Here is a 115,343-nt window from a genome sequence, read left to right as displayed (position 1 = left end):
GCAGCTCTCTCACTTGTAGCTCCGATTACAGCTCGCTCCATATTCATACAATCTTCTATTGCTGAACCTTCTTTGAGAAACTCCGGATTAGAGACAACATCAAATTCGATCGTTTTATCTAATAAATGTTCTTTTATAATTCTTTCTACTAGTCTTCCAGTCCCAACTGGCACAGTGCTTTTATTTACAATTACTTTGTATGTATTAAGATTAGCACCAATTGTCTGAGCAACCGATGTTACATAACGCAAATCAGCTTCGCCAGTGATGGACATTGGTGTTCCTACCGCAATATATATAATATCTGCTGTCTGAATAGCAGCCGGAATGTCTGTAGTAAACATTAGACGTCCTGCCTCTACATTTGCCTTCACCATGTCTTCTAGACCCGGTTCATAAATAGGAATGCTACCGTTTTTTAAATTATTAATTTTTTGCTGATCAATATCACAGCAGATTACCGTATTTCCTATATGTGAGAAACAGGTTCCTGAGACTAAGCCCACGTAACCTGTTCCAATAACTGCTATTCTCTTCATATATGGCGACTCCAATCATAGGCGATTTATTGAATGAAATTTTTGGGAAATATATCTTAATTAGAGCCTAATCATTAAGTCTTTCTGGACCAACTGCTTAAGATACTCTAGTAATTCCTCTCTCAGATCGTCACGCTGCAAGGCAAATTCCAACTGAGTCTTGATAAAGCCCAATTTCTCCCCTACATCATACCTAGTCCCTTCAAAGTCATAGGCGTATACGGCTTCCATTCGATTTAATTCCGCGATGGCATCTGTTAGCTGAATTTCGCCACCTGCTCCTGGTTTTTGATCATGTAGTATATCAAAAATTTTCGGACTAAGAATATAACGCCCCATTATCGCAATACTTGAAGGGGCTTCTTCTTTCTTAGGCTTTTCTACTAAGTTATTCACACTATAAAGACGGTCATGGATTTCCTTTCCGTCAACAATCCCATATCTAGAAACCTCATCCTCAGAAACACTCTGTACACCAATAACCGATGACTTATATCGATCATACTGCTCAATCATCTGCTTCAAACAAGGTTTTTCAGCCTGCACGATATCATCACCTAGCAACACTGCAAAGGGCTCATTTCCAATAAACTTTCTTGCACACCAAATCGCATGACCAAGGCCTCTGGCCTCTTTCTGACGAATATAATGTATATCCACCATTTTTGAAGACTTTTGCACTTCGTTTAACAGTTCAAACTTCCCTTTTTCGAATAAGCTTTGTTCTAGCTCGAATGAATTATCAAAATGATCTTCAATCGCTCTTTTCCCTTTGCCCGTTACAATAATAATATCTTCAATTCCTGACTCTACTGCTTCTTCTACTATATATTGGATAGTCGGTTTATCGACGATAGGAAGCATTTCTTTAGGCATAGCCTTAGTAGCTGGCAAGAATCTTGTTCCTAAGCCAGCTGCTGGAATTATAGCCTTACGAACTTTCATGATATAACCTCCTAAAATAGCCTTATTCAATTTCTTTGAAATGGCCTATTTCTCTTTACTAACCTCAGCATAAGACTTACCCTGACTCATTCCATATTTTTTGGCTACTTGAATCAGCTCATCATATTGCTCAGGAGATAGCCTTTCAAGAATAATACTACGTGCTTTTTTCTTCTCTTCAACACTCATGCCACCCTTGGATAGTGCTTGAAGTTCTTTAATATCTTCCATAGTCAATTCTTTAAGAAGAACTCCCGTAAGTTGAGCTTTCTCTCCAACCGTTATTTTCTCTTGCAAGTCTTTGGCTTTATCTACGGATACTTCAGCACTATATCCATCCGTTTTCTTACCATCACCACTCTTATTTTTGGAATCATCAGTTGAAGTATTCTCTTGACCTGACTTGTCTGTTTTATTAGTGGTGTCTCCTTTTGGTGAAGATGCTCCCTCTAAATCCTTTACTGTTTCATTGTTATTAACATCAGTTTGATCGTCTCCCGACTTCTCAGGAGCAACCGGTTCATTTGGTACATCCTCAGTTAATAAGTCATTTTCCAGATCTGCCGCTAACGTCGAAATAAGCTTATCCACAGCATAGTTCGCTGCGAATAAGCCCCCAATTCCCAAGACCACTATAATCGATGCTGTCCAAATTAATATCTTCTTCCATCTATTCTTCCGCATATCATTTCCTCGCTCTCTCAATTGCTGATGTTAAGATACATGTGAATAAAAAGGGACTAAGTGCTCAATAACATCTTTAATTGAATTATGATTTTCTCCAAGTACTCTCTCGATTTGTTTAAACTGCATTTCCAACTCTACTCTATTAATCTCAGTCGGCTTGCCAATAAAAATACGCTCATGCTGGGTTGATGATATGGCTTCTTCGTCTGTAAGCAGCTCCTCGAACAGCTTCTCACCTTCCCGCATACCACTGAAGTTGATTTCTATATCTGAATCAGGCTCATAACCCGATAATCGAATTAGATCTTTAGCGAGATCAAGAATACGAACAGGCTTGCCCATATCAAGAACAAAGATCTCGCCCCCTTTGGCGAAAGCACCTGCTTGAATAACGAGCTGTACTGCTTCCGGTATAGTCATGAAATATCTGACCATGTCTGGATGTGTCACCGTTACTGGGCCACCTGTAGCAATCTGCTGTTTGAACCTGGGAATAACACTGCCTCGGCTGCCAAGTACGTTTCCGAATCTGACTGCTACAAATTGCGTTGCGCTTATGGAGTTAATGCTTTGTATGTACATCTCAGCTAAACGTTTTGTAGCCCCCATAATACTAGATGGATTAACAGCCTTATCCGAAGAAATCATTACAAATCTTTCAGCCTTGTATTTGTCTGCACAGTCCGCCACATTTCTAGTACCAAACACATTGTTCTTAACAGCCTCGGATGGATTGCGTTCCATTAGCGGTACATGCTTATGTGCGGCTGCATGGAAGACAACCTGCGGCTTAAACCTATTAAATACATGCTCCATTCGATTACGGTCTTGAATATCAGCAATAACTGTCTCTAGCTGCAGATTTGGAAACTTATTTCTAAGCTCCATCTCAATGGTATAAATGCTGTTCTCACCATGTCCTAACAGCAGCAATTTCGCTGGATTATATAATGAAATTTGTCTGGATAACTCTGAACCAATCGAGCCTCCGGCTCCTGTTACGAGAACGACTTTCTCTGCGACATAATCCATTATTCCATTCATATCAATCTTAACGGGTTCTCTTCCAAGCAGATCCTCTACTTCTACATTTCTTAACGTATTCACTGCAATACGACCTTTAATAAAATCATTAATGGAAGGAATAATCCTAACCTTCGCGCCTGTCAGCTTACAAATATTTATAATATCAGTTATATCCGACCGCTTCGCGGAAGGCATAGCGATAATAATGTCCTGAATAAGATGATTCCGAACGATCTCTTCAATATTTGTACGGTTTCCAAGCACCCGCAAGCCTGCTACCTGCATATTACGTTTATTAGGATCGTCATCTATGAACCCTATAATACGATTTCCTTTAAAGCTATTACTTGTCATTATTTCTTTAGCAATGAGTGCACCGCAATCTCCGGCTCCTATAACTATTACATTTACGTCTAAATCCGCTTTTTTTGTTCTATTCACACGAATTAATCGCCATACAAAGCGTGAGCCGCCCATGAAGAGCAGCATAAGCTCAACCGTACGCGAAGTAATAGATAGAGGGACTCTTTCCCCGAACACCAGGTATGTCGCAAGATAAGACAACACCATCCCTGTTAGAATGGCTTTCACAAGTTCAATAATTTCTCCAACACTGGCGTACTGCCACATTTGTCTATACATACGGAAACAATATAAACTTAATCCACAAATTAATGTTATTAATATAGCAAATACTAGCATTTGCGATTTATAGTAGGGAGGGACCGATCCATTAAAGCGAAATAGATAGGAAATCGAAACTGCTACCCATATAATACAAATATCTACCATCAGAATGACTAACATACGATTCTTATTACTCACTTTTCTTCTCCCTCTCCACAGCTACCATCAATTTGTATAGATTACTATTTATCTTGACTACCATAATAATAATAATAGGCTTCTTCATTAGCCTTACGCTTCACATTATTGAGTACGACGCCCAATATACGTGCGCTTACACCCTCTAAGTTTTTTATGGCTTTCGCTGCGATATGCCGCTTAACCTTGCCTTGATCGACAACGAGAATAGCGCCGTCACACTTCGTTGCTATGATTTGGGCATCCGTAACGGCTAGCAGTGGGGGTGTATCTATGAGAATGATGTCATACATTTCTCTAAGCTGGTTAATAATTGCGGTCATTCTCTTTGACCCCATCATTTCTGCAGGATTCGGCGGAATAGCGCCTGATGTAATGACATCCAGGTTCGGAATGTCCGTTATTTGAATGACTTCCTCCAAAGAGCATTGCTGTGAAACAACTGATGACAAACCAAACCGATTAGATATAGAGAAGGTATGATGAGCTGTCGGCTTACGCAAATCCGCATCAATCAATACGACTTTCCGCTCCGATTGAGCAAAGGTAACGGCTAGATTCGTAATAGTTGTTGACTTGCCTTCCCCTGGGCCGGCTGATGAAACCATCAACACCTGCAACGATTCGTCAATGGAGGAGAAATCGATATTCGTCCTTAAGGCCCGATATGATTCTGATATGGGGGATTTGGGATTTGTTAGCGTTATAATATGACGTTTATTTTCCAATCGAGACACGTTCTGGTTCACCCGCCTTGTATGTTTGTTTAATCTTGCTTGTCTGGTTCAAGGCTATGTCCTCTGGTTTCATTTTAGAGATCATTGCCAATGTTGGCTGACCCAAATATTCAAGAACATCCGCTTCTGTCTTAATGGTATCGTCCAAATATTCTAGTAGAAATGTAATTCCGACAGCTAGCATGAGTGAAACAACAAAAGCAATGGCTATATTTAGCGGCACATTAGGCGAAACTGGATTAGGTTCCGCATCTAGAAGCGCTTCATTAAGTATCGATACATTCTCAACTTGGAAGATGTGCTTGATTTCCGTTTGAAAAACATGAGAAACAGCATTTACAACTTCTGCAGCCTTACGATAATCCACGTCCTGCACGACTAACGTCATAACCTGCGTATTGTTTACAGAACTCACTTTGATCTTGCGAGAAAGCTCTTCAGCTGTTAATCCTAATTGAGGATACTGCCCCGCCACTTTATCTAAAATGGCTGGTGTCTTAATAATCTCTTTGTATGTATCAATCATTCTTATGTTCGTATTAATTTGATTAATATCGAGCTGGCCGGTGGCAAGCTGCGCCGTTGTTTGATTGACGATAATTTTCGTTGAAGCTTCATACACACGATCTTTAAAGAACATACTAAATACAGCTGCAATTGCTGTACAAATAAATACAAACAATATAATCAAAACTATTCGTTTCCTAATAATTGTCATATATTGCCGCAAATCTAGTTCATTTGACACTGTGCACCCTCCGTTGGATATAGGTCAGAATAATCAATTTGATTCTGAAGAACTACTCCTTCTCAATAGTAACCTAAATTCTCTCAATACACCACAAAAATCCCAAAAAATATTCCTCCCATCTACATGAGAGGAATATTTTCTAATTAAGATGGATTATTCGCCGAAGTTGATTGCTCTGTAGATAATAACAGCAGCCTCAGCGCGATTTGCTTTGTCATTTGGCAAGAACTTACCATTAGCACCAATTACGATACCCTCGTTAGCTGCAAAAGCTACACCAGCTTTTAGAGTTGGGTTGATCTTCGCAGCATCAGCAAATCCTTTAAGTGCAGCAGCTTCATCAGCAACATCAGCAGCACCCGTTGTTACTTTAAGTGCACGAGCAATCATAGTTGCCATCTCTGCACGTGTAATTGTTGCATTTGGATCAAATTTGGTAGCTGTACGTCCGTTGATAATTCCAAGCTTCGTTGCTGCTGCTACATAAGGAGCAAACCAGTCGCCAGCTTTCACATCATCAAAGCTTGCAGTTGCAGAAGCATTCTCCAGATCTAGTCCGCGGATAAGCATTTTCGCAAATTCTGCGCGAGTTACATTATCTTTCGGTGCAAACTTGCCAGCCGCTTTACCTTCAATTGCGCCTTTAGCTGCAATCACTTCGATTTGGCGACCTGCCCAAGCTTGTACGGAAGCAATATCGTTAAATGATACTTTATTCTCAACAACTACATAAGAGGAGAAGGAATCACGTGATTCCACAATTGAGCTGCCCTTAACTCGGCCGCCATGGAATTCAAGCTTTCCATTAACGATCTTCGCAACGGAGAGAAGCTCTTTATCAAGGCCATCAATGCTGCCAAGCGGGATACTAACAACAATTGGTTCAGAGAACGAAGTTGTCGCTGTACCGCCAACTGTCAAATTGAAATCATATACAGATGAAGCCGATTTCAAAGCACCCACTTCAGCCTCAGTTGCATCGCTTGCTTTAACAGTCAAAGCAAGTACAGAAGAGAATGTACCGCCAAATGGAGTTGTAACTTCAAATTTATCAACAATGAATTTCGAACCTGTAAGATTAGCTGAAGCACCAGCTTTAACTACGGCTTCTGATAAATTCAGAACAAATGCTTTTTGTGAAACAGCACCTAGGTTAAAGGTTAGTCCAAGGTTAGTTAGCACGGCTTTCGGTGCAATTTCCTTCACTTTAATAGCCAATGCTTCAATACCTGCAATAACTGTTAATACTTTAGCATCATCCAGCTTCAGTACCGCTTCTCCGTTAACAACGGATACGGAGCTTGATGCATCAACAACCGCTAGTGTATTAATCGCCGCTTGCGCATCTTTTACGAATTTTTCAATAATTGCAGCTTTCTCAGCATCAGTCGCTTTCTCAAGAGCCGCTTTTAGATTGTCAAGAAGAGCATTCACGTTTGCTGGCAAAGGTACAGTAACTGATGGTGCACCGCCACCACCAAAGTTACCGCCGTTACCAGAATCTACTGGAAACGCAATTTTGTGAGCTTTTTCTAATGCTGAGAAAGCGTTCAAAGCTAGTTCTTTTGAAATTGCTTTTTCATTAAAAACAGCTTTGTAGACATCAACGAAATCAAATTGTTCAACATCATAGTATTTTTCTAATGCAATTACATTAGGATTAACTACAGCACCTTTGATGATATCGTGAAGTTCTGTTCCCGTTTTATCAAGAATACCTAGCGATAACGGCACTAGTGCAGTTTCAAGATCTAAGATCGTTCCTGCGATGTCATCAACCGTCAATTCATAGCCTTCTGGAACCAATGATTTCAAGAAATCATTATATTCACCGCGAAGATCTTTGAAATGAGTCTCCCAGTTAGAATCAAGAGAAGTACTTAGAATATCAATGATCATCGCTGTGAATTCAGCTTTGTCGTCTCCAAGCACTTTCACGATAGGATCAATAATTTCCGGTTTATCGCTCAACAATTGAGCTACCTGTGCTTTGAAATCATTTACATCTTTCAAACCAGCTGGGTCTTGTGCTAGAGCATTATAAAACTTTCTTGCTTTCTCAATATATGATGCGTGCGTTTCAGATGCAGCTGCATAAGCAACACTGCTTACTCCTAGCTTCTCTGCCAAGCCCTTGCTGCTGAGTGGGATTCCTGCAAATGCGGTTGCTGCTACGCTAGCCGCGATTGTAGTCATCACTAGTTTTTTCCTAAAAGTCACTACATTCACCCCTATGATTAATAGTTTGCATCGCTTCGAAAAACGATGTCTAGTACTGCCGCTATGTAAATTATTACATATGATACAACACTTAGACCATTTATATGATTCTTGAATCATAGGTCTAGCAAAAAAAAGAGATATATACTATATCGGTAATTAATGGACAGTATTTTAGTCCTGATTTTACTCTTTCTTATTATATCCTTCATTTGCCATAAAAGTAAACGTTTTTTCGAAATATAATTCGATAGTCTTATTGTAATTCAATATTTAACAACGAATGTAAATCGTATATACACAATATCTTTTTTACTAATAATTACTTATAGGAAATATATTTGCTATTTTTTACGGAATAAGTTAAATAGACGACGCACTGCGCCGTTAGATGAAGGATTTATATCGGGATGGAGTTCAAATGGAAGGTTATCGATTATACTAGAGGCGTTTTGTTGTAAATAATAGACCCACTCCGCTCCCATACGCTGCTCAATGAGCTCATAGGACTCGCGCAGTCGGAAACCGCGACGTTCGATATGATGCGCATCAGAGGACACAATATGAATAAGACCGCTTCTTAATAACGACCAAGCAGCTTGCTCGATTCGTTTGCCAAAGCCGCCAAGCAAGGAATGGGAAGTAACCTGTGCGAATGCTCCTATATCAATTAGCTCGGCTAGTCGATCTGGATGTTGTACTACCTCTGCATTTCGTTCAGGATGAGCAATAATAGGCCTAAGGCCTATTACCTTAAGCTCGTGTATGAGTTCAATCATCGTTTTCGGTATTCGAGATGATGGCATTTCTATTAATACGTAATTCGATTCAGCTAACGAGAGTAGTTCATTCCTATACCATGCTTCCAGCAGATCATCATGAACACGGATTTCTTGACCGGTCCGAATAGTAACAGGCACACCCGCCGCAAATAACTGTTCGTTAATGCTTCGAGTGTGCTCTGTAATTTCTACTGCTAAATTGGTATATGTCCCATTGGCATGATGTGGAGTTGCAATAATGGTTGTAATCCCCTCCAACACAGCTGCTCGAGCCATATTCAGAGTGTCTTCCCAATTAGCTGCACCATCATCCACGCCTGGGAGAATGTGTGTATGGATATCTATCATCCTGAAGTTCACGTCCTTATAGAATGTAATCAAAATTACCTGGATGGGTAAGTTTGACCATATTCTATCATACGAAACGATAACATTCAGCATTTCTCGCGATATTCAGAAAATGAGCGTTTTAACTATTGCTAGTATACCCCACATTTCCAAAAAAAGGTATATCAATTTCATGAGCTCGACATTTTTCTTCGCACAAATCGCTTTTTACAACAGTTCTTTACGAAGCTCTGCTGCAGATTTAGGTGAAAGATGGCCGAATGGAATATCGAATACCGTTTTCGCGCCCGCTTGGCCTTCGTGAGCAAGCTTATAGGCCGCTCTAGCATAGGCTACTAGAACGCTTGCCGTAAACTCCGGGTTGCTATCCAGTTTCAAGCCGAATTCGATAATTTGTGTGCTGTTCTCACCTGTCTTACCGCTGCGAAGCACGGTCCCGCCATGCGGCATTGCTTGATGCTCCGCTTGCAGCGTTGCTTCATCAATGAAATGAACCGTAGTATCGTAATCGGCAAAATAGTTAGGCATCGTACGAATTTCTTCTGCGATAGCCTCTTGATCAGCACCGTCCTCCGCAACGATATAGCAATCACGGATATGCTTCTCTCTTGTCGTTAGGACAGGATTCTCGCCGCTCCGCACACGATTTACTGCCGCTTCACTTGGAATCGTGTATTGAACGCCGTTTTTCACGCCCTTAACGCGACGAATAGCATCAGAATGGCCTTGGCTTACGCCTTTGCCCCAGAACGTATATTCATTGCCCTCTGGCAATATAGCTTGCGCCAGCAAACGATTAAGTGAGAACAAACCTGGGTCCCAGCCCGTTGATATGACGCTCACTTTACCGTTCAATTTCGCTGCCGTATCCACTAACTCGAAGTATTCCGGAATTCGCGCGTGCGTATCGAAGCTGTCAACCGTATTGAATAACCGTGCAAAGGCAGGCCCTTGCTCAGGCAAATCCTTAGCTGAGCCGCCGCACAAAATCATAACATCAATTTCATTAACGAAGCGTTCTGCATCGTCAATCGAATACGCCTTCGTATCGGACGGAATGGAAGCCGGATCCCTGCGTGTAAAGATAGCATCCAATCTCAAATCCGGATTCTGTCTAATCGCAAGTTCTACTCCGCGACCTAAGTTACCGTAACCAATAATACCAATGCGAATCTGCTCTCCCACGATGCCGTTCACCCCTTCTGTTTCTATAAAAAATAGTTTAGATCCAGCCTCTTGCTTCCATCGCTGCTGCAATACGTTTAATCGAAATCATGTATGCCGCTGTGCGAAGGTCTGTATGATGCTCTTCTGCCAAATCACGAACAGCAACATAGGAAAGGATCATGTTTGTTTCAAGCTTCTCAAGCACTTCAGCCTCGCTCCAGTAGTAGTTCGCAAGGTTTTGTACCCATTCGAAGTAAGAAACAGTAACACCGCCGGCATTAGCCAAAACGTCAGGAATAACAACAATGCCTTTGCTTGCAAGAACGCGGTCCGCTTCCGGTGTTGTAGGACCGTTAGCCGCTTCTGCAACGATTTTCGCTTTGATGTTATCTGCGTTAACAGCAGTAATTACGTTCTCAAGCGCTGCTGGTACAAGAATATCAACATCAAGCTCAAGCAATGCTTCATTTGAAATTGCGTATTTTTCACCATATTCGCTAATTGACGATGTATCTTTTAGCATGCTTACTTTCTCAATATCTAATCCATTAGGATCATAAAGTCCGCCTTTGGAATCGCTGACTGCAACGATTTTGCAGCCTGCTTCGCTTAGTAGGCGCGCTGCAATTCTTCCTGCGTTACCAAATCCTTGTACAGCTGCTGTTGCGTTCTGAACAGGCAGGTTTTTATCCTTCAAAGCTGCAAGAATCGTATAAACACAGCCCTGAGCTGTCGCTTCATTACGACCTTTCGATCCGCCGATAATAAGCGGTTTACCTGTAATAACACCAGGGGAATTAACACCTTTCAGCTTGCTGTAAGTGTCCATCATCCAACCCATAATTTGCGGAGTTGTGTACACATCTGGTGCTGGGATATCTTTGTCCGGGCCAACGAAATCAGCAATAGCTTCCATGAAGCCACGGCTAACACGCTCAAGCTCGCCTTTACTAAGAAGATGCGGATCGCAAACAACGCCGCCTTTACCGCCGCCATATGGCAAGCCAACTACGCCGCATTTGAAGCTCATCCACATGGATAGCGCCTTAACTTCATCAAGTGTTACATCAGGGTGAAAACGAATGCCGCCCTTAGTCGGACCAATTGCATCGTTGTGTTGGGCGCGATAGCCTTCGAACACACGGATAGAGCCGTCATCCATACGAACGGAGAAGTTAACTGATAGCACACGTCTAGGTTGCTTCAGAATTTCGGTCACATGTAAAGGCAAATTTAAATGCGCTGCTGCTGTGTCAATTTGTTGCTGAGCAATTTTGTACGGATTTAACGTCTCTTGGACCACACTAACTGTCATTTCGATTCATTCCTTCATTATAGATTCCGACTCCGTTAAGATATAAAAATCATACCAACTTCTCTTTTATAAAAGCCGCTTTAATGATTTTAACTGTTTCAAAACAATTTTAAAAGATTTTTTTCGATTAAAAATGCAAAAATTCCTCTTTTTTATCTATTGTCATAATGAATTTCAACCTATGATAGTTTTCATAACATACATGTGTTTTTATTAATTCAGTTATTTTTAGACATTTAACCTCTGTCATTCTAGTAAAATATCGAAAAACGTAAATTATCCACATTACACCTTATGTCAGGTTGGTTGATGTCACATATTTGACAAGTTTGCATTTCGAAGCTCCATCATACATATTCGGCCGAATTACCAAGCATCTTATGAACGGTTAAACTCTCACAATAGGATATTTTTCATGTACCACCTCATTTCATGGAATAGAGTAAAATTCGTCGTTTTTTAAATTTTCTGAATATTGATTCGCTTAAAAAGTGATCTTCGTCGAACGCTTATCCTCTGACTAAAACGCCCGAGATTACAAGCTTTAGAACATCATGAATACAGGAAAGCAGCCTTGGATCGAAATAGCTTTGAGATAGCTCAAACTGCAGAGTATGGAAATGGATTGTGGAACGAAGATGAATAACACGGCTTCTGTCACTAACGCTTTTATATCCCATACCCATATTATCACGAAAAGCGCTGCCTCATTCATTAATAAAACCGTACCACTTTAGAAAAGTGTACGCAAGGCATGGCGTAATTGTGATGGGATTTGACATAAAAATGAGAGAATAACCCCAGAAGTATTGCTACGACTGGGTTTATCCCCTCAACTCTATGCAAGCGCTTTATTTCTAGTCTCGAAATGTGAAAATATTTTTGCACAAACGCTTACAAAACGATAGGAATAAGTCAACTATCCGTAAGAAAGCTCACATTTATACGGTTTTATTACTGATCGCTATCGGCGCTGGACGTTTGCGTTCGATGCTGATCCATATAAGCCCCGCAGCCATACAGGCAGCTCCGCACATTTGAAGAAGCGCAATTTTCTCATCAAACATAAAGTAGCCTGCAATAACGGCCGCAGCTGGAACGGCGTAGCGGAAGAAATTAGAGCGTGTCGCCCCTACTCTGAACATACATGTATTCCATACGACAAAAGCTAGCACGGTGCAAATAAGCACGTTATACCCAATAGAAAGATATTGTCCTGCTTGCAGAGCGGACCAGTCCGTCTGGCTCCATCCGCCGATCGTAAGCGGAAGCATAAATAATAATCCGAACGTGATCGTCCATGTGCTTACTCGCAGCGCGGAATATTGCTTCATAAGCGACATCGAGCTAAGATTGAACAGAGCGCCTATAATGCTTACACCGAACGCCATCGCATTGCCCAGCATATTGTCGGAGGTTAGACTGAAGCCTTCGCTTCCTCCTAATATTACGAGGCTAACGCCTACTAACGATATGGCTCCCCCTACTATCAGTCTAAGGGTGATGGACTCGCGCATGAACAGCGGCGCAAACAACGCGGCGAAGATCGGCCACGGCGCTACGTTCAGCAGTGAAGCGTTTGCCAAAGTCGTAAATTTAATCGAATACATCACAGTAATTTCAAGTACAGTGATCCCGAGAAGACCGATCAATGCCAGCCTTGGCACGATTCGCCACGGAATTCCAACACTGCCCTCTGTCCATTTTAGAATGAGAAAAAAGAACGGAATAGCTATGCCGAATCTGAGAACAGAAAACACAATAGGGTTAAACGATTCCATCGCCAGGCGCGATATGCCAAAGTTAGCGCCCCATATAACAGCAACAAGTACAAGTCCAACGTAATTCAACCATTTGTTATTCATTCATCTACGCTCCATCTATGCAAGTTATGCCGCATGTCTAATAAAAGCCCCACTCATCATATCATGAGTAGGGCTCAATGTAATCGCTCTTTTTAGGTCATTTCTTGTGCATTTTAAACTCGAGGAACAGCTCGTTGTAATGGGCTAGCATTTTTTTGCCTAGATTGTTGTAAACCTCCAGCTTAGAGGTCAGCTCTTCATCTGGATAAAAGCGCTCATCCGTCGAAATGTCTTCTGGAAGCAGCTCAAGCGCCGCCTTATTAGGTGTGGAATAGCCCACATATTCAGCATTTTGTGCCGCAACCTCAGGGTCGAGCATGAAGTTGATGAATTGATGCGCTCCCTCAATGTTGCGAGCCGTCTTCGGAATGACCATATTATCGAACCAGAGATTGGAGCCTTCCTCCGGCACTATATAATCAAGCTTGTCGTTCTGATCCATAATTTCGGATGCATCGCCGGACCAGACAAGGCCGACAGCCGCCTCCTCATTCGCCAGCAGCAGCTTAATCTCATCGCCTACAATAGCTTTTACATTCGGCGTCAGAAGCTGCAGCTTAGCTTTAGCTTCCTGCAAATGAGCCTCATTCGTATCGTTAAGCGAGTAATGCAGGCTGTTCAATCCCATCCCGATAACCTCGCGCGCTCCATCCACCAGCAGGATTTGATTGCGAAGACTTTCATCCCATAGATCATCCCAGCTGGTGAATGTCAGATCGCCAACAAGCTCAGGATTAAATACGATGCCGACCGTTCCCCAGAAGTACGGGATGGAATAGGCATTATCCTGATCAAACGATAAGTTCATAAAGCGTGGATCAATGTATTTCAAATTCGGAAGCTTGGAATGATCCAGCTCAAGCAGCAGGTTTTCCTCTTTCATTTTGCTGATGGCATACTCCGAAGGAATGCTTACATCGAAGGTTGTTCCGCCTTGAGCGATCTTCGTCATCATCGCTTCATTGGAATCAAACGTTTGGTAAATGACTTTAATGCCCGTCTCCTTCTCGAATCGGCTCAGCAGATCCGGATCGATATAATCTCCCCAGTTGTAAATAGTTAGTGTATTGTTTCCGCTGTATCCAGCGCTTGAATTCAAGTAAGACGTCAGATAGAGGAGGCCAAATGACGCGACAAACACGATGACGAACATGCGTACAAGCTGATTCATTTGGTGCCCTCCTCTAGTGAGTTAATCTGTGATGCATCCTGGACATTCGTACGCTTGGATGATGGCTTCATATTACGCTGGTTGACGAAGTAATAGCCGATGACCAGCAGAATAGTAAATAAGAAAATAAGCGTGGATAATGCGTTAATCGACAGCGACACCCCTTGGCGTGCACGGGAGTAGATTTCTACAGAAAGCGTCGAATAACCGTTGCCCGTAACGAAAAAGGTAACCGCAAAATCATCAAGGGAATACGTCAGCGCCATGAAGAAGCCTGCGAATATGCCCGGCTTAATGAATGGCAGCACAACCCTCGTCAGCACCTGCCATGAGCTTGCGCCAAGATCCCGCGCGGCATCCAGTAGCGTGGAGCTCATTTCCCCAAGCTTCGGCAGCACCATAATAACGACGATCGGAACGCTGAACGCGATATGTGACAGCAGCACCGAGAAGAAGCCCAGCTTGATGCCAATTAAAGTGAACAAGATGAGAAACGATGCTCCGATAATGACGTCAGGACTGACGATCAGTACATTATTCAACGTCAGCAGCGTCTGCTTCGGACGGTTCGTTCTGACGAGATGAATCGCAATCGCACCCATGACTCCTAATATTGTCGAGATTGCAGAAGACAGCAGCGCAATGACGAATGTATTCAAAACAATGATAAGTAAACGAGTATCCTCGAATACTTCTTTATAGTAATCCAGCGTAAAGCTTTCGAAATTGCGCATGGCTCCGCCGCTGTTGAAGGAATAAAACATCAAATAGAAGATCGGCGCGTAAAGTATGGCAAATACGGCGATCAGATAAAGATTGGACCATTTATTTTTTCTGTGCATCGGTTAAACCTCGCTTTCGATTCCCGGTCAGCAGCATCATTAAGCCCATCGCTATAATGAGGAAAACGGCAATCGTCGCGCCCATGCCCCAGTCCTGGGTGACGAGGAAATGCTGCTCAATCGCCGTACCGAGCGTGATAACCCGGTTGCCGGCAATCAGCCTTGTAATCATGAACAGCGACAGCGCTGGAATGAAAACGGCCATACAGCCCGACTTCACACCGCTAATCGTAAGAGGGAATATAACACGGCGGAACGTTGTCCATGCCGATGCCCCTAGATCGCGTGCCGCATAGACAAGCGAAGGATTCATCTCTTCAAGCGCATTAAAGATCGGCAGCACCATGAACGGGATGAAGATATAGACCGATACGAAAATAAAGCTGAAATCGGTAAATAATATTTGCTGCTTGCCAATGCCCAGCAGCTCCAGCACAGCATTTGCTAAGCCATATGTTCCAAATAGCCCGATGAAGGCGTACGCTTTCAGGAGCAGATTTATCCAGCTTGGCAGTATGACGAGCAGCAGCCACAGCTGTTTATGCTTCGTCCTTGTTAAAAGATAGGCCGTCGGATAGGCTACAAGCAAAGAGATTGCAGTGATTAGGAAGGCATACCAGAATGAGCTGACGGTCATCCGCAAATACACCGGCGTAAAAAATTTAGCATAATTACTAAGCGTAAGATTTCCTTCCACATCAAAGAGCGAATAATATACGATCAACAGGATCGGCGCAACGACGAACAGAACAATCCACAACAGGTAGGGAACGAGGTATATGCTGCGTGCTTTATTGGTCATCGGCAGCCTCGCTGTATGCTTCCAGACGCTTGTCGAATTCTTCTTCCGTCTCGTCAAGCCTCATGACATGTATGGCCTCCGGATCAAAGGTCAGCCCAATTTGCTCGCCTACTGTCGCCTTGCGCGTAGAATGAACCAGCCACTCATTGCCAGACTGATCATAGCCGCAAATCTCGTAATGCACACCGCGGAACAGCTGCGAATCTACTTTTACCTGAAGCTTGCCGTTCTCTGATGATGTAATTTCAAGATCCTCAGGCCGGATGACGATGTCTACAGGTTCATTGGGGTGCAGCCCTTGGTCCACGCACTCAAACGTGCGGCCAGCAAATTCCACCTCGAAATCACGCGCCATTCTACCCGGCACAATGTTCGATTCTCCAATAAAGTCAGCGACAAAACGATTGATCGGCTCGTCATATATATCCGTTGGCGTACCGCTCTGCTGGATTTTACCTTCATTAATAACAAAAATTTCATCGGACATGGCTAGCGCTTCCTCTTGGTCATGGGTGACGAAGATAAACGTAATGCCAAGCCGGCGCTGCAGCTCGCGCAGCTCATACTGCATTTCTGTACGCAGCTTTAGATCCAGTGCTGAAAGAGGTTCGTCCAGCAGTATTATTTCCGGCTCGTTCACAATCGCTCTTGCAATCGCTACCCGTTGGCGCTGGCCGCCCGACATTTCTGTAATTTCTCGTGTTTCATAGCCGTGCAGGTTAACGAAACGCAGAGCTTCCTTCACCTTCGCTGTAACCTCAGCATTCTTCAGCTTTCTAATGCGCAGGCCAAAGGCGACATTCTCGAATACGTTCAGGTGGGGAAACAGCGCGTAATCCTGAAACACTGTGTTTACTTGACGCTCGTTGGCAGGTACAAGGTTGATCACTTTACCATTAAAATATATATTTCCTTCCGATGGCTCGGTAAAACCGGCAATCAGCCTTAATATCGTCGTTTTGCCGCAGCCTGAAGGACCAAGCAGCGTGTAGAACTTGCCGCGCTCGATCGTAAAGCTAACATCCTTTAATATTGCATTTTCATTATCGTTATATTGCTTCGTCACATGCTCGAAGCGTATGATCGTTTGATCTGGCATATCCTAAGCCCCTTTACTAATAGAAGAAACAATAGTGATTATACAGCATCCCCCGAAATTGGCAATAGTAAAAGAAAAATGATGGCAACAACAATGATGACGTAATCTGCTTTTCAAATCATTGAAAATGAAAGCGCTAAACACTACGATTATATTAGGTTCTGGTGGTTATCCTATACACACCAGTAAATTACAATATGGAGGTTGAAGCATGAGTAAAATGGCAACTGAAACACCATTATCAGGCGGCATTAAAGTGTCCGTTCAACGATTTGGTCGTTTTTTAAGCGGCATGGTTATGCCGAATATTGGCGCTTTTATTGCATGGGGCCTCATAACAGCTCTGTTTATACCGACAGGCTGGATTCCGAATGAGAGCCTAGCAACGCTTGTTGGACCGATGATTACGTATTTGCTCCCTATTCTTATCGGTTATACAGGCGGTCAAATGATTCACGGCGTGCGAGGCGGCGTAGTCGGCGCGATCGTTACACTTGGCGTTATCGCAGGAGCGGACATACCGATGTTCCTCGGAGCGATGATTGTCGGCCCGTTCGGGGCATGGGTATTGAAGAAATTCGATAACTCCATTGAAGGAAAAATTCCTTCCGGCTTCGAAATGCTTATTAACAACTTCTCTTCCGGCATCATCGGCGGCGGGCTAGCGCTGATTGCATTCAAGGGAATCGGACCCGTTGTTGAAGCACTCAGTAAGGTGCTTGCTTCCGGCGTTGAATGGCTGATCAACACTGGCTTACTGCCTCTGGCAAACATATTGATTGAGCCAGCCAAGGTGTTGTTCCTCAATAATGCCATTAACCATGGCATACTGGGACCGCTCGCGCTGGATCAGGCATCACAAGCCGGTAAATCCATTATTTACATGCTGGAATCCAATCCCGGTCCAGGTCTTGGCATTCTGCTTGCTTACTGGCTGTTCGGCAAAGGAATGGTTAAAAATTCCGCGCCAGGCGCTGCCATCATTCATTTCTTCGGTGGTATTCATGAAATCTATTTCCCTTACATCCTCATGAATCCGCGTTTAATTTTAGCAGCAATCGCCGGTGGCGTTTCCGGTACATTCACCTTCTCCATCTTCGGAGCAGGTCTTGTAGCAGCTCCTTCGCCGGGCAGTATTATCGCTTACTTCACAATGACGCCAAAAGGCGGTTACCTGGCAATGCTTAGCGGTGTGGCGGTCGCCACAATTGTTTCATTCCTCGTCTCAGCCGTGCTGCTTAAAACCAGCAAGCAGAAAGAGGATGCCGATAACGAGCTTGAGCTTGCGGCACAGAAAATGCAGCAAATGAAAGCTGAATCGAAAGGAAATGCTGCTTCGCCAGCTCCTTCGCAAACAGAGCAAACGCAGCTGTCGAAAGAGCAAGTGAAGAAGATCGTATTCTCCTGCGATGCAGGCATGGGTTCAAGTGCAATGGGAGCTTCCATATTGCGTAAAAAAGTTAATGCAGCTAAGCTGCCGATTACCGTCATCAATACCGCAATCAGCGATATCCCGGGTGACGCAGATATCGTGATCACCCATAAAACACTTACCGATCGGGCACGGCAAAAGGCGCCAAGCGCTGAGCATATTTCGATCGAAAATTTCCTTAAAAGTCCAGAGTATGATTTGCTCGTTCAAAGACTAAGTTAATGACACTATACTTAACGCTGACAGATATCTGTCGGCGTTAAGTCCATTCTTCTGCTAAGGAGGATAGCCTATCAAAGCCTCAACTAGGCAACGTCGAATTATTGAGCTGCTGCTTGAGCAGGAGCATGAAATAACCGCAGCGGACATTGCTGCTTTTGTTGGAACGAGCACAAGAACGATCCATCGCGAGCTGAGCGATATCGAACCACTGCTAGCCGCAAACGGCATTCTGCTTCATAAGATTTCGGGACTTGGCATCAAAATCGAAGCGGATGACGAAGCTTTGGAGCGTTTCAAACAATCCTTCGATCGTTCCAGATCCTTCGAATATACGGCAGATGAACGGAAGATCATCGCTCTCAGCAGACTGCTTCAGCATGACGAGCCGATCAAGCTGTTCACGCTCGCTCATGAGCTGCGCGTTACGATGCCAACGATCAGCCATGACCTTGATGAGCTTGAGGAAACGCTTGTTAAGCAAGGCTTGAACCTTGTTCGAAGAAGAGGATACGGCATCGAAATTAACGGTCCAGAAGAAGCAAAACGTCACTATATCAGCTTGCTTGCGCTCAATCATCTAGATGATTCCGATTTATTCGGGCAATTCAAAAATATGGCGGTTACGAATCCGGCAACGGCGCAACTGCTTGGCATGATCGGCAAAGAAAACTTCAAGATGCTGGAACAGGCTTTATGGGAACTGAATGATGATTGGCCAAATATCTTATCCGAATCCGACTACACCAGAATGCTTATTAAGCTGTCCGTTGCGTTAACCCGCATTGAGCAGGGCAATATGGTGTCAGCTTCCGATTATAACAAAGGCGATGAAATACCTTTATTGAAGGAACTGCTGGATGTTCTTGGCATACAGCTTCTAATAGAAGAAAGACGGTACCTTTCTCAATTGCTCGATAACGAAGCATTTCCTGAAAGCAGCCTCCTGATCCATCATGACGATATGCCAACCATCGAAGGTGTCAGGCAGCTCATCCATTATGTTGAGAAGCAGCTTCGCATGTCGCTTATGGAGGACCGTTCATTGGAGGAAGGCCTCATTCAGCATATAAAACCAGCCTTCCAACGGATTAAGGAAGGCTTAGCGATACGAAATCCGATGCTTGGGCCTATCAAAAAGGATTACGGTCCCTTGTTTTCAATTGTGCGAAACGGTGTACAAGAAATATACCATTCATTAAAAGTGCCTGATGAGGAAATCGGTTATCTCGTCATGCATTTCGGGGCTTCCTTGGAGCGATTACAGCCCTTTCCAAGAAAAATAAGAGCTGTCCTTGTCTGTACGAGCGGTATCGGTTCATCCAAGCTCCTTGCTGTCAAAATTGCCAAGGAGCTGCCGCAAATTGACTTGATTGGTCACTATTCATGGTACGAAGCAACGAGACTTCCGCCTAGCCGATATGATTTGATTATTTCAACGGTTGAATTGCCGTTAGACCCGGACCGCTATATCAAGTTAAGTCCCATGCTTACGCCTGAAGAAACAAATAAGCTGCGCGCTTATATCGAGGGAACAACTTTAAAGAAAGTTATTCCAGCCACTACGACAGAAACAGAAGTATCCGGGCAATCTCCAATGGAACGTTTATTGCAGCTGCAGCACTACTCTGGCGTTGTCTTGCGTTTGCTTGACGGCTTCCGCGTTCATGATTTAAAGCTCATGCAGAATCAGGAACGACTAGAGAATCAGCTGCCAAGCATGCTTTCCTTATTGAGCAAGCCCTATATCGATTCCAATCGCGAGAAAATAACCGAGCTTCTACTGGCAAGAGAGCAGCAAGGCAGTGTTATCATTCCCGACACTCAGCTAGCTTTGATTCATACGCGATGCGAATGGATCGAAGAGCCTCTGCTCGCCTTATACCGATACGACAGGCCTCTTCTGCTTAGCGAGGATGGAGAAGATCAAGCCATGCAGCTGCTAATGATGCTTGGTCCCTTGAAGCTTGACTCTTACAGCCTAGAGCTGCTCAGCGAAATAAGCGCAATGCTGCTGCTGCCTGACCTGCTTGCTTTACTGGCGCACGGTCATGCGGCAAGCATCAAGCTATTCATTTCCCAAAAGCTGGAGCATTATATAAAAACCAAACTGGATTGGAGAGAATCATAATGACTATTCTATCTAAAGAGAAAATAAAACTAAACGTAAACGTAACAGACAAATACGAAGCAATCCGCATGGTCGGACAGATGCTTGTGGACGCAGGTCACGCTCCGCAGGAATATATCGAAAAAATGATCGAACGCGAGGATGCTCTTTCCACCTACATCGGCGGAGGCCTGGCTATGCCTCACGGAACTAATGATTCCAAAGCGCTTATTCGCTCGACAGGCATGGCCATTATGATCGTGCCAGCTGGCGTAGATTTCGGCGGCGAGGAGCCCGCCCAGCTCATTATCGGTTTAGCGGCGGTCGGTGACGATCACCTCGATATATTGACGAACGTAGCCATGCTCGTATCAGAGGATGATGACATGCAGCGCATATTGAACGCTTCCTCAGAGGAAGAGCTTATTTCCATCTTTCAATCGGGGATGGAATCATGAAGGCCGTTCACTTCGGAGCTGGCAACATAGGCAGAGGCTTTATCGGACTGCTGCTGCATAATGCGGGCTATGAGGTATGCTTCGTTGATGTAAACGATGTGCTCGTTTCTCAATTGCAAACGAAACGAGAATACGCCGTGAAGCTTGCTAACGAACAAGCGGATACGTACCTCGTCGATCATGTTACAGCTATTGATGGCAAAGATATTGCACTCGTCGCGGAGACGATTGCAGAAGCTGATATTGTCACGACCGCTGTAGGGGTATCCGTACTCAAGCACATTGCTGCGGCAGTCGCCAAGGGCATTGAGCTCAGACTCGCCAAAGGCAAGGCCGTACTCCCTATTATCGCCTGCGAGAACGCACTTGGCGGCAGTACAATATTGAAACAATTCGTCTATGAGCATTTGCCAGTAGAAGCGCAGGCACAGGCCGATCTGCACATCGTATTCCCCGACGCAGCCGTGGATCGTATCGTTCCGCTGCAACAGCATGCGGACCCTCTTCAAGTTACAGTTGAGCCATTCTATGAATGGACCGTGGAGCGCTCCCCCCTGCTCGCTTCCTTAGAAGAAATTGAGGGAATACATTATGTCGACCAGCTGGAGCCTTATATCGAACGCAAGCTGTTTACCGTCAATACCGGTCATTGCGTTGCCGCTTATCACGGTTATCTGAAAGGGTACGATACCATTCAGGAGGCCATGAAGGACCCTGCAATTGTAGCTGAGGTACGAGGCGCTTTGCTTGAGTCGGGAGCTGCACTTATTCAAACGTATCAGTTCGACGAGAAGGAGCACAGACTCTACGTTGAACAAATATTAGAACGCTTCATCAACCCTTACTTGGTGGATGAGATTGTACGAATCGGCCGCTCGCCAATTCGCAAGCTATCTCCGAATGATCGCCTTGTGAGACCGGCATTATTAGCTTATCAACTCGGCATACCCGTTACTCATTTGACGACTGCTATGGCAGCCGCTTTGCTCTTCAATAACATCGATGATCCCGAGGCCGCCGAGCTCCAAGCTTCTATCCAGGAGCAAGGCCTTGATCGTACGGTAACAAAATATACTGGTTTAGATGAGCAGCATCCGCTGCATATTCAAGTAGCAGCTCAATACCAAGAGCTGCAGCAATCGAATAGATCAGACAACAAGGGAAAGGAATGAGGAAATGATGACACAAGCATGGAAAGGTATTGCGGCTTCTCCGGGAATCGCTATCGCTCGTGCGTTTCATCTCGCATCTGAGCGATTCATTCCTACACAGCAAACGATTCAAGACAGTGCGTCGGAGGTAGAACGGTTTCGTCAAGCGGTTGCGGTGTCCCGAGAGGAAGTCGAGGCGATTCGCGCCTCGGCGGAGGAACGGCTAGGTGCCGATAAAGCCGAGATATTCGAAGGCCATTTGATGATACTTGAGGATCCCGATCTCATTGAAGCGATCGAAGAGAAAATAGCCGACGAGGCTGTTAACGCCGAGTTTGCTCTTCACGAGGTATCGCAATCGTTTATCGAGCTGCTGCAGTCGATGTCCGATGAGCTGCTGCGAGGCCGTGCTATTGATATCGAGGATGTCTCCGGACGCATGATGAGTCATTTGCGCGGCGTTCCGCACATGGACCTAGCTAATCTCTCGGAGGAATGTATAATCGTAGCACGCGATTTGACGCCTTCAGATACTGCTCAGCTTAATCTAGAGGTCGTTCGCGGCTTTATCACAGAAGTAGGCAGCCGCACTTCTCATTCCGCCATTATGGCACGGTCACTGGAAATACCCGCAATTGTAGGTGCCGGTTCAGCAGTTAATGAGATTCCCGAATTTTCCACCATCATTATGGATGCGAATCAAGGTGTTATTCTTGTTAATCCATCGTCTGAAGAGCTCGAGAGCTATCAAGACAAGAAACAGAAGGACGACGTGCGCCGGACGGAATTGAAAGGGCTGAGGGATCAGCCAACCCTGTCCAAGGATGGCAAGCAGGTGGAATTAGCAGCCAATATCGGAAGTCTAGAGGATATTGCGCGGGCAATCGACAACGGCGCTGAGGGAATCGGTCTTTTCCGGACCGAATTTTTATATATGGGACGCAGCTCCCTTCCTACCGAAGAGGAGCAGTTCACCAGTTACAAATATGCGCTTGAGAAAATGAATCCGAAGCCTGTCGTCATCCGCACGCTTGATATTGGCGGCGACAAGGAGCTTCCCTATATGGAGCTGCCGAAGGAAAGCAACCCTTTTCTCGGCCAGCGTGCATTACGGCTCTGCCTGGATAGGCAGGAGCTGTTCCGCACACAGCTTCGAGCGCTGCTTCGCGCAAGCCGTTACGGTAATTTAAAAATTATGTTTCCGATGATTGCTGTATTAGAAGAGCTGCTCGAAGCTAAGAAGCTTCTGGAGGAAGAGAAACAGAAGCTAATTGCCGAGGGCGTTCAGCTTGCCGAGCACATTGAGGTCGGTATGATGGTTGAAATTCCAGCAGCGGCAGTCGCTGCAGACCTATTTGCACCGGAGGTTGATTTCTTCAGCATCGGAACAAATGACTTGATTCAATATACAATGGCTGCAGACCGCATGAACGAAACGGTATCCTATCTTTATCAGCCTTGGCACCCATCCTTGCTGCGCCTGATTCGCCTTGTTATTCAAGCGGCGGAGAAGGAAGGCAAATGGGTTGGCATGTGCGGCGAGATGGCTGGAGACCATACCGCGATACCGCTGCTTCTCGGACTTGGCCTGCATGAATTCAGCATGAGCTCAGGCGCCATTCTGCAAGCAAGAGAACTGATCGGACAGCTTGACCGCTCCGAATGGTCCGATTACGCGAACCAAGCTTTAACAATGCGCAGTACACAGGAAATTACACAGTTTGTAGAACACACAAGAAACGGAGTGACACAACATGATTAGCAAAACCTTCACTATTCTGAATCCAACAGGCTTCCACGTGCGCCCAACCAAAACATTCGTCCAAACCGCAGGTACCTTTCCATGTAAGGTGAGCGTTATTAATAAAGGGAAAAAGGTGAACGGCAAAAGCTCCCTAAGCATGCTTACGCTGGGCATTGCAGTGAACGAGGAAGTAACACTGGAGATTGACGGCGAGCAAGAAGAGCAGGCGCTTGAGGCTCTAGGACAGCTTTTGACAGAGATCCACGAATAGCATTAGGCTATCATTCCATATGAGTTGTATTGTACCTCAGGCATACTCTAGCTCGCTTAAAGTGATCTGACAACTCCAAAAAGGCAGTTCAATCCTCACTAGAGGATTGGCTGCTTTTGCTTTATCAGATGAGGCGGGGCCATCTAATTAACGGACATGGGAGCCGTTATATGATGCGATTACCCCTATTTCGGAATGCTTGCGGACACCAGAAGCGTTATTTGCCCGTAATATATTGAAATTGACCCATACGGAGGGGAATAGCGTATCTCATTTCCGTTAGGCCCTCTTACATCGTATAATCTCATGAATAACGGATTCAGTGTCCGTAAGCAATTGTTTAAGAGCAACCTGCAATCTACAATAAAGCCGTCATTCTTGCTATAGACCTGCTTTTATCCAAGGTGATTTACTTCTTCAAAAGAGTTATAATACTTGTACTACGAATTCATCATCATCTGCGCAGCAGAACAAAGGAGTGTTTCCAAACGATGACCTATAAAGAAATCACATCTATCGAAGAATGGAATAACGCCTACGAAGGCTCAGCTACCCGTCCGCTTATTGTATTTAAGCACAGCACGACCTGCCCTGTGAGCGCGAATGCCTACCAAGAATTTAATCAATACCTGGATGGCAAACCAAGAGAAGACGTTGACTATGTACTCGTTAAAGTAATCGAGTCTCGTCCCGTTTCGAATCAAATCGCCGAAGACACATCCGTGAAGCATGAATCGCCGCAGATCATTTATTTGGAAAAGAAAGAAAAAGTATGGACCGCTTCTCATTGGTCGATCACAAAAGCACATATTACAGCTGTCCTCGACTAATATAACAGCAACAGGATTACTCCAAAAAGCCTAGTTCCTCGCAAATATGCGAAGCACTAGGCTTTTTTTGCAGTTGCAAGCAAAATGCCCTCAATTTGATAGGTCTTGAACACTATATTTCTCCTGCTTCTATTGAAAACTTTCCCACAATTCTACCAAACGATTCTCAAATACCCAATATTTCGGGTATAATAGATCAGAACAAATTTCGACATATTTTCTCAGAAAAATCGCTTAATTTACATATTTAGTTTTATAGTGTGGAAACAGCAGGTTTAATCGTCGAAATTTGTATCTTAAAAAACTGGACTTCCAGGGAGGCAGATGAATTGTTTTTATTTAAAAGCATGAAAAAAACAGTAAGCTTAATGATTGTGCTTGCTATGTCATTATCACTATTCAGTACCGTATGGGCAGCTGAATCGGTTGATGATTTGCAAGGCCATTGGGCGGAAGCAAATCTTCGCAAATGGGCAGAGGCCGATTTATTAAAGGGCTATGATAACGGATCCTACCAGCCCAATCGCCCAGTTACCCGCGCAGAAATGATTACTTTAATCAATCGTTCATTCCAATTAACAGACAAAGGAAGTATTTCTTTCTCTGATCTAGCAAATACCAATTGGGCGTACAGCGAAATCGCGATTGCGGTGAAGGCTGGCTACGTTAAAGGCTATGATAACGGTACAATCGGTTGGAATAAGCAAGTAACACGTGAGGAAGCAGCTAGTATGATAGCAAGCTTGCTCAAGCTTAATTCCAGCAACACTGAAACTATTAATTCGTTTAAGGATATTACGGCATTTGCAGCTTGGAGCAAGCCAGCAGTTGCTGCGCTTGTAGAGGCCGGTGTGATGAACGGCTATCCGAATGAAAAGTTCGCTCCAAAAGGAAACCTCACAAGAGCGGAAGCGATAACGGCTCTAGAGAAGGCTATCGGTTATGCCAAACCAACTACTACATACAGCGTTGCAGGTGTATATGGTCCAGAAACGGGATCAGAAACCATTAAAGGAAACGTGGTTGTAGCCGCTTCAGGCGTTACACTGCGGAACTTGATCATCGAAGGTGATCTGACGCTGACAGCAGCTGTTGGTGAAGGTGACGCTTATTTCAAAAAGGTAACAGTAAAAGGTTCGACGACTATTCAAGGCGGCGGTCCTAACTCCGTACACTTTGAAGATTCTGTTCTAGTTCGCATTTCAGTAGATAAAAGAGACGGTACGGTGCGTGTTGTCGTCGTAGGCGAATCTTCCATTCAATATGTTGTTGTAAACTCGCCCGTAAAGCTTGAGGAATCCAATGTTACCGGAAGCGGATTCCAGAATGTAGAGCTATCCAAGGCTCTTCCAACAGGCTCTGAGGTTCAATTGGTCGGACAATTTGAAACCGTCCAAGTGTTAGCTTCAGACATTAAAGTAAGCGTGCCTAGCGGCAAAATTAATCAATTAAATGTTGAGCAGTCAGCATCTAACACAAAAATCAATCTAAGCAAAGAAGCTACTATTATGAAGCTAGTACTTGATGCAGTAGCTAGCTTGCTGGGTCAAGGAACAGTAGAAGCAGCAACAATCAACAAAGCAGCAGCAGGCTCTAGCTTCGAGACGAAGCCTAACAAAGCAGACGGAGAATCGGCCAATACAGCTGTAACTACACCGCCTTCTTCTGGCGGTTCGTCCAATAGCGGCGGCAATGGGAATGGAAGCGGTAATGGTGGCGGTGAACAGCCAGGTGAAGAACCAGGCGAAGAAGAACCCGAGACTACTTGTACAGAAGGCGTTTGGTGCAAGGATGCGACGCTATCCGGCATTACAGTGGGCGAGCTAACCCTCAACCAGCTCGATGCAAATTACTACACTACGGGTCAAACGGGCTTCAAGTCGGATGTTCTAGGCTATAGTATTGTTACGGATCGCACAATGAGTAAGACAACCGTTCCAGTAACTGTTACGGCCTCCGTGTATTCGAATGTAGGCATTTGGGTTGAACCCTCATCTGGCGACAATTCCAATTATTACACACTTTCGGATGGCTCTAAGCAGTTTGATCTAGAAATCAACCCCTTGGAAGATATTAGAATATGGATTTATGTAACAAGTGGCGATGGCATATTCCATAAATACTACCAAATTCAAATTCTTTACCCAAGAACGATACAAGAAGCTTTCAAAATTCACAGCGACACTTACTACAACATTAATAAAGACGGTGTAACCGTTCCAGAACGCAACTATATCCTTCAAAGCGGAGCGCTGCTGGGCGAGCGTCTAACAAGCGAACATAAATATAAAATATTCCAGTCCAAAGATGATCCCAATCCGATCTTCTCTTGTGAAAATAATAGCTGCTGGATACCAACAGCTTATGTTCCTAAAGGCAAAGGAGAATGGTATCTAAAAGTTTACAAAGCCGACACCTTAATTACGGAAGGCGTTTATCAATACGATCTTACTACTGTGCCTAGATCAACTTCTGATTTCGGCTTAGAGACTAAACCATTCACAAAACAACAGCTAGTGGATGCATTTGTAAATGATCCCACATCCACGCCTTATAGCTTTGCTTACAATACAACCTTTAATAAGCAGAAGCTGCTTCAGGTTCATCCTGATGCTAAATTTATTTCAATCGGTTTTGAAGTGATCAATGAAGCTTATGGCAAATATCCGGCAGATTTGAGCAAAGATTATTTCAAAGTAACCATTTCTCCAGAAGGCTATCCTGGGTACGCCATGTCCAGCGCTCGAAAAATGTATTTCGATGAGATGGACAATTTTATCGCAGGAACTCATTATCATACGACCAACAACGAATTTATTAAGGACATGTTCATTATAGTCGTTTTCTACAATGATAAATACGAACTGATCGGTTACTATGTAACTCCATTAACGTTCGACCAAGATCATGTTGGAGATGGACATACAGCAGTCAACACTTGGGTACCACAAGTCAAATAATCATCACAGCGCAAAGAAGGGCTGTCCTGCGAGTAGATAATCTGCTTGCGGGGCAGTTTTTTTGTTCTATACATAGAACAAAATCATAGAACAGTTTACATCACCCCTAGAAAAACCCCCTCTTCTGATCGAAAAACGTCAGCAAAACGGGATCCATTCAACGCTACACGTCTTTAGACCTATTCTCAATAACGAATAAATGTGGTTATCTAGATATTGTCGGAATATATCGTTTTTTCAAATTTAGGGGGATATTTCATGAAGCGTTTCACTCTAATTACAACTATATTCATTATTTTTTGTATGGCCTCTATTAGCTCGATCTCATTCGAAAAAGCTGCAGCAGCCTCAGCCGCCGCATTCAAAGATATTAAAGGCCATTGGGCTGAGAAGACGATTACGGATATGGTAAAGCAGGGAATTTTGGACGGTTATCCGGACGGGACATTTAAACCTCAAGAGCCTGTGAAGGTAGATCAATTTATCAAAATGCTCGTTCTCTCTTATACAGATCTGCATCAAAATGGCTCGCGCAGCTGGAACACCATCTTCCTTCAGTCGCTGAGCGTCGAGAACCAAGCGATTCTGAAGCAGGATTACCGTTACTTCGATTTCAAACCTAGCCCCGTCGGTTATTGGGCGAAGCAATATATCGATGTTGCTAGCGATCTCCATTTCCTGAATAAGAGCCGTTACAGCGACTTCCAAGCGAACATGACACGCGAGAACGTGGCCGAAATTATTTATTACACGCTGCAGGAAACCGAATATTTGGAGGACGGCTTGTTTGGTCAGAAAATGGCCCAAGCATACGGCGACCTGATGGGCGCCTCCGAGCGCGAACAAAAATTTATAGCCGAATCTCTCGTGAAAGGGATCATGCAAGGCTATCCAAACGGCTTCTTCGGCGTTGGAGATACCGTTACACGGGCGGAAGCACTCGTTATTCTTAACCGTCTAACTATCAAATCGAAACGGCTTGCCGTAACCGTCTCGCCAGAGAAGCTGGAGCGGATCGTTCCTACAATCGGCGGCGGCAAAAAAATTATTGTATTCCCGGATAAACGGATGTGGGATGCATATGATTCACTGATCCAAGCCGGAGAGCTGCGCGGTTCCAATCATGATTTGTACGAAACAACACTTCGACTGTTCAAGGATCAAGCCGAGAAGGACAGCATACTGAACCGAACATCCGGTACTGCCGCTGTTAATGAAGAAGCAGCCGTATGGCTCGACCCGCAGTATAATACATACGGGATAACGATGAGACTCAGAGAAGGAACGCTTGCCCGCAACAAAGAAGTAGTCGAGCAATTTGCCAATCAATTATTTGGTTATAACGCTTCCGCATTTAAAGAACTGTTTAACGACATCTGCAAACGTGTCGAAGCCGGCACCAAAGTAGCCTCCAAGCAGCAATTGATCGGGACAGACAATGTCAACGTTCAAATTGACGCTTCTGACAAAACCGTCATATTCTCGATTGCGACAAAAAAATAAAATGGTTAAAGAGGCTGTTCTGAGGTTAATAATCAGAAACAGCCTCTTTTCCTCTGTAACTTTACTGGTATGCGAAGCGTCTGTTTGTTCGTCACCCATCAGAGAGGAGGTTTCATAACTATGAAACCACACAAACACAAAAGCAATAAGGCAAAACACAAAATTTCCACCGTTCTAGCAGCAGCACTTCTTCTCGGGTCCGCTTCCACAATAGCCTGGACTCCAGGAGTTAACACAGTCGCAGCAGCAGCGCAGACACTGCAAGTTGTCTCTCAGCCCTTCGTCATCGATGGCATCAAATCAACTGTGCCAACCGCAAATGTGGATGGAAATACTTATATTAGCATCCGAGCGCTGAATGACAAGCTCGGGTTAGCCACCTCCTTTGACTCGAACACAAAAGCTGTTACGATTCAAGGACGCGACCGCGTATTTACTGCAAATTCGAAGGATGGCAGCTATGAGCTTAACGGACAGCTCATCTATGGAAACCCGGCGATTTTGCAGAATGGTTCGGCATACATGCCCTTGCGTTTTATCCTGGAACGGATGGGATACGGCATCACCTATGATGCTGCATCACGCAGCGTTGGTATCCAAACCCTTACAGAAAACAAGCTCGCCATTGAGACAAAAACGATTAGCAACCATACGGCTGGCCAATCGCTTCTCATTCAATATCCCGTCATTACCGGATATGAGAATCCGGAAACGGAGTATAAAATGAACACCTACCTGAAGAAAGAAGCAGAAGCCTATGCCGCCTCTGGTCAACATGCCATTGCCGAGGCATCTGCCTCCAATGACGAGCTCGGAGCTGCAGATAAGGACACAACAATACCAGACGCAACTTATCAGAGCTATTATACGGTAACTTATAATGAACAGAATCAATTAAGCCTCTATATCGATTATTATCTCTACACCGGCGGTGCTCATGGCATGACCGAGCGCGTACCTTATACTTTCGATCTTAGTTCCGGTGACGTAGTGACGTTAAAAGAAGCTGCAAACAGCAATCCAAATTACGTAGCAATCATAAACGCCGCGATACGCAACCAGATTAAAACCAGAAATTTGAATTTGCTCTCTCCATTTGAGGGGATTGCAGGTGATCGTCCTTTCTACCTTAAGCATGACGCAGTAATTATAGCCTTCGGCCAGTACGAATATACACCCTATGCAGAAGGCATTCCTGAATTCGCCATTACATTTGAAGCTTTTAAGAAGTAAGTTATAGTCGTGAGTTATGGATTTAGTGGGGGATTGAAACACCGGGCGAGTTAAATCGTTCTTTGGAGTAAATCCCCTGCCGCTCACCGAATTAATTGGCAACGGATTGATGAAACTCTCTTTTAAGCAAGGGCATTAACTTATATCTAAGCGCTAAATAATAAATGTATTCCTTCACATTGCCGCACTTGTATGAGAATCCAATTTCATTAAAGCTATCGGTGAACATTTCATAGTTTAATATTCTGGCTAGTCCCGTCATCTTATCTGTCTCAGGACTGCTTATTAAATTTCTGACCAGCATTCTATATATTGAAGTTATATAATAATAGGCCATATCACCTCGATATGAGTTGTTATCCATTAATCCGAATTTTTCGGATAGTTGTTTTCTGATCCCGTATTGCAATATTAAGCTGCTTTCCAGATTAGGCTTATATAATGTTTTCATGATACTGTTTGGATTATTTACAGTGTAATAATACAAGGCGTCCGGAATACAATACATTCTTTCTGCTTCCAAGAAATACTCTAAGTTGAATATGGTATCTTCGCCTACGAATAAATTTTCGTTGAAACGAATATTATTTTTTTTAATCATATCTAGTCGGAATAAAATTCTCCATGTAAAACAAAGATCATTTCTAGAGTGCACATGGGTAGAACTTAGCACAAATTCTTTGCCGTTTCGTATTTGATGAAGTTTAAAACCAGGAACAACCTGTTTGTCTGTTGCAACTTCTCGATAGCCGCAGACTACTGCATCACAATTGTTGTTTTTGGCTGTAAAATATAATCGCTGCAAGTAATTGTCGGATATCTGATCATCCGAATCAATAAAAACGATGTATTCTCCTGTTGCTGCATCAATTCCAGCGTTCCTTGCGCTGCTTATTCCCCCGTTTTGTTTATGAAAGACTTTTATTCTTGAATCTTGGTTACAGTATTCATCCGCAATCTCACCGCACTTATCTGGAGATCCATCATTTACAAGCAATATCTCGAAATTTTGAAAAGTTTGTTTTAGAATACTAGCAATACACGAATGTAAATATTTTTCTGCTTTGTACATGGGAACTACTACGCTTATGCTCAAAATGATTTCCCCCATATGACCCACAAAATGCTTTCGAGTTTATTGTACCAAAATATTCTTAATAAAGAACGAAAATATAAAAATATGTATATAAAAGGTCTTATCGACTGCTATAGCAGCTGACAAGACCTTTTTCTCTATACTATACCTAAATCATTCTCCAAGATAGCTGAACCAGCTTCTGATTATGATAGTGAAATTTCTTTTTCAGCTTCCTACGCATGCCTTCATCTATACAGCTCTCATACATGACAATGTTGTAACTAGACCAGAACGTATGCCAACAATATTTGGCGCTCTCAATGATTTTCATTTACATAACCTCCAATGGAAAACAAGGATGTCTGACTTTGAAATCTGTTTATTATAAATGAGATATTGTTGCGTGTATATAAACCATTAGATGCATTCATTAAACAAATGCCTTGAAAACATATGCCTAAAGAACTAATCCTCTGACTCTAATTTGCACTCAGACAACGTTAGCAGCTTCGTACGGTGCTTCCACTTATGACCGAGGTAAATAGACAGGAATAAAGGTATACCTATATAGGATGCAACAATATAAGGCCAGTCGATGCGGCCGTCCTTCAGCGCACCCACAAACTGTCCGCCAATGACAATGATACATAGCAGCATCGCGAGGATCGGGCCGAGCGGAAACCATTTCGCGCGGTAAGATAATTCATCTAATCTATGGCCTTGGTAAATAAATGCTTTGCGAAAGCGGTAATGACTGATAGCAATCCCAAGCCAGACGATGAAGCCTGACATCCCCGACGCATTAAGCAGCCACAAATAAACAACGCCGTCACCGAAAAAGGATGCGAGAAAGGCCAGCATGCCTAGCGCCGCTGTCGCAAGCAATGAGGTTACCGGCACACCGTGCTTATTGAGCCTAGCAAGAAAACGAGGAGCCTTCCCCTCCTTCGCCAGCACCCAGAGCATGCGGGTTGACGCATACATTCCTGAATTGCCTGCCGATAGAACCGAAGTCAGAATGACCGCATTCATAATTGAAGCGGCAACCGCCAGACCTGCTTTTTCGAAAATAATAGTAAAAGGACTTGTAGAAATATCACTGCTCGCCATCTGTGGGTTCGTATGCGGAATAAGCAAGCCGATCAACAATATGGCTAAAATGTAAAACAAAAGAATACGCCAAAATATCGAGCGTATCGCTCGTGGTATATTTTCGCGCGGATTCTCACTCTCGCCCGCCGTTACTCCGATGAGCTCCGTCCCTTGGAAGGAGAAGCCTGCTGCCATAAATACGCCAAGCGTAGCCAGAAAGCCTGCTGGAAACGGATTGCTCGTCAGGTTGTGGAAGCCAACAGCTTCCCCGTTCCAGATGCCAATTACCATCAGAAGACCGATGACGATGAATATGACAACCGTTACAATTTTGATCATGGCAAACCAATACTCCGACTCTCCATAGCTCTTCACGGACAAAAAGTTGAGCCCCAACATCAATAATAGAAACAAACCGCTCCATAGTATCGAAGGACTATCTGGAAACCAAAACTTCATAATCAAAGTGGCTGCCGACAGCTCAGCTGCTATCGTAATTGCCCAGTTGTACCAGTAGTTCCACCCTAGGGCGAAGCCGAAGGATGGATCAACAAAGCGGGTGGCGTAGGTGCTGAACGTTCCAGAGACCGGCATATGAGTTGCCATCTCACCCAAACTTGTCATCAGGAAATAAACCATAACCCCAATTAACGCATATGCGAGCAATGCTCCTCCGGGACCCGCCGAATGAATAGCACCGCCGCTGGCAAGAAACAGTCCTGTCCCGATTGAACCCCCCAGCGAAATCATCGTCATATGGCGAGCCTTCAACCCTCTATGCAGCGTTTTCGAATCTATTTGTTGCTTACTCAAACGTAACACTCCATTCTATATCGCAGCATTTCCCCTGATCATATACAAAGGCCACAAGTTAAGTTTGTTGGTTTTTGCGTATTTTATCCATTCTTGCAGATAAGAAAACATGTATTTTATATTTTTTATGTATGTATAGGCCCGTGTTTCAAAAAAAGCGGCGGATGGGGGCATGTGTTGCTGCCTGCTTAAACGGGCAGAGGCGGCTAAAATGGATTTATCCATTATAGCCGCCTCCGATACCCGCTTCCTTCCCTAGCTTATAATCCTCTCTTGGCCTTCTTGCAGACGAGACGATACGTTTTACCGTAAGCCTTGCCATAACGTATAATTTTGCGGAGCATGGATTGATCTGGGAGCAGGGCAAATGGACATGGATCGGGTATGGTATTCACCTCTAGTATCCACGGCTTCAAGCTGCTGTCGATCGCAAGGTCTACGCCAATTTCCTTAATAACCGGATAGGCACGATGCAGACGCTTTGCCGTATGCACACCGAGACGATCCATTTCACCGAGCATCTGCTTTCGTTTCGCTGCGGTTGTATAATGCTTCAGCAAATACGCGGTCGGATAGATCGTCCCGCCCTGGCTGCCATTGGTTACAATTTTGCGTGGATGAGCCGCTCTGCCCACCGTCCCAGTCGCTTCCCATCCCCCGTGAGGCGATCTTTGGACGACAAGGCGTATATCAAAAGGCCGTCTATTATGTTTAAGCAGACGAATGCCTTTTTGCACAATATAAACCTCCCCTTTCGTATCCTTCACGATTGATCGATAGGCTGATTCATAGGTTGTGAAGCTGAGCCTTTTCTCGTTAAGCTGGTAAACATACGCTTGCTTATTGACTCCTCCGCGCTTGTATGAAATTTTCTCCACCTTCATAACACCGCGTCCTTGTGCTCCATTAATCGGCTTAACGTAAACCATTTTGTACATTTCCAACATTTTCTCGAGACTTCGCTTCGTCATAACCCGAGTTACAGGCAAATGCCTCCGCAGCAGATGATCCCCCTCCAAAACCTTCGTTTTGGTCCACTTATCCCACGCCCTGCGGCCGCGGTCGCTGCGGCCAGCGCTATTCACTCTTGTTGTTCTCATTCCAGCCCTCCGCTCTCATTCTTGCTTCTATTATTATATTAACCTTGTGCAAAAATGGATGTAGGCCGCTGTCCTCCTAAGCTGAACCATCAAGCTGGACTGACATATGTTTATATAACGATCCATTCAAAACACTGAGTAGGGGGCCGATTCCGCATGACGTCATTAAGTTTGTGGCAGCAGCAAGTGAATCATATTTGTCGATTTCACCCCTGGTACAGCTCCTTGCTCAAGCAGCATGGCATTCATGATCAAGCAGCCGAGCTGTCAGAGCTATCAGAGCTGCCGCTTATGACGGCGGAAGTGCTGGAGAAATATTATTTCACTCAGGAAGAGAGAACAGAACCCGGTTTATCCATATATAAGACATCCGGTACCTCATCAGGCATTCGCAAAGCGATTTATTACTCCACGGAGGATGATGAGCGATATATGGCCTGCAAAGCCGCATGCTTTCGAAATTGGCTTGAGGGAGGGTTGCGTAAAACAGGTGCAAATCATGAAATCGGATATCCGATTCATAAAGCGTTAGCTGATATGGGTACAGGACATGCAGCCAGCACAGCATTAACTATTTTTGAGAAGCTTGGCTTGGAGGCTGACTCGTTATCCTTCGCTCTGCCCATTGAAGAGCATGTCGCCAGACTATCCACATTTCGTCCAGAGCTTCTATATACGATGCCATCCATATTGGATGCCATCGCTGCCGCTGTACCTGATCCATCGCAATTTGGCATACGCAAAATAATTGTTGTCGGCGAGATAGCTCCCCTTCACTGGCAGGTGAATATGGCCAAAAGATTCGGAATTGGCGCAGAGGATATTTTGGACACCTACGGATCAATTGAGATCGGCGCGATTGCTTCCTACTCCCACAAGCTAGGCTTGTATGTGATCGACGAGAGCATATATGCCGAAGCCATCCATGCGGAGCAGCTCGATTCCACGCAAGGTCCGCTGCAGGAGAATGAAGCTGTCCTTGTTCTCACCTCATTTGTACGCACATTATTCCCCGCGGTCCGGTACGTTACCTATGATGTCGTACGTGATTTTCAAACGATTGAAATCGATGGCCGTTCAAGGCAATGCTTCAGCTGCATTTCGAAGCGGATCGGCACCGACCTGAAGCATGGAGAGAAGATCAGCTTGTACGATATTGAAGATGTCGTGCATCAATTCGTCCATGACGCGGAGCTTCGCGTCCTGCTGCGGGATAACAAATTATCCATTCGTATTCACAGCAGATCTCTTGATGAGACAATGCTTGTTCATATCCAGCATGCGCTGGAGCATAAGATAGAAGAAATTGGACAAATGATCCAAAATCGAATATTGACTGGCATTGAGGTGACGCGCATGAAGGAAAACGAACCATTCCAGCGCGGGGCGGTGAAATCCAAAAAAATTTATTTATGAGAGGTGCTCAATGCCTGTGGAGAAAAACTGGTTGTCTGTTATTGGGAATACGCCGCTTGTACAGCTATCGAGACTGTTCGCTAATGATCGCGGCATTCAAGTGTACGCTAAGCTCGAATTACTCAACCCTAACGGCAGCGCCAAGGACAGATCCGCCGCTCGTATCATTAGCGAGGCTTGGGATAGCGGCCTAATCGGGCCCGGCTCGGTCATTATCGAATCAAGCTCAGGCAATATGGCCATAAGCCTAGCTGCGATCTGCTCTTATCTCGGCATGCGGTTTATTAGCATTATTGATCCGAAGACGGCTCAACAGAACGTTCAAATCATTCAAGCATATGGAGCTGCGATCGAACTTGTGGAAGAGGAGGACCCAGAGACCGGCGAGTTTTTGCCAGCAAGACTGAAGCGAGTGCAGCAGCTGCTGGAGCGCATCCCCAATAGCTTCTGGCCCAATCAATATGCCAATGAGAACAATTACTTATCCCATTACGAGGGAACGATGCACGAAATCGTCGAGGAGCTTGGCCATGTTGATTATGTGGTTGGCGGTGTCAGTACGTGCGGCACCATGCTTGGCTGCGCCAACTATGCGCGCGATCATGGGCTCCATACCAAAATCGTAGCCGTTGATGCAGAGGGCAGCGTTATTTTCGGAGGACCTAAAGGCAGTCGCCTATTCCCTGGTCTTGGAACTGGCATCATCCCTCCATTCGGTCAAACCAAATTTATGGACTATGCAATTAATGTGTCAGATCAGGATATGGTAGCTGGCTGCCGCCTGCTCGTGGCTAAGGAATCGATTCTGGCAGGCCCCTCATCCGGCGCCGTTATAACAGCTTTACAGTCGATTATGCATAAGCTGCCGATTGGCTCTACCTGCGCTGTCATTCTGCATGATCGCGGTGAGCGTTACATGGATACCGTGTATTGTGATGAATGGGTGGAGAAGCAGTTCGGTCATGACTATTTTAAAACGAAAGGATAATGTCCGTGCTATACCTCGGCGATGAACATATACGCAGGATCGGGCTGCACTGGAAAGAGCTTGTAGACAGTATGGAGACTGCCGTGCGAGTCATTGATTCTGGCGACTATGCGCAGCCGTTAAAGCCCTATTTGCGTTACAAAAACCCGCTCAATCGGATTATCGCTATGCCTGCCTATGTCGGAGGCGGTGTGCAAATGGCCGGGATCAAATGGATCGCCAGCTTTCCGGGCAATCTCGAGCTAGGCCTTCCCAGGGCGCACAGCGTGACGCTGCTAAATAATGCCGATACCGGCATCCCTTATGCGATGTTAAATACGCCGCTCCCTAGCACTGCCCGAACAGCAGCCGTCAGCGGCTTGGTCATTCGACATTATCTCAGGCTCCTTGAGACACCTAGACATTTAAAGCTAGGCATCATCGGGTTCGGACCTGTTGGGCGGCTTCATTACGACATGTGCGCCAGACTGTTCGGTGATCAGCTCGAGCAGATTTATGTGTACGATATTCGCGGTGCAGCGCTGGACAGCTCAGACCTTGTCGATGTGGATGAGACCATAAGAAGCCGCACGCGCTTGGCAGGAAGCTGGCAGGAGCTTTACGATGCATGCAACCTCATTATTACATGTACAGTGAGCAATCAGCGTTATATCAACACCCCTCCGCATGCCGGCAGTCTGCTGCTTGATATATCTTTAAGAGATTATGCCGCCACTGCTATCAGCGCCGTTCGCAACATCATTGTAGATGATTGGGAAGAGGTGTGCCGCGAGAATACAGACATCGAGCTGCTTCATCTGGAATACGGCTTACAGAAGCAAGACACCCTTTCATTAACTGATGTCGTCTGCCGCGATGCGTTTAAGTCTATCGGGACTGATGAGTCTGTACTATTCTGCCCTATGGGTATGGCGGTGTTCGACCTGTCGGTCGCTCATTATTTCGTACAGAGAGCGGAAGCGCTCGGGATTGGCATTAACGTGAAGTGAAAAGGAAATCAGAAAATTACATGCTCACTCCTGATGAAGCATTCCTATAAGCAAAAAAAGACGTACCAATCGATTGCTCGATTGCACGTCTTTTTGGTTGGCGTCCGACTATGGACATATATTAACGGCCTACTGGCCCTAAACGGTTGATATGTTTGCTTCTGATTTCAGAGGCATGATTCGCTCCAATAGCTTCATTTCCATTTGATTTCAAGTAATTTGTCAATTCCATAAACCAAGCTTCATCCCTTGTTGCAAGCGAAATATCGATTAAATTAAGCATAAACATATCGTCCGCTAACGTAATCTCAGGAACGGGCTTTAACCATTGCTCGCGTACAGCAACCTTTTTGCCGACGATATCCTCGTTATCAGACTCAACAACATTCACAACCACAATTCCTTGCAGGATATCGAAGGATTCAATAAATCCGTGTATGAGCTCGCCTTCTCTTGTTTTGCCTCTTACCCAATCGCTTATGTTAATTTTCATCCTCTACACCACCTATTTATAAAGTAGGAAAGCTAGCTATTGTACAAATCTGTAACCAAATACATTACACTTGCAGTAAAAAAGTAGACGTTATACAAAGGATCTCGCATGCCGTCTTAGACTTTCAATACTGTAAGTATAATAGTTACAGTTATATTTGTCAACTTTTTCAATCGATGGCGCTTAGCTCCAGCCCCAGAAGAAGCCGTCTCTTTCCCAAGCAGCCTTGCCTTTATGAAGCTTGCGGAACGCTTTCTTCACTTCTTTATCAATCGATTGATTGCCTTGCTCATTTACATAAATAAACGCCTCGCCGAAATGGCTCTTGATGTGCTCGACAGCTTCGCTTTGATGCAAAATGCCTGCCGATTTCACTTCATTCAGCATCCACTCTGCCACCTCATCAGCGGTATAGGACATTTCAATCACTCCTTCATGAAATAAACGCTGTAACTATAGCATACTTTGCCGTACGTACACAATGTGCTGCCGCTGCCCTTACATTGACAGTGCATTGGCATTTCCACTATTATTATATTTATTACAATTTAATTTCACCAAATAAGATAACCTTCCTATGGAGGACAACATGGATACGAATGATACGTTGAAGCTGGATAACCAAATATGCTTTGCTTTCTATGCCTGCTCTCGCGAGATGACGAAGCTATACCGTCCTATGCTTGACGAGATTGATCTCACCTATACGCAATATGTCACCATGCTTGCCTTGTGGGAGCAGGATTACGTGACAGTCACGGCACTCGGCAAAAAGCTATATCTGGATTCAGGCACCTTAACACCACTGCTCAAGAAGCTGGAAGCAGCCGGGCATATCACACGAACGCGTGACCGCAAGGATGAACGCAGCGTTATTGTCGAGTTAACCGAGCAGGGCAAAGCGTTAAGAGAGAAGGCTCTCAGCATACCCGCTCAAATAGCTTGCAAGATTGACGGCAAACCCGAAGAAGCGGCTCTCATACTGGAGCAAATGCATGACTTTCTCCGCCGACTGCAGCAAAGTTCAACTCAAGATTGAACAACCGTACAGCATGCTTTTGCCATTACAATGAATCTGGAGGGATTAGGCCATGTTTGAAGCGCAGTACCGGCCTTTCGGCCAAACAAATTTGCGTCTGTCTCCACTCGGTCTCGGCTGCTGGCAATTTAGCAATGGCAAAGGCCTTGTCGGTAAATTTTGGCCAGTTCTACAAGGCGATGCCATCCATGATATTGTGAAAACAAGCTATGAAGGCGGCATGAATTGGTTTGATACCGCTGAAGTTTATGGCCACGGCCAATCCGAGCAAGCGCTCGCCCGCGCTCTTCGCGAAACTCTTCCCGCTGAGGAAGCCGTCTTTATCGCAACCAAGTGGTGGCCGTTATTTCGTACTGCGAGCAGCATCGGAAGCACGATTGACGAGAGAATCAGGCTGCTTGAAGGACGTACTATCCATCTTCATCAGGTTCATCAGCCCTTCTCCTTCTCCTCTGTCGGAAGCGAGATGAAGGAGATGGCGAAACTGGCTGCAGCCGGCAAAATCCAAAATATCGGCGTGAGCAATTTCTCTGCCAAGCAAATGCGCGAAGCGGATCGCGTCTTACGAGAGCACGGCCTGCGGCTTGCATCCAACCAAGTGAGATACAGCCTGCTCGATCGGCGCATTGAGCATAACGGTATATTGGAGACCGCTCAAGAACTAGGCGCAGCTATTATTGCTTATTCACCGCTTGAGCAAGGGATACTAAGCGGTAAGTTTCATCAGAATCCTGAGTTGATTAAAGCGATTAGCGGTCCGCGCAAGTGGACGGCCTCCTTCCGAAAGGATGGGCTTAGCCGTTCGAAGCCGCTTATCGACACACTCGAACAAGTAGCTGCCCGCTATTGCGCTACCGCAACTCAGGTCGCACTCAATTGGCTTATTAACGCTCATGGTGAAACGGTATTCGCCATTCCAGGCGCTTCTAAGGTGCATCATGCTGAGCAGAACGTAAAGGCAATGCGCTTCAAGCTGAGCAAGGATGAAATTAACGAAATAAGCGAGGTCTCGCGTCAGGCGATTCGTTAGAGCAGCTTAGACGCAGATAGCTAGCCAATAAAACTTGTTGCGATTCGATGCTTAAGTGAACAGGGTACTCCATGGGGGTGCCCTGTTTTATTATATGTGAATGGTTTTTTATTGAATGGATGCTTGTTTAGTGGCGTATATTTCATTGACACTATCATTTGAATTGTTTACAATTTAATTATGTAAAATTTATACGGAACAGAATACGAGGAGGTATTATCATGTCTCTATACAATATTGAAGTGAATACGATTAAAGGTGAAAAACAAACGCTAGCACCTTACAAGGGAAAAGTGCTGCTCATTGTAAACACTGCAACCAAATGCGGCTTTGCCAATCAGTTCCAAGGACTTCAGAAGCTGCATGAAACCTACAGCAAGCAAGGCTTCTCCGTATTAGGCTTTCCATGCGGACAATTCGCAAATCAGGAGCCAGGAAGCGACGAGGAGGTAGCAGAAGCATGTCAGCTTAATTTCGGCGTGTCCTTCCCGCTATTTGCCAAAATCGACGTAAAGGGAAGCGATGCCCATCCGCTGTTCCAATACCTCACCAACGAAGCACGCGGCATATTCGGCACGAAAACGATCAAGTGGAATTTCACAAAGTTTCTAGTCGACCAGAACGGAAAGGTGCTGAAGCGTTTCGGCTCCAAAGATACACCAGAGAAAATCGAAAGCTACATTCAAAAGCTGCTTAAAGTACCTACTCACGCATAAGTCTCTTTGAGCGCGTGCGCCGCTCCGCGCTCAAAGAGATGCATTTTTGCATCTCTTTCACCACCCGCGTGCCGCTCCACGCTCAAAGAGATGCATTTCTGCATCTCTTTCGCCATACACGCGCCGCTTCGCGCTCAATGAGATGCATTTTTGCATCTCTTTCGCCATACACGCGCCGCTTCGCACTCAAAGAGATGCACTTCTGCATCTCTTTCGCCAACGCGCGCCGCTTCGCGCTCAAAGAGATGCACTTCTGCATCTCTTTCGCCAACGCGCGCCGCTTCGCGCTCAAAGAGATGCACTTCTGCATCTCTTTCGCCAATGCGCGCCGCTCCGCGCTCAAAGAGATGCACTTTTGCATCTCTTTCGCCAATGCGCGCTGCTTCGCGCTTCGCCTATCGCGTTCCCCTCGCCGCAGGCGCGCCGCTCCGCGCTCAAAGAGATGCATTTTTGCATCTCTTTCGCCACTTGCGCGCTGCTCCGCGCTCAAAGAGATGCACTTCTGCATCTCTTTCGCCAACACGCGCCGCTCCGCGCTCAAAGAGATGCATTTTTGCATCTCTTTCGCCACACACGCGCCGCTTCGCGCTCAAAGAGATGCAATTTCTGCATCTCTTTCGCCCATCGCGTCCCCCTCACCGCTCGCGCGCAGCTTAGCCGCTCCAGAAGCGCTAAACGCCGCCTCAATCCTCCATTAAATAGATGGCTTCATCCAGCGTCACTTCGCGCTCAGTCCGCTCCTCCATATCTTTCAAGCGCACCATGCCAGCCTTCCACTCACTCTCGCCCAGCAGCAGCACATAGCGAATGCCGCTCGAAGAAACCGTCGCTAATATATTTTTCAGCTTGCGTCCGCTCGTGTCAAGCTTTGCTCGCAAGCCATTCTCCCGAAGCAAGGCGGCTGTTTGCAGCACCTCGACAACCGTAACACCAACGGGAATAACGACAACAGAAGCCTGTTCCGTCTGAATCGTACGCTCCTCGAGCAGTGCCATGATCGATTCCATGCCAAACGATAACCCAACTGCCTGGTACTCTACTTCGTCTCTCCCAACGAGCTGTCCAATAATCGCATCATATCGCCCACCGCCGCCCAAGCTTGAAGAGTAGCCATTCGTTGCATCAAAAATTTCATATACCGTTCCGGTATAGAAGGACAGCCCCCGCGATAGAAACGGATCAAACTGACAAGCATGCTCTAGTCCAATTTCCCTTATTATCCCTCGCAGTTCCGCCGCTTCTTTTGTTCCAATGCTGTCTTGTATGCCGCATTTGTTCGCTAATTCCTCTAAAGACCGGCAGCTCGATTCAATCAGCTCTAAAATGGCGTCTATCAGCCGCTTATCCAAGCCCTTATCAGCCAGTTCCAGCCTTACACCATCTGTCCCAATCTTGGCGAGCTTATCCAGCGTCAGCATAACCGATAAGGATTCCAAAGCAGGAACACCGATCGCGATAAGCATCTCTTCCAGAAACCGACGATTATTCCACTTTAGTACGACAGGGATATCTAACCTACGAAACACATCAACAGCTAACTGCATGAGTTCCGCCTCAGCCTCAGGGCCTTTAATCCCAACTACATCCACGTCACATTGCAAAAACTCACGCAGCCTTCCTTTTTTCACAGGGCCGTCACGAAATACCTTCCCCATCTCATATCGCCTATAAGGAAGTTCGATACCCGGATTAAGCGCAATAACTTTGGCAAAAGGAATCGTCAGGTCATAACGGAGCCCAAGCGATCGCTTCCGCTGATCATTAAATTGATACATTTCCTTTATTATTTCATCTCCGCCTGCATACTTCGAGGTTAGAAATTCCAGCTCATTAATAATCGTCGAATCCATCTCATCAAAATCATACAGCTCGAACGCTTCCCTCAGTGTTCGTTGAACCTTTCTTCGAAGAGCCTGCTCCTTGCCAAAAAAATCATAAGTACCTTTCACGTTTTGCAGCATATCGATCATTCCTCTCATTCGGTTAATGTTGTGATGGAATAAAAAAAACGCGCAGGACCTCTTGGTCCTGCGCGCATCGTATGCTGCAGGGAGGCCAACGCGAGAAGCGCTAGCCCACCCTGATTATTGATCAGGTGTGCTAACGCTCGGTGAAATGATAAAACTGATTCATTGGGATGGTATACATGCGATCGAATCCCTTCAAATGGATTACAGAGATTATAACGGAACTTGCCAAGCGGTGCAAGTGGTATTTGGGACACACTCCGCCCGATTATTGAACGAGCTTAAATATTAATGCTGGCAGCCAATCGTTCAGCTGTTGGAATGTGAAGCCCGCAGTATCCGCTTTAATTGTATTCATATGCCATGATGCCGGAACGCCAAAAGGCGACATATGTATGTCCTCTGTCTCGTTAGCTACAACCGCCTGTTTGCCCGCCGCCTCCGATATGAGCGCAACTATTTGTTCAGGCGTAATTTCCCCTTTGGAACAAGCATTAACTGGTCCCACTAGACTAGAGCGGCCGAGCCATAGCAGAAAAGAGGCCGCTTCATCCGAATTAATAAAAGATATGACCGCATTCGGATTAGGAATGCCTAACGGCTGGCCTGCTTGAATATGTTCAACGTGGAAATGCAGTCTTCGCGTATAATCATCCTGCCCTAACACGATAGGGAAACGAACCGCGTTGACTTGGAATGATGCTTTTTGAAACAGTACCGCTTCCACAAGCCGCTTTCCTTCTGCATAGTCCGCATTCGCCGCATATTGTTCTGGAACAGGATAGGTGTAAGGGTCAAAATCACTTTCTGTAATTGAAGTTTCCCCGAACGGATATACGCTGAGCGATGAGGTAACGATGTATTTCGAAGTTCGTCCCGCGAACAACTCTACCGCTTCCTCTGCTTCTTGCTGTGTATAACAAATATTGTCGTACACAATATCAAATTTCAAGTCGCCCAGCGCTGTCTTTAGCGCTTCCTTGTCGGTACGATCCGCTTGCAGTCGCTTAACGGAGCTGCCAAAAGGATCGGAAGTCAGCCCCCGCGTCAAAATAGTAACATCCGCATGTTCGCGAATCCATTGCTCAACTAGCTTTTTGCCAAAAAACCTTGTGCCACCTAAGACAAGTACTTTGGTCATTTTTCATTCCTCCATCCGAATATTAATGATAAATGAGATTAACGATTTAGGTGTTAAATAAGCGCGTAGCATTTACGAAAATAGAATTCATACGAATGCAGGTTATCCCATTTTTTAAACATTCAATTATATCTTTTAATATCCTTTATTATACTCCCACCGCTTCCGATTTTCGGTTTCTATTCGCATTCAAAACATCCAATATGCTATTATACTAGTTGGATAAACAAAGCGGATGCTTTAGAAAACACCATGTATTCGCAAAATTGAATTGGAGGCTATTGAAATGTTGCTGAACAAAAAACGGTTTGGAGTCATGACGCTCCTCATTGCCGCTCTACTCCTCGTCCTATCCGGCTGCGGCGGCGGAAGCAAAAATGCACCCAATAAAGACAGTCTCGGTTCCAACGGGAACAATGGCAATACAAGCACGACCACGCCAACGGAGGTGCCTGCCGAAGATGGACCAGAGCTTCTCGGCTCGGACAAGCACCCTGTCGTCACGATCGAGCTAAGCAATGATAAGATCATTAAGCTTGAGCTTTATCCAGAGGTAGCTCCTAACACCGTTAATAACTTTATTTCTCTCATTAATAAAAAGTTTTACGATGGCACCATCTTCCACCGCGTTATTCCGAAATTTATGATTCAAGGCGGCGATCCAGACGGTACTGGAATGGGCGGTCCCGGCTACAGCATTCCAGGCGAATTCGGCAGTAACGGCTTCGAAAACAAGCTGAAGCATACACGCGGCGTGCTCTCCATGGCACGTAGCGGTAATCCTGATTCAGCGGGCTCACAGTTCTTCATCATGGTTGCGGATGCGCCTTCGCTAGATAACGAATATGCATCCTTCGGCATGGTAACGGAAGGTATGGACGCGGTTGACGAAGTTGTTAACCAAAACCGAGATTCTAATGATAGACCCGCCGATCCTATATTTATGAAAACCGTAACGGTGGACACGCTGGGCATGACGTTTGAGGAACCGAAAAAAGTAGAGTAAAGAGAAGGGCTGAGCCCTTCTCTTTTTTTATGTTATACAATATAATGTATTTATTAATTGATTAATGATTATATAAATTAATGAGGTTCAAGGGGGAATTACGATATTGAAGAAACAAAGCATTATTTTCATGACCGTATGTATGATGACTTTCATGAGCGCTTGCAGTGAACCGAACGACGGAAATGCCACGCCAGCCGCCGAAAGCGCGGCACCCACCGCTAATCAGGAAGCGGAAGAAACGAATACAACGAATAATTCGGAGGACGCATCCATCGAAGAGCCTATATTTGCAAACGCTTCCGTTCACGATCCTTCCATTATTAAAGTCGAGGATACGTTCTATATATTTGGATCGCATCTCGCCACAGCGAAGTCGAAGGACCTGATGTCTTGGGAACAAATCAATTCCAGCGTCTATGAAGGTAATCCAATTATTCCTGATGTATTAACGGAAATGAGCGAGGGCCTAGAGTGGGCCGAAACAGAAACGTTCTGGGCGGGCGATGTAATAAAGCTGCCAGACGGCAAATTTTATATGTATTACAGCATGTGCAAGGGCGATTCTCCACGATCAGTGCTGGGGTACGCAGTCTCCGATAAGGTTGAAGGGCCGTACACGAACAAGGGCATTATTCTGAAGTCGGGGATGTGGAACGATATCGGCGAGGATGGAACCTTGTATGATGCGACCGTTCACCCGAATGTGGTTGATCCCAATGTGTTTTATGATAAGGACGGGATTCTGTGGATGGTGTACGGCTCCTATTCCGGCGGTATTTTTATTATGAGAATGAATGCAGAAACCGGCTTGCCCTATCCGGATCAAGGCTATGGGAAAAAACTTCTCGGCAATAATCACAGCCGCATTGAAGCGCCTTATATGATGTATAGCAAAGAAACGGACTATTACTATTTATTCCTTTCCTACGGTGGACTAGACTCCGTTGGCGGCTACAATATTCGCGTTGCACGTTCCAAAAATCCGGACGGACCCTTCCAGGACTCCGAAGGTAAGGATATGATCGATGCATTCGGCGCTTTCGGGACCTTCTTCGATGACGCCTCTATTACACCTTACGGAGCAAAGCTCATCGGAAACTTCCAAATGGATAATGTAGATGGCGAGATTGCCAATATCGGCACAGGCTATGTTTCACCTGGCCATAATTCAACCTATGTAGACCCCGAATCCGGTCAAATGTTTATTATTTTCCACACGCGCTTCCCTTCGCGCGGCGAAGGCCATGAGGTGAGAGTGCATCAGATGCTGATGAACACGGAAGGCTGGCCGGTCATCACTCCTCATCGTTATGCAGGAGAGACGATCGCAGTCGTGTCTAAGGAGCAAATAATAGGCGACTATAAGTACGTCAACCACGGTAAAGATATTACAGCTGACATCAAGCAAGCAACCGTCATTACGCTAGGTGAAGACGGCAAAATTTCCGGCAGCGTAAGCGGCACTTGGGAAAGCACCGGCGAGCATACGCTGAATCTGATGATAGATGGATCCGTATACTACGGTTCACTGCTGAAGGAGTGGAACGAAGGAACTCAAAGCTATGTTATGACCTTTAGCGCTTTATCGGCCAAAGGCGTGACCATTTGGGGAAGTCATGTTTCCAATAAGTAGCTTATAAGCAAGAGCTCTCGGCATATGAGCTGAGGGCTCTTGATGTTTTATACTGCGGAAACGATAGAAATACCTTCAACTAGACATTGCCGCTTGATATTTCAAGCCGCTTACGATTAGAATGTAGCCATGTTCCTATACTAATCGTATAAATAGAATTAACCTCATGAAGAAGGTGCAGTTGAAATGAGAACTCATATTTTGGTCGTTGATGATGATCCTCACATTCGGGAGCTTTTGCGCTTTCTGCTAAGCAAGGAAGGCTACTCGGTATTTGAAGCAGAGAATGGCAATGAAGGCTCCGTCATTATGGGAAAAGAATTGATTCACCTAGCTGTGGTGGATGTGATGATGCCCTTAAAAAACGGATGGGAGCTTTGCGAGGAAATAAGAAGGTACTATGACATCCCCGTTATCATGCTGACTGCCAAGGGAGCCATCGAAGATAAAGAAAGGGGCTTCACATCCGGAACGGATGATTATATGGTCAAGCCATTCGAGCCCAAAGAGTTATTGTTTCGAATGAAGGCTTTGCTTCGCAGATATCAGATGGTTTCTTCGGATTTGATTCAGCTGAACGGCATCTCGATTGATCGCCAAGGCTATGAGGTGAAATCGGAGGATAAAGTGTTTATTTTACCATTGAAGGAATTCGAGTTGCTTGCTCAGCTGGCTAATCACCCTGGACGTATTTTCACACGGGAGCAGCTTCTGAATCTGATCTGGGGGCAGGATTTCGAAGGCGACAGCAGAACCATTGATGTACATATCAAACGTTTGCGTGAGCGTTTCGCCGAATACGCCGATGATTTCATTATCTCCACTATTCGCGGGATCGGCTATAAGCTGGAGGTCAAAGGCAAATGAGAACGCTATATATTCGGATTGTATATACTTTTATGTTGATTTCTCTAGCCAGTATGATTGTTGCTCTCCTGCTTACCAACTTCTATTACGCAGAGAAGGTTAGAGGCTATAACGAGCAGAAGATTATGAATATTGGCCAAGAAATTCGAACGCTATACGCAAAAACAAACGATATTGAGCTTGGAGAGTACTTAACCCATATCGCCAATATCGGGTTTCAGATCTATCTCGTGGATGATGAGATGCATGGAATCTTCTACGGAACACCGTTCAAGCATCAGCAAATGGACAATAAATACATTCGAGAGGTTCTAAACGGAAAAACCTATAACGGCATTATGGAAGAGCATCATCTGCTTGTGGTTTTCAGCCTATTCGAAAGCAGTATCCAGAACAGCATCGGACTGCCCCTATCGGCAAACGGAAGAACATACGCCATGTTCATGCGGCCGAATCTGGAGCAGCAGTTCGGTGAGGTACGAATCATTATGGCTGTGCTGCTTGGACTTGTTTTTTTACTCAGCATTTTGTTCATCATCATCGCATCGCGGTACATTGTGAAGCCGGTGAAAAATCTTACCGCAGCTACCAACAAAATTGTCAGCGGGGATTATAATATCGAAATGGATGTTACGCGGCGGGACGAGATCGGCAATTTAGCTCGCCATTTCAAACAAATGGCACAGTCGATCAAGCAGCTGGACGAGATGAGGCAGGAATTCGTAGCTAATGTATCGCATGAATTTCAATCTCCTTTAACTTCTATTCAAGGTTTTTCTCAAGCTATTCTGGATAAAGAAACATCTCCGGAAGAAGAAGAGCGTTATCTCCGTGTTATCGAAAAAGAAAGCAGAAGGCTCTCATCGCTCAGTAAGCAGCTATTGACATTGGCAGCGCTCGACAAAGAAGAAAATGTAATCCACCTCACCTCATTCCGCCTAGATGAGCAGATTAGGCAAGTATTAATTGCAACGGAGTGGCAGTGGACTGAAAAACAATTAGTAATCGATCCCGATTTAACCGAAATCGTCATTACAGCAGATGCCGGCCTGCTCTATCAGGTATGGTTCAATTTGATCACGAACAGCATTAAGTTTTCCCGCTCCGGCGACACCATTTCGATCGGAATAGCTGTTGATCACCATATTGTCGTCACTATAAGCGATACCGGTATCGGCATACCGGAAAACGAGCTTTCTCATATTTTTGAGCGATTTCATAAGGTTGATTCAGCTAGAAACCGTACAAATGCCGGAAGCGGACTGGGACTTTCCATTGTAAAAAAAATAGTCGATCGGCATAAGGGAACCATTGAAATACAAAGCCAGCTTGGAGAAGGAACAAGCTTTATTATTCGATTGCCTCGAATGTGATATTCGCAGCCCATGTAACAAACAGAGCTATCTTAGCAGGCCCGTGACAGCCTCGCTAGGATAGCTCTTCTCGCTTTTACAGCAGCTTATTTATTTAATTTCAGCATTTTCATCATAACCGTAATCGCCTCTGCTCGCGTTGCAGTCGCTTTCGGAGCGAACATGTTGTCTTGGCGTCCTTGTATGATACCCTTGTCCGTCACAGCCTTCACTGCGCCCTTTGCCCATTCCGGGATTTCTCCATTATCAGCAAAGCTAGTTGTGGCGTTCGTCTCCACGGTTAACCCGATCGCCTTCGTAATCATCGACACCATTTCTGTCCGCGTAATACTCGCGCTCGGTCGGAAGGAGCCATCCGGATAGCCGCTGATGATATTCGCTTTAAGGGCTCGAGCAACAGCATCTTCCGCCCACGCTGCTATTTTCCCATTATCGGTAAAGGCTATAGAAGCGCCCTCGCCTTCTTCCTTCAGCGCTCTCATCAATATAACAGAGAACTCTGCACGCGTTATGGTATTGTTCGGTTTGAACGTCCCATCCGCATAACCCTTCACAACACCAGCCGCTACCGCTTCTTTAATTGCCGCCTCAGCCCAGTGTCCTGCAATATCGCTGAATGAAACACTCTCGCCTTCAGGAACGATTACTTGGCCTTCATCCGGCAAACCACTGCCGCCGCCCGGAGTGCCAGGAGATACTCCCGCAGTGTCCGTAGTATAACTGCCCCTTAATCCCGCACTTTGATTTCCCGCGGCATCCACAGCCTTAACAACGAAGCTGTATGACATGCCCGGCGAAAGCCCGGTTACTTCATAGGATAAGCTTGTTGCAGGCAATTTCGCAATTGGAACCCCCTGTCCCGCATGGTAAACGGAATAACCTGTTACTTTTACATTATCCATAGCTTCCGGCCACTGAAGCGTGATGCTCGTTTGTGTCACACTCTTCACACTTAACGTGCTGCCCCCTGCCCATGTCGGCGCGTCCGTCTCATCTACAGAAATATCCTGTGTGCCTACTGATGCAAACCAGCCTTTCATAGTGTTGAAATCACTGGTAAAAGCAAGCGACAGCATCAGCAAAATTCGAGCATGCTGAGGATTCAAATTATCTCCAGCAATAATCCCGTTTCCGCCGCCAGAAATGGTGCCTGAGCCCGTCCGGGTTGTTGATACAAAGGTTACGCCATTATTGTTAATGGCTGCTGAGCGCGCCGCACTCATCTTCGAGGAGATCCCTGCCGCACCGGTTCCAGCTGTCACAATTCCCTTCGCCCCATCCGCTACTAGGGCTCGAATGGCACCGCCGCCAGCCTCTTGATAGCTGTAGACAATTTCAACAATCGGCAGCTGCTCCTTAGAGATCGTTCTCAAATTAAATGGAGTAGCCCAATCCGCTTGCCCCGCTTTGAGCGCTCTCGCATTAAGGCGATAAATTCGAACTGCCGGATCATCGACGTAGCCGAGAGCGCCGAACATCGGCGTCTCAAACGTATCCGCACGATGCGAATTGGATTTCGTCACCTCGCGTGCCGCATGAATAACGTCATTAAGCATAATGACCGTACCGAACCATTTTGTTTTGTTGCTGCTTGCCACTTTAATGGCTTGATAGAGATTCGCAGGCCCATCTGTGCCAATGACATCCCACGGTCTCATAGCACCAGTAACAACGACAGGCTTCTCGCTTTGCACGGTTAAATCTAAAAAATAAGCTATTTCTTCCATTGTGTCCGTTCCTGTCGTCACGACAGCACTATCATATATTTCGAGCGCCGCATCTACCGCTAGTGATAAATCATAAAGATCCTGCATGGAATAACCGCTGGAGCCTTTGTTCCCGAATTGAAATGTAGATACATCTGCAGTCTTATGCTTGGGCAGGGAAGCAACCATTTCATCCATTTTATACGTTCCTGCCGCATAGCTTTGAAAATTAGTCTGATCTTTGTTGCTTGCTGCGCCAGCAAGCGTTCCACCCGTTGCCACAACAATTACATTAGGCAAAGGCGAGGCTTTATACTCCTCCGACAGAGCAGGAATATTGAAGGCGGGAAGCTGAGGCAAGGATACCTCGGCTCGCACTGAGCCGGCATAGCCAGTCCATAGCGTGCTAAGAAGTGCCGCAACGATTAACGAAGCAAGGCATCTACGAATCAGCTTATTGTTGTTTTGTATGCTCATATGAATCTACCTCCCAGCCGTTATGGCGTTACCAATACTTCTTCAGACGTTGGTGCCGTAACGGAAGGCTCCGTTTCTTCCACAGGTGCAGCAGGTGTTTCTGCAGCTTCAGGAGTTGGCTCAATTACAACCGGCTCTTCCACAATTTCCTCCATAGAAGTGGTTACAACTGTATGCTCATCTACTGAAATTTCGACATCCTGCGTACCAAACGTTGTGAACCAGCTTCTAATTGTGTTCACATCATTCGTAAAAGCAAGGGACAGCAGCAGCATGATGCGAGCATGTGCGGCATTTAAGTTATCTCCGCCAATCGTATTACCGTTTCCACTGTCATAGATAGAGCCAGAGCCCGTTCTAGTTGTCGATACGAATACTACTCCATTTTCCTTAATCGCTTTCGAGCGAGCGGCACTTAGCGCTGAAGAAATACCTCCTGCTCCTGTCCCTGCCGTTACAATCCCTTTGGCTCCATCTTCCACAAAGCCTCGAATTGCGCCGCCGCCAGCTTGTTGGTAGCTATACGCAATTTCTACAATTGGGAGGCTCTCTTTGGAAATCGTATTGAGATCAAATGGCGATGCCCATGAAGCCTTTCCTGCTTTTGCAGCTCTGGCAGGAGCGCGGTAAATACGAACCGCCGGATCATCCACATATCCAAGTGCGCCAAACATCGGGGAGTCAAATGTATCCAAGCGATGCGAGTTTGTTTTCGTTACCTCGCGGGCTGCAAATATGACATCGTTAAGCATAACGACGGTTCCAAACCATTTTGTCTTATTGCTGCTCGCAACCTTTATGGCTTGATACAGGTTGGCCGGACCGTCCGTACCAATAACATCCCACGGTCTCATTGAGCCCGTTACAACGACCGGCTTCTCGCTCCGAACCGTCAAATCAAGGAAGTAGGCGATCTCTTCCATCGTGTCCGTCCCCGTCGTTACGACTGCACTGTCATACGTTTCTAACGCAGCGTCCACCGCCAATGAAAGATCATAAAGGTCCTTCATGCTGTATCCGCTCGAGCCTTTATTGCCGAACTGATACGTAGCAACGTCTGCCGTTTTGTGTGTCGGCAATTGAGCGACTAAATCTTTCATTTCATAGGTTCCCGCAGCATAGCTTTGGAAGTTGGTTTTATCGCCCTTGGACGCTGCCCCTGCAATCGTTCCGCCGGTTGCAATTACGATAACATTAGGCAAGCTTGATTGTTGATGCTCGGACGAGAGTTCAGGGATAGCAAAGGTTGGAAGCTGAGGCGCCTCTTCCGCTCGAACAAAATCTGATTTCGCCAAAACGCCGCTCATTGCTGCCAGAAGCGACAGAATCAATACCGGAATTAGAACCTTCTTCGTCAGTACATTCTTCAATTTTTGTGTCATGTTTGATGATCCTCCTGTGTTATGTATTGTTTATTTTCTAATCGTATTGTATTTAATGTTAGATTAGTTGACAAACAATAAAAGGATCAAAAAAGCGTTACCAATAGCATTTATCTCTATTAACCTATTTATTGCACTCCGTTTCAAACTTTATCGGAATTTATATGTTAGATTATATAACATCAATTTAAGGGGTGATGTACTACAGAGATTAATCACTTATTCATATAGATTAAAATGACGGATTTTCCTGATAAGACCGCCCCTCCTTAGCGTCTATCCGACTATATTTAAAGGTAGGTTGACACCCCTAACTAGCAATGCTATGGTGGACGTGAGTAGGCATTCCGCGTAATTTGCAGGGGTGCCTCTCCCTATCTTCATTACGGGGGTGAGCAAATGATTCAGGTTAAAGAATTCATAGATACAGATACTGTTTTTGCAGAAAAAAGAGCGAATGAATTTCTCGCAGAGCTTAAGGATGAGCAGGTTGTTAGCATCTGCTATGGCTCCATGATAAAAACCGCTACTTCAGGCAACGCCTATCAACGAAGCACGATCCTCGTCGTATATAAGAAAAACGTCGATAATAAAACTAAAAAGTAGGTGATCTCATCATCAAGCCTCGTCAGGACAGTGAGAAGCCGCCTGTGACGAAGGGAAAAGAAACAAGGGACAATCGAAATCATAAAATAGATAATATTGAACTATTTTTCAAAATCATTTCTTATGGTGCAACTCTTCTTTTAATTACTTTGAGCATCGGTTATATGGCTTATCTGTTATTAAAATAGTTTTAGTGACGTGAATTAAAGCCATATTATCCGTATTGCATGGAGGTTTACTATGAAAACTTTAATAAATGATCGATTGTATATGTTAAAAAGCGGAATTTTCACTAAACCATAGCCCTTGCTTCCCCTCGATCCTTACGGCTCTAATTAGCAAGCATTCTTCACCTACAAGGCGAGGATCGCTTGCTTGTTTATTTATTACCCATAATCAAGCAGAAATAAGGCGCTCCCGACATCATGTCTGGGGCGCCTTCATTAACTAGCATTTATTTCTTAGCCAAAATGGCATCTATTTCACTCTTTAACAAAAGATATCGGTGCACGTTTCGCAAAATAGGCACTTTCGTGAGCTTATTTTTGTCTACATACACTTTCATTTGATCCTTGCTCAGACCAAATAACTCGCCCGCTTCAGAAATCGTCAATACTTCTTCATTACTTGTCGCATTAAACGTTTTCTTTACTTTCTGATTCCAGTCCTCAGATACGAACATATACCCGCAACCCTTCTTCATCTCAACCATTGAACTATATTGTTGTTATATATATATTATACCACCAAATGCAATATAATGTTCGAGCTTCCGCTTGTTCATGCCCATAAACAAAACAAGGCGGCCATTGTCAGATCGACAGCAGGCCAGCCTCGTTCGAATCCCTACACTATTTCACACCTAATCTCATACGGTAGCTGAACATCATATTTAACGTTCGGCCTGCAAAATACTGCTCTACACTGCTGCGGAAATCCTTAATCCGCTCATCCAGCTCGTTCGAGCGAAGCTTGAATACAGACTGCACACCGCCTTGGCTGAGCGCAAGCCCGACATAGCGCTGCGCATCGCAAGCCTCCATATTGTGAAATACGATTTCCTTCGAGAAGCGAAATAATCCACTTTCTCTTATTTGCTTCAAATGCTGTTCCTTATCCCGCTTAATCGCTCTATCCTTCTCTTCTACATGCCTCGCGATGATCTGATCCGATTTCTCAATGAGCTGCATATACGCTTCCTCGATCTCCCAGTACACGGTTGGCGGCCAGTCGCAATCATAAGCCGCGAATATGCCGCCTTTCCTTAGCACACGCGCAAATTCATGGAGTGTGCTGACTGGCTCCATCCAGTGAAAGGACTGCGAGCAGGTTACAATATCTACGATACCGGATTCCAATGCCAGTTGATCAGAATACCCTTTCTCGAAGGAGAAATGCTTCGCATCCTGCAGCTCGACTAGATGCTTCAGCGCTTTGCCGCGCATATCATCGTTTGGCTCGAAGCCCATCACGCGTTCGGCATGTCCATCCCACGCAAAGGTGGACAAGCCTGTACCGCAGCCGACATCGACAATGAGGCTCGGCTTATGTCCAATATAATTCGTCAATATATCGACCACTACGGAAGGGGCTTTAGGCCGATGCTGATCATAATCATTCTCGTAACCGGAGAAACGGTCAATGTTGCTTTGCAAATGGTTTCCTGAACTCATTATGCTGCCTCCATTCTAACCAAAACTTACTACATTATGACCCGCTGTAGATAATAACTGCATTATATTCCTCATCATGGGCAATGACAAACGATGCCGCATCTTCTAAATAGCTTACATCTACGTATACAGTGCCTTTCTCGAGCACGACGGTACGCTTCGCATTAGCCTTCAACACAAGCTTCCAATCTCCTTTAGCTACATGCACCTCTCTCGCAGCCGTATTCCATTTCACATCGGCACCCCATGCTTGGAACAGCTCTCTAACTGGCAGATATGTTTTGTCTCCGCTCTGGTAAGGCTTCTGAGCTGCTGAGAATTTCAGCAATTTGCCATCCAGCCATACTTGAGTATCTTTGCTTGCAGGAAGAAGCTCCGTTCCCACGATTAAATCTTCTTTGGTCACAACAGGCTGGAGACTCTTCGGAATGATGTCCAGTACCTTAACACTATTATTTAGCGTATCAGAAATATAAAGCTTCCCCGCTGTAAATAATAAGGATGAAGGCTGATTAAACTGCGCTTCGGCCGGAACACCCAGCTTATTGCCAGGCGCACTATTCCCTGCAATCGTTATAACCTTGCCATTTGCTTGCAGCGCGCGGATCCGGTTATTCAAACTGTCCGCAATAAGCAATACGCCATCTGCATACGCTAGTCCACGAGGTCGATTAAAGCGCGCTGTACTGCTCAAGCCATTCGTATAACCGCCTGCCATATAGCCTGTAAGCGTATCAACCGCTGTCGCTTTGCCTGCGACTGTTGTCACTTTACCATTATGAATATAGCGGATAAGATGATTGCCGCTGTCGGCTACATATAAGCCGCCCTTCTCATCAAATACAAGCCCCATCGGCTCGTTGAAGATCGCTTCAGCTGCGCTGCCGTCTTTGTAACCGCCTGCTTCGCTTACAACCCCTGCGAATGTGGATGTCACTCCATCAGGCGTTATTTTGCGAATAACGTTATTGAGTGAATCGGCTACATAGATGTTGTCATCGCCATCTACCGCAAGGCCCGTTGGAGCATTGAACTGAACGTCTCCGAATTGGCCGTCTCCGAATTGGCCGTCCTTATGGCCTTCTTTGCCATTTCCGGCTGCCGTGTACACTTTATCGTTCACGATTTTGCGAATCACATGATTGTCGGTATCGCTGACATAAATAGCACCTTTGCTGTTCACGATCGAATATGTTGGATGATCAAAGGATGAGCTCGAGGTCGCCCCGTCTAAATAACCTGCTGTTGTCTGACTCGTTATAGCGGTCAATTTGCCATTTTGCCATTTGCTAATTTGATTGCTTTCCGATCCAACGATTACCATACTGCCATCCGGCGCTGAAGCCAGCCCCCACGGCTGACTTATCCCTTCAATGGCATAATCGATATTTGGTTCGACCGCACTTATCGCAATCGCTGTATCCTGTCCTGTGGCCGCTAAAGCGGGTACGCCACCTACTGCTAATGCGGTAACTAGAGCTGTTCCTGCTGCAAATATTCTTATTTTATTTATCAATTTGATTTCTCCTTTCACTAATTCATTCATCATGCAGGTGGGAAGCAGACATTAATATAGATTTCCAATCCATCTATCTCTTTACCAGATTCGTTTAATATCGGAATAGTAAGACGATAGCTTCCAAATTCTAAATATTTTTTAATCGTCAGTATTCTATATCTACCTGTCCCGGATAGTACATACAAGTCGTTTCTATTAGAGGGAAGTTTCAAGTCTATACAATCTTCTACCTCAAACCGACAAACACTAATATCTCCGACTTCATAACCGAATGTGTCTATCTGTACTTCAAAGGTTTCCTCCGTTGGGAACTGTGGATATTCAATCCATTCATTTGAAAGAGATGCCCTAACATCTAGTGCGATATTCATTTCTTCTTTTTTCCAATCGCCCGTTTCAGCATTAATCAAAAAGTTAGGTTTAATCATAATCTGTAAAAGGGACCCATATTCAATGCTCTTAGCAAACTGAATAATTAAGTTTGCAGGATTGCTCGAATCGATATATATATCCTCGAAATCAATAATGCTATATTCAATAGGCACCTCTCGACACTCCACACATACTTCCCTTTTAGCTACATAAACTACCACATTCTCATCGGGTTTCTCGTATGGATTAACTTTCAAAGCTGAATCAAACGGAAGTACAATTTTATCCCCATCCCGTATAGACACCTCATCATAGATCAACTCAGGCGGCTTAGGCTCTAATAGATTTACATCTATACTTATATTTTCATTTATTATTTCACCAGAATCATCCATTAAATAAATGGATAATTGGTATAAGGCCGGTTGCAGCTCAGGATTTCTAAAATATGATCCCTTGAGCTTTATTTCTACATGATTAGGGAGAAAATAATAACTGAAGACATCCGTCCAATCTGGATTATACTCGTCGGAGTTACAGTTCGTTTCACCCCTCGAAACCTCCGGACAAATCTTAGTAATCGTTACATTAGGTATAACCTTACCTTCAACTTCACTTGTAAAATGGTAGCCAAGCGTCCTCAGTGGAATGGATACATCCGCAAAAACATCAGAGTTTTTTTTATAAGTAACTGAATACATTTGTTCAGGAAGCTTAAATTCAAACCAATCTTTATCCTCCGATTTCATCGTTACCTGATCCATCGTTTGATAGTCGTCTGTCGCTGGATTCTTCAGGCTATTTTTCAGTACCGTTATACGGATTTTTGATCCATATGGTACGCTATTCGATAATTCAATATTTAAATTTTTAACGTTAATGTAGTCAATCGCTACACTTTGCACATCTTGTTCTACAAAAATGCTGTTTTCATCAGCCACTTCAAATTTGATGATATCTTTAGTCAAGCTAGACCCAGCACCGGCGATAGCTGTTGTGAATGGTAAACTAAATGTTTTATCGTTGATTATATAAGTTTGAGTAGAACGATAAAACGCGTATAGATCCAACATAGGCGGCACCGGAACCGGCGTCGGTGTTGGTTCAGGCGTTGGTGTCGGTGTCGGCGTTGGTGTTGGTGTTGGTGTTGGTGTCGGTGTTGGCGTCGGCGTTACCGTTGGTGTTGGTGTTGGCGTTGGTGTTGGTGTTGGTGTTGGTGTTGGTGTCGGTGTCGGTGTCGGTGTCGGTGTCGGTGTCGGTGTCGGTATTGGCGTCACCGTTGGTGTTTCTGCTGGTGCAGGAGCAGGGATTGATGGATTCCCACCACCAGTGTTTTCATATACAATCGTGTTTTTAGCGCTGCCGGTATTTCCCGCTGCTGCGGCTGCCTCTTCTTGCTTTTTCTTAGCCAAAAGCTGCGTCACCTGTTCTATTAACGCTTGATCTGGCTTAGCAGCTTTGTTAAGCAGCCCCAAATAGAACTCCAAGCCTATAATCGGCAGATCATGATAATCAAGCTTGCCCTTTGTGCCGCTGCCTGCTTTATTTAATTTAAGCTGCTCATTCGGATTAACAATCGTTTGTTGGTTTCTATTTTCACCATGCTTCGTTTTTACCGCTCCTTCAAATACACCTACATAGCCTCCATTGTCGTCTGATGTTACTACGAATTGTGTACCCATAACGCCCATAATAGCCGTTGGTGTCTCGATCTCGAATCGAGAATCGCCATCCAGCTTTTTCTTAATGTTAACAAGCACCTTCCCCTTTAACAGGCTTAAGCTTGTTTTCCCGCCGAGCGCCTTCGCACTCTTAACCAGCTCACTAACGACAAGCTTCGTATCGGAGCCGATCGTAACCTCTTTGTCGCTATCCAAATCCATCGTCATTTTTCCATCTTTACCTGTAATAATTGTATCGCCTTGCGTAATAGCCATGCCTTTAAACGCATTGAATTTTTTAGTGCCGCCACTTTTCTTCACTTCAGCTTTTCCAGACACACTCGTTATTTTACCGGCCTTATCCGTATCCTTCGCAAATGCAGAAGCAGGCATCATAATGGCTGCAACTAATAAGATAACGAATAACATCTTCAACTTTTTCACTTTATTCCCTCCAACTCATAAATGGTAATGCCTTGTTCCTTGCCCTTTACTTTGATTTCACCAAGGCCGTTTGCATGTATGCGGTCTTTCACGTATGTATAGACAGCCTCGCTAATCACAATCTGGCCCGGCTTCGCATTGCTTTCTAGACGAGCTGCCGTGTTAACGGTGTCACCGATTGCAGTGTAGTCCATCCTGCTCTTTGAGCCGATGTTGCCGAAGACCGCCGGGCCCGTATGGATGCCAAGACCAAATTTAACGCCGAACCCGAAGCGTTCGATCAGCTTCCGCTCCAAATCCGCAGAGCCTTCCTTCATCGCCCAAGCTGCTTCCACCGCTCTCATAGGGTGATCTTCCAGCAGTAATGGAGCATTGAAAATAGCCATAGCTGCATCTCCGATAAATTTGTCCAGCGTACCGTCGAACTTAAAAATGCAGTTGGCGGCAAGATCCAGATATTCATTCAATATTTCAACAATTTCCTCCGGCTCCGCCCGCTCTGACAGCGGTGTAAAGCCACGGATATCAACAAACAATACAGTCAACTCACGGCGTGTTCCGCCCAGCTTGAGGCCTTCCTCGCCGTTCCTAAGAATTTGATTAACAACCTCGGGGGCTACATATCTACCAAATATATCGGTTACCCTGCGTCTCTCAAACAACTCCTCCACATAATGAAAGCCGACCACCACGATGCAGCTGACAATGAGCAGAGGAACCACATAGCCAATCGAGATAATGATGCCCTGCTTATACAATAAGCTGCTGCCGAGAATGAATACTCCAATAATAACCGCTACAGACATAAACGATATAAACATATTCCATCTGCGGAATAAGAAATAGGCAAATGCGGATGCAATGAACAGGAAAAGCGCATTCCACTTCCAATCAAGCGTTTCATTAAGATGCTTGTCCAATAATGCCTGTATAATGTTCGCATGAATCTCCACCCCGTACATCGGGCTTTTCACCTGCAGCGGAGTCAAGTAATCATCCTTGAAGCCTGTCGCGTAAGGACCGATCAAAACGATTCTATCCTTGAAATAATCAGCAGGCACCTCACCGCTCATAACAGCGGAATAAGAGATTGTTTCATACGCAAAAGGTTTCCCCGTATAAGAGATATGGAAGCGGCCGAAGTCATCCAGCGGGAGCATGCTTGCATCCACGCTCTCCCCAGAGCGTTCCATGAACATGCGATAAATGACCCATGAGAAGCTCTCAACCTGCTGCCCCTCCATCATAAAGCTGTATAAGGAATTACGCACGACTCGATCTCGATCCGGAATCGTGTTAATATGTCCAACAGCAGCAGCCGCTTCCTTCAGAGCAGGGAACGGCTCTGATATTGAGAGGGCCTCAAGCGCTCCCTTCGTGGCAGACGAGGCGAAGGTGCCATATACCGGCATCACGACGTTTCCAGCATTAGCTACTGCATCAATCAACGCTCGATCCCCTTCCATGTCATCCGCCGAGGGTGCAGGGAAGGTAACATCGAACGCAATGACTGCCGGATCTCCTGCGGCGAGCGTATCGACTAATTGTGCATGCACGTTGCGATTCCACGGCCAGCTTCCAAAGTCTTTAACGCTTTCATCATCAATAGCAATAATTGCAATGCGGGTATCAACAGCCGATTCCTTCTGCATAAATCGATCCTGAAAGTAATAATCCATCCGATCCAGCGTGCCTCTATACAAAAGGAAGATAGAAAGAGCGGTCAAAATCGCAAGAATATGCATGAGCTTTATTTTCATAAAAATCTCCTTCTATTCCTTCTAGCAAGATGAATTCGCTTCCAATACGGTACGCATATTCACCTATTAATCTACCTCTTATTCGAGAATGTAGTTCTTGAGATATATGACTCTATTATATATGAAAAAGCGGAAAATAAAGTAAGTTGTCGCAATTTATCTTAAAATAAAAATGCAATGTATAGGATCAAAGCCCCATATGTTTATGATCTTTCCATTTCCAATATACCTGTTGCCAATTTGGTCTTATTCCACTACTATTAATTATATAAATCCTATAAAGAAAGTTGGTTTTATGAATGAAGGAAATTCCCATTCCCTATGTCCGCAGCAATCAAGCCGGTATCGTCATCGTACTTATTGTTGCGATTTCATTGCAATTGCCTTGGCTGATCGCAGCTCTCTGGGCCATCCAGTTGGCTGGACTTCTGTTTGGTCCGAAAGCTAATTTATTTATACGAATCGCCCAGCCTTTTCTACAGCGATTTATAGCTTCTGCGCATACAGAAGCGGCAGAGCTGCTTCGCTTTAATAATGGGCTGGGTATCGGCTTCCTCACCTTTTCTCTGTTAAGCCTCTCGCTCGGCTGGACAGTTGCCGGTTACATTTTCGCAGGAATGATGGGCTGTGCCGCACTTGCCGCCATACTTGGCTACTGCATCGGCTGCACCATTTATTTTCAATTTAAACAATTCCGCGCCCGCAAACGAATTCGCCAATCATAAAGAAAGGAGCGGCCCTTTGATGAAAGGGACTCGCTCCTTCTTAACATAATCTGCACCACATCTAATAAGGATAACGGACACGGACGGTCTCGGCTTCGATCCGCATGGAAAGACCGCGCAGCTCCTCGAAGTCCGGATATACGACCAAATCCTGCAAATATGCTGATATCGTGCTGTCTTCCTTCCTCATCCGGTTAAGAGCCGCGATAATGTCTTCCCCCGACTCAATACCGATGCCATGCCCGAAATATAAATTGTCATCCAGCATAATGACATTCTCGCCCTGCCACTCGGGCGTGTCTGGATCAAAATCCGGATTTTTGAAATACAGCACATCTCCCGGATAAGCTTCATCTTTGTTATTGCCTGTAATTAAGCTCAAATCGCGGTCGTAATGCCAGTCACGTAAATATAGATTTTGAAAGTTGGAGTTAAACACCGCGTCTCCTATCGTATCAAGCACCGCTTTATACAGCATGATAATAATAGCTCCCGCACATTCAAACGCGTATAGATGCCCATTCTCGAAAATATCATTAATTCCGACAGAAGGAAGCACGCCGCTCTTCAGCTGAAAGCCCCCGTTATCTGTGCGCGTCCAATATTGTTCATTGCATTTGGACTTCGCGAACGTTGCAAAGCTCACTCCGCTCGCATATAGCGCTTTGGCTGCCTCCACGATATGCATTCGCATTTTAAGCTCAAATTCAAGCGCATCCACGTTAGGGTATCGATATACAACCTGACTTTTCTGCTTATCCTGCAATATTTTTCTTTCCAGCTCTGACAAGGTTACTGGACTAATCTGAAACGTATTACTGCCCTCAACAAGGATCACCGTCATTCCCTCCAAAAGATTCATATTCTGATGGGTTATTGTACGTGTGATCACTTTTTTTGGTGAGCAGTCTTTATTATATAAGCTGCTTTCTCAACCAAAGGCGATAGATGGCATACACAATAATGAGAAAGCACACATAGATCCCCATGACGAGCAGCGTGCTGCTCCAGTCGGTAAATAAACGGTTGCCCAGAAAGGAAAAGACTAGCATCGCCGGAACTTTGCCAATGGCCGACGCCACAGCATAGGTCACGAGCGGAACAGATAGAAGGGCTGGATATACATTGATGACAGCCTGCGGGAAAATGGGCATCATTCTGGCCAGCACCAGCGTGAAAAAAGGATTTTTCTCCAGCATGACACTTAATCGCTCCACTTGGGGGAAGCGCGACAGCATGGCTCTGCCCTGCTTTTGAAATGATTTGCGCACAAGCACAAATACAATGACGGAGGCGAGTGAAGCTGCGAGCCAGCTAATCAACGCCCCCAGCAATGGCCCATATATAAAGCCCATCATTCCAATTACAAGCTTGAATGGAATGATAGGAAACACGATAAAGCATACCGCTAATAAAAACATAAGCCATATCGAAGGGTGCCCATTCTGCATCCAATCGTACAAAGCATGCCGACAAACAAAAAAGACGATTGCAGCTAGGGCATAAATGACAATTAAAAACTTAAGTTTCATATCCCGTCTCCTTCTTGTTGCCACTGTCAAGTATCGACTTGTCTATAATAACGTAAATCAAGACATACGGCTATTTGCCAACTGCATTAGACGGCAAACAAGAGGGTGTCCCAGAAACCATAGGCTTTTGGGACACCCTCTTCTATTTATTTGGTCTGCAAAAGTTAACGGACACAAGAGTCCTTATTTGCTGCAAAAACGACTTTTAGAACTGTTAACGGACCTCAGAGCCCTTACTGGCTCGAAAAGTCCCACATATGACCCGAGTCAATGAAAATAACGGCTCTCATGTCCATAAACTTTGCTTATTCAGCTAATTCACTCATATAACGCACCTCATGTCCGTAACTACTCGTTCAATGATCCTATAAGCCCATAACCATCTCATAAATCGTCTATGAAAAAAGGATGGCGTTGAATTTTCCTCTTACCTGCTGTAAGTAGAGTAAGACAAACTTAAAGAAGAAGGGGGTGTCCCTAAGGCCATAGGCTTTAGAGGCACCCTCTTCATTATGCTGAGATGTAACGTCCTTCACTATCCTTAAACTTCCCGACAATAATGACAATTAAGTCAATAAGCGTCCAAATTCCAAAACAACCTGCTGTGATAAGCATTAAAATACCTGTTCCGATTTTGCCAGCATAAAAGCGATGGATGCCTAATGAGCCTAGAAAAAAAGCTAGCAGGATAGCTGCAACATACGATTTTGGACTCTTTTCCATTAATAATTCCCCCACATACAATATATAAGACACTCAAAATAGTATATGATCAACTTAACTGGTTGTCTATAAAAATTAACCCATTAATTAACATGTAAGGAGTGGTATATGTTGTATAAAAACAAATAAGAACAATAAGCCTAGGCTTACCGTTCTTATTTGGATCATATTATTAAATTCTAATCAAGGCATTTCGTCCCTGGACGCTGCAGCACTGCCCGTACTGTAGGGATCTGCATATTCCGTATTCGATTTCTCCCATACATCGGCATACTCAGGATACCGCTTGAACTGAGCGAGAGCATAGGAGCAGGCAGGAATAATCTTTCTTCCTTTTCCTCTTGCCTCTTCCACGACAAAATCAAGCAACTGCCTGCCTAAGCTGCCGCCGCGGTATTGTGGAGCAATGAAGGTATGATCAATGACCCAAGTATTAACGTCGACCAGTGAATAGGTAATTTCTCCAATCGTACCCTGCGCGGTTGTAAGGATAAAGCTGTTTCCTTGCTTTTGCGCCAAAATTTCTTCTTCAACTTTCCCATACATATCCTTATCTGTGCTGCCCGGACTGTTTGTGCTCATCTCTTCCTGCACCTCCTAGAACGTTAGCTTCTCCACCTTCTATGGGTCAAGCTGCTATTTATTACCCAAAACTAGGAGTGATGACGCGCCGCAAGCCTAATCCATATACCTATTTTACAGCAAACCAGCCTTCACTAAGCCATTCCGAATGCCCTGCTCATCCACATGCGTCGTTACATAATCAGCGAAAGGCAGCAGCTCTGGATGGGAGTTGCCCATCGCGACTCCGAAGCCGACCAGCTCAAGCATTTCTTTGTCATTGAGCCCGTCTCCGAAGGCAACCGCATCCGCGGGCGTTAAACCAAGCTTCTTTAGCATCGCTTCAATGCCTTGAGCTTTTGAGCCTCCAGCTGGAAGCACATCAATCGCTTGCGGATGCCAGCGAATAAGCTTTAGATCCCCATGCAGCGATTCATACAAATGCTCATCTTGACTCTCACAGTGCAGGAATACCTGATAAATGCCGTCTGTTTTCCAGAAATCCGGATTGTAGCCTGGCTGATCAACCTTTAAAGATTTTACCGAGTCAATAATGAACGGATGATTCTCTCTATCAGCGAAGAAAGCATACTCCCCTTCAAAAACAAGCCCATGATCATGCTCAGCAGCTACCTTCACTAGCGCTTCCAGCTTGCTCTTCTCGATCTCGCGCTTATAAAGCACTTCTCCCTTATATACCGCGTAAGCCCCATTCAAGCATACAAATGATTCGATGCCCAGCTTCTCCGCTAACGGCTTAATGAAATACGGCGCTCTGCCCGTTGCGATAACCGGCTCGATACCGCGCTCCTTCAGCTCTGCAATGGCTTTGATCGTATCCGCTGGAATTTCCTTTTGCTCATTAATTAAAGTCCCGTCTATATCAAAAAACACGATTTTGTAGCTCATGCTGAACTCTCTCCTATCCGTAGTCGCAGACGTATGCCGTCTGTCCTTTTTATACAGTATAAAGAATCAACGCCGGAAAAGAAATGCTCGCTTGTATATACAAACCAAAAAAGCACCAGCAGAGGCTGATGCTTTCCGGATTGCTTACTACCAACCAAATTCTAATCCTTTTCCCGTTTCAATATACGTTTTCAAATTGCTAAGGATCATCCACCACTGGCTATCAACCGTTTCAAGCGATGGATGGTTTTCTGTAAACTGATCATTAATCAATGTAAGCTTCGTTGTTTCGCCAACGGCCTCCAGCTTAAACGTAATTTTGGACTCCAGCTCCGCATGATTCGGTCTATAAGAAGGCCCTGGATGCTCCAAAAAGCTAATTATTTTATGCGGCTCATATGCTAGAATAGTACCATAAATGTGTACAGTCTCATCGCCATCAGCACCTGGACCAACATACTGGTAGGATGAACCTACCTCAAATGTAGAGTTAATCACGCAGCCAAAAAAGGTTTGGCGTGTTCCTTCCGGTGATACGAAAGCATCCCATACCTTCTCAGGGTCTGCGCCTATATAAAACTCATATTTAAATTCCATTCCATTCACTCCTTCTTTGTTTACATATCGATTTTAATTGGCTTTTTTGTTGCATCTACTTGTAGTATATCGTCATTTGTATAGCTCGTATTGTAAAAAAGCGACAATTTGAGAATGGGAGAGGTTCGCATATGCAATCCATTAACCCTAAGCCCAGTATGGGCATTCTACAGCTGAGTGAGGGTGAGAAGAAATTCCAGCTTACCCGTTATGCTCCCTCCGAGCAGCTTCGCCATTTGGTTAAGCATTATTGGTTCATAAGCTGGGCGTTAGAAGGACAGGCTCCTTATTCACAGGATGTCGTTCCAAATCCATGCGTCAATATGGTCATTGAAGAGCATCAAAGCGGGATATATGGAGCTGCCAGCCGAAGATATACAAAGCAAATCGAAGGAAACGGACATGTATTCGGAGTAAAATTTCAGCCAGGCGGTTTTTACCCGTTTATTCATTCTCCGCTTGCTGAGCTGACCGATCAATCTCTTACCCTTGCCGCCGTATTTGGTGATGAAGCTATTAAGTATGTGCATCAAATGGTCAACGAGCATGAGCCTGCTCGAATGATTGCGCTCACGGAAGCCTTATTATTGAAGCAGCTCCCAGAAGAGGATCCATCCGTTAATCTCATTAACGAAATCATTAACCGTATTAATGAAGATCGCAGCCTGACCAAAGTCGAGCAGTTATGTGGGATATTCGATATGAATATTAGGAAGCTGCAGCGCTTGTTTAACCAATACGTTGGGATTAGCCCCAAATGGGTTATTAAGCTGTACAGGCTGCAGAATGCCGCTGAGACGATGGATATGGCCAGTCAGCCTGATTTGCTAAAGCTAACCGCAGATCTCGGCTATTATGACCAATCACACTTCATCAAAGACTTCAAATCAATTATCGGTAAAACACCAGAGGAATATGCCAAAGCATAAGGCTTGACTCCAGCCGACCACATCCTGTATATTGGTAGAAATTAGTTAAATAAGCATGGCTTACGATGGAAGCACCCGTAAGAGATGGCGTATACACGCCTATCTTGCAGGTGCTTTTTTTGCGTTGTATGCCCAAATAAAAGGAGGTTTAATCGTTTATGCGTCCCATTTCCAGATTAACTGTTATGCTGCTTGTCCTCGTGCTAACAATCACCAGCCCGCTCGCCGTATCTGCTGCCGCGTTCGAATTCACCGTCACGGCCAAAACAGCGTTTGACAAGATGAAAGCTGCCGCAGATAAGACTACTGCAGCTAAACTAACCGGGCAGTACACTGATTTACAATCGGTACAAAAGCAGGACATCGAGTGGGATACCAAAATAAATACGCTTCATTACCGAAATGAAGAATCGCTTCTCTCCACGCGAAAACGTATAAAAGAAATGGATGCGGAGCATTTACTCAAGCTTGAATCTGCTGCGGTCCAAACCAAAAAAAAATATCAGTCTTTGTTTATTTTCTATGACACGCTAAACCAACAGCTGAAAAAGGCCAAATCAAAAAAGGATAAAACAAGCATTAGCTTATTGAATTCTCAAATAGAAGTAACCAAGGCGGCCGTTCAGCTTGCTAAGCTGGACATTAAGAACAAGGAGACCGCCCATAAATCCGCCAAAACAGCTGCAGCAGATAAAACAAAGAAGCTGCGTGCCCTATTAGCTGACACGGATACAATCAAAGTAAAGATTAAAGCAGCCAAGAGTTCGATAAGCAGCACCAAGAAACAATTCACCACCGAAGCGACTATTTTGAATCAAGTTGTTCGAAAGGGTGATGCCACTGCATCGCATAGCTCCCTTATACGACTTAACGCATACATGAAGCAGATTAGTGAACAGAAACAGAAAATATACGCCTTCGAGCAGCAAATAACATCGATTATCGCCAAGACAGATGCTCAGATCGCATCGCGGTAAAATAGTGAACCAAAAAGGACGATCACTTGCCGGCTAAGTGCCCGCAGTAATCGTCCTTGTATCGTTAGGCTGTTGGAAGATAAATGTCCACCATTGTCCCCACGTCCACTTCGCTCGTTATGGCTATCCGGCCATTGTGCGCAGCGATAATTTTGTCCACAATCATCATGCCTAATCCGTTAGCGTCCGGTCTTGTTGAATGAAAAGGCTCGCTAATTCGCCGTAATACATCAGCAGTCATCCCTAAACCGTTATCACTAATGCGAATACGTTGATAGCCTTCAGCCATTTCCGAATGAATATCAATCTCGCCTCCATAGGGCAGAGCTTCCAGTGCATTTTTCAAAATGTTCAGAAATACTTGTTTGATATGATTACGATCACAAAAAATGGAGCAATCTTCACCTAATCGGCTATTAACAGTAATTCCATTCATGATTGCTTGCGTTTCAAAAACATTCAATACTTCTAGAAAAATACTATGAAATGATTCTTCTTTGAATGTGTCCGCCTGAGGCCGTCCCAAAATCAAAAATTCACTCACTATGGCATTCATGCGCTCAAGCTCGGACATGATGAGATTATAGTGAAGCGGCTCTATCATTTTGCTTGATAATTGGAGCAGCCCTTTTACCGTTGTCATCGGATTACGAATTTCTTGAGCAATGCTAACCGCAATCTGCCCCGTACAAACAAGCTTCTCGGAGTTTCGAAGAAGCTCCTCCGTTTTCTTCATCTCTGTAATATCACGCAGGCTGCCTACTACTCGGATAAGGTTGTGCTCCGTATCATAAATCCGAACAACATCGAGCATATAATAATGAATAGCCTCGTTAAACATCATCACGAGTTCTGCCCCGACGCAGGATTCCCCATGAGAAATAGCTTTTTCGAAATAGGTCCCAATTGCGCTCGTATCAAACACGCTCTTGCCCAGACAGCTATCTTTACCGTGTTTATTCTGACCAAGAATGGCTGCGCAATTATCATTTATCTCAACAATGGTACCAACCGCATCCGTTATGATTACACCATAATAGTTGGTCTCGAGCAGCATCTGATTCAATATTTGAAGCTGAGTATTATGCTTGCGCAGCAATAATTCCCTTTCAATGGAATCAACGATTGTAATTAAGAGGGCTAGCAGATGAGGATGGGCAAATTCAACGACCGTCATTAATGACAGCGTTCCAATCATTTCACCATTCTTCCTAAATATAGGCGCTGTATAGCAAGCTATACCATGCAGTACCTTATGGTAATGATCCTCGCCTATTAGTTGTACAGGCTGCATGCTGCGCAAGCACAAATCAACGGCATTGGTTCCAACCTCCTCCGAGAAACGAGCGCCCTCTACAACGCCTAGCTCACGCACCTTTTCTATAATAGATTCGTTCCCTTCAAATGCCAAAACATAACCTTCGGAGTCCGATATGGCTACAAAATAGGGCTCATCCGATAATGAAGATAGAAATTTTTTGGTGAAAAAACGAATCACATCCAAAACTTCTTTATACTCATGCAGCTGCACTTTAAGCTCTTCAGGAGAAAAATGCTCTGTATATGTAGGAATCGCATAAGGATCAAGCCCTCTATGCTGACATTGTGCTTTTGATGCTGTAATGATCCTTTTATCCATAAGTTTGTACCGATTAACCTTTCCTTAGTAAGCTTCCATTTAGTTGGACATTCACCTTTATTCTACCTACAGCAGCCACAATCCTTCATTTTTTTATTAAAAATCACTTATATTAAGCTTTTTTAAATGAAAATTCACCTAAATGTAAGAAAAAACCTCGAACTTAATCAAGCTCAAGGTTATTTTGTATATGATATGAGTTGTATGAGTTTCTCTCTATCCAGCGACATTAGCAGCCTCACACACTAGCGCTAACTGTAGATTTACAGTTACTTAAGCGCATTTGAAATATCTTCGTTTGCTTGAATCATAACTTTTTTGTCCGATGCATTCCAGGAGGTGTTCGCTCCCAGCAGTTGCGCAACGCTCTTGGCCGGAACGAATGCCGTTCCATTCACAACCATTACTTTCTCCGGAAGCTTAATGCCTTTAATAAAGCTGCCGACTACCGAATCACTGTTAAGAATTAGGTGAACGGTTAGGCCGCTGCGCGTTAAGAAAATTGTCTTCTCTGCTTCATTCCATTCCAGTTCCGCTTGAAGGCCTCCCGCTAATGCTCTTACCGGCACCATGGCATGGCCATTCAGCAGGAAGGGCGCCTCTCTGAGCGTATGCTCGCCGCGAGAATCCACCGCTTGCTTGCTTCCTATCTGAAACTGAACTGCATTGGATTCACTGGCAGAAGCGTGATAGGATAATCCGCCAGGCATGATTGTAGCCAATATAGTCGCTGTCAATATTGCTGTAACGGCTATTCCTTTATTCCAACGTTTCTTAATACCCATTGTCACTCATCCTTTGCAGTTCTCTATTTTAGTATGTAAACTATAAACGCAAAAAAAGTAAAAATGTTCTTTAAAGCAGAGCATAAAAAAAGCACCGTAAAAGGTGCTCAGCAATTGCTGGCTCAAATTGGTTCAAACTAGGCTACTTCAGGCTCTGCTCTAAATCCTCCAGCAGATCCTCGCTGTCTTCAATGCCGACTGAAACGCGAATGAGGCCGTCCGTAATGCCAAGCTGCGCACGCCGCTCTTGCGGTATAGATGCATGCGTCATTCTTGCTGGGACGGATATTAAACTTTCAACCGCTCCCAAACTTTCTGCGAGTGTGAAATAGTTCAGCTTCCTTATCATATCTGACGCCTTCTCAGCACTCCCGACATCAAAGGATATGATACCGCCAAAGCCGCGCGCCTGTTTCTTAGCCAGCTCATGCTGAGGATGACCAGCCAGCCCAGGGTAATGAATGGTCTGAACAGCGGGATGATCCAATAAATAGGCAACCAGCTCTCTAGCATTCGCCTCATGAGCTTCCATCCGTAAGCCAAGTGTCTTCATGCCGCGCATAAGCAGCCATGCATCCTGCGGACCCAGTACTCCTCCCGTTGCATTCTGTATAAAGTGCAGTTCCTCACCCAGCTTCTCATCGCCTACGACCGCAAGCCCCGCCACCACATCGCTATGGCCGTCAATATACTTCGTGGCCGAATGCAGCACAATGTCTGCTCCAAGTGCAAGCGGTGTTTGCCAATAAGGGGTGCTGAACGTATTATCAACGATAAACAGCAGGCCCTTTGACTTCGCCAGACTGGATACCGCCGCAATATCCGTTACTTTAAGCAGCGGATTGGTAGGTGTTTCTACGAATATTGCTTTCGTATTAGGCAGAACAGCTTGATCAATCTCTGCTAAATCGGTCGTGTCCACGAAAGTAGATGCTATGCCAAGCCCATTGAGTACGCGGGTAACGATACGATAGGTTCCACCATATACATCATCCGTCAGAATGATATGGTCACCGGCATGGAGCAGCATGAATACCGCATGGATAGCCGCCATTCCTGAGCCAAAAGCAAAGCCTCTTGTCCCTTCCTCCAGAGCTGCTATCGATTGTTCCAAGGCATGGCGGGTCGGATTGCCAGTACGGGAATACTCATAACCTTTGTGAACGCCGATATCCTCTTGCTTATAGGTGCTTACTTGATAAATAGGAACGCTAACCGCACCTGTATGCGGATCGAAAGGCATGCCTCCATGAATAAGCTTTGTTTTCCTTCTCACGTTAAGCGCCTCCATCGTAAATTCGTTTGCTTAAATACCGCTCGCTGCTATCTGGGAAGATCGTGACAATGCAGCTGCCAGGAGCGGCCGATTCCGCCTCTTTCAGCGCGGCATGCAGCGCAGCGCCAGACGAGCTGCCGACGAGCATTCCTTCAAGCTGCGCCAGCTCCTTGACCCTCGTGAACGCATATTCGTCCTTAATGGTATGGATAGCATCGAAATAGGAGCGGTCCATGAACGGAGCCAGCTTCTCGACGCCAATTCCCTCCGTTCGGTGCGAGCTTGCTTCTCCTCCTCCCAGAATAGAGCCCTCGGGCTCAACAACGACCGTTTTCACATGCGGATTCTTCTCCTTCAAGTAAAGTGCGGTTCCCATAAACGTACCGCCTGAGCCTGCACCTGCAACAAATATGTCCACATTGCCATTTAAATCCGTCCAAATTTCAGGGCCGAGCGTCCTATAGTACGTTTCTGGATTGGATGGATTGGAAAACTGTCTTGGTGAATAAGCTCCGGGTATAACTTTTACCAGCTTCTCCGCTTTCTCAATGGCACCTATAATTCCATCCTCCGTCGGTGTATGAACAATTTGCGCGCCAAGTGCCCGCATCAGCTGCTGCTTCTCGGTGCTGAATTTCTCGGGCACGACAAATATCATTGATATTCCATGACCGATAGCCGCCAATGCCAGTCCAATTCCCGTATTGCCGGCAGTCGCTTCAATAATCGTACCGCCGGGCTGCAACTGCCCGCTTGCTAACGCATCATGCAGCAGCTGCATGCCAAGCCGATCCTTTACACTGCCTCCCGGATTAATAAATTCCAGCTTTGCATAGAGCCGCACCCCTTCAGGCAGTGCAAACCGCGTAATTTCGACCAGTGGCGTGTTACCAATCAGCTCTTGTATATTTCGGTATACGGCCATTCGCAGTCCTCCCGAAAATAATGGTAAATCCCATAACCTCGATAAGCTTAATCAAATATATTCACAGCATATGACGATTCAAGCAAATAGTTCTATCGCTATGCGTTTAATCGGATACTCCTATTATTGAAAATCAGACGGTGAGCCTCCTGTACTGCGCTTGAATATGCGGTAGAAATAAGAAACATCGCTATAGCCTAAATAGTCCGCGATCTCGCTAATGGTTAGCTGTGATTCCGTAAGCATATAAATGGCTGTCTTCATCCGTAAATTGTGCACGTACTCGCTAATGGTTTGGTTTGTAACGGTTTTGAACAAGGTCGCTGCATAGTTCGGCGTAGTACTAATGACATCGCCCAGCTCCTCTTTGGTTACCTTCTCACGGTAGTGTGTTGAAATATATTGCTTCATGCTGTCCACCCTGCGGTGCTTCTCGGAAGGGATGATGCCGCGATCCTTCTCTTGATTCAAATAAATTAAAGCCTCCATCAGCAGTGCCTCCGCCATCAGCTCAAAGTAAGCGGGCCTCTCCTTATATTGCGTCCAAATCCCCTTTAGCCGCTCATGTACTACCTCAAAGCAGCCTAGCTTTTGCTTAAACGGCTCTTGCAGCTGAAGAAGCGGAAGCACGCGCTCTGCTATGCTTTTTCTGAAATTGATAACATACTTCGTATGTACAACGGTTGGTACACTTTTGCCATAGAACGGGATATGCCCGGGTATAAGCAATAGATCGCCTTTCTCCAATATAACCTTCTCCTCATTTACCCAATACACGCATCTGCCATAGGTCACAAGAGAAAGGTGAAAGGATTGCTCATGGCCGCTTCCCTCCTCGTACCACTCTGCCCCATTATCCTGATGCACTTCCGAAATACTAATCATTATGAGCACCTCAATACTTGTACTATAGTACATACATTGTACTATAGTTCTTAGTCACCATCGAGCATACGCGGTACAATGAAAAAAAAGAGGAGGCCTATAACATGTTAAAAACAAAAATCATTTGTACAATGGGGCCAGCTTGCGAATCCGTTTCAACGATCAAAGAAATGATTCAAGCCGGTATGACTGTTGGTAGACTGAATATGGCTCACGGCGAATTGGAAGATCATGTTATGAGAATGAATAATATACGGCAAGCTGCGCGAGAGCTTAATACTTTCGTACCGATTCTGATGGATATTAAAGGTCCAGAGGTTCGAATCGGCAAACTGAAAGAAGCTTCATGCGAGCTTGTAATCGGCGAACAATTAATACTGACTACAAAGGACGTACTAGGCGATTCCAAATGTCTTCCTGTCAATTATTCCGAGCTTCCATTAGTTGTTAAACCAGGCGACCGGATTCTTATCGATGACGGACTTGTTGATTTAACTGTGCTTGCGGTAGAGGGCGATGACATTCGTTGTCAAATCGTTAGCGGCGGAACTTTGAAGCCTCGAAAAGGCGTCAATCTGCCGGGCATCAAAACGACGCTGCCAGGAGTAACTGAGCGCGACGTTAAGCATATCGCATTCGGACTCGAGCACGGCGTCGAAATCATCGCGGCTTCATTTGTACGGAAAGCGGAAGATATATTGGAAATTCGCAACATTTTGGAAGAATCCAATGCGAGCCATGTTCAAATCATTTCAAAAATTGAAAATGAAGAGGGCATGAACAATCTGGATGCCATTATTGAAGCATCCGACGGTATTATGGTTGCACGAGGTGACCTTGGCGTAGAGGTTCCCATTGAAGATGTTCCGATGATGCAGCGCGAGATGATCAATAAATGTAATCTGGTCGGCAAGCCCGTTATAGTCGCCACGCATATGCTGGAATCGATGCAGGTTAATCCTCGCCCAACAAGAGCAGAGGTGAGCGACGTTGCAAATGCCGTTATTCAAGGCGCTGACGTTATTATGCTCTCTGGAGAAACAGCTGCAGGGAAATACCCGGTTCAATCGGTACAAACAATGGTAGCCATTGCGAAAAAAGCGGAAGCTATGATCGATTACAAAGAACAATTTGACAAAAAAAGATCACTTCACAGCACGAATATTACAGAGGTGATTAGCCAAGGTGTTGTTAGCTCGTCCCTTGAGCTGAATGCTAAAGCTATTATTACACATACAGAAAGCGGCTTTACTGCTCGCATGGTATCTAAATATCGTCCAGAAGCTCCTATTATCGCGGTAACGCAGCATGACAATGTATTGCCTAAGATTTGTTTACTCTCCGGTGTTATTGCTGTGAAAGGCGATGCAGTGTCAACTACTGACGAAATGTTTGAATCAGCCACTCGCAATGCCAAGCTGACCGGTCTCATTCACGAAGGCGACATCATCGTCCTGTCTGCCGGCGTTCCGGTTGGACAGGCTGGAGCAACGAATTTGATCAAGGTGGCACAGGTTTAGACCTGCCGATAAGATAATAAAAAGAGCTTATCGATACCCGGTATCGAAAGCTCTTTTTTGTCATATATATGGCAATCATTTGTACAAATATTCACAATATTCTCTTCTTCACTGCTTCCAAACCATAGTATAATAATAGAAAATATCTCGTTTCTCGATTCAGGAGGGAACAAGTATGATGAAAGAGCATACCGTCTATTTCAAGGTCATTCGCGGCACAGAAACGAAGCTGCTGACCGGCCTCATTTTTATAGAAGAAAATACGAAGCCTACGCTTCAGGATTTCGAACAATGCTTGAAGCAATGCGGTCATGATGTGCATATCGTTGACAGAGAGCACTTTATTTTCCAATCCAATAATGCTAACGAGAATTATACGATTGACGTGTTGGAGAATTACAAAGCGAACACTAAAGATCATATGGCAGATAATTTAGCACAAAGCTTTATGAAACATAATCCGATTCTTTAGACCTATTCATCCCATCTGCATCCTGCTTCGGCATCAATCAATGGCTCAGGATCACGGATTTATCGAAACGTGGTCCCCACAAGCTTCCAAGCTTACTCTATCTCTTAAATGGTAGTCCACGATGTGCTTTACTCATCCTTTTACACACATACTTTCTCATCTTTAACTCCACTTTTCATCACCGACAATTTAACCAGACAACAAAGTCCTAGACAACAATAAGTCTTTGGAAATATTTTCAAACCTATTGCAGTATGGTACGCTTTTCGTACGATAAAACGATATGCCTTCTCCAGGGTATTTTCTGAAGAAAGTTGGTGTCTCATGCAAACTAGCGATCTTATCCTCATAGTAGTCGTCATTCTGATTGCGATGCCGCTTTGCTTTCTTGGCTTCGTCGTCATTAGGCAATCTTTTCAAGTTAGCCGTGAAATTAAACATATTCTCAAAAATGGTGTTCCTGCTGAAGCTACCGTCAGCTCCATCAGACAAACGAACACCGAAATTAATGGACATCCCGAAGTATTTATTGGCTTAACAATCCCAAGAGAGCATGCCGAGCCTTATCGTACAATCATTAAGGCAGTTATTTACATGGTTAATATTCCGCAGTATCAGCCTGGGCGCAAAGTGAAAGTTAAAGTGCTGAATACGAATGGAAAAATCAAAGTGGCGTTGGAAGGCGCACAAGTATTCTAAAATAAAAAAGCGCCGAAACGGCGTTTTTTTTATGAGGCGGAGACTGCCTTCCTCTTTCGCAGCAGCAGCGTTAGCGGAAGCGATACGATAATAATAACGGTTCCCAAGTGGAATACATCCTGAATACTAAATGAAAGTGCATCTATCTTGGACATATTAGGTTCTGCTAAATGAGCGATCGTCTGGGAGGACAGCAGCGAACTAAACAAGCTAACGGATAAAGCAGCCGTCCCTTGCCGTATCCAATTCATTACTGCTGAGGCATGACCTGAGTTTTCACTTGAAATAGCGGTCATCGCGGCATTAGTAATCGGCATATTGCTGAAACCAATTCCTATATAGCGTATTGCCAGCCATACGGTGACGAAAGCGATGCCTGTTGTGACATGCGCACGGCTTAGCTGCCATGTTGCAATTCCCATAAGAACTAGACCCGTGAAGATTAACCGTGATGGGCCGACCTTGTTATACAGCCTTCCCACAAGAAGGGAAATCAATGCCATCACAAGCGTACCTGGAAGCATAACCATTCCTGTCGTTAAGCTGGATACGCCTTTCACATTTTGCATATAAACCGGTATTAAAAAGGTGGCTGCATACATTGAAATCGTGACTGCGCAGTTAAGAATTAAGCCGTACGTAAACCGAGGAATTTTTAATACTCGCAAATTCAATAACGGATTGCTGACTCGCAATGTTCGAAGAATGAAATAGATAAGAACCAATACGCCGAATGCGATAAGTGCTAATGTCCTCCATCCTCCCCAGCCCCAGCTATGCGCCTCGCTAAATGCAACCAGCAAGGAGCTGGTACCGATCAGCACCGCGCCAAATCCGAGCCAATCGAGCGTAATCCCACGGCTAAGACGATAATTCGGAATATAACGGATAGCCGCAATGACTGCAATGATGCCTACGGGCAGGTTCATAAGAAATAATGACTTCCAGCCGTAAAGATCCGTCAGCCAGCCGCCAACCGTAGGGCCAAGAGCTGGTGCAAGCATGGCCGACACGCTCCAGAAGCTGATCGCAACCGCCTGCTTTTCCTTCGCAATCGTCTGATAAATGATTGTCATCGTAGTAGGCATAATAATACCGCTGAAGACGCCCTGCAAGATCCGAAAAGCAATTAATGATTCAATACTCCAAGCAAAAGTACATAATAGCGAAGCAAGCGTAAATCCGGCTAGTGCAAAAGCGTAAAGCCGTTTATAGCTCCATTTGTCGCCCAAGAAACCAATAATAGGCGCAATAACGCCGGTTGCCAGCATAAAGCCCGACATCATCCATTGCACAGTATTCAGGCTTGAGTGGAAATCATCCATAAAAACAGGTAATGCGACGTTAATCGTAGTTGTACTGAGGGAAGCCATGAAATTTCCAAAAAATACAGCGATCATAATGGCTGCGAATGAGGCTGTTGCTTTCTTTGATGTATCCATTATGACACTCACTCCTAATTTTCTAATTCTAATCGTTTCAAAGCGTCTAGAACACGCTTCTCTGAGCCGTTCAATTCCTCTTTAAACTGTTCCATCCGCTTCATTTTCGTATCAAGCATAGATTGCTGCAAATGCAATTGCTTCTGTATTTCCAGAAGCTTAACTCTCCGTTCTTCACGATCGAATTTCATATATTCGCTTCGATGCTGCTCAATAAAAGCTTGGAACTCCACATGCTGGTGAAGCTCAGTCAGCGAGAAGCCAAGCACTTCCTTCATAAGCAGTATCTTATTTATCTTCTCTATGTCTGCTTCGGAATATAGCCGTATACCGCCCTGTGTCCTTGCAGGCGCCGATATAAGGCCAAAGTCCTCGTAATATCGAATAGCTCGTTTCGTTAACCCCGTTCTATTTGCAACTTCTTCAATTTTTAGTCCATCCATCAATTTCCGCACCTCCATCGTATATCGTAAATGATACGCCTAGTTACAGTTAACGTCAACGTTAACTTGTAGGGATGGAAATATCATACTTCAACCTATATTATGCCATACAGGCAAAAAAATTCTCTCTTGCAGCTATATCTTTCGTTTACTGTTATCCCATTTCCAAAAGAGCATCGATTCGATGCTCTTCGTTAAGGCCTAACTTCGCGGTAGAAATTAAGCTTTTTGAAATTGGACTAACTTGCGAAATTTAATAAAGGATACGATTCGCCAAGGCAAAATATACGAGAACGCAACCAGCATAAATAAAGCAGCAAGCGTCTCCGGGTCAACCATGCTTAAATAGTTGCGCAAAGCAAAGCGGATAACAATGACAGCTAAGAAAGCAACAATAAAGCCCATATTCTTCTTCGCGTAAATCTGATTATCATCTCGAATTTCATAGTTGGTTGTCCAAATAAGCGGTATCGATAACACAATGCCCAGTACGGCCGCTACAATCCACTCATACGCTGGAGCGTGAACGTTAGAATTAAACATCAGAGACAGCCCTGGCAGCATAAATAATAAAGGCATCAACAACCTTCTTCCATCACCTCGAATCGGCTTGTAGAAGCTCCTTGTACGCCGCCATAGCACGAGTGCAGCAATTAAAATAATTATTGTGTAATACGAATTTCCCATTTCCTACACCGCTTTCCGTTATTAGAGCTCTGTGCGACGCTCATCCTGTTTCCAACTAATTGTATGTTTAATTTCCTTTTTTAGTATACAGTGAATTTTATGCCTCGTGAATACAAATATTTGAATTGGATATAGAAAAGGCCAACCAGCAATCCCTGGTTGGCCTTTCCACAGAAAGCGGCTGGCTCAAAAGCCATCCAACTATCCTGTTAAACATATTTTAACCTGCGCTATCAGACAGCGGTTCGGTCACCTCATAAGAAATTTCACCAACCCGAATTATACTTTTCACCGGTATAACCGCCTGCTTTCCGAGTGGAATCGTAGTTTTGTACAAATACTCCACTTTTTCCGCAGGAGGGCTGCTTGTTTCCTGATCCAATCCATTCCCTTCTCCAGTTACTGCAGTTGGAGGGCTGCTATCGGTTTTGGCTGCCTTTCCCGAACCTGATGAAGCTGTATCGGACGTAGGTGTAGGGGAAGGCTCCGGTGTTGCTGAAGATTCCGCTTGTCCTTTCGGCGAATTGGTCGGCACACTTGTTGTGGTGTCATTCACGCCACTCTTATCACCCGAAGCTGCGTTATCCCCTGAATCCGTCTTACAGTTCGTTTCATGGCTGAGCCCTCTAAATGCTGTCGTCTCGTTATCCGGTGTTACAATGGTTAAATTCACCGGGTTAAAAGCAGCACATGCAGCAGCGTCGCTGAACATAAAGACGAGCGAAGTCATCGCTTTCTGCCCTTCCGCAGCAGGTGCCTGTTCCACATACACAACCGTTTCCAGCTCAGGCTCCTTCTCCGGAACAACGTTGTCCGTCGGTTGAACCTCTGGCAAGATCGCCTCCTGCTCCGGCGTTTTTTTATCCGTTAACATGAGAAGCAGGCCAATCGCCACAATAATAACACCAAGCGTAGTAATCGAAGTAATTACGGCCGCTTTACGATTCCCGCGAAAAAACTTAGTCAAAGGCGAGGCCAGCTCCTGCCTTGCCTGCTTATATACAGCTTGCAGAGTGCGTCCTGCATGATCGAAATATTGTTTCCAATTCGCACGCTTCTTGAATGCATCACGGTCATATTTCTTAAAGTATGCAATGACAGCCGACGTATAGGCCGGTACAAAGCCTCTAGACCTCATGAAATCCGGATGCTTCTCTGACCATTGGAAGAACTGATAAACGGTTTCTTTGCTCGCAGCGTTTTTGCGCAAGAAATCCAGCAAGCCCACATAGTCCACAATTTCCACATCAGAGCTATGGCGAAACGCTTCGACAACACGCTCGAACTGCGCAGTCTCTACCTGCTCTGCGAGCAGCCGTCTGCCAATTAGCTGCACACGGTCGATTTCAGCCGGAGACAACCCTTCAAACACCGCTTTACTCGGCTTCGGCTGTGTATACCATTCGTATAGCGAGCTAAGAACACGCGCTGACGAGCGCTGTCTTGGGTCATGAAGCTCTTCGTTCCATTGCTTTAGCCGCTCTTTAGCCTGCAGAAAGGTAGCCCCGGTAAGCTGCTCTTTCGTGAGTGTGTCCACTTCAAGCTCGATCAGCAGCGTGCGATAGGCGGTAAGCGCCAGCTCCTGATAGAAGTCTGCGGCTCCGAATGCATCGGCCAGCTTCACTTGCTTGACTTCTCTTTCCAGCTTATCCAACCCTTCAAATGTTTTGCTGACAGCAGTCATGGAGCGATGCTCTCGCTCCAGCTTATTTTTAAGCTGCTCGCTGGCAAGCACTCGAAACGGCCGATTGTTGAATAGCTGTGGATGAACGCCGCACCATTGCTCCAATAATTGAAGGAGGCTCTTCACGCCCGGCGCTTTGCCCAGCTTCTCTCCAATATAAGGCATGAATAAGCTTTCAGCATATTTCCTTTCCTTAAGCACTGCGGAGAAAAAGGCTTCGCTTAAAGCTGGATTGCCTTCGATAGACTTAAAGAAAGAAGCTGCTGCATCAGGCCTGCTCTGAGCATTTGCATTCGTAATTGCCAATACGAAGTAGGTTACGATTTTATTCGCATAATGCTTGTCAACGATGCGGTAAAAGTCTTTAATACTTTCCGCCACAAAGTCTTCCGGCACTTTTTTCTGCATCAACTGGTCAAATTCATAGTCAAATCTGGACAGCAATAGATCATTCAAACGAATTTTTGTATTTATCGAATCCGTCGGCTTTAAATAATCGAGCAAGCCGCGAAGCACAGCGCTTTTGTGCGTTTCGTACAATTGTTCGCTGCCTTCGTCGATTTGAAACATAACGGACAGCTCGTGATAGCTGGAGGCAGCTACCTGACGATCTGGCTCCATGCCGGACAGCATCAGCTCGGCGAATTGAAAGAACCGGTCTGCTCGGTCTGGATTATCCAGGTTGTCCCATGCAAAATCCAAATAAGGCTGATCCATTCCGTCCAAATCGACATTTGTTATCCGATTATTAGCGAAGTCAAACGTAAAATCCTTCTCTACATTCCGATCGCCGACACGCAAGCTGCCCTGCTCGACGAACGTAAGATGAACTGATTTGCGGCTTTGCGGCTCTTTCGCATACGTAATAAAGCCAAGCTGCGTACGATATGCATAAGGCAAGCTGGCATAAAGCACAGCAAGCAGCTGCTTCGCTTTGCTTGGGAGCTGTGCGATCGGCACATCTAGCGAAACGTAAATCTTCTTTTTGCCCCCGACTGCTGCCATCACAGCGTACAACAGTCCCTTGAATTGCTTCTCATCAATAGAAAGCTCCTCCAGAACGGAGTGATGCCCCTCATTCGCCGGAACAATCGTCTGAACAGGCAAACTCGTTAATTCTGGAAGCTCTGTGCCCTCATGAATATCATAGCTATCGGCAAAGGATGCGCGAAGCCATGCCTTATAATCATTCTCTGATTTGAGAGGATCATCGCCTGGAACAATATAGTTATGTGTAAAAAAAGCACTGCGCAGCCCGGTGAAGTCCGCTGAGCGAAATACGCTTCGTCCAAGCAGCATATCGCCGTTCTCCAGACGAAGCAGATGCATCGTCTCCGGATAAGCCGCGTCGTCCTTCACTCCGCGTGCTGCCAGCTCGGCAGGAGCGTCATAAACGCAAAACGGATGAAGCTGTTTTTTAATAAAATTAGGATCGAGTCCATTCGACTTGGCAATCGTATCATAGCCTTCCGTAGAGCGAAAAATACCGCGTCTTTCCCGTGCGTACATCTGCTGTTGAATCCGTCTGCCCGCATTAGAATCACGCACTATTCTCTTCTCCCCTCGATGTATTTCAGCTTGTAAAGCAGCCATATGAACGGCTCATCTACCCTTATCGGACTTACGACGGTTTGCAGCTTCTGATCGACCGGATTGCTGCCAAGCGCGGACACAGCATAATAAGCGGTATCTTTGAAATAAACATCCATCGTTCCTTTAAATGGCCGATCGACCTTCTCGATGAAGCGTCTAACCTCACCGTCTATATTCTCAAATTCAGTCAGATTGAAATAATCACGATGCACCATATTGTTGAAAATATTGCTGTTCGACTTGATATATTCTCCTTCTTCATCCTTGAGCGAATGAAGCATGTCGCTCTTGGTCAGTACAACCGCTGTCGGAATATCCGTTTTGCTGTTGTCCTGATAAGCGATGAAGTCTCCGAACATCGTCAATACAACATCACGCGGCTCATCATACTGAGATACCCATTCACCAGGCTTATCCCCAAGCTGAATCCGAATTTTCTCGCGAATCGAGCGGATTTGCAGTGGATCGACCATTAGCAATATACCTGCCGAATTTTTGATATGCTGGCCGTGCAGCCCGAGATAATCCTGCTCCACCATGCCCTCTCCCGCAACATCAAAAAAGACGAGCGTCAGCGGCGGCTTTGATTCGTCTTTAAATACGAATTGAAAAATAAACGGCTCCTGCATCTTTTCCTTCTGCGTGGAAGCAAGCAGATCGCCACGCTCAAATAAAGGCTCCTCGTAATAGGTGCGGAATTTGCGGCTAATCTCCGCGTTGAGCGGCATGCAGGCTGCATGGAAATGATCAGCTGTTGTATGCTGCAGCGTATGGATTAAAGCCGTCATATAAACGGATTTGCCTACCTGTGAGGCTCCGATAATGGAAATAATATTGCTTGGCACTTTGCCAGCCGTCACTGGAAGCTCATTATGGCAGCTCGGGCAAAGCCGTTTGCGCGTCAGCTCTCCATACCGATCATTCAAACCGATCAGCACATGATCCGAGTAGACATGATGCTCCTCAGGAACATCCTGCGGACGGAGCACCGCTTCCATATCATGAACAGAATCCAGACCGAATCGCTCCCTGTATTTGTTAAGCTCTTCATCTTCACCGAGCGCATAATCCTCATCGTCCTCACGGGAATGGGTAGCGCGGAACACAACTTCAGCTGGTGAGAACTTACTGAAGCAATAGGGACAGACGATATCATAAAATAGAGGCCGCGGCTCTGCCTCAGGCTTCTTCTTGAAAAGATCGAAAATGCCCATGCAATCTTCCTCCTTTATACTGAAATCAACTCATACATTTGCCCGTAGAGGCGGCCATCGGTAAAAAATAACCGAATATAATCCTGCTTCCCAACTTCAATAGCTGGAAGCAGGTTTTTCCCTGAGCTGAATGGCGAGACAAACGGATATAAGGTGCCATCCTCTTTATTAGCAGGATAACCGCCCTGCTTCTTGACGTAGCAAAGTACGTCCTTCGCCAAGGGAACCTCAGTCGTCACTTGAATTTGAATCGTTTTGTATTTCTGAAATATGCCGGATTTGGACCGGATCGAATATTGAATTTTAGCTTTCCCGGCACTGATCTCAATCGCATTCTCCCCGCCTTGCTGCAGGATGAGCTGCGGACCGCCCTCACCCTCCTGGCAGGCATACACGGTGAACGTATAACGCCCGATGCCTTCTATTCGGCTATGATAGCCGTTATTCGCTTTGTATTCGGCTTTCGTATAGAGCTTTAAGCCGGCCGTACTTGGGGCATCGGCTTGCTCCTGTCCCGCTGCCGTCTTCCCAATGTAGACCGCCTGCACACTTCCCGGCCAGTGCCAGCGAAGCGTACAAAGATCCGCCTCCATTGTGCGGGTTAATCCGCTGATAAGCGGAGAATCTTGCTCCGCATGAATGAATCGCATTTATATCCGCCCCCGCATTATTTAAAATCCATGACTGCGGCTGTCTTTGGCGCGACCGCTTAGACCCGTAGAAGCTTGGCCGTTTAGTCCTCTATTTCTTCCGCCTCTCATCGGTCTAGCGCTATTGTTTTCTCTAATCGGCACAATAAGCGGGAACAGTCCGATAACGAGAGCGAGCACTAGATCAGCTGTGAGTCGGCTGACACCGTCCCCGAAAGATTGGCCGGATAATCCTGACTCCAATATGAAGCCTGCCAGCAGGCCGCCGACTAGGCCGCCGATGCCGAAGCTTAGCGCTAAGTAGCGATTATCGAACACAATGCCCAGCGCTACGCCGAGTGCCACGCCGAGAATCGCGATCGACACAATTCGCAGCAATTGATAGAAAACATTATCTGCTACCGGTCCGGTGCGCTCCGTTAAGAGCGTTCGATTGTCAATGGTGTCATATATGTTCTGAAACGCCATCGCCAGTCCATCGGCCTTCGTGACATCGCGGTAGCTGCCTCCGGTCGATCTAGCGATTTGTTTCAGCAGCTCTGAGCCTTTCGGTAGAACCTGACTTAAACCGATGGTGTTTACTGTTATTTGCTTTTCCTTATAGGTTGCAAGCAGCTCATCGATACGAGATTCGCTAAAGCCGTCAGACAGCAAAATAACCATCGTTCCGCGTTCAGAAGCTTCGCTCTCAATCGTATTCAATGCTTCTCCGAGAGCAAGCGCAAAGTCCGTTCCTCCAATAGCTTCATTAAGCCCGTCAATAACGGTATTTACGGAATCCTTGCCTGCTTGCTCGCCTACGCTTACAAACGGCTGCACAAGCTTAGCCGAATCGTTGAATACGACAACAGCCACTCGTTTATCGCTTTCCATGTTTTGAATCAGCTGCTTTGCAGCGCTATATCGTTCATTATCCGGATCAGTCTCCAGCATGCTCTCGGAATTGTCGATGACAAGAATGATATCCTTCACCTGCTTAAGCCCGCCAAAGTGAAGCCCGTAAAGGAACTGAAGCAAGCTGCCAACAGCAAACAGCATAACAAGCGTTGCCGGCACCAGCAGCTTCCAAGATAGACCCGTATAACGCTGACGCCACGACGATCCGCTTAGCTTCGGAGAGATCATCTCAGCTATTAAGCAAGCCAGCCCGATGCATAAAGCAAGAACGCCAAAGTACAAGCCAATGACGACTATGCGGGGCCATTCAGGAGAAAGCTTGCTCAGCATAACTTCACCGATGGCAAAGCCGGCTGCCCCGCCGATTAAGCTGAATAAAACAAGGAGCACATTTATTTTCCTTTGCACGATAGCAGCATTCCTTTCCAACCTTCTAATGGGAAGCAGCAATAATTGTTGCTTTCCGGTTACCTAAGCTCCGGCAGCCGCGAGGAGTCGAGCGCATGAAATTCATAACCGTTCTGAAGATAGGTTTCGTAGTAAACCTTGCCATTGCGGTAGTACATCAAATCCTCTAAATGGAAGCCGCCCATTAGATTCAATTTCTCGACGCCGCTGCTGCGCTTCTCATGAACACAGCCAAGCTTATAAATACGAGATGTTTCATCGACGCCAAGCGCGTATCGAATAAATTCACTCTCGCCATCGCCGAATAAATATTTTTCCTCATAACGATGCTCATGCGTATAATCAAGCAGCCTTATATTAATCGAAGCATTGTCCTCCAGCGTACGATAAAGCCGATTGAACAATTCATCCCTCGATAAGGCCTTTCTGTTGGTGTAGGCTACAGAAACATTGGCACGAAGCAGCAGCTCCTCCTCGAACGTCTGAGCAAATGGCTCTGCGGTCAGCAGATGCTTGCGGCAAACGTCAATCAGCCTCTCAGCAAGCTTGTCGTCTCCTTGATCCAGCAGCTCTGTTACACTTCCCACATAGCGCTCTTCAAAGAAAACAGCAGCTCCGCGCTTATCTTCTATCTCTTTCATCAGAGTGTCCGTCACTCGTTCGTAATAGTCGAATATGTTCTGCCCGATATAATCGTCGGCCATGCGAATGCTGTGAAGCGCGGCAGATTTAAGCTCTTCCTCCAGCGCATCCATGCGCTGCACTTGGAGCCGGTACGGCTCATGAAGCTTCTCAAGCTCATTGGCAAAGCGCCGGTACAAGGCCAGCTCCGTCTCAAGCTGCAAAATTTGCCAATGCATGCGGTATACCGTATCGAAAAAGGCGCGTATGAAGGAGCGCAGGTTCTGCTTATCCAGCAGCGGAAGCCGCTGGAACTTTAAATCCTCTACGCGTGTTTCACGGATACGATCCAGTTCTTCTCGCGCTTGATCGATCTCCCTGACCAAATCTCGCATGCGAGCGCGGACGCTCCCTTGCACGCTGCCTTCCTCATTCTTTTCATTGGTCCACTCCGAAAGCTGGTAGAAGCCAATCTCCGGATGCCCTTTCTGATTGCGGGAAATCGTTTGACTTAGCTCCTGAGGCGCATTTACTTGAACGAGACGTTCTTCAGATGCATATTTGAAATGGTTGTGGAAGAAGGCTGAGCAGCCATCACCGAACAAAGCTGCCTCCGCTTCCCTCAGTGACATGCGCTTCAATTGATCGTAACGCATGCCGCTCGTTAATAAGCCCATCATATCGGCGAGTTTATCCTCAGCAGGGACTATCTGTGACACTCTCGCCTCCATGGATGCAGAATCAAGGCCAAAGAAAGCAAGCTTATCCTTATCGGTGAGCTCCGGCGCGTTTCTTAGCCGCATCGTAATTCCCCTGCAGAAGTGATAGAGCACAGTCAAAGCGATAGAATAGTTAGGCCGCTTTACTTTGGCGAGGCCGGCAGAAACAAAGCCTTGTCTTCCAGATTCGGTCATCAAGCTGTTCTTGAAGGATGAATTATTATAGCTGCCGTCATTGGACTGCGTCAGACCATCTCTTCTTTTCCTGTTTTTCAGCAGCAAAATATGACAGATGATCTCATAATTATCCTGCATGCCATTAAGTGTCGTAATTCCCTTCTCGTTGCGATCAGAGAGCACGTAAACAAGATCAAACAATGCAGAAGAATGATGAACGACCGGGATCGACAGTCCGTCGCCAGTAACCTGCAGCTTGGCCGAATAGGAGTAATCCGGTCGCTGCACGAGCTCCAGCTCGCGCAGAAAGCTTATTCCCGCAGCTCCTGCATAACCAAAAGTTTCCGACTGATCGCGTTCGTTGATTAGCGCGTATAAATCCATTTGCACCGATTTGAACAGCTGCAGAAAGATCGATTGCGCCAGCAATGAAATATCGGGAACAAGTATGTTCATCGCATCATCGACTCTCGTAATAACGGCAAGATGGAGACGGTCAAAGGAGGCATACAATCGGCCATAGTCGGCGATTTGGTCGCTGACCTGCCGCAATGCCCGGTTCAAATCCGTCAAATGCCGCCCTTCTTGGTGGAAAGCAATTCCTAAGTCCTTCCGGCCAGTGCGGTTATCGCTCAGAGCCTCAGAAAGTCCATTCAGCGCTACCCGGACAACCTGCGGCGAACGCACATCTCCGTTCGCCTCATGCGATGCCACATGGACATACATAACGCCAGCATTATTATCCCATTTCAATGCATTGGAGCGAATCATCGGCTCGATCGCTTCCCCCGCCTCATCGCCAATGAACAGAAATACGGTCGGGTAGTGGATACTGCTCTGATCGTCTTCAAGTCCGCTTAATTTTTGCTCGGCGGCCGAATAATCAGCCGCGAAACGTTCCAGTAGCATTCTCATAGCTATTTCAACTTTCTGCGAATTTCATTGAGCTTAGCTGTCATTTCTTTATAGAAACGATAGGTTTCCTCGCCGTTTGCCAGCTCAACTCTCTCGTATTCAAGCCGCTCACGTGCATCAAGGAACGTACCGAATAATTCATCCAGCTTGGCAACAAGCAGAGATGTATCCTCCGTAGCTGTCAATTCCGTAACGCGGCGCGATGCTTTACGCATCAATACGCTGCGGTTCTTGTCATCCAGTCTGCGGAAGCCCTCGAACACCTCATATTCCACATAGCTGCTGCTCTTCATCAGATTGGCGAACGGCGACCACGCTTCCTCCTCAGGATCACGATCATACACGTAGAGCGCACCCTTCTTGCAGATCGTATCCGTATACAGTGCCTCAATAAATTGATCCAGCCATTTGTCCTCGTCCTGATGCTGATTCAATAATTTCTCAAGCTCGTTTGCCTTGACGCTTATAGCCTCGTACTTCGCCAGTTCCTCGCGCACGCGTCCCAAGAGCTCAGGCGAACGAATGAGATTTTCTTGCGCAAGCTCCTCAGAGAAGCTGCCAAAAATATCTTTCACTCCTGCAACCTCCAGCCCCTCGGACAGCAGACGCTTCAGCTCATTCAAAGCTCGCTTCACTTCACCCAAGTTCGGCTTAGCCGCATCAAGCTGCATGTTGTAGCCCTTTAGCTCTGCTCCGAGATCGAATGGCTTCGTAAACTGAACAGAATAACGGCTGCTCGTGTTATTGTCGATCCCTTTCTCTACAATAATCCGATAGCCTTCCGCTTTAGCGAACTCAGCGCGGACCCTTGCGTTATAGCCCTGCACCCGTGAATTAACGTAAGTGTCTCCCCATGATTTCTCAGGAATAGGTGACGGAAGATATGTCCAGTTCACACGGTCAGTCTGCACCAAATGACGGCCAATGCCTTCTTTATCGAGAATGGTCCGCTCATAGCTTTCTTCATATACCTTCAGCGGCGTGTACACGAATAAAGGTACGCCGTTTCTCGTATTCAGCCAGAAAATCCGGTTCTTCACTTCACTTTCCTTGATCGTGAAATGGGATTTCCCAAGCGCATTGTTCTGGTAGTTTCGAATACCCTTCAATATGCTAGGCGCTTGAACGGGCACCGACACGAAGCCCCATGATGGCACGTGCAGATTGCCTGAACTGTTGCTCAGATGGAATACCGGTACGGCTTCCTCATCCAGCTTGCTGGCAATATGACGCTCGACAAATTTCTCAATCGATTCCTCGTTTCCGTATTTCATAACGAGGAAATCCTCCATCGATTTTGTAATCAAATCACCGAATTTATCCGTTAGGAATTCCGAAATGGAGCTTACAATATCGATTTCCTGCTCCTTTACCCATTGATTCGAATGATCGAGCAGCTCCTGCGTAAAGTCGCGGATCAGATCATCCCCGTCCTTATTGTCCATAAGCTTGCTGATGACACCCGAAATGTCCGGAACGCTGACGATATTCCAATAGTACGTTTTGTTCCCTTTGTGATCGGCATGCTCCTCCCCGTTCGTGAGCAAATCGCCGTTCTTGGCAAATATCGAGTTGAGTACATTTAATATCTCGGTATACACATTGTAGATACGATTATTCTCGCTATTAAGCAGCGCGTGCAAATCCTCGTAAAATTCAATCATCTGCTCCATCCGCTCGACATCCGCATGCAGCCAATACTCATTGATCTTCGCTTCAATATAATTATTTTTCTTCTTGTCCTTGGACACAAAGGCGCTCTTAGCGTCGCCCATCCGCTCATCGGCCTGCTCTTTAGCCGCTTCAATATCGCGCGGCAATCGCTGCAGATTCTCGCGAAGCGTCTCAATATAAGAGAGCAGCATCTTCAGCAAGCAGAAGCCCTTCTCCGTATACAGAAGCCGCGATACATAGAACGGCCCTTGCTCCGGATGGAGAAAAGTACGACGAATTTGGTCTGTGAATTGACCGACAATTTCACCAGGCAGCTGTTTCTTCGCTTTAATATATTCTTCGCGGGCACGGGCAAGAAAGCTTTGCTCCAGCTCGGTATCCATATTAACGGCTTGCATCTTGATTACGTTATTGTAGCTGAGGCGCTCGCTGTTCTGATAGCCCGGCAATGGCTCAGGAATACGTGAATCGAAGGTTTTCCCTATCGTGTCGATATCAATGCCCAGCTTGCGCGCAAACTTCTCAACATCCTCTTGGGACGGCGCCTTCTCGAACATTTTGTCCATTTTATTAAACAAACGATAAGCTAAATAAGTCGTCATTTCCTCAATTGGCAGTACAGCCGAAGAGGCACCGATAATGTTATAGTCGTAGTTAGCCGGATAGAGCTTGTTCATCTGCGCAATATTCGTGCGGATATTGCTTATATAATCATGAATAGCGAATTCTTCTCCGGACTGCTTATCCTCGCTTGCCATAAAGTTTGTAATGTTCTCAGCCGTTACATTCATGCAATAATCATAGGCATTCTCCAGAAGCTTGCCTTCTGCATTAGTTGCCGATATAAGGTGGCACAGGTTAAACGGCGGAAGCGGCGAATTAACGGACAATATGCTGCCGTACTGCTGCTTAAACCGCTCCCCGCGGCTGTCCACATTCATCCAATAATCCAATTCCTTCAGCGCAGCGTAACCGTTCTTCTTAATGTACTCGCGCGTATGCTCGCTTAAGCTCTTGTTAGCCAGGTTAATATCTGGTGTAAACAAATACCCGAGCGTGTTAACCCGATCAATTCCAGCGGAACCGTGGTCGCGCTCGATAATGCCTCTTACGATATAGGAAATGTCCAGAAAACAGCCGCTGCCCGTTCCGCCGGACAAGCCGGTAAGCAGAAATACCATCAGCTTCTTGTTCGTGCCGACAGAGAGCGTCTTGATCTTCTTATCAATGCTTTGAACAACCTGGTTGATCTTCGTAAACAGAAGCAAGCGTCCTGCTTGACGCACACCTGCCGCACCGTTCATCCCATCCGTAATACTAAGCTCGGGAGACAACCAGTCCGTTATATACGGTTCTAGAATACTGCGGTTTTGCAGCAGGCCTCCGACCTCGGCGTTGGACAACAGCACGAACTCATTGATCGGATCAAGGCCAATTCCTTTATATTTTTTGTTGCGGTCCTGCTCGTTGGTTTCAAAAGCAAGAAATTCCACGTTATCGGGCTTATCCCGTTTTCTCTTGGAAACCGGATCCTCCGGCAGCTTGAATCTTCGGTTAATTTGATATTTCAAGCGCAGCAGCGCATCTATGCCTGTGCCGCCGAGCCCGATAATCAATATCGGGTTATCAATGGTATCGACCCTAATTTTCTCACTGACTATGCCTCCGCCTAACGAAACGTCCAATTGCTGTATATGCTCTCTTACGATCGGTTTCATCCTTTTCTACCTCCTGGACTCTATTTAAACGAGATATTCTATTAATATCGTTTTGTCGATTTGCTGTAACGAAACGGTGATGCGATCTCCACTTTTCAGTTCGTACTCGCGGGTTGCATCAACAGCGCGTCCCGACTTTTCAATCGTGCTTGCGGAGCCATTCTTGAGCAGTATGCGATCATTGCTGCCCGGTTTAAATATAATAGCGTCTGTTTCCTTCAATTCCGGCGCCAGCTGCAGCAGCTGATGAAGATTGAATTTTCCTTTGAACGCGGTTAGCTTCTTGTACTGCGGAGATGTTTTGTCCCCTGTATTCTCATCCCGAATTTCAATAACCAATTGACCGACAAAGCCGCGATTTGCTTGCTTGAGCATACGCAGCACGTAGTAAGCTGCCGCTAGCAAGGCAGCAAGAACGAGCACGCCTACAATGACGGGTACAAGTGGGAAGGGCTTCTTCTCCTTAGCAGGCTGGACAGGCGTTGTCTGTCCCGCTCCACCACCCTTGGCGCTGATCGTGACCGCATCGGTCTCGCGGAAGAAGCTTTTCTCCTCGGCCTTTACTTTCAATTCATATTCATGCTGATCGGCGATTTGGTAGGTTCCTTCGAAATGATCGCCGGCATTTTTCATTTCTATTTCTTCCGTTTTGCCCGAATCTAAATCCTTGACGAGTAAACTGGCGTTCATGTTGCGATACTGCTCGCTATCCTTCAACTTTTGTCCGCCGCTCATTAAGTAAGAACTGATATTCACCTTATCGCCCTTTGAATAAGCCGTTCCAGCAAGCGGGTCCATCACCAAGCTCAAATCATAGTTGAAAATGAGATTAATATCGATTTTATCCCGATTGACCCCTTTAACCTGAAGGGTCCAATCCCCTTCAGCAGGCTTGAGCAGCTTGATTAAGGAGTAGCTCTTCGACTTCGACAGCAGAACGCCGTCTGAAGGAATGGCCACCGCATTTCCAGAAGGATCAATCAGCTTCGCCTCTACCGGTTTGGATGACATAATCGATATATTCGCTTCCAGCACATTGGCGTTAGGAACGGAAATCTTCACATTCTGATAGCTTCCGTCAGCGGTAAAGGAATCGACCGGCACAACGTTGAGATCCAGATGGCTGGCAAAGATTTCACTTAATATTTGAGGCAGATCGTCAGCTGTATCCGTTGAGAACGACTTGCCGCCCGTTTGCTCCGACAGCTTAGCAAGTGCTTCCTTGTTTAATTTACCATCCGCATTGAGGCCAATCGTATAAATTGGCAGGCCGCTGGCATTCGCTTCCTTAAGCGCCTTATCCATTTCCTCGTCAGATTGGGCCTGCGTTCTGCCTGATTTCTTATTAAAGTCGTTATTGCCGTCGGCCAGCAGAATAATCATCGGCTCATGCGCAGGATCTGCTCCATCGGCCAATATTTGTACCGCTTCCTTCACTCCGACCGCTATATCTGTATAGGCGCCGCGATTTAACTGGTCGATAAATGCTTTCAGATTTTCTTTATCCGCTGCTGATTTGATAGAGAGCAGCGCCTTCTCACGCTCAATCCTATCCGTATAGGCAACAATTCCCACTTGGTCGCCCTGCGTTGACAGCATGTCGATGAACATCTTCATCGCTTCATTGCCTATTTTGTTCGGATCACTATAGCTCATGGAGTTGCTCACATCAAGTACGAGCACCGCATCGATCTGAGAACCGCTTTGCGCGGCATTGACCGTTGTGAAACGGCTGAACGGCAGCAGCAGAACGATTGCCGCTATCATGAGATAACGGGTGAAACGTTTTATTGAAATCATGGTAATACTCCTTTACGAAAAGATTGACAAATAAACCGCAATAGTCCAATAGTCACTGTTAGTCACCGCTCCTGCTATGGTGCTATACTATAAAGTAAGTATACTCGATAGACTCCCATAAATCACTTTTACTGTAAGAAAGGAACCTAACATGGTTACATACGTCTGCCTAGGACTTTTGTTTCTTTTTGTCGTTATTAAATCGGCTAATTACTATTCCCGCCGGAAGCGTGCCCCCTCCCCCGAGCAGCTGGACATTCTCGTAAGATCTATACTGAAAAGCGGTCAGCGTGAACGTGAATGAATAAGAAGCTGCCGGTCAACCTCAGCCCCTTCATTAAAACACGCTATGCTTATAAGAAGCTTAAAATATGCCGCAGCTGCAATCATTTCACCGTCCTCGGGGACAAACAGTGTATGATTTGCGGTAAAAAAGCACTGATCAGCATCGATAGGAAAGCCGCCTCCATGCTGAGGCGTTCCATGTGGAAAGCTCGGCTTATCGCCATGCTCATCCTGCTCATTGGACTTGTCCTAAGTCAATCGCCTATGCTGCTTGGCCTATGCGCAGCAGGAGGGATTGTGCTTATTGCGGTACTTTGGATCGTTCAGAGAAAGTCGGCGCCCGCTGAACAGCTCATGCTGCTCGAGAAGCTGTTTCACAAGGAAGCCAATAAGCTGGCTGCAGGCTTGACGGCTGACCGAGATGCTGCCATTGCGGTATTTCAGAGCGGCAATAAGCCGCTAACCTATGAGATGCTCCGTGAAGTCGGAGCACTCGTCCAGACGGACCAGCTTCGATTAGAGCAAATCCTGCTGCTGCAATCCTTCGTTCTGCGCAAGGATATGGATTTGATGCTGAAACCGCTGCTGCTGGATCACTTCAATCCCGACCTTGCAGACTATATTGGCGAGCTCTCTAAGATTAGAAGAGATTTAATTAAAGAAGATGCGTTCCGCTACGTGCTCATGTACGAAGGCCAGATTCTACAAATGGAGCATGGCGAAAGCATTCTAATCGGCGTTGCGGGAGCAGCTATTCGGATGAAGCGATATATTACACTTTATCCCTATCTCATTATACGCTACGCGCATAAGCTTCCGAAGGAGCGTTTCCTGCGCCTATATCGAATGGTTCAAAGCAGCCCCCATCGGAACTGGGAACAATTAGCTGACGAAGTAGAACGAATTTATAACGAAAAATACAAATGGGATGAGGATTTCCAAACTTCTCACAACCCAAATAATTGAATCACGCTCAAAAAAAACAGCTGTCGCAGAATTCTTTCTGCGACAGCTGTTTCTATATATCAAACATATAAAAAAGGCTATAGACCGCGTCATGCCATGAACTCCTTTCGTTAATATATACGATAAAGAGAGCAAGCGACATCGACTTAAGTCTAGTTTAAACCAAGTCTTAAAGCTGATTTAAATGGATGATACACGTTATTCCCAAGGATATTTGGTTAATAAGAAATCGGCAAATTTCTTACTTTCTTCTCTTCGATGCTTCCTCATATGCGTCCTGATGGAGGCGGTTTCGAATAATTTCTGTTCTTCCTCTGTCTCCGGAATAATTTGCGGAGCAGGCACCTTCTGGTTGGATTCATCCATGCCTACGAATGTAAGAAATGAGGTTGCAGCAATTTTTCTTTCTCCCGTTCTCAAATCCTCCCTTACCACCTTCACAAAAACCTCCATTGAGCTTTTGCCTGTCCAGGTTACGAATGACTCCAACGACACGGAATCGGTTGGTCTAATCGGATATAAAAAGTCCACAGAATCCGTAGAAGCGGTAACGGCTGTCGCACGACATAATTTTGATGCTGAGATAGACGCAATATCATCAATATAGGACATCAGCTTGCCGCCAAACAAGGTATCATGATTGTTGACATCGGTCGGAAATACTCTAGAAATTTTAAAGCATCGCGTTTCCTTCACAAATTTGCTATCCTGCATCATTCAGATTACCTTCTTTCTGCTTACTTGCTTCTGCGTTCATATTTCCCTTTTAATCCTTCTGTTATGCCTCGCCCTTCGCCTCTTCTTTCACTACCTTCTTGCCAATCGCCAGATGAGAAACGCCCCTTCCACAATCGAGCCCACAATGAAGCTTAACGCGACTGCCTCCAGAAAAACAAAGAAGCTTACCAAGTCCTGCCATCCCGTTAAATCGCGAGAATAGAAGGCCATGAGGATAAGCCCTATGACGATGCCTGCATTCGATAAAAGCCATAATCTTTGTGCGCCAATCCAGCCAGCAAATCCAAATAGAAAGGACAATACGACCGCTAATATCATAAACCGGAATGCATGCATACCGGTAAAAGGTTGATGCAATAAAACAAATCGAATAATCCACATGAGCACGCTGATCAATATGGATGATGCTCCGGCCAACAGCCACCACGCACTGCTTCTTGCAGCAGGAATAAAGCGCATCTGGGATATCCCCTCTCTTATTATCGAACTTTACGCTTTTAACTAATACAGAATTTGACGGTTACACTCTTATTAAACCAATTAAACCGCTTCAAAACCTGCCCTCGTTCCGGCCATTTCATCGCTTTCAGTAAACGTTCAGTCAAGCTTCATATCCATAATAAATCGTCTCATTTCAGGCCGTTAGCCGATTGTACAAGAGTTTATTTTCCATTTCTGAAATTAAGCGCGTCTTCGCTATTATCCGCAGTTATCGTTTATCTATTTCTTATGCTTATTCATTTGTTCAGCTCAAGCCTGCTGCTCGCTGTAATAGGCTCCAGGCTGGCAAGCTCCATCTTTAATTACAATATGAATACAAACAAAAAAATGACGGAGCAAGAAATATTCTCGCATCGTCATTTGTTGTTTCTTCTCATTTATTGCCGGAATAATCGTTATATGCGCTCACGCAGGCAGCTTGCAAATAAACCCTGCTTCGATCAATTTATCAATTAATGCCTTAAATGGGCCTGTCGGAATCCAGTCATGAATCTGGATGATCTCATCCTGGATGGATGAATCTAAATCCTTCACAGTACCAGGAACAAGGCTCATTCCTATATCAAAGGTATCAAGCGTGCTGGAAACCTGCACATAGCCCAGCTCTTCCAAAACCAGCTGCAAGCCCGCAAGATGCTCATCGCTTATCTCATCCCCGATTTCAGGATAACGAAACAGCTTAGAAGGTCTGGAAACGGCCGCGCTCCGATAAATCTGCTCCACAAGCCTGTCCGCAAGCTCAATCTGCTCTCTTGCCTCATCTAAGCTCAGCTCAGAGAAATCTGCATCCTTATAGCCCCGATTTCCAATCTGATGGCCATGCTTAACCGCGTATACCGCTTTCTCAGCTTCGCTTTCCAGCGCTTCGCCTAAGCAGAACCACACAGCCGTCATTCCTTTTTCATTTAAATAATCGACTTTTTGTATAAAATCTCCGGCTGGACCCGCATCAATTGTGAGACTCACCGTTTTTTCCACCGCCAACATAACAAGAAACCTCCGTTTATTTATTGATGCCAAAGTTATTCATCTATAATTATACCTATAATTCCGTCCAATAGTGTTTATTTTCAAATAGGTATACAATAATAAGATCATTAGCAGCCTTAGGATGTGATACTTGACGATGTTTTCATGGAAACGAAACTTGTTTGTTTTATGGGCGGGCGTCTTTTTTTGCAGCGCTGCTTATACGATTTCTATCCCTTTTATTCCGCTGTTCTTAAATACAGAGCTTGGCATTACCAACCATCTGGAGACATGGTCCGGCATCTCATTTGGGATTACGTTTCTCGCGAGCGCGCTCATTGCGCCGTTCTGGGGCTCCTTATCCGATAAGTATGGCCGCAGGCCGATGCTTATTCGCTCTGGCTTCAGCTTAGCCGTCATGTATTTTTTAACCTATTTTATTCATGATCCTTATCTATTTCTAGTGCTGCGTGTTTTTCAGGGGCTATTAGCCGGTTATGTGCCTGCGGCGATCGCGCTCGTTGCCACCAACACGCCGGAGGACAAATCAGGTTATGCACTTGGCATAATGGCTACGGCCAGCGCAACCGGTGGCATTATCGGGCCTGTCATCGGCGGGGTTGTCAGTCATCTCATCGGCAATCGCGAGGCATTCGTATTTTCTGGCTGCGTTGTGCTGGTTGCTGCATTGATTGCTACCCTATTCGTTCACGAGACCAAATTCAACCGTTCATCCGTAAGATCTTCGATTAAGGAGGATGTGAAGCATGCGCTCGCAAACCGTACCTTTGCAACACTGCTTCTCATCGCCGGCCTGGCCACATTCTCCGTCATGCTGCTTGAACCGCTGTTAACCGTCTATGTGCTGCAGCTTGGCGTGATTAAGAGCGAGGCATCCTTGAAATCAGGCATCGTATTCTCGGCGGTTGGCATCGCTACATTATTAGCTGCCCCGCAATGGGGCAAGATCGGTCAGCGTATCGGCTTCTCCAAAGTGTTGTTCATTGGGCTTCTTGGAGGAGGAATCGGGAACATTCTCCAGTTTTTTGTAAGCAGCTACGGGCAGTTCGGTGTTCTTCGGTTTATGTACGGCCTGTTCTTCGCCGGTGTCTATCCAGCCGTCAATGCCGCTATTGTCAAGATCACGGAGTCTGACTTCCGCGGACGAGCTTTCAGCCTCAATCAATCAGCCACACAATTTGCCACCATGCTCGCACCCGTTATTGGAGGTGTGCTGGGCGGAATTATTCCCATCCGTTGGGTATTCGTTATTAATGGCATACTGTTAATTTCAGCAGCTATATTACTGCAAAGACAGCGATTAGAGGACAAGCAGCGCCCATCTCTAGAGTCATAATGCCATCTTGAAGACAAAAAAGAGACCTCGCGGGGTCTCTTTAATCCGTTTATGAAGTAGAAACATAGATTATGACTGTTTTCTAGCGGAATTTAACTCGTTCTCATTCTGATGCCATTCTTTAATCATATTCTGATAGAAATGGCTTTCCTGCGTACTCAATCCCCGTCTGTTATCTTTCATAACCATATTCCCTATATTCCGCTTTAAAATGTTGTTCCGACGATCCAGCAAGTCCATGTAAGTCAAGTAAATTCACCCTCCAGCTTATGTTTTCTTCGGTCCATTTAAGTATATCGAATGTTAAACCGCATGGAAAACCGCCGATTTTGGCTTCAGCTTGGATAAACCACTCTATTCTTGTACGTCATATACACAGCCTATTGTATTCGGAAATATACGCCCGTATCCTCCGCTTATCGAATGACTTGTCCCTAATACTAGTTTTGTTCTTTTACTATAAACGAGCCTTTATATGCTTTCGACGGCACTTCAATGACGTAAGTTCCCGGCTGAGGGTTATTCAATAAGAAGATGTTTTCTCCCGGCTTTAAATCAGCGCTGAAATTCAAATCACTAGAAACAATCTTTAAGTCGTTCCCCGCATTCGCCTTCACATTAATAATCGCTTTAATCATAGCAGCCGCTTTAAACTCGGTAATTCCAGGCGTAATTCCGGAAGCGGAAACTTCAATCATCGCTACTTGCAAATCATTTTCTTCATCGATCGTCGCGATCTGAGATTGCGGCTGGCCGATAGAGCCGATGTGGATTTGGTTTTTTTCCAGCAAAATGTACCCCGCACAAACCGCCACACCAACTGCCAATATAACCGTACTCGCATAAGCTGGCTTTTTCAGAGGCGGCTTCGCCGGTTTATGGTTTGGATTGTTTGCGTTTAAGTGCTTTTCTCCTATTTTTTGTACAAGGAAAGAGCCTAGAATGAATACGATAGCAGCAGCCATAACTACGATGTTGGATTTGAAAAACAAACTGCTCAACACCGTTCCAAGCATTGCGCCAAGTGATCCGGACAATGCTGCATGGATAGCCGACTTCCTTCCGAAAGGAAAACCGCCTGCCAACCCTGTGACAATCGCGAATAAGATCGCAAATGCCACGGATATGCTTAAATCGAAATCGAATGATTGCGCCAAGACAGCGCCAAATGCAAAGCTGGATACACCGGCAAAGGCAGAAGCTGCTGCCATTCCAGCAGCTCTTGTGAGCATTGCTTTTCTATGAAACGCATTGTAAACATGATAGCCTGTAGTCAGAATAATCAATATGAAACTGCCTATATTAAGCAACATTACAAACACCATCCCATCTTTGCTCGTTTATGTGTCGATCTTATTGCAGTTTTTGGGCGAAGCCCCAATCTGGATAAACGTACGGGATAACCGGTGCAGTTGCAGGTTCTACGTTTTCAACAATGATTTTAATGACTGTCTGATTATGATAGGTCGTTTTTTCAATGGTTCCCGTAATGGTTACCCATGTGTCATTGGCATAGCTGCTTGCATCGGGACTTTCGGTAACAATTCCGTATGGCGAAATATCCGCTATACAATGGGTCATGGCCATTCTGCCTATAATAAACTGATTTTCTGACAATTCGTTCTCTCGATAAATGAAACCTTTTATTTTTATTTGCTTGCCTTCAAATTGATCTGCGAATGAATGAAGAGCCTGCAGCTTCTCAATGAACCATTCATCCTTCATTTCTATTAAATCCTGCTGATATAGAAGCATGCCTAATTTGGCATAGTCCCGATTGTATTTATCTGAACGGAACAATTGTTTTATCGCAGCGTCTTCATTTCCGACCAGCTGTGCCAAATCCAATGGCACTCCATCGCTCGTAACGGCTTCCCCTCCTACATTCATTCCTTTGTTTCTGGCCAGTGAGCCTGCGAAAGCTTGGTTTGGCAGAAATAATCCGAATAATAACGGCAAAATAAACAATCCGTAGATCATGACATTTTTCCATAGCGACCGTGAGGGCTCATGGCTATGTCCATGTTCTAAATCATGATGATGGCAATGACCATGATCACAATCGTGAGCAGCATCAGGCTGCTTAAGCGAACGAATCGAAAAATAAAGCTGAAATATACAAAACAAGAATAATCCAGCTGCAGCTATTTCCACATATTTCACAAGATGAGGAGCAATAAAGAGGAGGATTTCCCCTGTTAGCGCCAGATAAACCAGATATCCCGTGAAACCTAGCAAAATGACCAATTTCAACAAGTGATGCACAATAGAAACGCGATTGTTTCCCATATCTGTTATTTCCTCTCTTAATGCAATAGGAATTTATCTAGAATCAACGTGCCTGCATATACAAGAACGATAACGAGCGAGCTGTACAATACGACGTAGCGTGTTTTGAAAACAGCCAGCATCATTAAGATTCCTTTCAAATTCAACATAGGGCCAAGCACCATAAATGCGACAAGTGATCCCTTCGAAAATGTCGTAATAAATGATTGTGCCACAAATGCATCCGACGTCGAGCAAAGAGAAAGGATAAATCCGAGCCCCATCATTAGTAAATTCGCGCTTCCTTGACCTTGTCCCAGCGCAACTAAGCTGTCTTTGGATATGAACGTTTGAAGCAATCCAACTAATAGCGCACCGAAAATTAAAAACTTGCCCATTTCAAAAAATTCGCTTATCGAATGACTCATCACTTCGACCAGTTTATTCGACCTAGGGCGATGCTCCGAGGCGTGTTCGTGTTCGTGATCGTGATGGTGATCGTGATGATGTGAATGCTTATGCTGCAAAGGCTGCTGAGCAGCTTCTCTTACCCTTAATTGATCCGTCTTTACAAACCGATACACGATGAGACCTAGGATAAGAGCTATCAAAAAGGCTAATCCCATACGCGAATAAACAATTTCCGGCTTGTTGCGAAAAGCTGTGAACGTTGACCAGAATACAATTGGATTCAATATCGGTCCAACTACTATAAATGTCGTAGCCACATACAAAGGCATACCTTTTTGAATTAGTCTGCGAATAGCCGGAACCATCCCGCATTCGCATATCGGAAAAATAATGCCAAGTATACTAGCCGTAATAATTCCCAGTATTGGATTGCTCGGAATCATTCTTTTGATCGTCTGCTCCGAAACGAATACTTCCAGCAGCGCTGATATGACAACCCCGATCAGAATAAAAGGCATCGCTTCGATAATGATGCTGATAAACATCATTTTGAATAGCTGCAGTTTGGGATTGTTTACGATCATTCCGGGTGCTTGAGTAGAGAAAAAATATAAAACGATAATAAAAGCCAAAGAAGAAGCTGCAAGCAAATGGCTGTTCCATTTGAATGATCCTTTATGTGCTGCCGCATTTCGCATGGTAATCTCCTCTTGCTTCTATTTAGTTAAACCATATACGCTGCACGAGCCAGACTCCGCCTAGCACAAGTGCCACAGAAGAACTCACATACACTGCGCGCTTCGCATATTTCCAGCGGTGTAAAAGTGCAAGCAGTGGGAGAAGGACTGCTATCATGATCACTTGAACTGTTTCAATGCCGAGGTTAAAGCTAATCAAATTAACTGCAAGTTCGTTCCGTGGGATATCCATTTCTTTCAAAATGTCGGCAAAGCCCATACCATGCACCAAACCGAACAAAAAGGTAAGCACCCAGCGGTAATTGACGCGATCGCGAACCATATTGTCAATGGCAACAAAACAAATGCTAAGCGCTATGGCAGGCTCAACTAGTTCGGCAGGCACATCAATCCATCCAAGCACCGTCAATGTTAAAGTAATACTGTGGGCGATCGTAAACGCAGTGATCATCGTTGCATACTGTTTAAATGTTTGTCTGGCAATCAAAAGTGAGAATAGAAACAAAAGGTGATCATAGCCGGATAGAATATGTTGTATTCCTAGTTTAAAAAACGAGAACCAGCCTGAATGGGTATTCGATTGCTCCGTAACAGCATTTGGTTGTTCTGCTGCTTGCTCACTATCCGAATTTAGCTGCAGCGACTCTGCATCCTGATGCAAATCGGCGTATTCATCATCCGTCATCTGCATGGCCCATACCCGGCTTTTTCCTGATAGGGCTGATGTGCTCTTTTGTTTTCCATAATTAATCGTCAGGAGATCGACGTAGTTGGCTGTGGCCGTATTATTGATGTACAGTTGATCCGTTAAAGAAATGGGCTGAGAGGGGGGTACTGGTGGAAACGAGATCTTTATAACCACCTTGGTTTCATCCCCTTGCCGGGTAAGATTAATGCTTTCCACATGGGTCCAGTCTTCAGGCACATTGCCTATTTTCATCGTAATATTTTGCTGCAGCAACGATAGAAGCTGATCCTTCACCGCAGCAAATTCTTCCTCTTCTAGCATGCCATTCTCGTTTATATCACCGCCGACCAGTTCAATAACGGACAATTCGTCTAACGAATAGGCCATTTCTGTACTCGATTTGGTCAGATTGAGCGTCGTATAGCTGGCACTGTATGCATGAGCATCGACTTGCCGAACGAATGGAAAGAAAACAAATAACAGGGCTGACATTATACATATAGTAAACCGGAGTGCTCTAGGAAACTGAAACATGTTTTCCTCCCTGTAAAGATAACAGGGATGCCTTTCCTAAGAACGGCATCCTATTATCTATTCTGTGTTTCTATGTTGATTATTTATTTAATAGATTGTAAATAACTTGAGCTGCTTCAGCACGGGTTGTGATCCCTTTCGGATCAAATTTGCCCGCCCCGCGTCCTTGAATCAATTGAAGCGCCGCTGCCGATTTGACAGATTCGACTGCCCACGAAGAAATTTGAGATGCATCCGCAAATTTCATGTCTGTATGAACGGATTGCTTACCGTTCACATATGCGTGCGCCCGCATCAGCATGGTGACCATTTCTTCGCGTGTAATTCGTGCATTCGCATCAAACAGCACAGCGCTTTTACCTTGCGTAATTCCTGCTTTCACAGCAATGGCAATCGCTTCAGCATACCAATCGCTGGACTTCACATCGGCGAACGAAACATCAGCTTTTTCCGTAAGCTTCAGCGCTCTGACTAACAATGTAGTGAACTCAGCACGTGTTACGTTACGATTTGGTTCGTACGTCGTATCGCTTGTGCCGCTCACAATTTGTTTTGCAGCCAGTTCTTTAATCACATTTGCTGCCCAATGACTGGCCGGAACATCGATAAATGTCTTCGACACTTCAATCACGGCATACTTACTGAAGTGGCTGATCTCAGCAATCATATAACCGTCTACATATTTTCCTCCGACATATTCGAGCGTGCCATTATCAGAAATATAGTAGATGCCTGTCCATTTCGAATTCATCGCGGAATCCACTTTCAACTGAATGGTGATCGGTTTGTCGAACTTCGACAGTGCTACAGATTTGCCATTTGCAGTTGTCATGGAAAGATGCAAGTCGTATACATCCCCTCCAAGCTTAAGATCGGCATGAACGGCCTGACTGCTTTTGGCAATGATATTTCTCGCATCCGTATCACTCAACGGACTTAACTTGAGTGAAATAGTGCTCTCTTTCTGTTCCTCCGCAGAAAGCTTGCCGGAGAGCTGCCTAATCAAATCTGACGGAATGATCATTGTAATCTTATCCGATTTGATCAGTAGATCGTTTTGCTTGATCAAATCAGCCGTATTCCAAGGAAGTACCACTTCCAACGTATTGGCCGGAACCACGACAGTTGTTTTACCGCCTTCGTTGTTAGAGAGCTTGTCAGGCGTTATTATGGCTGATTGACTTCCAGTATTCGTGTCGCTGTTATCACCGCTGCCAGTGTTGCCATTTCCGCCGTTTCCGTTGGAGGAATCATCTGCAGTCACTTTGACGGTACTTTCTGCTATGAAACTGCCTTCTAGCGTTGTTGCCGTAATGGTAGCCATCCCTGACGAGACAGCTGTGACCAAACCGTTCGCATCTACTATTGCGACAAGCGCGTTGCTAGATGTCCATGTTACCGTTTGGTTCGTTGCGTTGACAGGCTCTACAGTTGCATTAAGCCTGCTTGTTCCGCCTACTGTTAAATCCAGGCTAGCTTTATCCAGCGTCACGCCAGATACAGGAGTTATAGGATCAGTAGGATCAGTTCCTGTAACTTTTAACAATTCCTTGGTATCACGAACGCGAATTCGGTTGCCTAAAGAATATTTACCGCTGAGGCCTGTCGCAACAATGGTATCCCCGACTCCAATCTGAACGGGAGCCCCGGTTTTGTTACTGATGTAACCATCAATAAAGACTTTCACATCACCTGAACCATCGTTAATGACATAGGTACTTTCATTCGGAATGGAAGTAACCTTACCCTTAACTTGAACCAATTGGCCCTGGTAAGCCTCCGATACAGAATCAGCCGTGCTAACCGATTTAGGTTGAACTGCAGGTCCGGAGCTTATTTTCACAACACTATTGGCAAATCGATCAAAAATAAGTTCTTTATCATTCTCGAATGAACCGATCCGGCCGTACACACGAACTGTATCACCAAGCTGAAGCGATCCATCTGGCACTTCGCCGAATGCTACGATACCGCCAGTTTCGTCTTGAACATAAACCGAATCATAGAATGCGGTTGTTGTCACCTTGCCTTGAACAACAACATTCGTTTCCTCTGGAAGCAAACGTACATCGCCGATCGATGTGACCTTCGATTCGAGATGAGACAGCCAATTTATTACGTTTAACCCGAACGGAACGTTGTTCGTTGGTCCGTCGTTTTGTGTCATTTGCTTATCGTTAAAAACATTCATTCCGGCGACGAATATACGCCCGCTTCCAAGCTGCTCCGAAGCTACTAACGGAATAACTGCTCCGCCGGTAACGTCGGTTAAAGCAGGACCGCTTTTTCCGTTAGCTGTTTGTACATTGTACTTCACCGTATCAGCCTTCACTTGTGGCGAGTCCTGGAACGTGGATTCGTTGCCGCTAGCTAGAATGGTAACCGTACCGCTATTAGTCAGCGGAATTTTGTTCCCGGCACCGTCGTTCCCCGCAAGACTTGATCCGCTGTAGAAATCCAATAAAGACACGAAATCTGTTAATCCATTACTCACTGGAGCTAAATGAAGCCTTACTGAGAAATTCGAAGTTAACGGTGTTGACCAGAAATTACCGCTTGCCGTTTCATCGAACACTCCGTCGTTATTAACCAAAATACTTGAACCGATACCCGTTAACAGGCTATTCAAGTTTTGCTGCGTTCCTCCAAAATTACTCTTTTCGGTCAATAATAATGATCCGCCGCGGTTGACAAATTTCTTCAATACGGCAATCTCCCCTGCACTATAAGCACTGCTAGGATGAGTCACCATCAATACGCCAACATCGCTTAAGAGTTGATCCGTTAGGGCGTCTTTATTCTCGGAAACTGTATACCCTTGCTGTTTCAAATTGAGCGTTAAGTTTGTAAGGTTGTTCGCATACGTCCCCGTATCGCTCGTTGTATTCTCGTTATTATGCGTAGCATCTATCATGACTTTGACGCCTAGCGGCGCTTTCACGATAATCGCTTGCTCGTATTTATTATCTCCTAGATCATTTCCGTCCCCTGCCGAAAGAACGACTATCAATTTATGATCCCCAGCAACTGGACTCGTCCAATTAACGCTGGCATACGCATTCTTATTCGATGCGAGTGATTCGATCACGGCATCTCCAATGAAATGCGCCGAATCTATGCTGTCGTAATAGAAAAGGGCTTTAAGGTTAGTCAGGTTGATTGTACCCAGATTCGAGATTCCTGCTTTAAGAGTGACCGGAATCCCGGAGATGGCAGCTCCTTCAGCGATGGTCAAATCGTTTACTTTGACTGACATCGGATCAGCTGGCGACCAGATTGGCGCTGAGTATATTTTGTCGCCATCCTTTTGGGTAACGCGAATAACAAACCATTGCTGTCCGCCCACGACATTGACGGATGGCTTCCAATTAAAAGATGTAGAGTCCGAAGCCGGAGTATAGCTATCAATAACTCTGCCGCCGTTGGTAATAAGCTCTACCTTAGCTATATTATCGTTCGATGGTTTATCCAAATATTTATATTTCGGGTCGGAGGAACTTTCAGATACAGGGTCGCTGCCTGTTACATTAAAACCCAGCGCCTTGGAATCTACCGTAGCCCCCATATAATATCCATTAGCCAGCACATCCAGCTGGAAATTCGGATCCTCACTGAAATAAACGTGCATTTTCTTCATGGCATCAAGCAAAGACTCTTGGGATAGGTCGTTAGCGACGATGACCGTACGCTTCTTCGTCTGTCCCCATGTCGCATCGTGGTTGTCTTCGCCGTATGTCGGCGCTATATGCCAGCCCAAATCGAGGGCGCTGAAGAACTTATTTTCTACATTGACATAGGAATAATTTCCAGACCCGTTTCCTACCTCAAGCATCGTGAAGAGCTTGTCGACATTTTTATCGTAAGGAATAAAATTGTCGAACGCATTCGAAGACATCGCAGGGTGATTGAACTGCGCCACAATATTATCGTAGGTCAGTGTCCATGCATAGTAATTTTGCAGGTTCTGATATTTCCCACCATCTTGTACGCGGTCAATAAAGTCGGTTGTTCCGAACACATTGGAGTGTCCCCACGTCGTCGAAGTCATTTCAAACGCCGGGAATACGACAAATTCCCCGTCCTTCGTATACCCCTTTGCCAAATCCTTAGTCAGCTTCCAATCCGATCCTCCGGTGCGCTGCGGCATTCCATTGTGATCGACAGTGTCTTTGCCTACTAGGCTGGCATCAATATCATGCGAGTGATCAGAAAAAGCAAAATAGTCGTAGCCATAGGCTTGAGCCGCTAGCAAAGCTTGCTCAGGATTGCCTTTAGCATCATGTGATATTTGCGTATGATTATGCGTCGTTCCTCTATAATGATTACCGCCTGTAAACCTCGGAGCAATCTGGAAGGTCCAAGAATGTGTTGAAGAATTGCCCAGCTTATCTTTGGCCGCTACAGTAACGGTATGCGTACCGATTGTTAAATCGTCATTCGAACTCAAGGACAGCTTAATTTGGAGTTCTGACATAACCGCTTTCGACGTGAAATCATGGCCATCGATGGCAATGCTGAGCGATGACACGTCCACACCGTTAGGGTCATCCAAATCGACGGAAATGACCGGATGGAAAGATTCAACGACGTCCATCATATCAGGAAGCTGATTCAAAAACGCCGGTCCATCTGTATCTGTTACCATATCCACGCTATTCGGTGTATTCGCGTCTCCTGAAGATTGTGACGGCTGGCCTGCGCTTTGAGCCACGATATAATATAAAATCTTCGTTGCCTTCACATTTTCTTTGGGTATTTTGACGTTGTAGTTGACACTGTCAGCTGCCGCCATTGAGATTGAAGCAAAAGAAGCGTCACCCTCATTCTTATAATAAAGAGTGACGGAATCCGCATATTTGACTATGGCTTTGACCGGAATATCTAAACCGGTATAAGCCTTTGTCAAAGGAGCGTGATTTAAATATAAATCCCCTTTGATATCAGAAGCCTTTCTCGGCTTTATATAATACCCGCTCGTATACGGTGACACTAATTGGAATTGACCCAATATCCCCGTAAAGGAATACGTATCGCCTAAGGAAATTACACTGTTCACATCGATACCGGAAGCTGACAATATTTTCACGATAGCTATATTGCCCAACTCATCGGTAATCGTCACATTGTAGTCAGGACCCGCAGAAGGAATATTGGTCACCTTACCTCTTACCGAAACAAGTTTTCCCTCCAACGCTTCAGCTGCTGTAAAATTGCTCAATTTATCTAATGTAATTGAAGCTGCAGCAGGCGCAGTGTCTGGCACGGAATCGGTTATTGTCGCAGCTACAAATTGAGTCATCCCCGCCGTGTAAACCACCTTGCCGGAAATAGTCACTTTATTTCCAACTGCTATCGCCGCAGATGGAGAAGTGCCGCCAATAACTTCAATTCCTCCCGTACTGTCCTGCATATAGAAGCTTGTCTGCCCGTTTCCAATCGATCCGTTGTCGGATGTGACGACACCTTGAATCGTAGCTGAATAGCTTAAATTCATTGGAATTCCATTCATGTCATTGACATGCAAATCGCCAATGTTCATAATCTGTGGCTTGCTGTACGAAGCCGAATCGATTCGGGCATAGCCGCTCTTTTGTTGCGAAGCGTCAGTATGCGTCACATAAACCGATTGATTATGGTTGGCATCGCTGAACGAAAACGAGAACGTTCCATCGGCAGCAGCAGGCGTTTGCCCCGCCAATGTGATAACTCCACTGTTAACCACATACATATGGACAGTAGAAGATGCCGGAACAGAGCCTGCCGCACCTGTAACGGTCGCGTTGCCTCCTGTTTCCGAGAATGTAATCTTCGCTGCATTAGGAGCTTCCATATAGGTTGAATTTCTAATGACGATTTCAGCAGGATTGCTGTTATTGCTTGGTCTGTTCAACACAAAATCGCTAGCGTTATTTGGGGTAAACCAACCGTTCCCCAAACCGAAAGCAGCTCTCGGATCAGAGCCTTCATTTGTTTTGCGAACAATAGTGCCAGCACCGATATACGACGAGTCAAAAAACGGCTTGCCCCAAACCGTTGTCGTATCTATCTTATGATGCTGAATTTGATTGGCTACTGGGTAACCGCCATCACTGCCATTGCCATATGCAAGCAAATCGACAATATTGGAATCCGCCGCTCCAGTGATGTTTCCACTTTTTTGAGAAAGAGCGAGTACTCCTCCTATCGATGCACTAGGAGAAATGGAAGCCGTTTGATCTCCAGCAATGGGAAGATCAAGTCCAGTCGTACCTGGCTTGCCCGTTACTAAATAATAGCTGTGCGCTTTAATGGTCCCCGATAACAAAACAGAGTTGCTCGCACTCGGGGTAGTACCCGTTGAAGCAATGTATTGTAAAGACCAGTTATTATTGAAGTTAATATCTTGATTAGAGCGGTTATATAATTCTATAAATTTGGTTTTATAAAACGCCCCTGAATTGCCCCCATTGGGATAGAACTGGCTAATGACTACATCTCCAGGGTTAAAATATGCCGAATACGTAAGAGCAACTTTATTACTTACGCCTTTCTCATCTTCTTGAGCAGCAATGGTAAATTCCGTTTTGGAAGATGGATTGCTGAACAGAAGATTAAAAGAACCGTCCGCAGCAGCAACTGTTGTTCCCGCTACTGTTTGATCAAGGAAATACAAAGTAACGAGCGAACCTCCTGCCACAGAGCTTGCCGCACCTGTAACATTTGTTAAGCTAGGAAAAGTAATTTTGGATACAACCGGATCGACGGTTTTGGAAAGAGTTACGTTCACCACTGCAGATGAAGTGAATCCTCCATCCAAAGTCGTTGCCGTAATCTTTGCTGTTCCTGCACCCTTCGCTGTAATTTTACCGTTCGCATCCACCAACGCAACATTCTCGTTGTCCGAATTCCAAGTAACGGATGGATTCGTTGCTGTTACAGGCTGTACGATTGCAGTCAACTGATCGGTGCCACCTGCCGTTAGATCCAGACTGCTCTTGTTTAGCGTTACGCCAGTTACACTAATCGGTCCTGAACTTACATTAACTGTTGCAGTCGCTTGGAATGATCCATCCACCGTTACAGCGGTAATCGTCGCCGTACCTTCATTTATCGCCGACACCGTGCCGTTAACGACTGTCGCAACCGATGAGTCGCTCGAAGTCCATGTGACGGATGAGTTCGTTGCGTTTGCTGGCAGTACTTGTGCAACTAGCGCAGCCGTTCCACCTACAGATACGTGGAGTGCAGTCTTATCCAGCGTTACACCTGTTACACTAACAGGACCAGATGGCAAAGGCGTGCCTGTAACAGAAATGTTAGCTATTCTGTTTGTGCCCGAACCAGTACCGGCTGCAGGTATCACAGCGTCACCAACCGTTTTGGAATCAGCATCAACAACCCATCTAATAAAGACCGATGACTGATCATTGACCGCAGCAGGCAAACTAATGTTGCTCAACGTACCCGTAACATAATCAACAGGAGTAGCACTCGTTGATCCAACATTATATGAATCTATTTGGCTCCAAACGCTATTATCCAAGCTGTATTGAACATTAAAGCTTTTGGGTCCCGTTGGAGAGCCAGCTTGCATAGATGATAGTTTAATATCGGAGTACCCTTTTGTAGAAAAGTTTACGACCCAATAAGACGTTCCAGGTAACCAATTGTTAGCGCTGATAGCAGGATTGGTTAAACCTGTACCAGAATACGAATACCCGGCTTTAGCCAAACCAACTGCAGATATGGCTGTTGCTGCTTTACCCTTATTGGCATCATTACCGTCGTTAGCATATAGGTTTGTAGCACTGAAATTATCCCATTTAGCCAATAAACTCGACGTATCCGCATAAGTCACCCGTGGAACGGGTAAAAGCACTGACAGAATCATGACGACCGCCATTGCTAAGCTAATCCACTTCTTATTTTTTCTCGTAAAACTAAGCATATAAGCACTGCTCCTATCGATATATTCGTTTTTCTAGTTTTATTCACACCAAAGACTGACTAATTGCTTCTGAACGGTCTTCCCCCTTCATTTGCAACAAGATGCTGCCTCTCCCTTCTACTCTAATCGGTCATACTGAATCCACGCACTTTCTACCCGATAGTGCCTGCACAGAAGGTCGGCTTATTTAACAAATTAGCGTATTCAAGGGATAAATCTGCTTGTGCTGCCGGGTATGATGCTGGAAAAAGTACCAACGTGTAAATGTAATGTGCCTGTTCTTTTCTCTAGTCAGTCCTTTTCTTCACACACTGAAGGCTTACTGTTTGCAAGAGGAAATGTGGTGCTGTTGGCAGGGGGGAAGGTAACAAGAACGTAGGCTTCGCGTTCCTTCCTAATTATAAGGACAAGTATTTTGGCATTATTAGCTTAATATTAAGTTTTTACAAACGTCACTTTACGAATTTACATTTAATCTCTCGGGCTTCAATGATTCTAACAAGGGTAGGAATCGCATCCTCGCTTGCGTTCACCTTCAACTCATCGATTGGAGCAACTGCGGGGAAACGCTGTCCCTTCCTCCATTTGGGTTACGGACATAGAAGCCTCTATTTGCTGAATTCGTCGCCAATTATGATAGTTACGGACATCAGTTCCGCTATTTGCAATAAAAGCAGAGATTATCAGTTGTTTTGTCTCATATAACGGCTCTCATGTCCGTGAAACGATCAAAACCCCTTTGAATTCTGATATAACGGATCTGATGTCCGTTAACTCCGTGCAAAACGCTAGAGCTACTGAAAAGAGGATTGAATAACCCGAGTTGCTGATTCATATATGTTTTTAGAGATTACCGACAACACGTCAACATAATCCGTTTTAGCATGGCTAAACCTTCCTTTTCGAGGATAAGACAAATAGATTGAATTGTAAGCTAATAAAGATTACGATATACCCATATTCAAACATATAAAAAGAGGGGTGCGAATGAACGTATTTTTAAAGAAATGGATACATGTATTAGGCATTCTATCCATACCTATTCAAGGATTGATCTACGTTTGGATCGGCAAAAGCATTGGACCCGATGTATTTCACAACTATTATTGGCTTGATACTCAAATTCCGTTTATTCGTTGGTTTATATTTCCTTATATAAGCTGGATGCCGCTCCTTTATATTAGTTTTCTATATCTAGCGATCGTCAATCGCCGCGTTTATTTCCGAACACTCATTATGTATAATTCGGCCGTCATGGCATGCAATCTTTGCTTTTGGTTCTTTGCTACTTATGTACCGAGGCCAATCGTCGAGAGCACGGATATAGCCGGTTATCTTGTCAATTTCATCTATCAATCCGATGCTCCCTACAATTGCTTTCCAAGCATTCATTGCTTGACGAGCTATTTATTATTGATGATCTTAAAGCGCGACGTTGTACTTCCCTCGTATTTGCGCATCTTCTTCAAAATTTTGCTGTGGCTTATCATCGCATCTACCGTATTCATCAAGCAGCATTCCATTTTGGACGTATTTGGCGGCATTCTAATTGCTGAAATCGCCTATCGAGCAGTACACTACGTCTCAGCCCAGTATATAAAACGAGAAAAACAGGTCACGGAAAGCATATAGCTGCTAATCTGCTGCAGCTAGGCCATGACTGACTGCATCCATGCAAGACAAGAAAAGAGACCCTAGAGGTCTCTTTTTTCTCGCATGCATGGCAGTCACATCCCGAATTTCGATATGTGTTTTTCAGACATGATATAATCACGATATACAATCCAACACTTACTCGTTCGGGAGACAAATGAATTATGATAACGAATTGGCATGAGCGGTTTGCGCTCAGTACCGCGTCCCTAGACAACCGCACTCGAAACGTCGAATATGTAGAGCTTGCGCTTGCGACTATCAATCCATTGCAGCCGTCTCTTGCTCCTGCGATGAAGCCGCTATTTAAGCTTCATGCATATTTGTTCATACTGGAGAGGCTGACGAAGCATGCCTTCCAGCACGGAACCTTTATTGGATACCACACCGATGCCGCTATTACCGAAGTACAAGAGGAAATGACAATCTTATTCGAGAATGGGTCGGCTATGACCGAGGCTGCTGACCCCGAGCTATGGCAGTACCTATTCGAAACACTCTCTTACCTTCGCCAACAAATGCTGACTCATTCAGGAGCTCAGTTCTATTTCACCATGCCGTATATCTTGCTATGGAAAAATGTGATTCGCCCTTACCGCCATGATTCCAGCCTATATATAGAAGAACTGGAGCATCTGCATGCCGCACAAGAGGCGTTAGGCGATTCGCTATCACGCTACAATTGGCTCCTTGCTGAGAGCAAGATGAACTTCTACCTGTCACGGGATCAACAAGCTTTGGAATATGTTACGGAATTGAGCAAAAATAAAAGCTTCAAGCCGGTTCATCTGCTTCAATTCTTCTATGATCTGTCCGATGCAGAAGAATGGCAGCGGCTGCTCGATTGGCTCACTCAGACTGCTTCGCTGCTGGAGAGGCAGCGCTCGGAAACGTTAGGCATGTATTTCCGCTGCTGGAATGAAGCTGCGCAGCACCTCCCATCCGCAGAGCAGCATATGTGGGATCTGCTCATCAGCATGCTGCCTTACTCAAGATCCATTTACGAGGACATGCTTCTCCAAAATGGGCATTGGAAGCAGTGGATCGATTACCAGCTCAGCACCGGACGAGAGCCGCTCGATTATCGTGTCACCGTCTTGGCTCCTATTGAGAAAAATGCGCCGGAGGCTCTGCTTCCCTTCTATCATCAGTCAGTCGAGAAGTATGTGCTGCTCAAAAACCGTTCCGGTTATAAAACAGCTGCCAAGCTGCTTAAGCGATTGGCCAAGCTATATAAGAAATTAAAAAATGACGAGCAATGGGACGTTTTCATTACCGCCTTCGCCTCACGCCACAGCCGGCTGCGCGCACTTCAGGAAGAGCTAAGGAAAGGAAAATTAATACCATGAGCAAGTTTACTAAATCGATTAAAGTCCATGTTAACCTGACTAATTACGGCGATGCTCTTCTATATGGATTTAACAGCGCAGGCGAGGAATGCTCTGGTCTTAGCTTAAAGCACAGCTTGTTCGCTTGGCATGCGCCTTCCATTTACGGAACTGAGCTGGAGGTTCAGCAGGCTCAGGAGATGGAAGTTATTCTGCTTCCAGCCGAAGAGGTCATTCCCTACTTTGCGGAAAGGAAGTGGCTGGAGCATATTGAATGGTCTTGGGGGGAAGAGGCGAAGCTGCTGCTTCAGCTTGCTCCTTTCCTAGCGGAAGACATAGAGGCCAAAAAATATTTGCCAAGCTTCGCAGCTTTTCAATCCAACAATGGCAAGCTGCAATGGATATGGGACGAGGCAGCGCATCGTGAGAATTGGCAAGCGATGCAGGTCGATTCCGAAACAAATCCAAGCTTTCAAGCTGGACTGCAGGCTGCATTCTCCGCTGCCGTATTTCAACGCCATTACGGAACAGAAACAGGCGCCGCGGATTTAAGAAGGGAATACCCGCTGCTGTTCGCCAAAGACCACGCGTCTATCGCCGGCCTGAATGAGCAGGAATGGCTTATTGCAATCGGCTGGAAAGCAGATCTAGCTGCTTTCCGGCCTGCTCTGCAATTGCTGGAGCCCGAGGATACCGAGAACTCTTGGCAGCTTAAGCTTATTTTGCAGGATAAGCTTGATCAGGCAGCCGTTGTATCGGTGCGTCTCTCCGAAGAAGGCGAAGCCTTCGGTTCTTGGCCTTCGGACTGGTCATTTGCTGTACGCGATCGCTCCGCAGGCTGGCTTGACCGCTTGAAGCATCTACTGCCTAAGGAACGGCTGTCCGGCAGCCGCGAGGATGTCCTGAATGCCCCAATGGCCAATGAGGCGGCTTGGCAATTCTTAACCGAATACAGCCATCGATTGCTAGAAGCCGGCTGGCAATTGCTTCTCCCAGCCTGGTGGGAGGCAGCCAGCCGGAAGAAGCCTCGTCTTCGGGCCAAGGTAAGCTCAGGGAACGGAGGCAAAGGCGAATCCTTATTTGGGCTTGATTCGCTCATTGACTTTGATTGGCGCATCTCCATAGGCGAGACCGACCTGACTGAGGAGGAGTTTAACGAGCTGGCAGCCCGCAATGAACGGCTGGTCCGCTTTCGGGGGAAATGGATCACGCTTGACCCTGCCTTGCTGAAACAAATTCGCAATGTAATGCAGAGTGTAGACAGCTCGCAAGGATTATCCTTTCAGGATGTGCTTCAGCTGCATTTGCTTGGCGGCAATGACAGCTCCGAGAGCGAAGCGTCTGAACAAGCTCTTGAACAGGAGACGCGCATCCAGCTTGAGGTTGAGCTGAATGCGCATCTCAATCAGCTCATAAGCCAGCTTGGCCAGCAGAATGAGTGGCCCGCAATTGCAATTCCAGCGGGGCTGCGAGCCGAGCTGCGCGATTATCAGCAAAGAGGGTATGCTTGGCTTGTATTTCTAAGACAATTCGGGCTAGGCGCTTGTCTCGCGGATGATATGGGGCTTGGAAAAACCGTACAGCTCATTTCCTATCTGCTCCATCTGAAGGAAACGACGACAAAGGAGAGAGATGGCGCTCCTGCGCTCATCATTTGTCCAACCTCAGTTCTCGGCAACTGGCAGAAGGAAATAGGCCGCTTTGCTCCGTCGCTGAAGGTCATGCTTCACTATGGCAGCAAGCGGCCCCAGGAGAAGGAATTTCGTCGTGAAGTGATGGAGGCCGATGTCATTCTCACTTCCTATGCAACCTCAACACTGGATCAAGATCTGCTCAAACAGTTTACCT

The 115,343-nt window shown here is 45.5% G+C and carries 93 protein-coding genes and 1 pseudogene (2 of these 94 running past the window's edge); 33 read left to right on the top strand and 61 right to left on the bottom strand.

All coding sequences use genetic code 11. From position 1 onward, the window contains the following. The 15 genes from tuaD to CEF13_RS02105 form a co-directional block, all read right to left on the bottom strand. Positions 1–539, bottom strand: partial view of a UDP-glucose 6-dehydrogenase TuaD gene (gene tuaD, locus CEF13_RS02175; RefSeq protein WP_102709212.1) — the beginning only. 844 nt of this gene lie to the left of the window's left edge; 539 of the gene's 1,383 nt are visible here — the first part of the coding sequence; it begins with the start codon at positions 537–539; its stop codon lies off the left edge, out of view. Positions 540–599: 60 nt separating this feature from the next. Continuing rightward, entirely contained in the window at positions 600–1,484 is an 885-nt protein-coding gene (galU, locus tag CEF13_RS02170; RefSeq protein ID WP_102709211.1) for a UTP--glucose-1-phosphate uridylyltransferase GalU, read from the bottom strand. A gap of 45 nt (positions 1,485–1,529) precedes the next feature. Beyond that, positions 1,530–2,168: a hypothetical protein gene (locus tag CEF13_RS02165; RefSeq protein WP_102709210.1), complete on the bottom strand. Its 639-nt coding sequence runs from the start codon at positions 2,166–2,168 to the stop codon at positions 1,530–1,532. A 30-nt stretch (positions 2,169–2,198) separates the two neighbouring features. Then, on the bottom strand, positions 2,199–4,022 hold the full coding sequence (locus CEF13_RS02160; RefSeq protein WP_244917035.1) for a polysaccharide biosynthesis protein: 1,824 nt from the start codon (positions 4,020–4,022) through the stop codon (positions 2,199–2,201). Positions 4,023–4,066: 44 nt separating this feature from the next. Then, a complete protein-coding gene (locus CEF13_RS02155) occupies positions 4,067–4,759 on the bottom strand; it encodes a CpsD/CapB family tyrosine-protein kinase (RefSeq protein WP_102709209.1) in 693 nt (230 codons plus the stop codon). Next, positions 4,740–5,507 carry a YveK family protein gene (locus CEF13_RS02150; protein ID WP_102709208.1) on the bottom strand — a complete coding sequence of 256 codons (768 nt, stop codon included), beginning with the start codon at positions 5,505–5,507 and terminating at the stop codon, positions 4,740–4,742. The genes CEF13_RS02155 and CEF13_RS02150 overlap by 20 nt, the downstream gene beginning before the upstream one ends. 156 nt (positions 5,508–5,663) lie before the next feature. Further along, complete coding sequence (locus tag CEF13_RS02145; RefSeq protein WP_166742872.1) at positions 5,664–7,730, bottom strand: S-layer homology domain-containing protein; 2,067 nt, start codon at positions 7,728–7,730, stop codon at positions 5,664–5,666. A gap of 344 nt (positions 7,731–8,074) precedes the next feature. Continuing rightward, positions 8,075–8,860, bottom strand: a complete 786-nt coding sequence (locus CEF13_RS02140; RefSeq protein WP_102709206.1) for a tyrosine-protein phosphatase — start codon at positions 8,858–8,860, stop codon at positions 8,075–8,077. A 207-nt stretch (positions 8,861–9,067) separates the two neighbouring features. Continuing rightward, positions 9,068–10,045, bottom strand: coding sequence for a diaminopimelate dehydrogenase (locus CEF13_RS02135; protein ID WP_102709205.1), 978 nt, complete (start codon positions 10,043–10,045; stop codon positions 9,068–9,070). 37 nt (positions 10,046–10,082) lie between these two features. Further along, positions 10,083–11,342: a Glu/Leu/Phe/Val family dehydrogenase gene (locus CEF13_RS02130; RefSeq protein WP_102709204.1), complete on the bottom strand. Its 1,260-nt coding sequence runs from the start codon at positions 11,340–11,342 to the stop codon at positions 10,083–10,085. Between the two features lie 941 nt (positions 11,343–12,283). Further along, a complete protein-coding gene (locus CEF13_RS02125; protein ID WP_102709203.1) occupies positions 12,284–13,207 on the bottom strand; it encodes a DMT family transporter in 924 nt (307 codons plus the stop codon). A 97-nt stretch (positions 13,208–13,304) separates the two neighbouring features. Continuing rightward, on the bottom strand, positions 13,305–14,378 hold the full coding sequence (locus CEF13_RS02120) for an ABC transporter substrate-binding protein (protein ID WP_102709202.1): 1,074 nt from the start codon (positions 14,376–14,378) through the stop codon (positions 13,305–13,307). Then, complete coding sequence (locus CEF13_RS02115) at positions 14,375–15,220, bottom strand: ABC transporter permease (RefSeq protein ID WP_102709201.1); 846 nt, start codon at positions 15,218–15,220, stop codon at positions 14,375–14,377. Before CEF13_RS02115 ends, CEF13_RS02120 begins: the two co-directional genes overlap by 4 nt. Further along, positions 15,204–16,022, bottom strand: a complete 819-nt coding sequence (locus tag CEF13_RS02110) for an ABC transporter permease (RefSeq protein ID WP_102709200.1) — start codon at positions 16,020–16,022, stop codon at positions 15,204–15,206. Before CEF13_RS02110 ends, CEF13_RS02115 begins: the two co-directional genes overlap by 17 nt. After that, a complete protein-coding gene (locus CEF13_RS02105; protein ID WP_102709199.1) occupies positions 16,012–17,121 on the bottom strand; it encodes an ABC transporter ATP-binding protein in 1,110 nt (369 codons plus the stop codon). The genes CEF13_RS02110 and CEF13_RS02105 overlap by 11 nt, the downstream gene beginning before the upstream one ends. Before the next feature lie 211 nt (positions 17,122–17,332). Here CEF13_RS02105 and CEF13_RS02100 point away from each other — a divergent pair, with 211 nt between their 5' ends. The 11 genes and pseudogenes from CEF13_RS02100 to CEF13_RS02050 all read left to right on the top strand — a co-directional run bounded on the left by CEF13_RS02100 (position 17,333) and on the right by CEF13_RS02050 (position 31,032). Continuing rightward, positions 17,333–18,775 carry a PTS mannitol transporter subunit IIBC gene (locus CEF13_RS02100; RefSeq protein ID WP_102709198.1) on the top strand — a complete coding sequence of 481 codons (1,443 nt, stop codon included), beginning with the start codon at positions 17,333–17,335 and terminating at the stop codon, positions 18,773–18,775. A gap of 70 nt (positions 18,776–18,845) precedes the next feature. Next, positions 18,846–18,977, top strand: a pseudogene (locus CEF13_RS29615) (HTH domain-containing protein); the annotation flags it as partial. Between the two features lie 81 nt (positions 18,978–19,058). Further along, positions 19,059–20,903: a BglG family transcription antiterminator gene (locus tag CEF13_RS02090; RefSeq protein ID WP_102709197.1), complete on the top strand. Its 1,845-nt coding sequence runs from the start codon at positions 19,059–19,061 to the stop codon at positions 20,901–20,903. Continuing rightward, positions 20,903–21,340 carry a PTS mannitol transporter subunit IIA gene (locus CEF13_RS02085; protein ID WP_102709196.1) on the top strand — a complete coding sequence of 146 codons (438 nt, stop codon included), beginning with the start codon at positions 20,903–20,905 and terminating at the stop codon, positions 21,338–21,340. Before CEF13_RS02090 ends, CEF13_RS02085 begins: the two co-directional genes overlap by 1 nt. Next, positions 21,337–22,512 carry a mannitol-1-phosphate 5-dehydrogenase gene (locus tag CEF13_RS02080; protein WP_102709195.1) on the top strand — a complete coding sequence of 392 codons (1,176 nt, stop codon included), beginning with the start codon at positions 21,337–21,339 and terminating at the stop codon, positions 22,510–22,512. Before CEF13_RS02085 ends, CEF13_RS02080 begins: the two co-directional genes overlap by 4 nt. A 7-nt stretch (positions 22,513–22,519) precedes the next feature. Further along, positions 22,520–24,253, top strand: a complete 1,734-nt coding sequence (ptsP, locus tag CEF13_RS02075) for a phosphoenolpyruvate--protein phosphotransferase (protein WP_102709194.1) — start codon at positions 22,520–22,522, stop codon at positions 24,251–24,253. Next, complete coding sequence (locus CEF13_RS02070; protein ID WP_102709193.1) at positions 24,246–24,506, top strand: HPr family phosphocarrier protein; 261 nt, start codon at positions 24,246–24,248, stop codon at positions 24,504–24,506. The genes ptsP and CEF13_RS02070 overlap by 8 nt, the downstream gene beginning before the upstream one ends. 491 nt (positions 24,507–24,997) lie before the next feature. Further along, positions 24,998–25,336: a bacillithiol system redox-active protein YtxJ gene (ytxJ, locus tag CEF13_RS02065; RefSeq protein WP_102709192.1), complete on the top strand. Its 339-nt coding sequence runs from the start codon at positions 24,998–25,000 to the stop codon at positions 25,334–25,336. A 329-nt stretch (positions 25,337–25,665) separates the two neighbouring features. Continuing rightward, on the top strand, positions 25,666–28,296 hold the full coding sequence (locus CEF13_RS02060; RefSeq protein WP_102709191.1) for an S-layer homology domain-containing protein: 2,631 nt from the start codon (positions 25,666–25,668) through the stop codon (positions 28,294–28,296). A 258-nt stretch (positions 28,297–28,554) separates the two neighbouring features. Then, positions 28,555–29,799, top strand: a complete 1,245-nt coding sequence (locus CEF13_RS02055; RefSeq protein WP_102709190.1) for an S-layer homology domain-containing protein — start codon at positions 28,555–28,557, stop codon at positions 29,797–29,799. A gap of 120 nt (positions 29,800–29,919) precedes the next feature. Beyond that, positions 29,920–31,032: a stalk domain-containing protein gene (locus CEF13_RS02050; RefSeq protein WP_166742873.1), complete on the top strand. Its 1,113-nt coding sequence runs from the start codon at positions 29,920–29,922 to the stop codon at positions 31,030–31,032. A gap of 91 nt (positions 31,033–31,123) precedes the next feature. Here the strand turns inward: CEF13_RS02050 and CEF13_RS02045 are convergent, their stop codons facing one another. The 5 genes from CEF13_RS02045 to CEF13_RS02030 all read right to left on the bottom strand — a co-directional run bounded on the left by CEF13_RS02045 (position 31,124) and on the right by CEF13_RS02030 (position 35,115). Next, positions 31,124–32,128, bottom strand: coding sequence for a glycosyltransferase family 2 protein (locus tag CEF13_RS02045; RefSeq protein ID WP_243864690.1), 1,005 nt, complete (start codon positions 32,126–32,128; stop codon positions 31,124–31,126). 148 nt (positions 32,129–32,276) lie between these two features. Then, positions 32,277–32,441: a hypothetical protein gene (locus CEF13_RS28650; RefSeq protein ID WP_166742874.1), complete on the bottom strand. Its 165-nt coding sequence runs from the start codon at positions 32,439–32,441 to the stop codon at positions 32,277–32,279. Positions 32,442–32,575: 134 nt separating this feature from the next. Beyond that, positions 32,576–33,958: an amino acid permease gene (locus CEF13_RS02040; protein ID WP_102716156.1), complete on the bottom strand. Its 1,383-nt coding sequence runs from the start codon at positions 33,956–33,958 to the stop codon at positions 32,576–32,578. A gap of 72 nt (positions 33,959–34,030) precedes the next feature. Then, positions 34,031–34,240, bottom strand: a complete 210-nt coding sequence (locus CEF13_RS02035; protein ID WP_102709187.1) for a hypothetical protein — start codon at positions 34,238–34,240, stop codon at positions 34,031–34,033. Between the two features lie 35 nt (positions 34,241–34,275). Then, positions 34,276–35,115 carry a YheC/YheD family protein gene (locus CEF13_RS02030; protein ID WP_102709186.1) on the bottom strand — a complete coding sequence of 280 codons (840 nt, stop codon included), beginning with the start codon at positions 35,113–35,115 and terminating at the stop codon, positions 34,276–34,278. 156 nt (positions 35,116–35,271) lie between these two features. Between CEF13_RS02030 and CEF13_RS02025 the strand changes: the two genes are divergently transcribed. Genes CEF13_RS02025 through CEF13_RS02015 form a run of 3 tightly spaced genes read left to right on the top strand, consistent with a single transcriptional unit; the run spans position 35,272 to position 38,508 of the window. Beyond that, positions 35,272–36,531 carry a phenylacetate--CoA ligase family protein gene (locus CEF13_RS02025; RefSeq protein WP_102709185.1) on the top strand — a complete coding sequence of 420 codons (1,260 nt, stop codon included), beginning with the start codon at positions 35,272–35,274 and terminating at the stop codon, positions 36,529–36,531. A 10-nt stretch (positions 36,532–36,541) separates the two neighbouring features. Further along, on the top strand, positions 36,542–37,519 hold the full coding sequence (gene sbnA / locus CEF13_RS02020; RefSeq protein ID WP_208414614.1) for a 2,3-diaminopropionate biosynthesis protein SbnA: 978 nt from the start codon (positions 36,542–36,544) through the stop codon (positions 37,517–37,519). Beyond that, positions 37,519–38,508, top strand: coding sequence for a 2,3-diaminopropionate biosynthesis protein SbnB (locus CEF13_RS02015; protein WP_208414616.1), 990 nt, complete (start codon positions 37,519–37,521; stop codon positions 38,506–38,508). The genes sbnA and CEF13_RS02015 overlap by 1 nt, the downstream gene beginning before the upstream one ends. Before the next feature lie 121 nt (positions 38,509–38,629). Here CEF13_RS02015 and CEF13_RS02010 read toward each other — a convergent pair whose 3' ends face one another. After that, positions 38,630–39,001 carry a hypothetical protein gene (locus CEF13_RS02010; protein WP_208414618.1) on the bottom strand — a complete coding sequence of 124 codons (372 nt, stop codon included), beginning with the start codon at positions 38,999–39,001 and terminating at the stop codon, positions 38,630–38,632. A gap of 183 nt (positions 39,002–39,184) precedes the next feature. Then, positions 39,185–39,421 carry a DUF6953 family protein gene (locus tag CEF13_RS02005; RefSeq protein WP_102709184.1) on the bottom strand — a complete coding sequence of 79 codons (237 nt, stop codon included), beginning with the start codon at positions 39,419–39,421 and terminating at the stop codon, positions 39,185–39,187. 169 nt (positions 39,422–39,590) lie between these two features. On the opposite strand from CEF13_RS02005, the gene CEF13_RS02000 reads away from it, so the two are divergent. The 3 genes from CEF13_RS02000 to CEF13_RS01990 all read left to right on the top strand — a co-directional run bounded on the left by CEF13_RS02000 (position 39,591) and on the right by CEF13_RS01990 (position 41,786). Further along, positions 39,591–40,040, top strand: coding sequence for a MarR family winged helix-turn-helix transcriptional regulator (locus CEF13_RS02000; RefSeq protein WP_102709183.1), 450 nt, complete (start codon positions 39,591–39,593; stop codon positions 40,038–40,040). 52 nt (positions 40,041–40,092) lie between these two features. Beyond that, a complete protein-coding gene (locus tag CEF13_RS01995; protein ID WP_102709182.1) occupies positions 40,093–41,070 on the top strand; it encodes an aldo/keto reductase in 978 nt (325 codons plus the stop codon). 221 nt (positions 41,071–41,291) lie between these two features. Next, positions 41,292–41,786 carry a glutathione peroxidase gene (locus tag CEF13_RS01990; protein WP_102709181.1) on the top strand — a complete coding sequence of 165 codons (495 nt, stop codon included), beginning with the start codon at positions 41,292–41,294 and terminating at the stop codon, positions 41,784–41,786. 82 nt (positions 41,787–41,868) lie between these two features. On the opposite strand, the gene CEF13_RS28480 is transcribed toward CEF13_RS01990, so the two are convergent. The 3 genes from CEF13_RS28480 to CEF13_RS01975 all read right to left on the bottom strand — a co-directional run bounded on the left by CEF13_RS28480 (position 41,869) and on the right by CEF13_RS01975 (position 44,894). Beyond that, the gene (locus tag CEF13_RS28480) at positions 41,869–42,357 is read right to left on the bottom strand and encodes a hypothetical protein (RefSeq protein ID WP_146022664.1); all 489 of its coding nucleotides are present in this window, start codon (positions 42,355–42,357) and stop codon (positions 41,869–41,871) included. Between the two features lie 112 nt (positions 42,358–42,469). Beyond that, positions 42,470–43,747, bottom strand: a complete 1,278-nt coding sequence (locus CEF13_RS01980; protein ID WP_342352579.1) for a histidine--tRNA ligase — start codon at positions 43,745–43,747, stop codon at positions 42,470–42,472. A 274-nt stretch (positions 43,748–44,021) separates the two neighbouring features. Continuing rightward, positions 44,022–44,894 (bottom strand): NAD-dependent epimerase/dehydratase family protein, encoded by an 873-nt coding sequence (locus CEF13_RS01975; protein WP_102709179.1) that lies wholly within the window; start codon positions 44,892–44,894, stop codon positions 44,022–44,024. Between the two features lie 286 nt (positions 44,895–45,180). Here CEF13_RS01975 and CEF13_RS01970 point away from each other — a divergent pair, with 286 nt between their 5' ends. The 4 genes from CEF13_RS01970 to CEF13_RS01955 all read left to right on the top strand — a co-directional run bounded on the left by CEF13_RS01970 (position 45,181) and on the right by CEF13_RS01955 (position 49,776). Continuing rightward, entirely contained in the window at positions 45,181–45,900 is a 720-nt protein-coding gene (locus CEF13_RS01970) for a peptidylprolyl isomerase (RefSeq protein ID WP_102709178.1), read from the top strand. A 142-nt stretch (positions 45,901–46,042) separates the two neighbouring features. Beyond that, positions 46,043–47,536 (top strand): arabinan endo-1,5-alpha-L-arabinosidase AbnB, encoded by a 1,494-nt coding sequence (gene abnB, locus CEF13_RS01965; protein WP_424991975.1) that lies wholly within the window; start codon positions 46,043–46,045, stop codon positions 47,534–47,536. Positions 47,537–47,722: 186 nt separating this feature from the next. Continuing rightward, on the top strand, positions 47,723–48,403 hold the full coding sequence (locus CEF13_RS01960) for a response regulator transcription factor (RefSeq protein WP_102709177.1): 681 nt from the start codon (positions 47,723–47,725) through the stop codon (positions 48,401–48,403). Then, on the top strand, positions 48,400–49,776 hold the full coding sequence (locus CEF13_RS01955) for a sensor histidine kinase (protein WP_102709176.1): 1,377 nt from the start codon (positions 48,400–48,402) through the stop codon (positions 49,774–49,776). The genes CEF13_RS01960 and CEF13_RS01955 overlap by 4 nt, the downstream gene beginning before the upstream one ends. 86 nt (positions 49,777–49,862) lie before the next feature. Here CEF13_RS01955 and CEF13_RS01950 read toward each other — a convergent pair whose 3' ends face one another. Both CEF13_RS01950 and CEF13_RS01945 read right to left on the bottom strand, forming a co-directional pair. Next, a complete protein-coding gene (locus CEF13_RS01950; protein WP_102709175.1) occupies positions 49,863–51,959 on the bottom strand; it encodes an asparaginase domain-containing protein in 2,097 nt (698 codons plus the stop codon). Positions 51,960–51,979: 20 nt separating this feature from the next. Further along, a complete protein-coding gene (locus tag CEF13_RS01945; RefSeq protein ID WP_102709174.1) occupies positions 51,980–53,341 on the bottom strand; it encodes an asparaginase in 1,362 nt (453 codons plus the stop codon). A gap of 399 nt (positions 53,342–53,740) precedes the next feature. On the opposite strand from CEF13_RS01945, the gene CEF13_RS01940 reads away from it, so the two are divergent. Beyond that, positions 53,741–53,947 (top strand): sporulation protein Cse60, encoded by a 207-nt coding sequence (locus CEF13_RS01940; protein ID WP_102709173.1) that lies wholly within the window; start codon positions 53,741–53,743, stop codon positions 53,945–53,947. 454 nt (positions 53,948–54,401) lie between these two features. On the opposite strand, the gene CEF13_RS01935 is transcribed toward CEF13_RS01940, so the two are convergent. From CEF13_RS01935 to CEF13_RS01915, 5 genes are all read right to left on the bottom strand, one after another. Continuing rightward, positions 54,402–54,629: a MerR family transcriptional regulator gene (locus CEF13_RS01935; protein ID WP_102709172.1), complete on the bottom strand. Its 228-nt coding sequence runs from the start codon at positions 54,627–54,629 to the stop codon at positions 54,402–54,404. Between the two features lie 169 nt (positions 54,630–54,798). Beyond that, positions 54,799–55,620 (bottom strand): class I SAM-dependent methyltransferase, encoded by an 822-nt coding sequence (locus tag CEF13_RS01930; protein ID WP_102709171.1) that lies wholly within the window; start codon positions 55,618–55,620, stop codon positions 54,799–54,801. A 34-nt stretch (positions 55,621–55,654) separates the two neighbouring features. Then, the gene (locus CEF13_RS01925) at positions 55,655–57,136 is read right to left on the bottom strand and encodes an NHL domain-containing protein (RefSeq protein ID WP_166742877.1); all 1,482 of its coding nucleotides are present in this window, start codon (positions 57,134–57,136) and stop codon (positions 55,655–55,657) included. Positions 57,137–57,165: 29 nt separating this feature from the next. Further along, positions 57,166–59,616 carry a FecR family protein gene (locus tag CEF13_RS01920; RefSeq protein WP_102709169.1) on the bottom strand — a complete coding sequence of 817 codons (2,451 nt, stop codon included), beginning with the start codon at positions 59,614–59,616 and terminating at the stop codon, positions 57,166–57,168. Then, positions 59,613–61,376 (bottom strand): CHASE2 domain-containing protein, encoded by a 1,764-nt coding sequence (locus CEF13_RS01915; protein WP_102709168.1) that lies wholly within the window; start codon positions 61,374–61,376, stop codon positions 59,613–59,615. The genes CEF13_RS01920 and CEF13_RS01915 overlap by 4 nt, the downstream gene beginning before the upstream one ends. 299 nt (positions 61,377–61,675) lie before the next feature. Between CEF13_RS01915 and CEF13_RS01910 the strand changes: the two genes are divergently transcribed. After that, entirely contained in the window at positions 61,676–62,101 is a 426-nt protein-coding gene (locus CEF13_RS01910; RefSeq protein ID WP_102709167.1) for a DUF4395 domain-containing protein, read from the top strand. Between the two features lie 61 nt (positions 62,102–62,162). Here the strand turns inward: CEF13_RS01910 and CEF13_RS01905 are convergent, their stop codons facing one another. From CEF13_RS01905 to CEF13_RS01880, 6 genes are all read right to left on the bottom strand, one after another. After that, entirely contained in the window at positions 62,163–62,939 is a 777-nt protein-coding gene (locus CEF13_RS01905; protein ID WP_244917034.1) for a protein-glutamine gamma-glutamyltransferase, read from the bottom strand. A 76-nt stretch (positions 62,940–63,015) separates the two neighbouring features. After that, entirely contained in the window at positions 63,016–63,633 is a 618-nt protein-coding gene (locus tag CEF13_RS01900) for a TVP38/TMEM64 family protein (RefSeq protein ID WP_102709165.1), read from the bottom strand. Positions 63,634–64,143: 510 nt separating this feature from the next. Further along, the gene (locus tag CEF13_RS01895) at positions 64,144–64,356 is read right to left on the bottom strand and encodes a TM2 domain-containing protein (RefSeq protein ID WP_102709164.1); all 213 of its coding nucleotides are present in this window, start codon (positions 64,354–64,356) and stop codon (positions 64,144–64,146) included. Between the two features lie 183 nt (positions 64,357–64,539). Further along, a complete protein-coding gene (locus CEF13_RS01890) occupies positions 64,540–64,938 on the bottom strand; it encodes a GNAT family N-acetyltransferase (protein ID WP_102709163.1) in 399 nt (132 codons plus the stop codon). Between the two features lie 114 nt (positions 64,939–65,052). Then, the gene (locus CEF13_RS01885) at positions 65,053–65,826 is read right to left on the bottom strand and encodes a Cof-type HAD-IIB family hydrolase (protein WP_102709162.1); all 774 of its coding nucleotides are present in this window, start codon (positions 65,824–65,826) and stop codon (positions 65,053–65,055) included. Between the two features lie 147 nt (positions 65,827–65,973). After that, positions 65,974–66,423 carry an SRPBCC family protein gene (locus CEF13_RS01880; RefSeq protein ID WP_102709161.1) on the bottom strand — a complete coding sequence of 150 codons (450 nt, stop codon included), beginning with the start codon at positions 66,421–66,423 and terminating at the stop codon, positions 65,974–65,976. Between the two features lie 131 nt (positions 66,424–66,554). Here CEF13_RS01880 and CEF13_RS01875 point away from each other — a divergent pair, with 131 nt between their 5' ends. Together CEF13_RS01875 and CEF13_RS01870 are read left to right on the top strand one after the other, a co-directional pair. Beyond that, positions 66,555–67,352: a helix-turn-helix domain-containing protein gene (locus CEF13_RS01875; protein ID WP_102709160.1), complete on the top strand. Its 798-nt coding sequence runs from the start codon at positions 66,555–66,557 to the stop codon at positions 67,350–67,352. 158 nt (positions 67,353–67,510) lie between these two features. Continuing rightward, complete coding sequence (locus CEF13_RS01870) at positions 67,511–68,329, top strand: hypothetical protein (RefSeq protein ID WP_102709159.1); 819 nt, start codon at positions 67,511–67,513, stop codon at positions 68,327–68,329. Positions 68,330–68,393: 64 nt separating this feature from the next. Here the strand turns inward: CEF13_RS01870 and CEF13_RS01865 are convergent, their stop codons facing one another. The 5 genes from CEF13_RS01865 to CEF13_RS01845 all read right to left on the bottom strand — a co-directional run bounded on the left by CEF13_RS01865 (position 68,394) and on the right by CEF13_RS01845 (position 73,839). Further along, positions 68,394–69,968, bottom strand: a complete 1,575-nt coding sequence (locus tag CEF13_RS01865; protein WP_102709158.1) for an ATP-binding protein — start codon at positions 69,966–69,968, stop codon at positions 68,394–68,396. 269 nt (positions 69,969–70,237) lie between these two features. Next, complete coding sequence (locus CEF13_RS01860; RefSeq protein WP_102709157.1) at positions 70,238–70,753, bottom strand: copper amine oxidase N-terminal domain-containing protein; 516 nt, start codon at positions 70,751–70,753, stop codon at positions 70,238–70,240. 142 nt (positions 70,754–70,895) lie between these two features. Further along, positions 70,896–72,029, bottom strand: coding sequence for a bifunctional cystathionine gamma-lyase/homocysteine desulfhydrase (locus CEF13_RS01855; RefSeq protein WP_102709156.1), 1,134 nt, complete (start codon positions 72,027–72,029; stop codon positions 70,896–70,898). Between the two features lies 1 nt (position 72,030). After that, on the bottom strand, positions 72,031–72,954 hold the full coding sequence (locus tag CEF13_RS01850; RefSeq protein WP_102709155.1) for a PLP-dependent cysteine synthase family protein: 924 nt from the start codon (positions 72,952–72,954) through the stop codon (positions 72,031–72,033). 123 nt (positions 72,955–73,077) lie between these two features. Further along, positions 73,078–73,839 carry a helix-turn-helix domain-containing protein gene (locus CEF13_RS01845; protein WP_102709154.1) on the bottom strand — a complete coding sequence of 254 codons (762 nt, stop codon included), beginning with the start codon at positions 73,837–73,839 and terminating at the stop codon, positions 73,078–73,080. Positions 73,840–73,943: 104 nt separating this feature from the next. On the opposite strand from CEF13_RS01845, the gene pyk reads away from it, so the two are divergent. The 3 genes from pyk (at position 73,944) to CEF13_RS01830 (ending at position 76,530) form a co-directional block, all read left to right on the top strand. After that, positions 73,944–75,359: a pyruvate kinase gene (pyk, locus tag CEF13_RS01840; protein WP_102709153.1), complete on the top strand. Its 1,416-nt coding sequence runs from the start codon at positions 73,944–73,946 to the stop codon at positions 75,357–75,359. Positions 75,360–75,534: 175 nt separating this feature from the next. Next, positions 75,535–75,831, top strand: coding sequence for a hypothetical protein (locus tag CEF13_RS01835; protein WP_102709152.1), 297 nt, complete (start codon positions 75,535–75,537; stop codon positions 75,829–75,831). A 324-nt stretch (positions 75,832–76,155) separates the two neighbouring features. Continuing rightward, positions 76,156–76,530, top strand: a complete 375-nt coding sequence (locus tag CEF13_RS01830; RefSeq protein WP_102709151.1) for a hypothetical protein — start codon at positions 76,156–76,158, stop codon at positions 76,528–76,530. Positions 76,531–76,559: 29 nt separating this feature from the next. On the opposite strand, the gene CEF13_RS01825 is transcribed toward CEF13_RS01830, so the two are convergent. From CEF13_RS01825 to CEF13_RS01780, 10 genes are all read right to left on the bottom strand, one after another. Then, positions 76,560–77,972, bottom strand: coding sequence for an MDR family MFS transporter (locus CEF13_RS01825; protein ID WP_102709150.1), 1,413 nt, complete (start codon positions 77,970–77,972; stop codon positions 76,560–76,562). A gap of 14 nt (positions 77,973–77,986) precedes the next feature. Beyond that, complete coding sequence (locus CEF13_RS01820) at positions 77,987–78,415, bottom strand: MerR family transcriptional regulator (RefSeq protein WP_166742878.1); 429 nt, start codon at positions 78,413–78,415, stop codon at positions 77,987–77,989. A 219-nt stretch (positions 78,416–78,634) separates the two neighbouring features. Further along, positions 78,635–79,102, bottom strand: a complete 468-nt coding sequence (locus CEF13_RS01815) for a CcdC family protein (protein ID WP_102709148.1) — start codon at positions 79,100–79,102, stop codon at positions 78,635–78,637. A gap of 220 nt (positions 79,103–79,322) precedes the next feature. Then, positions 79,323–82,334 (bottom strand): GAP1-N2 domain-containing protein, encoded by a 3,012-nt coding sequence (locus CEF13_RS01810; RefSeq protein ID WP_102709147.1) that lies wholly within the window; start codon positions 82,332–82,334, stop codon positions 79,323–79,325. Then, complete coding sequence (locus tag CEF13_RS01805; protein WP_102709146.1) at positions 82,334–83,593, bottom strand: TRAFAC clade GTPase domain-containing protein; 1,260 nt, start codon at positions 83,591–83,593, stop codon at positions 82,334–82,336. Before CEF13_RS01805 ends, CEF13_RS01810 begins: the two co-directional genes overlap by 1 nt. Positions 83,594–83,607: 14 nt before the next feature. Beyond that, entirely contained in the window at positions 83,608–84,243 is a 636-nt protein-coding gene (locus CEF13_RS01800) for a beta-mannanase (RefSeq protein ID WP_102709145.1), read from the bottom strand. Between the two features lie 21 nt (positions 84,244–84,264). After that, positions 84,265–85,548, bottom strand: coding sequence for a vWA domain-containing protein (locus CEF13_RS01795; protein WP_102716151.1), 1,284 nt, complete (start codon positions 85,546–85,548; stop codon positions 84,265–84,267). A 59-nt stretch (positions 85,549–85,607) separates the two neighbouring features. Continuing rightward, the gene (locus CEF13_RS01790; protein ID WP_102709144.1) at positions 85,608–87,980 is read right to left on the bottom strand and encodes a transcription initiation factor TFIID; all 2,373 of its coding nucleotides are present in this window, start codon (positions 87,978–87,980) and stop codon (positions 85,608–85,610) included. A 2-nt stretch (positions 87,981–87,982) separates the two neighbouring features. Beyond that, complete coding sequence (locus tag CEF13_RS01785) at positions 87,983–91,372, bottom strand: tubulin-like doman-containing protein (RefSeq protein WP_102709143.1); 3,390 nt, start codon at positions 91,370–91,372, stop codon at positions 87,983–87,985. A gap of 24 nt (positions 91,373–91,396) precedes the next feature. Beyond that, the gene (locus tag CEF13_RS01780; protein WP_208414620.1) at positions 91,397–93,172 is read right to left on the bottom strand and encodes a vWA domain-containing protein; all 1,776 of its coding nucleotides are present in this window, start codon (positions 93,170–93,172) and stop codon (positions 91,397–91,399) included. A 300-nt stretch (positions 93,173–93,472) separates the two neighbouring features. Between CEF13_RS01780 and CEF13_RS01775 the strand changes: the two genes are divergently transcribed. Then, a complete protein-coding gene (locus CEF13_RS01775; RefSeq protein ID WP_166742879.1) occupies positions 93,473–94,423 on the top strand; it encodes a hypothetical protein in 951 nt (316 codons plus the stop codon). 198 nt (positions 94,424–94,621) lie between these two features. Here CEF13_RS01775 and CEF13_RS01770 read toward each other — a convergent pair whose 3' ends face one another. From CEF13_RS01770 to CEF13_RS01760, 3 genes are all read right to left on the bottom strand, one after another. Continuing rightward, positions 94,622–95,140, bottom strand: coding sequence for an acyl-CoA thioesterase (locus tag CEF13_RS01770; protein ID WP_244917033.1), 519 nt, complete (start codon positions 95,138–95,140; stop codon positions 94,622–94,624). Positions 95,141–95,230: 90 nt separating this feature from the next. Further along, positions 95,231–95,620 (bottom strand): hypothetical protein, encoded by a 390-nt coding sequence (locus CEF13_RS01765; RefSeq protein WP_102709142.1) that lies wholly within the window; start codon positions 95,618–95,620, stop codon positions 95,231–95,233. Between the two features lie 447 nt (positions 95,621–96,067). Beyond that, a complete protein-coding gene (locus CEF13_RS01760; protein WP_102709141.1) occupies positions 96,068–96,649 on the bottom strand; it encodes a polysaccharide deacetylase family protein in 582 nt (193 codons plus the stop codon). A gap of 139 nt (positions 96,650–96,788) precedes the next feature. On the opposite strand from CEF13_RS01760, the gene CEF13_RS01755 reads away from it, so the two are divergent. Next, positions 96,789–97,988 (top strand): MFS transporter, encoded by a 1,200-nt coding sequence (locus tag CEF13_RS01755; RefSeq protein ID WP_102709140.1) that lies wholly within the window; start codon positions 96,789–96,791, stop codon positions 97,986–97,988. Between the two features lie 440 nt (positions 97,989–98,428). On the opposite strand, the gene CEF13_RS01745 is transcribed toward CEF13_RS01755, so the two are convergent. The 5 genes from CEF13_RS01745 to CEF13_RS01725 all read right to left on the bottom strand — a co-directional run bounded on the left by CEF13_RS01745 (position 98,429) and on the right by CEF13_RS01725 (position 110,514). Continuing rightward, positions 98,429–99,301 (bottom strand): hypothetical protein, encoded by an 873-nt coding sequence (locus CEF13_RS01745; RefSeq protein WP_102709138.1) that lies wholly within the window; start codon positions 99,299–99,301, stop codon positions 98,429–98,431. A 40-nt stretch (positions 99,302–99,341) separates the two neighbouring features. Then, complete coding sequence (locus tag CEF13_RS01740) at positions 99,342–100,277, bottom strand: TIGR03943 family putative permease subunit (RefSeq protein ID WP_102709137.1); 936 nt, start codon at positions 100,275–100,277, stop codon at positions 99,342–99,344. Positions 100,278–100,294: 17 nt separating this feature from the next. After that, a complete protein-coding gene (locus CEF13_RS01735) occupies positions 100,295–101,365 on the bottom strand; it encodes a permease (protein ID WP_102709136.1) in 1,071 nt (356 codons plus the stop codon). Between the two features lie 22 nt (positions 101,366–101,387). Further along, the gene (locus tag CEF13_RS01730; RefSeq protein WP_102709135.1) at positions 101,388–102,587 is read right to left on the bottom strand and encodes a HupE/UreJ family protein; all 1,200 of its coding nucleotides are present in this window, start codon (positions 102,585–102,587) and stop codon (positions 101,388–101,390) included. A gap of 79 nt (positions 102,588–102,666) precedes the next feature. Further along, on the bottom strand, positions 102,667–110,514 hold the full coding sequence (locus CEF13_RS01725) for an Ig-like domain-containing protein (RefSeq protein ID WP_102709134.1): 7,848 nt from the start codon (positions 110,512–110,514) through the stop codon (positions 102,667–102,669). A gap of 987 nt (positions 110,515–111,501) precedes the next feature. Between CEF13_RS01725 and CEF13_RS01720 the strand changes: the two genes are divergently transcribed. From CEF13_RS01720 to CEF13_RS01710, 3 genes are all read left to right on the top strand, one after another. Then, positions 111,502–112,146: a phosphatase PAP2 family protein gene (locus tag CEF13_RS01720; RefSeq protein ID WP_102709133.1), complete on the top strand. Its 645-nt coding sequence runs from the start codon at positions 111,502–111,504 to the stop codon at positions 112,144–112,146. 185 nt (positions 112,147–112,331) lie between these two features. Further along, positions 112,332–113,516 (top strand): hypothetical protein, encoded by a 1,185-nt coding sequence (locus CEF13_RS01715; RefSeq protein ID WP_102709132.1) that lies wholly within the window; start codon positions 112,332–112,334, stop codon positions 113,514–113,516. Then, a protein-coding gene (locus CEF13_RS01710; RefSeq protein WP_102709131.1) for a DEAD/DEAH box helicase crosses the window boundary here: on the top strand, positions 113,513–115,343 show its 5' portion. It continues 1,124 nt past the right edge of the window; the window shows 1,831 of its 2,955 coding nt (coding positions 1–1,831); it begins with the start codon at positions 113,513–113,515; its stop codon lies beyond the right edge, outside the window. The genes CEF13_RS01715 and CEF13_RS01710 overlap by 4 nt, the downstream gene beginning before the upstream one ends.

It is taken from the genome of Paenibacillus castaneae, from assembly GCF_002884445.1.
Classification (GTDB): Bacteria; Bacillota; Bacilli; order Paenibacillales; family Paenibacillaceae; genus Pristimantibacillus; species Pristimantibacillus castaneae.
The sequence above is the reverse complement of the archived record's forward strand: the minus strand, read 5'-3'. Positions and strand labels throughout refer to the sequence as shown.

Bases quoted from the DNA above. Each gene is read 5' to 3' on its own strand.
- galU (WP_102709211.1), bottom strand. From the start codon at position 1,484: ATGAAAGTTCGTAAGGCTATAATTCCAGCAGCTGGCTTAGGAACAAGA.
- CEF13_RS02165 (WP_102709210.1), bottom strand. From the start codon at position 2,168: ATGCGGAAGAATAGATGGAAGAAGATATTAATTTGGACAGCATCGATT.
- CEF13_RS02140 (WP_102709206.1), bottom strand. From the start codon at position 8,860: ATGATAGATATCCATACACACATTCTCCCAGGCGTGGATGATGGTGCA.
- CEF13_RS02130 (WP_102709204.1), bottom strand. From the start codon at position 11,342: ATGACAGTTAGTGTGGTCCAAGAGACGTTAAATCCGTACAAAATTGCT.
- CEF13_RS02125 (WP_102709203.1), bottom strand. From the start codon at position 13,207: ATGAATAACAAATGGTTGAATTACGTTGGACTTGTACTTGTTGCTGTT.
- CEF13_RS02120 (WP_102709202.1), bottom strand. From the start codon at position 14,378: ATGAATCAGCTTGTACGCATGTTCGTCATCGTGTTTGTCGCGTCATTT.
- CEF13_RS02115 (WP_102709201.1), bottom strand. From the start codon at position 15,220: ATGCACAGAAAAAATAAATGGTCCAATCTTTATCTGATCGCCGTATTT.
- CEF13_RS02110 (WP_102709200.1), bottom strand. From the start codon at position 16,022: ATGACCAATAAAGCACGCAGCATATACCTCGTTCCCTACCTGTTGTGG.
- CEF13_RS02105 (WP_102709199.1), bottom strand. From the start codon at position 17,121: ATGCCAGATCAAACGATCATACGCTTCGAGCATGTGACGAAGCAATAT.
- CEF13_RS02100 (WP_102709198.1), top strand. From the start codon at position 17,333: ATGAGTAAAATGGCAACTGAAACACCATTATCAGGCGGCATTAAAGTG.
- CEF13_RS02085 (WP_102709196.1), top strand. From the start codon at position 20,903: ATGACTATTCTATCTAAAGAGAAAATAAAACTAAACGTAAACGTAACA.
- CEF13_RS02080 (WP_102709195.1), top strand. From the start codon at position 21,337: ATGAAGGCCGTTCACTTCGGAGCTGGCAACATAGGCAGAGGCTTTATC.
- ptsP (WP_102709194.1), top strand. From the start codon at position 22,520: ATGACACAAGCATGGAAAGGTATTGCGGCTTCTCCGGGAATCGCTATC.
- CEF13_RS02070 (WP_102709193.1), top strand. From the start codon at position 24,246: ATGATTAGCAAAACCTTCACTATTCTGAATCCAACAGGCTTCCACGTG.
- ytxJ (WP_102709192.1), top strand. From the start codon at position 24,998: ATGACCTATAAAGAAATCACATCTATCGAAGAATGGAATAACGCCTAC.
- CEF13_RS02055 (WP_102709190.1), top strand. From the start codon at position 28,555: ATGAAGCGTTTCACTCTAATTACAACTATATTCATTATTTTTTGTATG.
- CEF13_RS02050 (WP_166742873.1), top strand. From the start codon at position 29,920: ATGAAACCACACAAACACAAAAGCAATAAGGCAAAACACAAAATTTCC.
- CEF13_RS28650 (WP_166742874.1), bottom strand. From the start codon at position 32,441: ATGAAAATCATTGAGAGCGCCAAATATTGTTGGCATACGTTCTGGTCT.
- CEF13_RS02040 (WP_102716156.1), bottom strand. From the start codon at position 33,958: ATGACGATGATTTCGCTGGGGGGTTCAATCGGGACAGGACTGTTTCTT.
- CEF13_RS02035 (WP_102709187.1), bottom strand. From the start codon at position 34,240: ATGGATAAATCCATTTTAGCCGCCTCTGCCCGTTTAAGCAGGCAGCAA.
- CEF13_RS02030 (WP_102709186.1), bottom strand. From the start codon at position 35,115: ATGAGAACAACAAGAGTGAATAGCGCTGGCCGCAGCGACCGCGGCCGC.
- CEF13_RS02025 (WP_102709185.1), top strand. From the start codon at position 35,272: ATGACGTCATTAAGTTTGTGGCAGCAGCAAGTGAATCATATTTGTCGA.
- sbnA (WP_208414614.1), top strand. From the start codon at position 36,542: ATGCCTGTGGAGAAAAACTGGTTGTCTGTTATTGGGAATACGCCGCTT.
- CEF13_RS02015 (WP_208414616.1), top strand. From the start codon at position 37,519: ATGTCCGTGCTATACCTCGGCGATGAACATATACGCAGGATCGGGCTG.
- CEF13_RS02010 (WP_208414618.1), bottom strand. From the start codon at position 39,001: ATGAAAATTAACATAAGCGATTGGGTAAGAGGCAAAACAAGAGAAGGC.
- CEF13_RS02005 (WP_102709184.1), bottom strand. From the start codon at position 39,421: ATGTCCTATACCGCTGATGAGGTGGCAGAGTGGATGCTGAATGAAGTG.
- CEF13_RS02000 (WP_102709183.1), top strand. From the start codon at position 39,591: ATGGATACGAATGATACGTTGAAGCTGGATAACCAAATATGCTTTGCT.
- CEF13_RS01995 (WP_102709182.1), top strand. From the start codon at position 40,093: ATGTTTGAAGCGCAGTACCGGCCTTTCGGCCAAACAAATTTGCGTCTG.
- CEF13_RS01990 (WP_102709181.1), top strand. From the start codon at position 41,292: ATGTCTCTATACAATATTGAAGTGAATACGATTAAAGGTGAAAAACAA.
- CEF13_RS01980 (WP_342352579.1), bottom strand. From the start codon at position 43,747: ATGCTGCAAAACGTGAAAGGTACTTATGATTTTTTTGGCAAGGAGCAG.
- CEF13_RS01975 (WP_102709179.1), bottom strand. From the start codon at position 44,894: ATGACCAAAGTACTTGTCTTAGGTGGCACAAGGTTTTTTGGCAAAAAG.
- CEF13_RS01970 (WP_102709178.1), top strand. From the start codon at position 45,181: ATGTTGCTGAACAAAAAACGGTTTGGAGTCATGACGCTCCTCATTGCC.
- abnB (WP_424991975.1), top strand. From the start codon at position 46,043: ATGATGACTTTCATGAGCGCTTGCAGTGAACCGAACGACGGAAATGCC.
- CEF13_RS01960 (WP_102709177.1), top strand. From the start codon at position 47,723: ATGAGAACTCATATTTTGGTCGTTGATGATGATCCTCACATTCGGGAG.
- CEF13_RS01955 (WP_102709176.1), top strand. From the start codon at position 48,400: ATGAGAACGCTATATATTCGGATTGTATATACTTTTATGTTGATTTCT.
- CEF13_RS01950 (WP_102709175.1), bottom strand. From the start codon at position 51,959: ATGAGCATACAAAACAACAATAAGCTGATTCGTAGATGCCTTGCTTCG.
- CEF13_RS01945 (WP_102709174.1), bottom strand. From the start codon at position 53,341: ATGACACAAAAATTGAAGAATGTACTGACGAAGAAGGTTCTAATTCCG.
- CEF13_RS01940 (WP_102709173.1), top strand. From the start codon at position 53,741: ATGATTCAGGTTAAAGAATTCATAGATACAGATACTGTTTTTGCAGAA.
- CEF13_RS01935 (WP_102709172.1), bottom strand. From the start codon at position 54,629: ATGTTCGTATCTGAGGACTGGAATCAGAAAGTAAAGAAAACGTTTAAT.
- CEF13_RS01930 (WP_102709171.1), bottom strand. From the start codon at position 55,620: ATGAGTTCAGGAAACCATTTGCAAAGCAACATTGACCGTTTCTCCGGT.
- CEF13_RS01915 (WP_102709168.1), bottom strand. From the start codon at position 61,376: ATGAAAATAAAGCTCATGCATATTCTTGCGATTTTGACCGCTCTTTCT.
- CEF13_RS01910 (WP_102709167.1), top strand. From the start codon at position 61,676: ATGAAGGAAATTCCCATTCCCTATGTCCGCAGCAATCAAGCCGGTATC.
- CEF13_RS01900 (WP_102709165.1), bottom strand. From the start codon at position 63,633: ATGAAACTTAAGTTTTTAATTGTCATTTATGCCCTAGCTGCAATCGTC.
- CEF13_RS01895 (WP_102709164.1), bottom strand. From the start codon at position 64,356: ATGGAAAAGAGTCCAAAATCGTATGTTGCAGCTATCCTGCTAGCTTTT.
- CEF13_RS01890 (WP_102709163.1), bottom strand. From the start codon at position 64,938: ATGAGCACAAACAGTCCGGGCAGCACAGATAAGGATATGTATGGGAAA.
- CEF13_RS01885 (WP_102709162.1), bottom strand. From the start codon at position 65,826: ATGAGCTACAAAATCGTGTTTTTTGATATAGACGGGACTTTAATTAAT.
- CEF13_RS01880 (WP_102709161.1), bottom strand. From the start codon at position 66,423: ATGGAATTTAAATATGAGTTTTATATAGGCGCAGACCCTGAGAAGGTA.
- CEF13_RS01875 (WP_102709160.1), top strand. From the start codon at position 66,555: ATGCAATCCATTAACCCTAAGCCCAGTATGGGCATTCTACAGCTGAGT.
- CEF13_RS01870 (WP_102709159.1), top strand. From the start codon at position 67,511: ATGCGTCCCATTTCCAGATTAACTGTTATGCTGCTTGTCCTCGTGCTA.
- CEF13_RS01865 (WP_102709158.1), bottom strand. From the start codon at position 69,968: ATGGATAAAAGGATCATTACAGCATCAAAAGCACAATGTCAGCATAGA.
- CEF13_RS01860 (WP_102709157.1), bottom strand. From the start codon at position 70,753: ATGGGTATTAAGAAACGTTGGAATAAAGGAATAGCCGTTACAGCAATA.
- CEF13_RS01850 (WP_102709155.1), bottom strand. From the start codon at position 72,954: ATGGCCGTATACCGAAATATACAAGAGCTGATTGGTAACACGCCACTG.
- CEF13_RS01845 (WP_102709154.1), bottom strand. From the start codon at position 73,839: ATGATTAGTATTTCGGAAGTGCATCAGGATAATGGGGCAGAGTGGTAC.
- pyk (WP_102709153.1), top strand. From the start codon at position 73,944: ATGTTAAAAACAAAAATCATTTGTACAATGGGGCCAGCTTGCGAATCC.
- CEF13_RS01835 (WP_102709152.1), top strand. From the start codon at position 75,535: ATGATGAAAGAGCATACCGTCTATTTCAAGGTCATTCGCGGCACAGAA.
- CEF13_RS01830 (WP_102709151.1), top strand. From the start codon at position 76,156: ATGCAAACTAGCGATCTTATCCTCATAGTAGTCGTCATTCTGATTGCG.
- CEF13_RS01825 (WP_102709150.1), bottom strand. From the start codon at position 77,972: ATGGATACATCAAAGAAAGCAACAGCCTCATTCGCAGCCATTATGATC.
- CEF13_RS01820 (WP_166742878.1), bottom strand. From the start codon at position 78,415: ATGGATGGACTAAAAATTGAAGAAGTTGCAAATAGAACGGGGTTAACG.
- CEF13_RS01815 (WP_102709148.1), bottom strand. From the start codon at position 79,102: ATGGGAAATTCGTATTACACAATAATTATTTTAATTGCTGCACTCGTG.
- CEF13_RS01805 (WP_102709146.1), bottom strand. From the start codon at position 83,593: ATGGGCATTTTCGATCTTTTCAAGAAGAAGCCTGAGGCAGAGCCGCGG.
- CEF13_RS01800 (WP_102709145.1), bottom strand. From the start codon at position 84,243: ATGCGATTCATTCATGCGGAGCAAGATTCTCCGCTTATCAGCGGATTA.
- CEF13_RS01790 (WP_102709144.1), bottom strand. From the start codon at position 87,980: ATGAGAATGCTACTGGAACGTTTCGCGGCTGATTATTCGGCCGCCGAG.
- CEF13_RS01785 (WP_102709143.1), bottom strand. From the start codon at position 91,372: ATGAAACCGATCGTAAGAGAGCATATACAGCAATTGGACGTTTCGTTA.
- CEF13_RS01780 (WP_208414620.1), bottom strand. From the start codon at position 93,172: ATGATTTCAATAAAACGTTTCACCCGTTATCTCATGATAGCGGCAATC.
- CEF13_RS01775 (WP_166742879.1), top strand. From the start codon at position 93,473: ATGAATAAGAAGCTGCCGGTCAACCTCAGCCCCTTCATTAAAACACGC.
- CEF13_RS01770 (WP_244917033.1), bottom strand. From the start codon at position 95,140: ATGATGCAGGATAGCAAATTTGTGAAGGAAACGCGATGCTTTAAAATT.
- CEF13_RS01765 (WP_102709142.1), bottom strand. From the start codon at position 95,620: ATGCGCTTTATTCCTGCTGCAAGAAGCAGTGCGTGGTGGCTGTTGGCC.
- CEF13_RS01760 (WP_102709141.1), bottom strand. From the start codon at position 96,649: ATGTTGGCGGTGGAAAAAACGGTGAGTCTCACAATTGATGCGGGTCCA.
- CEF13_RS01755 (WP_102709140.1), top strand. From the start codon at position 96,789: ATGTTTTCATGGAAACGAAACTTGTTTGTTTTATGGGCGGGCGTCTTT.
- CEF13_RS01745 (WP_102709138.1), bottom strand. From the start codon at position 99,301: ATGTTGCTTAATATAGGCAGTTTCATATTGATTATTCTGACTACAGGC.
- CEF13_RS01740 (WP_102709137.1), bottom strand. From the start codon at position 100,277: ATGGGAAACAATCGCGTTTCTATTGTGCATCACTTGTTGAAATTGGTC.
- CEF13_RS01735 (WP_102709136.1), bottom strand. From the start codon at position 101,365: ATGCGAAATGCGGCAGCACATAAAGGATCATTCAAATGGAACAGCCAT.
- CEF13_RS01730 (WP_102709135.1), bottom strand. From the start codon at position 102,587: ATGTTTCAGTTTCCTAGAGCACTCCGGTTTACTATATGTATAATGTCA.
- CEF13_RS01725 (WP_102709134.1), bottom strand. From the start codon at position 110,514: ATGCTTAGTTTTACGAGAAAAAATAAGAAGTGGATTAGCTTAGCAATG.
- CEF13_RS01720 (WP_102709133.1), top strand. From the start codon at position 111,502: ATGAACGTATTTTTAAAGAAATGGATACATGTATTAGGCATTCTATCC.
- CEF13_RS01715 (WP_102709132.1), top strand. From the start codon at position 112,332: ATGATAACGAATTGGCATGAGCGGTTTGCGCTCAGTACCGCGTCCCTA.